At 71.7% G+C, this 93,439-nt stretch carries 82 protein-coding genes, 1 tRNA gene and 3 pseudogenes; 49 read left to right on the plus strand and 37 right to left on the minus strand.

Features of this window, described 5'->3' with window-relative positions; all coding sequences use genetic code 11:
• Both ACWCQM_RS35750 and ACWCQM_RS35755 read left to right on the plus strand, forming a co-directional pair.
• Window positions 1-1,347 (plus strand): phosphopantetheine-binding protein (locus tag ACWCQM_RS35750; RefSeq protein ID WP_450919235.1); only part of this gene is annotated, 1,347 nt, incomplete at its 5' end.
• A gap of 118 nt (window positions 1,348-1,465) precedes the next feature.
• Window positions 1,466-2,380, plus strand: coding sequence for a proline iminopeptidase-family hydrolase (locus ACWCQM_RS35755; RefSeq protein WP_267076974.1), 915 nt, complete (start codon window positions 1,466-1,468; stop codon window positions 2,378-2,380).
• Window positions 2,381-2,458: 78 nt separating this feature from the next.
• On the opposite strand, the gene ACWCQM_RS35760 is transcribed toward ACWCQM_RS35755, so the two are convergent.
• The gene (locus ACWCQM_RS35760) at window positions 2,459-4,057 is read right to left on the minus strand and encodes an AMP-binding protein (protein WP_450919236.1); all 1,599 of its coding nucleotides are present in this window, start codon (window positions 4,055-4,057) and stop codon (window positions 2,459-2,461) included.
• A gap of 201 nt (window positions 4,058-4,258) precedes the next feature.
• Here ACWCQM_RS35760 and ACWCQM_RS35765 point away from each other — a divergent pair, with 201 nt between their 5' ends.
• Window positions 4,259-4,516 carry a phosphopantetheine-binding protein gene (locus tag ACWCQM_RS35765; protein ID WP_450919237.1) on the plus strand — a complete coding sequence of 86 codons (258 nt, stop codon included), beginning with the start codon at window positions 4,259-4,261 and terminating at the stop codon, window positions 4,514-4,516.
• A gap of 46 nt (window positions 4,517-4,562) precedes the next feature.
• Here the strand turns inward: ACWCQM_RS35765 and ACWCQM_RS35770 are convergent, their stop codons facing one another.
• Both ACWCQM_RS35770 and ACWCQM_RS35775 read right to left on the minus strand, forming a co-directional pair.
• The gene (locus ACWCQM_RS35770) at window positions 4,563-5,510 is read right to left on the minus strand and encodes an ACP S-malonyltransferase (protein ID WP_450919238.1); all 948 of its coding nucleotides are present in this window, start codon (window positions 5,508-5,510) and stop codon (window positions 4,563-4,565) included.
• A gap of 257 nt (window positions 5,511-5,767) precedes the next feature.
• Window positions 5,768-7,006 (minus strand): beta-ketoacyl-[acyl-carrier-protein] synthase family protein, encoded by a 1,239-nt coding sequence (locus ACWCQM_RS35775; protein WP_450919239.1) that lies wholly within the window; start codon window positions 7,004-7,006, stop codon window positions 5,768-5,770.
• Window positions 7,007-7,373: 367 nt separating this feature from the next.
• Here ACWCQM_RS35775 and ACWCQM_RS35780 point away from each other — a divergent pair, with 367 nt between their 5' ends.
• Window positions 7,374-8,165 carry a thioesterase II family protein gene (locus ACWCQM_RS35780; protein ID WP_450919240.1) on the plus strand — a complete coding sequence of 264 codons (792 nt, stop codon included), beginning with the start codon at window positions 7,374-7,376 and terminating at the stop codon, window positions 8,163-8,165.
• Window positions 8,166-8,433: 268 nt separating this feature from the next.
• Window positions 8,434-8,643, plus strand: coding sequence for a hypothetical protein (locus tag ACWCQM_RS35785; RefSeq protein WP_450919241.1), 210 nt, complete (start codon window positions 8,434-8,436; stop codon window positions 8,641-8,643).
• A 319-nt stretch (window positions 8,644-8,962) separates the two neighbouring features.
• Here the strand turns inward: ACWCQM_RS35785 and ACWCQM_RS35790 are convergent, their stop codons facing one another.
• The gene (locus tag ACWCQM_RS35790) at window positions 8,963-11,788 is read right to left on the minus strand and encodes a LuxR C-terminal-related transcriptional regulator (protein WP_450919242.1); all 2,826 of its coding nucleotides are present in this window, start codon (window positions 11,786-11,788) and stop codon (window positions 8,963-8,965) included.
• Window positions 11,789-12,709: 921 nt separating this feature from the next.
• Here ACWCQM_RS35790 and ACWCQM_RS35795 point away from each other — a divergent pair.
• A complete protein-coding gene (locus ACWCQM_RS35795) occupies window positions 12,710-14,311 on the plus strand; it encodes an MFS transporter (RefSeq protein ID WP_450919243.1) in 1,602 nt (533 codons plus the stop codon).
• Between the two features lie 279 nt (window positions 14,312-14,590).
• Here the strand turns inward: ACWCQM_RS35795 and ACWCQM_RS35800 are convergent, their stop codons facing one another.
• The gene (locus tag ACWCQM_RS35800) at window positions 14,591-15,526 is read right to left on the minus strand and encodes a LysR family transcriptional regulator (protein WP_450919244.1); all 936 of its coding nucleotides are present in this window, start codon (window positions 15,524-15,526) and stop codon (window positions 14,591-14,593) included.
• A gap of 138 nt (window positions 15,527-15,664) precedes the next feature.
• Between ACWCQM_RS35800 and ACWCQM_RS35805 the strand changes: the two genes are divergently transcribed.
• The 8 genes from ACWCQM_RS35805 (at window position 15,665) to ACWCQM_RS35840 (ending at window position 20,964) form a co-directional block, all read left to right on the plus strand.
• The gene (locus ACWCQM_RS35805; RefSeq protein WP_450919245.1) at window positions 15,665-16,909 is read left to right on the plus strand and encodes an MFS transporter; all 1,245 of its coding nucleotides are present in this window, start codon (window positions 15,665-15,667) and stop codon (window positions 16,907-16,909) included.
• Window positions 16,910-16,990: 81 nt separating this feature from the next.
• Window positions 16,991-17,347, plus strand: coding sequence for an ATP-binding cassette domain-containing protein (locus tag ACWCQM_RS35810; protein WP_450919246.1), 357 nt, complete (start codon window positions 16,991-16,993; stop codon window positions 17,345-17,347).
• A gap of 51 nt (window positions 17,348-17,398) precedes the next feature.
• The gene (locus ACWCQM_RS35815; protein WP_450919247.1) at window positions 17,399-18,100 is read left to right on the plus strand and encodes a hypothetical protein; all 702 of its coding nucleotides are present in this window, start codon (window positions 17,399-17,401) and stop codon (window positions 18,098-18,100) included.
• 7 nt (window positions 18,101-18,107) lie between these two features.
• The gene (locus tag ACWCQM_RS35820; RefSeq protein ID WP_450919248.1) at window positions 18,108-18,737 is read left to right on the plus strand and encodes a MauE/DoxX family redox-associated membrane protein; all 630 of its coding nucleotides are present in this window, start codon (window positions 18,108-18,110) and stop codon (window positions 18,735-18,737) included.
• Window positions 18,713-19,288, plus strand: a complete 576-nt coding sequence (locus ACWCQM_RS35825) for a hypothetical protein (protein WP_450919249.1) — start codon at window positions 18,713-18,715, stop codon at window positions 19,286-19,288. Before ACWCQM_RS35820 ends, ACWCQM_RS35825 begins: the two co-directional genes overlap by 25 nt.
• The gene (locus ACWCQM_RS35830; RefSeq protein WP_450919250.1) at window positions 19,285-20,202 is read left to right on the plus strand and encodes a peptidoglycan-binding domain-containing protein; all 918 of its coding nucleotides are present in this window, start codon (window positions 19,285-19,287) and stop codon (window positions 20,200-20,202) included. The genes ACWCQM_RS35825 and ACWCQM_RS35830 overlap by 4 nt, the downstream gene beginning before the upstream one ends.
• Complete coding sequence (locus tag ACWCQM_RS35835; protein WP_450919251.1) at window positions 20,203-20,391, plus strand: hypothetical protein; 189 nt, start codon at window positions 20,203-20,205, stop codon at window positions 20,389-20,391.
• A gap of 72 nt (window positions 20,392-20,463) precedes the next feature.
• Window positions 20,464-20,964: a hypothetical protein gene (locus tag ACWCQM_RS35840; RefSeq protein ID WP_450919252.1), complete on the plus strand. Its 501-nt coding sequence runs from the start codon at window positions 20,464-20,466 to the stop codon at window positions 20,962-20,964.
• Between the two features lie 170 nt (window positions 20,965-21,134).
• Here the strand turns inward: ACWCQM_RS35840 and selD are convergent, their stop codons facing one another.
• Window positions 21,135-22,178, minus strand: a complete 1,044-nt coding sequence (gene selD, locus ACWCQM_RS35845; protein ID WP_450919253.1) for a selenide, water dikinase SelD — start codon at window positions 22,176-22,178, stop codon at window positions 21,135-21,137.
• 56 nt (window positions 22,179-22,234) lie between these two features.
• On the opposite strand from selD, the gene ACWCQM_RS35850 reads away from it, so the two are divergent.
• The 4 genes from ACWCQM_RS35850 to ACWCQM_RS35865 all read left to right on the plus strand — a co-directional run bounded on the left by ACWCQM_RS35850 (window position 22,235) and on the right by ACWCQM_RS35865 (window position 26,221).
• Window positions 22,235-22,328 (plus strand) — tRNA-Sec (locus tag ACWCQM_RS35850).
• A gap of 19 nt (window positions 22,329-22,347) precedes the next feature.
• Window positions 22,348-23,670, plus strand: coding sequence for an L-seryl-tRNA(Sec) selenium transferase (selA, locus tag ACWCQM_RS35855; protein ID WP_450919254.1), 1,323 nt, complete (start codon window positions 22,348-22,350; stop codon window positions 23,668-23,670).
• A 2-nt stretch (window positions 23,671-23,672) separates the two neighbouring features.
• The gene (gene selB / locus ACWCQM_RS35860) at window positions 23,673-25,445 is read left to right on the plus strand and encodes a selenocysteine-specific translation elongation factor (RefSeq protein WP_450919255.1); all 1,773 of its coding nucleotides are present in this window, start codon (window positions 23,673-23,675) and stop codon (window positions 25,443-25,445) included.
• A 185-nt stretch (window positions 25,446-25,630) separates the two neighbouring features.
• Window positions 25,631-26,221: a TetR family transcriptional regulator gene (locus ACWCQM_RS35865; RefSeq protein WP_450919256.1), complete on the plus strand. Its 591-nt coding sequence runs from the start codon at window positions 25,631-25,633 to the stop codon at window positions 26,219-26,221.
• 12 nt (window positions 26,222-26,233) lie between these two features.
• Here ACWCQM_RS35865 and ACWCQM_RS35870 read toward each other — a convergent pair whose 3' ends face one another.
• Window positions 26,234-27,253, minus strand: coding sequence for an SMP-30/gluconolactonase/LRE family protein (locus ACWCQM_RS35870; protein WP_450919257.1), 1,020 nt, complete (start codon window positions 27,251-27,253; stop codon window positions 26,234-26,236).
• Window positions 27,254-27,451: 198 nt separating this feature from the next.
• On the opposite strand from ACWCQM_RS35870, the gene ACWCQM_RS35875 reads away from it, so the two are divergent.
• Window positions 27,452-29,254 (plus strand): flavin-containing monooxygenase, encoded by a 1,803-nt coding sequence (locus ACWCQM_RS35875; protein WP_450919258.1) that lies wholly within the window; start codon window positions 27,452-27,454, stop codon window positions 29,252-29,254.
• Window positions 29,255-29,610: 356 nt separating this feature from the next.
• Complete coding sequence (locus ACWCQM_RS35880) at window positions 29,611-30,444, plus strand: PIG-L family deacetylase (RefSeq protein ID WP_450919259.1); 834 nt, start codon at window positions 29,611-29,613, stop codon at window positions 30,442-30,444.
• 42 nt (window positions 30,445-30,486) lie between these two features.
• Here the strand turns inward: ACWCQM_RS35880 and ACWCQM_RS35885 are convergent, their stop codons facing one another.
• The 4 genes and pseudogenes from ACWCQM_RS35885 to ACWCQM_RS35900 form a co-directional block, all read right to left on the minus strand.
• Window positions 30,487-31,692, minus strand: coding sequence for a metallophosphoesterase (locus ACWCQM_RS35885; RefSeq protein WP_450919260.1), 1,206 nt, complete (start codon window positions 31,690-31,692; stop codon window positions 30,487-30,489).
• A gap of 59 nt (window positions 31,693-31,751) precedes the next feature.
• Window positions 31,752-31,982: pseudogene (locus tag ACWCQM_RS35890) on the minus strand (DUF4246 family protein); the annotation flags it as partial.
• Between the two features lie 15 nt (window positions 31,983-31,997).
• Window positions 31,998-32,141: pseudogene (locus ACWCQM_RS35895) on the minus strand (DUF4246 domain-containing protein); the annotation flags it as partial.
• Between the two features lie 46 nt (window positions 32,142-32,187).
• On the minus strand, window positions 32,188-32,898 hold the full coding sequence (locus tag ACWCQM_RS35900) for a class I SAM-dependent methyltransferase (protein WP_450919261.1): 711 nt from the start codon (window positions 32,896-32,898) through the stop codon (window positions 32,188-32,190).
• Between the two features lie 353 nt (window positions 32,899-33,251).
• Here ACWCQM_RS35900 and ACWCQM_RS35905 point away from each other — a divergent pair, with 353 nt between their 5' ends.
• The 7 genes from ACWCQM_RS35905 (at window position 33,252) to ACWCQM_RS35935 (ending at window position 39,452) form a co-directional block, all read left to right on the plus strand.
• The gene (locus ACWCQM_RS35905) at window positions 33,252-34,136 is read left to right on the plus strand and encodes a HipA family kinase (RefSeq protein ID WP_450919262.1); all 885 of its coding nucleotides are present in this window, start codon (window positions 33,252-33,254) and stop codon (window positions 34,134-34,136) included.
• Window positions 34,133-34,516: a DUF3037 domain-containing protein gene (locus tag ACWCQM_RS35910; protein ID WP_450919263.1), complete on the plus strand. Its 384-nt coding sequence runs from the start codon at window positions 34,133-34,135 to the stop codon at window positions 34,514-34,516. The genes ACWCQM_RS35905 and ACWCQM_RS35910 overlap by 4 nt, the downstream gene beginning before the upstream one ends.
• A 202-nt stretch (window positions 34,517-34,718) precedes the next feature.
• Window positions 34,719-35,480, plus strand: coding sequence for a 3-oxoacyl-ACP reductase FabG (gene fabG, locus ACWCQM_RS35915; RefSeq protein WP_267077016.1), 762 nt, complete (start codon window positions 34,719-34,721; stop codon window positions 35,478-35,480).
• A 22-nt stretch (window positions 35,481-35,502) separates the two neighbouring features.
• Window positions 35,503-36,258, plus strand: a complete 756-nt coding sequence (locus ACWCQM_RS35920; RefSeq protein ID WP_450919264.1) for an SDR family oxidoreductase — start codon at window positions 35,503-35,505, stop codon at window positions 36,256-36,258.
• 119 nt (window positions 36,259-36,377) lie between these two features.
• Window positions 36,378-37,958, plus strand: a complete 1,581-nt coding sequence (locus ACWCQM_RS35925; RefSeq protein WP_450919265.1) for an ABC transporter substrate-binding protein — start codon at window positions 36,378-36,380, stop codon at window positions 37,956-37,958.
• Window positions 37,959-38,048: 90 nt separating this feature from the next.
• A complete protein-coding gene (gene ung, locus ACWCQM_RS35930; RefSeq protein WP_450919266.1) occupies window positions 38,049-38,768 on the plus strand; it encodes a uracil-DNA glycosylase in 720 nt (239 codons plus the stop codon).
• Window positions 38,769-38,843: 75 nt separating this feature from the next.
• Entirely contained in the window at window positions 38,844-39,452 is a 609-nt protein-coding gene (locus tag ACWCQM_RS35935) for a hypothetical protein (protein ID WP_450919267.1), read from the plus strand.
• Window positions 39,453-39,777: 325 nt separating this feature from the next.
• Here the strand turns inward: ACWCQM_RS35935 and ACWCQM_RS35940 are convergent, their stop codons facing one another.
• Window positions 39,778-40,290, minus strand: coding sequence for a DinB family protein (locus tag ACWCQM_RS35940; protein ID WP_450919268.1), 513 nt, complete (start codon window positions 40,288-40,290; stop codon window positions 39,778-39,780).
• A 41-nt stretch (window positions 40,291-40,331) separates the two neighbouring features.
• Window positions 40,332-40,946 carry a TetR/AcrR family transcriptional regulator gene (locus tag ACWCQM_RS35945; protein ID WP_450919269.1) on the minus strand — a complete coding sequence of 205 codons (615 nt, stop codon included), beginning with the start codon at window positions 40,944-40,946 and terminating at the stop codon, window positions 40,332-40,334.
• An 80-nt stretch (window positions 40,947-41,026) separates the two neighbouring features.
• Here ACWCQM_RS35945 and ACWCQM_RS35950 point away from each other — a divergent pair, with 80 nt between their 5' ends.
• Window positions 41,027-42,238: an FAD-dependent monooxygenase gene (locus ACWCQM_RS35950; RefSeq protein ID WP_450919270.1), complete on the plus strand. Its 1,212-nt coding sequence runs from the start codon at window positions 41,027-41,029 to the stop codon at window positions 42,236-42,238.
• A 33-nt stretch (window positions 42,239-42,271) separates the two neighbouring features.
• Window positions 42,272-43,177 (plus strand): Gfo/Idh/MocA family protein, encoded by a 906-nt coding sequence (locus ACWCQM_RS35955; RefSeq protein ID WP_450919271.1) that lies wholly within the window; start codon window positions 42,272-42,274, stop codon window positions 43,175-43,177.
• Here the strand turns inward: ACWCQM_RS35955 and lnt are convergent.
• The 3 genes from lnt to ACWCQM_RS35970 all read right to left on the minus strand — a co-directional run bounded on the left by lnt (window position 43,101) and on the right by ACWCQM_RS35970 (window position 46,229).
• Entirely contained in the window at window positions 43,101-44,729 is a 1,629-nt protein-coding gene (gene lnt / locus ACWCQM_RS35960; protein ID WP_450919272.1) for an apolipoprotein N-acyltransferase, read from the minus strand. The genes ACWCQM_RS35955 and lnt overlap by 77 nt on opposite strands.
• Before the next feature lie 104 nt (window positions 44,730-44,833).
• Window positions 44,834-45,304, minus strand: coding sequence for a nuclear transport factor 2 family protein (locus tag ACWCQM_RS35965; protein WP_450919273.1), 471 nt, complete (start codon window positions 45,302-45,304; stop codon window positions 44,834-44,836).
• A 61-nt stretch (window positions 45,305-45,365) separates the two neighbouring features.
• Window positions 45,366-46,229, minus strand: a complete 864-nt coding sequence (locus ACWCQM_RS35970) for a universal stress protein (RefSeq protein WP_450919274.1) — start codon at window positions 46,227-46,229, stop codon at window positions 45,366-45,368.
• A gap of 237 nt (window positions 46,230-46,466) precedes the next feature.
• Here ACWCQM_RS35970 and ACWCQM_RS35975 point away from each other — a divergent pair, with 237 nt between their 5' ends.
• Window positions 46,467-50,609, plus strand: a complete 4,143-nt coding sequence (locus ACWCQM_RS35975; protein WP_450919275.1) for a molybdopterin-dependent oxidoreductase — start codon at window positions 46,467-46,469, stop codon at window positions 50,607-50,609.
• A 2-nt stretch (window positions 50,610-50,611) separates the two neighbouring features.
• Here the strand turns inward: ACWCQM_RS35975 and ACWCQM_RS35980 are convergent, their stop codons facing one another.
• The 3 genes from ACWCQM_RS35980 to ACWCQM_RS35990 all read right to left on the minus strand — a co-directional run bounded on the left by ACWCQM_RS35980 (window position 50,612) and on the right by ACWCQM_RS35990 (window position 53,333).
• The gene (locus tag ACWCQM_RS35980; protein WP_450919276.1) at window positions 50,612-51,394 is read right to left on the minus strand and encodes an SGNH/GDSL hydrolase family protein; all 783 of its coding nucleotides are present in this window, start codon (window positions 51,392-51,394) and stop codon (window positions 50,612-50,614) included.
• 166 nt (window positions 51,395-51,560) lie between these two features.
• Entirely contained in the window at window positions 51,561-52,433 is an 873-nt protein-coding gene (locus ACWCQM_RS35985; protein WP_450919277.1) for an undecaprenyl-diphosphate phosphatase, read from the minus strand.
• A gap of 186 nt (window positions 52,434-52,619) precedes the next feature.
• The gene (locus ACWCQM_RS35990; protein ID WP_450919278.1) at window positions 52,620-53,333 is read right to left on the minus strand and encodes a TVP38/TMEM64 family protein; all 714 of its coding nucleotides are present in this window, start codon (window positions 53,331-53,333) and stop codon (window positions 52,620-52,622) included.
• A 193-nt stretch (window positions 53,334-53,526) separates the two neighbouring features.
• Here ACWCQM_RS35990 and thpR point away from each other — a divergent pair, with 193 nt between their 5' ends.
• From thpR to ACWCQM_RS36010, 4 genes are all read left to right on the plus strand, one after another.
• Window positions 53,527-54,123 carry an RNA 2',3'-cyclic phosphodiesterase gene (thpR, locus tag ACWCQM_RS35995; RefSeq protein WP_450919279.1) on the plus strand — a complete coding sequence of 199 codons (597 nt, stop codon included), beginning with the start codon at window positions 53,527-53,529 and terminating at the stop codon, window positions 54,121-54,123.
• A 319-nt stretch (window positions 54,124-54,442) separates the two neighbouring features.
• The gene (gene tuf / locus ACWCQM_RS36000; RefSeq protein ID WP_450919280.1) at window positions 54,443-55,612 is read left to right on the plus strand and encodes an elongation factor Tu; all 1,170 of its coding nucleotides are present in this window, start codon (window positions 54,443-54,445) and stop codon (window positions 55,610-55,612) included.
• A 71-nt stretch (window positions 55,613-55,683) separates the two neighbouring features.
• On the plus strand, window positions 55,684-56,535 hold the full coding sequence (locus tag ACWCQM_RS36005; protein WP_450919281.1) for a patatin-like phospholipase family protein: 852 nt from the start codon (window positions 55,684-55,686) through the stop codon (window positions 56,533-56,535).
• A gap of 40 nt (window positions 56,536-56,575) precedes the next feature.
• Window positions 56,576-57,421 carry a spermidine synthase gene (locus ACWCQM_RS36010; protein ID WP_450919282.1) on the plus strand — a complete coding sequence of 282 codons (846 nt, stop codon included), beginning with the start codon at window positions 56,576-56,578 and terminating at the stop codon, window positions 57,419-57,421.
• On the opposite strand, the gene ACWCQM_RS36015 is transcribed toward ACWCQM_RS36010, so the two are convergent.
• Both ACWCQM_RS36015 and ACWCQM_RS36020 read right to left on the minus strand, forming a co-directional pair.
• Window positions 57,383-58,696 (minus strand): MFS transporter, encoded by a 1,314-nt coding sequence (locus ACWCQM_RS36015; RefSeq protein WP_450919283.1) that lies wholly within the window; start codon window positions 58,694-58,696, stop codon window positions 57,383-57,385. The two genes, ACWCQM_RS36010 and ACWCQM_RS36015, sit on opposite strands and share 39 nt — an antisense overlap.
• A 58-nt stretch (window positions 58,697-58,754) precedes the next feature.
• Window positions 58,755-59,798: a hypothetical protein gene (locus tag ACWCQM_RS36020; RefSeq protein WP_450919284.1), complete on the minus strand. Its 1,044-nt coding sequence runs from the start codon at window positions 59,796-59,798 to the stop codon at window positions 58,755-58,757.
• A 109-nt stretch (window positions 59,799-59,907) separates the two neighbouring features.
• Between ACWCQM_RS36020 and ACWCQM_RS36025 the strand changes: the two genes are divergently transcribed.
• Complete coding sequence (locus ACWCQM_RS36025; RefSeq protein ID WP_450919312.1) at window positions 59,908-60,345, plus strand: DUF4442 domain-containing protein; 438 nt, start codon at window positions 59,908-59,910, stop codon at window positions 60,343-60,345.
• A gap of 180 nt (window positions 60,346-60,525) precedes the next feature.
• A complete protein-coding gene (locus tag ACWCQM_RS36030) occupies window positions 60,526-61,197 on the plus strand; it encodes a DedA family protein (protein ID WP_450919285.1) in 672 nt (223 codons plus the stop codon).
• A 237-nt stretch (window positions 61,198-61,434) separates the two neighbouring features.
• Here the strand turns inward: ACWCQM_RS36030 and ACWCQM_RS36035 are convergent, their stop codons facing one another.
• Entirely contained in the window at window positions 61,435-61,965 is a 531-nt protein-coding gene (locus ACWCQM_RS36035; protein WP_450919286.1) for a gamma carbonic anhydrase family protein, read from the minus strand.
• 147 nt (window positions 61,966-62,112) lie between these two features.
• On the opposite strand from ACWCQM_RS36035, the gene ACWCQM_RS36040 reads away from it, so the two are divergent.
• The gene (locus ACWCQM_RS36040) at window positions 62,113-62,865 is read left to right on the plus strand and encodes an acyltransferase (protein WP_450919287.1); all 753 of its coding nucleotides are present in this window, start codon (window positions 62,113-62,115) and stop codon (window positions 62,863-62,865) included.
• A 32-nt stretch (window positions 62,866-62,897) separates the two neighbouring features.
• On the opposite strand, the gene ACWCQM_RS36045 is transcribed toward ACWCQM_RS36040, so the two are convergent.
• On the minus strand, window positions 62,898-63,764 hold the full coding sequence (locus tag ACWCQM_RS36045) for an EamA family transporter (protein WP_450919288.1): 867 nt from the start codon (window positions 63,762-63,764) through the stop codon (window positions 62,898-62,900).
• Window positions 63,765-63,854: 90 nt separating this feature from the next.
• On the opposite strand from ACWCQM_RS36045, the gene ACWCQM_RS36050 reads away from it, so the two are divergent.
• Together ACWCQM_RS36050 and ACWCQM_RS36055 are read left to right on the plus strand one after the other, a co-directional pair.
• Window positions 63,855-64,460, plus strand: coding sequence for a helix-turn-helix domain-containing protein (locus ACWCQM_RS36050; RefSeq protein ID WP_450919289.1), 606 nt, complete (start codon window positions 63,855-63,857; stop codon window positions 64,458-64,460).
• A 9-nt stretch (window positions 64,461-64,469) separates the two neighbouring features.
• Entirely contained in the window at window positions 64,470-65,024 is a 555-nt protein-coding gene (locus ACWCQM_RS36055) for a YbaK/EbsC family protein (RefSeq protein WP_450919290.1), read from the plus strand.
• A gap of 232 nt (window positions 65,025-65,256) precedes the next feature.
• Here the strand turns inward: ACWCQM_RS36055 and ACWCQM_RS36060 are convergent, their stop codons facing one another.
• Window positions 65,257-66,069, minus strand: a complete 813-nt coding sequence (locus tag ACWCQM_RS36060) for an aminoglycoside N(3)-acetyltransferase (RefSeq protein ID WP_450919291.1) — start codon at window positions 66,067-66,069, stop codon at window positions 65,257-65,259.
• A 159-nt stretch (window positions 66,070-66,228) separates the two neighbouring features.
• The gene (locus tag ACWCQM_RS36065; RefSeq protein ID WP_450919292.1) at window positions 66,229-66,645 is read right to left on the minus strand and encodes a CoA-binding protein; all 417 of its coding nucleotides are present in this window, start codon (window positions 66,643-66,645) and stop codon (window positions 66,229-66,231) included.
• Window positions 66,646-66,727: 82 nt separating this feature from the next.
• Between ACWCQM_RS36065 and ACWCQM_RS36070 the strand changes: the two genes are divergently transcribed.
• The 3 genes from ACWCQM_RS36070 (at window position 66,728) to ACWCQM_RS36080 (ending at window position 71,739) form a co-directional block, all read left to right on the plus strand.
• On the plus strand, window positions 66,728-67,363 hold the full coding sequence (locus ACWCQM_RS36070; protein ID WP_450919293.1) for a YigZ family protein: 636 nt from the start codon (window positions 66,728-66,730) through the stop codon (window positions 67,361-67,363).
• Window positions 67,364-67,495: 132 nt separating this feature from the next.
• Entirely contained in the window at window positions 67,496-68,665 is a 1,170-nt protein-coding gene (locus ACWCQM_RS36075) for an exonuclease SbcCD subunit D (protein WP_450919294.1), read from the plus strand.
• A complete protein-coding gene (locus ACWCQM_RS36080; protein ID WP_450919295.1) occupies window positions 68,662-71,739 on the plus strand; it encodes an AAA family ATPase in 3,078 nt (1,025 codons plus the stop codon). Before ACWCQM_RS36075 ends, ACWCQM_RS36080 begins: the two co-directional genes overlap by 4 nt.
• 183 nt (window positions 71,740-71,922) lie before the next feature.
• Here ACWCQM_RS36080 and ACWCQM_RS36085 read toward each other — a convergent pair whose 3' ends face one another.
• Window positions 71,923-73,608 carry a DUF885 domain-containing protein gene (locus tag ACWCQM_RS36085; protein ID WP_450919296.1) on the minus strand — a complete coding sequence of 562 codons (1,686 nt, stop codon included), beginning with the start codon at window positions 73,606-73,608 and terminating at the stop codon, window positions 71,923-71,925.
• Window positions 73,609-73,686: 78 nt separating this feature from the next.
• Entirely contained in the window at window positions 73,687-74,217 is a 531-nt protein-coding gene (locus ACWCQM_RS36090) for an Lrp/AsnC family transcriptional regulator (protein WP_450919297.1), read from the minus strand.
• A 59-nt stretch (window positions 74,218-74,276) separates the two neighbouring features.
• Between ACWCQM_RS36090 and ACWCQM_RS36095 the strand changes: the two genes are divergently transcribed.
• Window positions 74,277-75,536 (plus strand): trans-sulfuration enzyme family protein, encoded by a 1,260-nt coding sequence (locus ACWCQM_RS36095; RefSeq protein WP_450919298.1) that lies wholly within the window; start codon window positions 74,277-74,279, stop codon window positions 75,534-75,536.
• Here the strand turns inward: ACWCQM_RS36095 and ACWCQM_RS36100 are convergent.
• From ACWCQM_RS36100 to pdxR, 3 genes are all read right to left on the minus strand, one after another.
• Window positions 75,427-76,854, minus strand: a complete 1,428-nt coding sequence (locus ACWCQM_RS36100) for a GNAT family N-acetyltransferase (protein ID WP_450919313.1) — start codon at window positions 76,852-76,854, stop codon at window positions 75,427-75,429. The two genes, ACWCQM_RS36095 and ACWCQM_RS36100, sit on opposite strands and share 110 nt — an antisense overlap.
• Before the next feature lie 212 nt (window positions 76,855-77,066).
• Window positions 77,067-78,647, minus strand: a complete 1,581-nt coding sequence (locus ACWCQM_RS36105) for an alkaline phosphatase D family protein (protein ID WP_450919299.1) — start codon at window positions 78,645-78,647, stop codon at window positions 77,067-77,069.
• A 160-nt stretch (window positions 78,648-78,807) separates the two neighbouring features.
• Entirely contained in the window at window positions 78,808-80,271 is a 1,464-nt protein-coding gene (gene pdxR, locus ACWCQM_RS36110; protein ID WP_450919300.1) for a MocR-like pyridoxine biosynthesis transcription factor PdxR, read from the minus strand.
• A gap of 47 nt (window positions 80,272-80,318) precedes the next feature.
• On the opposite strand from pdxR, the pseudogene ACWCQM_RS36115 reads away from it, so the two are divergent.
• Window positions 80,319-80,684, plus strand: a pseudogene (locus ACWCQM_RS36115) (EamA/RhaT family transporter); the annotation flags it as partial.
• A 528-nt stretch (window positions 80,685-81,212) separates the two neighbouring features.
• On the opposite strand, the gene ACWCQM_RS36120 reads toward ACWCQM_RS36115, so the two are convergent.
• The gene (locus ACWCQM_RS36120; RefSeq protein ID WP_450919301.1) at window positions 81,213-82,043 is read right to left on the minus strand and encodes an alpha/beta fold hydrolase; all 831 of its coding nucleotides are present in this window, start codon (window positions 82,041-82,043) and stop codon (window positions 81,213-81,215) included.
• A 168-nt stretch (window positions 82,044-82,211) separates the two neighbouring features.
• Here ACWCQM_RS36120 and sigJ point away from each other — a divergent pair, with 168 nt between their 5' ends.
• On the plus strand, window positions 82,212-83,138 hold the full coding sequence (gene sigJ, locus ACWCQM_RS36125) for an RNA polymerase sigma factor SigJ (protein ID WP_450919302.1): 927 nt from the start codon (window positions 82,212-82,214) through the stop codon (window positions 83,136-83,138).
• A 355-nt stretch (window positions 83,139-83,493) separates the two neighbouring features.
• A complete protein-coding gene (locus ACWCQM_RS36130; RefSeq protein WP_450919303.1) occupies window positions 83,494-84,261 on the plus strand; it encodes a GntR family transcriptional regulator in 768 nt (255 codons plus the stop codon).
• 457 nt (window positions 84,262-84,718) lie between these two features.
• On the opposite strand, the gene ACWCQM_RS36135 is transcribed toward ACWCQM_RS36130, so the two are convergent.
• The 3 genes from ACWCQM_RS36135 to ACWCQM_RS36145 all read right to left on the minus strand — a co-directional run bounded on the left by ACWCQM_RS36135 (window position 84,719) and on the right by ACWCQM_RS36145 (window position 87,834).
• On the minus strand, window positions 84,719-85,876 hold the full coding sequence (locus ACWCQM_RS36135) for an ROK family protein (RefSeq protein WP_450919304.1): 1,158 nt from the start codon (window positions 85,874-85,876) through the stop codon (window positions 84,719-84,721).
• Between the two features lie 130 nt (window positions 85,877-86,006).
• Window positions 86,007-86,657 (minus strand): response regulator, encoded by a 651-nt coding sequence (locus ACWCQM_RS36140; RefSeq protein ID WP_450919305.1) that lies wholly within the window; start codon window positions 86,655-86,657, stop codon window positions 86,007-86,009.
• 4 nt (window positions 86,658-86,661) lie between these two features.
• Window positions 86,662-87,834 carry a sensor histidine kinase gene (locus tag ACWCQM_RS36145; protein WP_450919306.1) on the minus strand — a complete coding sequence of 391 codons (1,173 nt, stop codon included), beginning with the start codon at window positions 87,832-87,834 and terminating at the stop codon, window positions 86,662-86,664.
• A 108-nt stretch (window positions 87,835-87,942) separates the two neighbouring features.
• Between ACWCQM_RS36145 and ACWCQM_RS36150 the strand changes: the two genes are divergently transcribed.
• The 3 genes from ACWCQM_RS36150 to ACWCQM_RS36160 are packed head-to-tail and all read left to right on the plus strand — an operon-like array spanning window position 87,943 to window position 90,122.
• Window positions 87,943-88,878: an ABC transporter ATP-binding protein gene (locus ACWCQM_RS36150; RefSeq protein WP_450919307.1), complete on the plus strand. Its 936-nt coding sequence runs from the start codon at window positions 87,943-87,945 to the stop codon at window positions 88,876-88,878.
• 5 nt (window positions 88,879-88,883) lie between these two features.
• A complete protein-coding gene (locus ACWCQM_RS36155; RefSeq protein ID WP_450919308.1) occupies window positions 88,884-89,627 on the plus strand; it encodes an ABC transporter permease in 744 nt (247 codons plus the stop codon).
• A 57-nt stretch (window positions 89,628-89,684) separates the two neighbouring features.
• Complete coding sequence (locus tag ACWCQM_RS36160; protein ID WP_450919309.1) at window positions 89,685-90,122, plus strand: hypothetical protein; 438 nt, start codon at window positions 89,685-89,687, stop codon at window positions 90,120-90,122.
• Window positions 90,123-90,266: 144 nt separating this feature from the next.
• On the opposite strand, the gene mug is transcribed toward ACWCQM_RS36160, so the two are convergent.
• The 3 genes from mug to ACWCQM_RS36175 form a co-directional block, all read right to left on the minus strand.
• Complete coding sequence (gene mug / locus ACWCQM_RS36165; protein ID WP_450919310.1) at window positions 90,267-90,830, minus strand: G/U mismatch-specific DNA glycosylase; 564 nt, start codon at window positions 90,828-90,830, stop codon at window positions 90,267-90,269.
• Window positions 90,831-90,869: 39 nt separating this feature from the next.
• On the minus strand, window positions 90,870-92,312 hold the full coding sequence (gene purB / locus ACWCQM_RS36170) for an adenylosuccinate lyase (protein WP_450919311.1): 1,443 nt from the start codon (window positions 92,310-92,312) through the stop codon (window positions 90,870-90,872).
• 85 nt (window positions 92,313-92,397) lie between these two features.
• Entirely contained in the window at window positions 92,398-93,234 is an 837-nt protein-coding gene (locus ACWCQM_RS36175; protein ID WP_450919314.1) for an SGNH/GDSL hydrolase family protein, read from the minus strand.
• Window positions 93,235-93,439 lie beyond the last annotated feature (205 nt).

A 93,439-nucleotide genomic window follows, 5' to 3' on the forward strand; every position in this document is an offset into this window, starting at 1 on the left:
CTCTTCGACACGGCGATGGGTCTGGATGATCCGGCGCTCGTCCCGATCCAGCTCGACCTGCCCACCCTCCGACGAACCGCCGACAACCTCCCCGAGCTCCTCCACGCCCTGGCCCCGCCGACCCGGCGACGTTCCGCCGCGGGCAAGGCCGATCCTGGTGCCCTGCGTCGCAAGCTTGATGCGCTGGACGCGGACGGGCAGCACGAGCTGCTCCAGGAGCTGGTCACCGGACTCGCCGCCGGCCTGCTCGGGTACCAGGACGCCGGGGGCCTCGATCCCGAACGTGACTTCCTGGAGCTGGGCTTCGACTCACTCATGGCGATGGAAATGCGGTCCGCGCTCAGCGAGGCGATCGGGCTGCGGCTGCCGTCGATGGTGGTCTTCGACCACAAGAGCGCTGCGGCGCTCGCCCGCTTCCTCCTGGACGAGATCTCCGTGGCCGGTCCGGCCTCCGGTGCGGCGTCCGCCGACGGTACGCCGGATGCGGGGACGGGCACGGGACGTCCGTCCGGCGCGGCAGCGGACACTCTCAGCCAGCTGTTCCGCGAGGCCCTCCAGAACGGCCCGCTCCAAAAGGCGATGACCATGCTGAACGCGGTCGCGGAGACGCGGCCAGCCTTCACCTCGGCCTCGGACATACCCGCCCTCCCGGTCCCTGTCCGGCTGATGGAAGGGCCCGCCGGTCGTACACGGCTGATCTGCCTGAGTACACCCATGGCTACCAGCGGGGTCTACCAGCACGCGCACATCGCCAACCACTTCAAGGGCGTCCGCGGGGTGGCGGGCATTCCGCTGCCGGGCTTCGTGCGTGGCGACAGCCTGCCTGCCACGAACGACGCCGCCGCCGAGGTGCTGGCGGAGGCCGCCCTGGAGGCCGCGGGTGGCGAACGGTTCGTGCTGGCCGGCTACTCGGCGGGCGGCATCCTCGCCCACGCCGCCGCGATGCATCTCGAACAGCGCGGCATGCGTCCTGCCGGCGTCGTCCTCATGGACTCCTATCTGCCCGACGTCTCCAACGCGCTGCTCGACGGCCTGCTGGAGACCATGCTGGAGATGGAGCAGACGTTCGACGGGTTCGACAGCGCCCGGCTGTCCTCCATGGGCCGCTACAGCAACATGCTCGGCTCGTTCCCTCTGGAGGGGCTGCGTGCCCCGGTGCTCTTCCTGCAATGTGCCAGGCCGTTCCCCGGTGCGGACACGGACGGGCCGGGCGACGCCTGGCAGGCCGCGCCATGGAACGCGACCCAGACGGTACGAGGAGTGGGCGCGAACCACTTCACCATGCTGGAAGAGGGCGCGCAGGACTGCGCGCGAGCGATCGAGGAGTGGCTCGGCACGCTGGACTGACATACACGTGGCCGGGGGCCGCCGGAGCGTTCCGTGCCCAGTGCTCGGGCGCTCCGGTGCTCGCTCCCTGACCGACCGACGAGTTGCCGACCGTGCGACCGATGAAGGGTGATCGAACATGAGTGTGGCCGCCGGGTCCCAGCGGGCCGTGACCAAGGGCACTGTGCCATTCGGCGAGTACCGGACCTGGTACCGCATCACCGGGGACGTGACCTCGGACAAGCCCGCGATCGTCGTGGTGCACGGCGGTCCGGGCAGTACCCACGACTACCTGCAGAACATGGCGGTGTTCGCCGACCACGGCTGGCCCGTCGTCCACTACGACCAGCTGGGCAACGGCGGTTCCACCCATCTGCCGGACCGCGGCGCGGACTTCTGGACCGTGGACCTCTTTCTCGCGGAGCTGGACAACCTGCTCGGCGAGCTGGGCCTCGCCGACAACTACGTCCTCTTCGGCCAGTCCTGGGGAGGACTCCTGGTGGCCGAGCACGCCGCCCGGAAGCCCGCCGGGCTGCGCGGGCTCGTCATCGCCAACGCGCCGGCCTCCTACCCGCTGTGGCTCCAGGAGATGGAGGTGCTGCGAGCCCAGCTGCCGCCCGGCGTCAACGAGACGCTGCTGCGCCACGAGGCGGCAGGGACCACCGGGTCCAACGAGTACTACGAGGCCATGGGCCCGTTCTACGATCGCCATGTCTGCCGGATCAAGCCGTGGCCGCGGGACTACCAGGCCTCGTTCTACGAGGTGTACAACGACCCCACGGTCTACTTCACGATGAACGGGCCGAGCGAGTTCCACGTCATCGGCACCCTGCGTGACTGGGGTGTGGAGGACCGCCTCGCCGACATCGAGGTGCCGACCCTCGTGCTCTCCGGCCGCCACGACGAGGCGACGCCCGTCACGGTGCGGCCGTACGCGGAGCTGATCCCGCAGGCGCGGTGGGAGATCTTCGAGGACTCCAGCCACCTGCCCCACCTCGAGGAGCCCGAGCGGTTCGTCGAGGTGATGCTCGGCTATCTGCGCGAGCGGCGCTGACGACAGGACGGCAGGGTACGGGGAAGGGGGGCCGCCGCTCGGCGGCCCCCCTTCCCCGTACCCCTGACTGTCGCGCCGTCAGGAGCCGAACAGCGCCGTGGCGCGGTTGGTCAGCGCCTTGCGGTCGATCTTGCGGTTGGAGTTGAGGGGGAACGCCCCGAGGTGCTCGTACCGGCGCGGGAGCATTCCGGCCGGCAGGATCTCCCGCAGGACCCGGGCCAGTACCGCCGGAGAGGTACGTGTGCCGGTGTAGAACACCACCAGTTCCGAGCCGCCCTCCGCCTGCTGCACCACCGTGAGGGCGTCCTCCACCCCGGGGCAGGAGCGTACGGCGTGGTCGACCTCGGCCAGCTCCACACGCCAGCCCTGGAGCTGGATCTGCGAGTCGAGCCGTCCGAGGTAGATCAGTTCGTCACTGCCGGGCAGCCGGCGCACCCGGTCCCCGGTGCGGTACCAACGGCGGCCGTCGCGCTCCAGGAAGCGGCCCTCGTCGTCCGTGGGGTCGAGATAGCCGACGGTCATCTGCGGTCCGGTGACGCAGAGTTCGCCCTCGTCCTCGGCAACGGACCCGTCGTCCGCGAGCAGCAGTTGGTCATGTCCCGCATGGACCGCGCCGATGGGCACCAGGCCGTTGACCCCGTGCTCGGCCGAGGCCACCGGGTCCCAACGGTGGCCGGTGATGGTGATCGTCAGCTCGGTGGGGCCGTAGATGTTCTCCAGAAGCGAGCCCGGCGCGGCCTCGTGCCAGTCGGCGGCGTCCTTGCAGTGCAACGCCTCGCCCGCGAAGAAGCTCCACCGCAGGGTGGGCAGCGAGTCCGGGGACAGCTGTCCCGTGCGGCGGACGAGGGAGATCGCGCTGGGCGTGGAGAACCACACCGTGATGCCCTCCTCGCGCAGGTGGTCGGGGAGCCGGCGGTAGCTGTGCGCGGGGATGGTGGCGACCGTGGCGCCGGCGCCCCAGGCACAGAACAGATCGAACATCGCGCAGTCGAAGTTGAGGTCGAAGGTCTGCGAGAAGACGTCCTGCGCCGTGAAGTCGTACCGCTCGTCCAGCAGCTGGAAGTAGTGGTGGGTGCTGCCGTGGCTGATGGGCACCCCCTTGGGGTTGCCGGTGGAGCCGGAGGTGAAGAGCATGTAGGCCGTGTCGTCGGCGGCGACCGTCTGCGGGGCGCTCAGCGCCGCCGCGGGGTCCACGGTGACCGGCCGCCAGCCAGTCATCGCGTCGGCGTCGGTGAGGACGGTGCCGTCCGCCGAGGCCGCGAGTACCGCGGTGCGGGGGGAGAGAGATGTGCCCGGGCCGGCGGCGTGGTGCTGGAGCCTGGACAGTGCTGCCGCGCCCTCCTCGTCCACGATGACCGCCTCGACCCCGGACAGTTCCAGCATCCGGCGGGTGCGTTCCATGGGGAAGTCGGGGTTGAGCGGCACCACGGTGGCGCCCGTGTAGAGCCCGGCGAGCAGTCCGACGTACGCCGGAACGGTCTTGCCGGCCAGGACTCCGACCGCGCGGGGCGGGGTGCCGTCGGCGCACAGGGCGCCGGCCCAGGTGAGGGCGAGGTCGTGGGCCTCGCGGTAGCTGAGTGCGAAGGCGGTGCCGATCCGCAGGGCCGTGCCGTGCGGGGATATCTCCAGGCCGCGCAGAAAGCGGTGATGGAGCGCGTGCTCGACGGTGCCGGACATACTTCCTCCTGTGGGTCGTCGTTTCCCGCAGGCCGCGCATAACCGTGATCCCGGATGCCGGCCCAGGGACAGGGGTTTCCCTGGACGCGTTAAGCGGGACAGGGGTTGGTAGCGGTTGTTCGGGTTCTTCCAGGGCGATTAGCGTCACCATCCTTGGACAGGTTCGCTGTTATAGCCGGAAGCGGAATGGGGCCCGAACACATGAGTACGTGGGACAAGGAATTCGAAGGAATCATCCGCAGCTATCTGCCGTTCCTTTCGGCGGACGAGCCGCTGGAGGAGGACGCCGGACTGCGGGATCTCGGCCTGGACTCCATGGGCACCGTGGAACTGCTCGCGGCGCTCGAGAATTCCTATGGTGTCCGCTTCGTCGACGAAGCACTGAGCATGGAGACCTTCGCGACGCCCGGAGTGCTCTGGGCCAGGACTTCGGAGCTGAAGCACGTCACGCACGGCTGACCGGAGTCGGCCGTGCGTGTGCGGCGGGGTTCGCGGGGGCTTGGCCTCAGCGGGCCCCGCCGCGGCGTTGCGGGCGCAGTGCCAGCCGCGGATCGACCGCCGTGACCTCGAAGTTGCGGGTGGCGACGGAGACACGTCCGAACAGCGCGTCCTGGCCGGCGATGAACAGCCGGCCGACACCGCGGTCGCGGAGCGCGGTCAGAGCGTCCGGCCAGTGGACCGCGCGGACGCAGCCGTCGAGTACGAGCTCGCGCACCTCGGCCCCGGTGGTCAGCAGCTTCCCGTCGTGGTCGGAGATCACCGGCAGCCGCGGATCGCTGAACTCCAGCCCCGCGAGCGCCTCCTCCTCGATGCGTGCGCGCAGCCCGGCGAAGGCCGGAGAGTGCATGGGCGGGTGCATCACGTACAGCGGCAGCCCGCCCAGGGCGCGCAGCCGCAGCTGGAGCCACTCCAGGCGGGACCGCGACAACGTCAGCATGGCGAAGTCGTCGTCTACCTGGCAGGTGATGTCGTGCCACTCGCCCATGGCATCGAGCTCGTCGCGCACGGTGCGCAGCGTCTCGGGCGGGGTCCGGGCGAAGGAGAGGGTGACCGCTTCGCGGTGCTCCGTGGCGAAGTAGTCGTCCAGCACCCGGGCGAAGCGCGCGGTCATCGTCACACCGTCGGCGAAGTCGAGCGCCCCGGAGTGGACTGCGGCCGCCTTGTTGCCGAAGCTCGGCCCCACGCATACCGTGGGCTCGCAGCCGAGGGCGGCCTCGGCCCACTGGGCCAGTGCCAGACTGTTGACGAGAAAGGCGACCTGGGCGTATTCCGAGTAGTCGCCCTCCGTGTCGCGATAACGGTCGATGAGGGAGTAGCCGAGCCGTTCGTCGGCGGCGGCCACCAGCTTCCGGGCCTGCGGGTTGATCACCATGAATCGGGCCACGTCCTCGAACCGGGTGGGTCCCATCCCCGGGAAGACCACGGCATGGCCCGTGCGAGTCTCCTTGTCCATGGCGACAGTGTTGGCGTTGCGGGCGAGGGCACAGCACCCCTAGCCGCCCCTAAGGGCCGTCCCGGAATCCCTGGCGGGCGGACGACGACAGCTCTACGGCACCTCGCCGGCTTGTCGGAACACCCTCATACGTCCCGTTTGCGGACGTCCCTCCGCCGTGCGATGCACCGTATCCGTCGCCGCGCGCCGATCCACCGGAGAATACGGGGCAGCCCTTGAGTCGCAGGCCGGCAGGCCTCTTCCGTGTGCCCCGCCGTTCAGGAGGCCGCCCCTTCGAGCACCAGAACCGCGTTGTGTCCGCCGAACCCGAATGTCGTGGACATTCCGACGGCGCGCCGTCCCGGCGCGATGGTGAGCGGCACGGCGTCCAGGACGTGCCGCAGCACCCCGAGCGAGGCGTCGGGATGCCGCAGTCCCACGGTGGGTGGCGCGACCCTCGCGTTGAGAGCCATCAGCGTGACGATCGCCTCGACCGCGCCTGCCGCTCCCATCAGATGGCCGGTGGCGGATTTGGTGGAGGACATGGGAAGGGCGTCCAGGGCGCCGGCGAGCACACCGCGCATCGCGGCGATCTCCAGGCGGTCGTCGCGCGCGCTGCCGGTGGCGTGCGCGTTGAGGTAGCTCAGCGCGTCAGGGGTGACGCCCGCGTCGTCGAGGGCCTGCCTGACGGCGTCCATGGCGGCCACCCCGTCCTCGGCGGGGGAGAGCTCATGGAACGCGTCGCAACTGGAGCCGTAGCCCAGAATCTCCCCGAGGACGGGCCGGCCACGCCGTTCGGCGCTCTCCGCGGACTCCAGGACCAGCACGCCGGCGCCCTCACCCATCAGGAAGCCGTCGCGTTCCTCGTCGAACGGGACGGAGATCCCGGTGGGGGACATGATTCCGGCGTTCAGATAGGCAGCGCGCATGAAGTTGGTCAGCGGCGCCTCCGCGCCGCCCACCACCGCCGCGTCCGCAGCGCCGCTGCGGATGGCCCGAACGCCCAGGCCGATGGCCTGAGTTCCTGAGGCGCAGCCTGCCGTGACGCAGTACGTCTCACCCCGCAGCCGGTGGCGGACGGCGATCTGGACAGCGGCCGATTGAGGAGCCATCATCGGCACGGCATGCCGTGAGACCGCATCCGTCCCGTTGCGCCGCATCGTGGTCAGCTGCTCCTCGAAGGTCAGTACCCCACCGGCGACGGAGCCGATGACACACATGACGCGTTCCGGAGTGTGGGGCAGGCCGTCGGACCAGCCGGCCTGCCGGATCGCCTCCTCGGCGGCGACGAGTGCGAGCTGGCTGAAGCGGTCGGTGGCATGGATCCCCTTGCGGCTCAGGACCGCGTGCGGATCGAACGTCTGACAGTGGCCCTCACCGTCGGTCAGTCCGGACTCTCCGTTCACCACCCGGTTGTGGAGGGCCGCCACGCCTTCGCCCAGCGGAGTGACCGCACCGGTTCCGGTGACCATGACACGGCGCCGGGGCGGCGGCGGATGGCGGTCTTCGGTTTTCACTTGTCCTCCGGGAATTTGTGCGATGCAATTGCACGGGTGGGAATTCTCTATGACGGCGGTGGTGTCATCTCTGGCCCATCACACATACCCTTCGATTCCTGAAGCCCGGCCATGAGCCTGGGGCTCCTGGCCTGCGAGCATGGTTCGCGTCCGGAGTTCCGGAAGCGCGACGGCCTTGCAACCGCCCTGTAGAACAGTGTTACCAAGGCATTACGGGCTCACCTATCGCGAGGCGAGAATAGGGGGGTGTCACGGGAGTTCAGGGGTGGTCGATTCTGGCCACTTCGAAACGGCCGGGGGCATACTCGTGGCGTCAGCGCGCGGCTTCCGTCGCAACGGTCAACGCCCGAGAGGAAATCCGACTGCCATGACCGCAGCACCGGCGCAATCCACTGTCTGGGCCCGGCGGTACCACCCGGCCCCGGACGCTGCTGTCCGACTGGTCTGCTTTCCGCACGCCGGTGGGTCCGCCACGTTCTACCTCCCGGTCGCCCGTGCCCTGAGCCCGGCCGTGGACGTCCTGGCGGTGCAGTACCCGGGCCGTCAGGACCGCTACACGGAACCGCCGGTGGACTCCATCCACGCGCTCGCGGACGTGGTGACGGACGAACTGCTGGGAGGCTGGGCCGACAGGCCGCTCGTCCTGTTCGGCCACAGCATGGGGGCCATGGTCGCCTACGAGGTGGCCAACCGGCTCCAGGAGCGCGGCGCTCCCGCTGCGGGCCTGTTCGCCTCCGGCCGTCGCGCGCCGTCCACCTATCGCGACGAGAACGTCCACGCCGCCGACGACGAGGGCATCGTCGCGGAGATGAAGCGCATGCAGGGCACGGACGAACAGGTCTTCGCGGACGAGGAGGTCCTGCGGATGATCCTTCCCGCCGTGCGCAGCGACTACCGGGCGGTGGAGACCTACCAGCACCGGCCGGGGCCCCCGCTGGAGTGCCCGGTCACCGTGCTCGTCGGCGGGGAGGATCCGCAGGTGACGCCGGAGGAGGCACAGGCCTGGGAGCGTCACACCGATGCTTCGTTCCGGCTCCGCACCTACCCCGGCGGCCACTTCTACATCGTCGCCCAGGCCCCCGAAGTCCTCCGGGAGATAGGTGGGTTCACCGACACCGTGAAGCCCACGGGCGGAGGCGCCGCGCTCCCGCTCCGCTGAGCGGACGGACGCGGTGAACGACGTACGGCGCTGCCCTCCGTGCGTCCGGAGGCGGCCCGGAAGGCGAGCTCAACGGTCCGAAGAGCGTGACACCGAGATTCTGGAGGCCCTCATGGGCGCCGAGAAAAGTGTTCCGAACACTCAGTCCGGCCCGCGCGGAACGGCGTCCCTGTCGACCGCCGCCGCAGCCCGCCGCTCCCTCCGGTCTGCTGTGCGCGGCGGGACGGCGGCCGGATCGACCGCGGCCGCCGGGAGGGCTTCCCGGCCGGTGCCGCATCCGCTGTTCGACGATGCGCCGGCACACGTACCCCGCGCGCCGGAGCCCGCGTTCGCCGACCTTCCCGAACTGTCGACCCTGCCGATGGTTCTCGGCTTCGGGTTCTGGGTCCCCGGAGCCGGCGGCGTCGACCGCCGGGCGCCGTCGCCCACCCGGCAGGGCGAAGGGCGCCCGCTGCCCGGTGTCCAGTCCTCCACCTGAGATGCCCGCTGCGGCCGGGTGACCGCACGGGGCCTTCGTCCGACGGATCGCTGACCATGTTCGTGTGGTGAGCGATCCGTCGGCATGCGCCGTGGCCGGCCCGGACGGCGACGGCGGAGCGGAACCGTCCCGGTGCGCCGCCGTCCGTGACGCCATGTGCGTACGGGGGGCCTGATTCGCGAGGGCCTGGGCGGCGTGCTGCCGGCCGTACGGCCTCCACCAGGCAGCCACCCGCGCCACCATCTGCCGTACGAAACGACACCGGCCCCGTCCGCACACAGCGAACGGGACCTGAGGTTGAGCACGTGCGGCGGCGGGTTCAGCCCTGGGCCCGGCCGCCCTCCATCGCACTGCGCCGGTCGGCCAGGCGCGTGGGCAGATTGCTTCTCCGGGTCACCCCGAGCTTGCGGTAGATGCGGGTCAGATGCTGCTCGACCGTGCTCACCGTGATGAACAGCTGCCCGCTGATCTCCCGGTTGGTGAGGCCGCGCGCGGCCAGGGTGGCCACCCTGGCCTCCGCCTCGCTCAGCTGCTCGTGGACCGACGAGGTCGCCGCCCTCGGGCCCGGCACCGTCGGGTCCGGCTCAGGGCTCTCCCGCTCCGCCGGCTCCTCGCCCCCGGTGCGGCAGATCCGGGCTTCCTGCGACGCCCGGCGGGCGGTGGAACGCGCCTGTTCGTTCTGACCGGACCGCTGCAGCGCACGGCTCATCGCCGCGAGAGCACGTGACAGTTCGAGCCGGTCCTCGGATCGTTCCAGAAGGTCGATGGCGCGTTCCAGCAGACCCTGGCGCCGGCTCGGATCGCTGCACGACGCCAGCAGCCGCAGGGCGACCCCCTTCGCGCGGACGTCCAGGCGGGGGTGTTCCAGCTCCTCGGTGACCAGCTGATGGGCCAGGACCGTGCGGCCGAGCCGCATATTGGCCAGGGCGAGGTCGCCCCGCCACGGGAAGAGCGCGGGGAAGTCCAGACCCAGGCGCTCGGAGAGACCCCCGGCGGCCCGGAAGTCGCTGATGGCGGACAACGCCCGGTCGGTGGCCAGGAAGTGGTGGCCGCGCGCCCGCAGATAGTGCGCCCCCCAGACGGTGCTGAACATGGTCTCCGGCACCACCTGACGCAGGTGCTGCGCCGCCGCGTCGTGGTTGTCGAGCGCCGTGTCGACCATCATCAGGATGCTCAGCGGATAGCCGATGAACACGCCCCAGGCGGATGCGGGAAGACGTTCGTAGCCGGTGATGGCGAGCTTCGCCGCGGCGGCGAGATCGCCCTGCCGCAGCGCGATCGCGGCGCGGAGGCACTCCAGGACGGCGAGCCAGGTGGGGGCCAGTCGGCGAGCGGCTTCATCGCGGAGGACGTCGCACCAGCTCACGGCCGATTCGGTCTCGCCGTCGTGCAGCAGGGCGAGGATCGCCGCGACGACCGTTTCGAGTGAGACGTCGTCGAGTGCGCAGTTCTCCAGCACACGACGGGCTTTGGCGGCGGCGTGGTCCACGCCGGTGCGGGTGGACACTGCGGCGAGATCCCATACGGCATGCGCACAGCTGGAGGACCCACCGCCGGTCGGCTCCGCGCTGTGCTCGGGTCTGGTGGCGGGGCGGCGCCACTCCTCCACCGCCGGTCCGTAGACCCAGCGTTCGGCCAGTCTGAGGCAGGCGATCGTGCTGTCGTCGACGGCTCCACCGGAGGCCTCGAGCACTTTCAGCCCCAGCGCGGCGGTCTCGGTCTCGCCCTGCCACAGCGCGTGCCGGACCAGGGTGGCGGTGTCCCGGCGGTTGAGTGTCTCCATGTCGAGACCCTCCGGAAGCAGATCCAGGTGCAGGGCGGAGACCGCCGGGCTGGTCCGCCAGGAGGCGTGGACCAGGGCGAGCCGCGTGTCGTGCTCGGTGCCCGGCGTACAGGCGTTCATCACCAGTTCCAGGTAGCGCACGGCGGTGCAGGAGTCGTCGTGGGCGAGCGCCTGTTCCGCTGCCGCCCGCAGGACTCCCGTGGCCCAGCTCTCCACCACGATGCCGGCCTCGGCGAGGTGCCGTGCGACCGGACGGGGGCCGATGCCCTGCTGGTGCAGGAGCTTGGCCGCCTGGAGATGCAGACGGGTGCGCTCTGTGGTGGAGAGGCTGTTGAGCAGCGTCTTGGCGACGGCCGGATGCCGGAACCGGTAGTTCCCCGGCGTCGGACCGGCGGTGAGGAGCGCCTCCGCGACCAGCGTGTGCAGCACCTGTTCCGTGGTGTCCATGCTGAGTCCGCTGAGCCGGCTCAGCGGACCAGCTGATCCTTCGTCACCGAGCACGGCCAACGCTTCGGCGACTTCGAGGAGTTGAGGATTCCAACGGTAGAGACAGGCCAGCACCGCCTGCTGATAGTGGCTGCCGACCGTCGCCAGCCCGGCCGGTCCCCAACGGCCGGGGGACTCGGCGCCCGCCGTGCGCTGGTCCTCCAGCAGCGCGTCCACCAGCTTGGGATTGCCGCCGGTCAGTTCGTAGTAGGCCGCGACCAGTCCGGGGTCCGGCTGTTCCCCGGTGCGCTGTGTGATCAGTTCGGCGATGCCGTGCTCGGAGAGCGGCACCAGCCGGATCAGGCCGTGCGGGAGCCGGGTGACCTCCGCGTAGAAGCGCGGCAGGGTGGGCTGGGCCCAGTCCCACTTGCTCAGCACGATCATGATCCGTGCCGACTCCATGCGACGGCTCAGGTAGAGCAGCAGCTGGAGGGAGAACGCGTCGGCGAACTGCACGTCGTCGACACCGATGACCAACGGGCGCTCCCGGGACAGCTGCAGAAGCTCGGCGCAGGTGTCCCGCACGGCTCGCGCACCGGATCCGGATAAGGACTCCAGATCCGGGCTACCGGGTGGAGCGGCGACCACGGCCGGGCTGAGCAACGCCGTGACATGCTCGGTGGTCTCGGCGGGAAGCCCCCGGGAGTGGAACAACTGGTCGACGACATCGGCCTGGAGCGACTGGAGCCCGCGTGCGGCGGTCGCGGTCAGACAGAGCGCGCCCATGCGGTCCGCGCGCGCCGCGAACTCCTGCAGGAGTTCGGCCTTACCACTCGTCAGTCCGCCGTTGACGATGAGCAGACGCCCCCTCCCCTCCGCGGTATCCGTGAGCTGGTCGCCGAGATGGCGCAGTGCGTCGACGTACTCAAGAAGCATCGGTGGTACCCCCGTTCCACACCCGAGCCCTGATAAACCGCCACGGGCTGCCGCCTATTGCCTACACACCATTGACTGGAATGGTTCGCATACGAGGTTCTGTGGTCCGCGCACAAGGACGGTCCGTCAGATGGAGTAACGGCCCCCCCAGGCACTCAGCGGCCGACGATAGCACCCCATTCGGCGCGGCTGTACGACGCCAAAGTGAAGGCCGGATTACGTTTGATGGCCACCCGGACCCAATCGGATCCCTCGCGCCGAGAGCCTGTCGCGCTCGCGGAATGTCCGAGCCCACCGGGGGTCTGCGACGGCCTGCGGTGATCAGCCGGGCCACGGCGGGCTGGTCCTCGGGGCGGTCCCGGGGAGTGGCGTTCCCGGCCGGATGCCCGGGTGCTGCTCCATGGTGCGTATACGGCCTGCCACGCCAGGTCAGGCACGAAGCGGGCATGTGTGCGGGCACGTCGCGCTCGTCCTCCGCGTGCAGGGAAAGGCGCCCTGCCGCGCTTGCCACGAGCAGCCCGTTCCCCGCCGGCCCAGGTCGCTGCCAGGCATCTCCCGGCCATGGGCGGCAGCCCCTCGCGGCGCGGCCAGGACCGGGTATGAATGGCCGAATCTCAGGCGTTGGCCGAAAGTGCCCGGGTGTAAGTAATTGGATTCGCGGCGGAATTGCTCGAATCGGGCGCCGACTGCCAGCCAATTTTCGCTCGTTTCAAGCCGACGGGCATGTCGCAGCAATGGCGCATACGAGGTACGGGCACTTTGAGGAGGCCCTGCGCCGCGGCGGTACGGGAACTCGCGGGTACGGCCGGCAGGCATTCGAGGAACGCTGTCCTACCGCGGGCCTAGGGGGCCCTAGGGGTGTTGGGGCGTGAGTGCGGACGAGACGATCGCCGTACCGTTTTCATCAGGAAGGTACAACCGATGACGACCGAGCCTGCCCTCGCAGGACGCAAAGAATGGCTGGCGCTCGCAGTCCTGGCACTGCCGCTGCTGCTGGTGTCGATGGACATCTCCATCCTCTTCTTCGCCGTGCCGGCGATCAGCGCCGACCTGTCGCCCAGCGGTACGCAGCTGCTGTGGGTCTTCGACATCTACGCCTTCGTCCTGGCCGGGCTCCTCGTCACGATGGGGTCGGTCGGCGACCGGATGGGCCGGCGCAAGCTGCTCATGACCGGCACGGTCTTCTTCGGTGGTGCCTCGCTGATCGCCGCCTACGCCTCCAGCGCCGGCATGCTGATCGGCGCCCGCGCCCTCCTCGGCGTCGGTGGCGCCTGCCTGCTCCCGTCCACGCTCTCGCTGATCCGCAGCATCTTCACCGACGCGACGCAGCGGGCGAAGGCCCTCGGGGTCTGGTCGGCCGTCCTGATCTCCGGTGTCTCCCTCGGCCCGGTGCTCTCCGGGGTGATGCTGGAGTTCTTCTGGTGGGGCTCGGTGTTCCTCATCAACGCCCCGGTGATGGTGCTGCTCCTGCTCCTGGCGCCCCGGCTGCTGCCGGAGTTCAAGGACCCGCGGCCCGGGCCGTTCGACGCGCTCAGCTGTGTGCTGTCGCTCGGCGCGATCCTCCCGGTCATCTACGGGATCAAGGAGCTCGGGGCGGACGGCTTCGAGGTCGTGCCGGTGGTGGCGATCGCCGTCGGCCTGGTCGTCGCCTTCCTCTTCGTCCTGCGCCAACGCACGGCCGCCGCACCGCTGCTGGACCTGGCGCTGCTCCGGACCCGCGCCTTCCGCGGCGGAGTGGTCTTCGCGATGATCGCCTCCTGGGTGATGATCGGCTTCGCGATCTTCACCACGCAGTATCTGCAGTCGGTCCAGGGGATGTCGGCGCTGGAGGCCTCTCTGTGGAGCCTCACCCCCTCGGTCGGGATCTTCCTCGCCACCGGAGTGTCCACCGGCCTGGCGCAGCGAGTGGACCACGCGTTCATCGTGGGTGGAGCGTTCGTCCTCACCGCCGCCGGTCTGCTCTTCCTCACCCAGGTCCGCGCGGACTCCCCGCTGTGGATGGTGCTGGTCGGCGCGGGCGGGCTGTCCGCCGGTGTCGCCGCCACGATGCCCCTGCTCACCGGCATGGTGGTGGGCTCCGCTCCGCCGGAGAAGGCGGGCATCGCCTCCGCCACGCTCCAGACCGGCCAGGAGCTGGGCGGCGCGGTGGGTCTGGCCACTCTCGGCACACTCGGCAGCGCGGTGTACAGCAGCAATCTGGACGGTTCGGTGCCCGACGGGCTGCCTGCCGAGGCGCTGGACGCGGCGAGGGAGACCCTCGCGGCGGCGGTCCTGGTCGCCGGTGAACTCCCCGACGACGTGGGCGGTGCGCTGCTCACCGCGGCGCGCGAGTCCTTCACCGACGGCCTGAACGCGGCGGCACTGGCCGGCTCGGGTGTCCTGCTGCTCGCCGCCCTGCTGGTCGTGCTGCTGCTGAGGGGCGCCGCAGGACCTGCCACGGCGACACCGTCCGGGGCCGCGGACGAGCAGGACGGGTCTGCCGCTGCTCCCGATGCCGTGAACCCCGTGGCAACGAAGAGCTGAGACAAGAAGCAGGTGTCATGGGCCGCTGCCCCACCATGTGTGGGGCAGCGGCCGTTTTCTTGTGCGCGTCATTCGAAGCGCCATCGAATCGGTCGGTGGGGACCCGGTGGAGACGGCGGTTCGGAGATCGCCCATTCGACTGAATGTCAGCATCCATTGTCGCGAGGAGTGACGAATACGCTGTCCCGCCTTTATCCGAGGCGAGTTGGCGCGGCACCGGACGTCCATTGATCCGGGAAATGAACGCCGAGTTCGGTAATCGGTGAAGGTCGGGGCTGTTCAGCGTGGAACCACCCAGCCCGGTGCCCAGGTCCCGGCGGCGCCATGGCCGGCCGCCGTGGCGGCGAGGTGGGCGCGGAGGGTGGTCAGCGCCGGGTGGGGGTTGTCGCGGTGCCAGAGGAGCGAGTGCGGGTAGACGGGCGTCGGGTCGGTCACCGGAATGCGGCGCAGACCGTGGCCGTCGGGCCAGATGAGGCGGCTGTGCTCGCCCATGAAGGTGGCCAGGGCCGGGGTGTCGGCGATCGTGTCGAGGAGCGCGTCCGAGCCGAAGTTGGGGCCGGTCACCTCGATGGTGAGGCCGAACTCGGCGACGAGGTCGTCGTAGTAGGCGCCCCATTCGGTACCGGGGGCGACGCCGGGCATCCAGATCCGGTGCCCCGTGAGCTGGGCGACGGTCACCGACCGGGCGGCGGACAGCACGTGGGCGGGACCGGTGAGGAGCTGGAGCGGCTCGTCGAGCACCCGGACGGACTCGATGTCCTCGGGAAGGGGCAGGCCGGGCGCGGCGACGGCGCGGAAGGACGCGTCGATCGTGCCGGAGCGAATGGCGGTGACCGCGGTCTCGAAGCCGAGCAGCATCATCACGTCGAGGTCGATCTCGGGGTGGGCGCGGTGGAAGCCGCGCATCAGGCTCGACTGCGCGCTGCGTGAGGCGAGCACGTCGACGCGCAGCGGACGGTGGCCGGGGCGCACGGACGCGCCCGCACGCTCGGCGACGCGGAGCAGCTCGCGTGCGTGGGGCAGGAACGCCTGCCCGTCGATGGTGAGCTCGACACCGCGCGGGGCGCGGGTGAACAAGCGCACGCCGAGGGCGCGCTCCAGCGTGGCGATGCGCTTGGAGACGGCCTGCTGGGTGATCGACAGGTCGGCGGCGGCCTTCTGGAACTGGCCCGCTTCCGCGACGGCGGCGAAGGTGCGTACTGCTTCGAGATCCACGCCGACCCACCTTAGTGAACAACTGGTGGTTGTGGATTGCTGGCGCACCGGTTGTTTGACCTGCCATTGCTCTGCCCGCTTAACTCTCTTCGGTCAACGTCGGCTTGTCCGGGTGTGACCCCGAGGGGAGTGCTGACCATGGTGGGCAGGAGACGGCTGGGCCGGCGGTTCGGCTGGCTGTGGGCGTCGTACGCGATGAGCGCGTACGGGTCCGGGCTGGGGTTCGGCGCGTTGCCACTGATCGCCGTGCTGGTGCTGCATGCCGGACCCGCCGAGGTGTCCGGGCTGTCCGCGGTGGGCCCTGCGGTGGGTGCGCTGATCGCGGTGCCCCTCGCGCCGTGGGTGGAGTTCCGGCGCAAGCGCCCGGTCATGATCACGATGGACCTGGCCCGGTTCGCGGCCATGGCGACGATCCCCGTGGCCTACGCCTTCGGACGGCTCGGTTTCGTCCAGCTGCTGGTGGTCTCGGCCGTGGTCGCCGCAGCCAGGATCGCGTTCAACGCGGCCAGTGGCGCCTACCTCAAGGCCCTCGTCCGACCGGACGACCTGCTCGTCGCCAACGCGCGGTTCGAGTCCACGAACTGGAGCTCCATCGCGGTGGGGCCACCGCTGGGCGGGGCGGCGACCGGCCTGTTCGGGCCGGTCACCACCGTGGTGGCCGACGCGCTCAGCTACCTGCTCTCCGCGCTGGGCATCACCGCGATCCGGGGCCAGGAACCGGCGCCGCGAACGACCGGCAGGAGCCCGGCCCGGGCGGGTGCGCTGCTCGACGGCTGGCGTCACATCATGGGCCACCCCGGTCTGCGGCCCCTCTACCTCAACCAGATGCTCGTCGCCGGTCTGATCATGGCCACCGAGCCGCTGCTGGCCGTGCTCCTGCTTCGCCAGTTCGGTTTCCCACCCTGGCAGTACGGCCTCGCCTTCGCCGCCCCCTGCCTCGGCGGACTCATCGGCTCGCGGCTGGCCCGCCGAGTCGTGGCCCGCTTCGGCCGGCACCGGGTCTTCCGGACCGTCGGCACCCTGCGTGCCGTCTGGCTGATCGGCCTGGCCTTCGTCGGTCCCGGCGTCATCGGCCTCGTCACCGTGATGGCCGTCCAGCTGGCGATCATCATCAGCATGAGCCTGTACGGCCCGGTGCTCGCCACCTACCGGCTCGAACACACCCCCGGGCATCTTGTCGCCCGCACCCTGACGGCTTGGTCGATCGGCCAGCAGGCGTCCATCGCCGTCCTCACCGCGCTCGCCGGTCTGCTCGCCGACGTCACCGGCCCACGCACCGCTCTCACGGTCGCGGGACTGCTCATCCTGGCCAGCCCGCTCCTGCTTCCCCGGCAGGACCGGACGTCACAGCACGAGCCGGAACTGTCCCGCGGCCACTCATGAGGCACCCTGTGGACCGTTCGAGCTGATCCGCCTGCGAGATGCCGTCGGGCCGTGCGGACATAGGGTGCCTCACCGAGCCCCATGATCGGAGCCGTCACGATCTTGTTCAGCTCGTCGAATGTCCTGGCGCAGGCCGCGAGCACCGGCGTACGGCTCGACCAGGTCTCCTTCCGTTACGGCGAGGGGCCACGGGTGCTCGACGGCATCACCCTCGACATCCCCTCCGGTCAACGTGTGGCCGTCGTCGGCGTGTCCGGGGCGGGCAAGACCACGCTCGCCGACGTGGTCGCAGGCACCCACCTGCCCGAGGCCGGGAGGGTGACCCGCCCAGACCGACGCTCAGGCGCGGCAACCGGCCCTCGCCCGCCTGCTGCTCGCCGACGCCGATCCGGCTCCCGGCGATTTCGTGCGATTGACAGGGGCATGACTTTTGCCTAGTTTCCTCAGCGGCTGCGGTGTCACACCGGACCCCGCCCCGGGAGGATGCATATGGCCGCATCGTTCGTCACTCATCGCGCGCTCGACGGCGGGACGTACCACCTGGAGGGCGGCATCGATCTCCAGGCCCCGTGCACTTCGGCCGTCGAAGTGGTCGCCGGCGGCAGGCTGGTCGAGTTCACCGCCGGGCCCGCCTCCCTGGGGGACGATGTCGCCGCCTCCCTGGGCATCGAGTCACCCGAATCCGAGCTCACCTTCCAGAAGGGCACTCTGCGCATCTTCCGGTCGGTCGAGCGCGAGCCGCGCTCCGGGCTCGTGGAGCGGCCGGTGCTCGTCGTGTGGCGCGGCGAGCGCCACTCACTGGTGACGCGGCTGTACGGCCTGGACGTGGCGGCGGTGCTCGGGCTGCTCCGGTCGGTCCGTATCGCGGAGAGCGAGTACGGGCTCACCCTCCAGCCGGACGCCTCGGCCGGAAGCGCCTTCGCGCGGCCCGCGACGGTGATCAAGGAGGTGCCCGGCCTCGGGCTGCTGGAACTGTCCCGGCGCACGAAGGAACACACCGCCCAGTTACCGCCCTGGAAGGGGGTGGCGGTCGCGTCCGGAGAGCTCTTCCGCGACACGCTCTCCGACGGCAGTCCCTTCTTCGTGCTCTCCTCGACCGAGATCTGGGCCACGCTGGTGCCGCTCGCGTCGACTCCTGTCGAGCGGGTGCCCGAGCTCGTGGGGCGGCTCACGCTGCGGCGCACCGGGTGATCCGGCGGTGATCGGCTTCTGCGGGGGACTGACAGCCTCCGTCGTCATCCTGACCCTGCTCCTGGGGGCGGGCTCCCATGCCCTGGCTCCGGCCGCCCTGGGTGAGGCGCTGTGGGCGCACGGCGTGCTGGGCCCGTGGCTCCGCCGGTCTGCGGCCGTCGCACTGCCGGTCGCCGAGGGTGCCCTGGGGGCGATCGGCGCGATCGCGCTCCTGACGGGCCACCAGAGGGTGCTGCAGGCAGTGCTCGTCGCCGGTGGCGCACTCTTCGGGCTGTACGCCGCCTACACGCGGCACGTCCTCGCCCTCGGCCGTGGCGGGCCGTGCGGCTGCTCCGGCCGGGATCTGCCCCTGAGCCGCTGGGTGACCCGGCGGGCCACGGCCCTCGCGGTGCTGGCGATCACCGGCGCCCTCGCCGTCGGGGCCGGACCCGTACGGCTGTCCACGCCGGAGCTGGTCACGCTGCTGCTCGCTGCCGCCGCCTGCACCGCACTGCTGTGGTCCCTGCCCGCCGCCATGCACGAGCCGACCCCAGTGCCCGTCCACCCGAACAGGGCCCCTGCTCACCAGCAAGCCGAGACCGTGCACAGGACCGCCGAAGGAGGGCCGACGCGATGGACTTCACCACCAGCGCTCTGATCGCCTCGTGGGCTGCGATCGCGCTGCTCGCACTGGTCGTCTCAGGGCTGATCAGGCAGGTGCACCAGCTGTCACGGACGCAGCCGCACCGCCCCGGACGCGTGGGCATCGCCCCTGGCGCCCAGGCTCCCGGCCTCGACGCGGCCCGGCCCGGCCCGGCAGGACTCGACGGCCTCCTGGCACCGGGGCGCGTCGCGCTGCTGCTCTTCCTCGACGCGGACTGCCGCACCTGCGGCCAGGTGCTCGCCGAGGCCGGTGCCTGGACGGCCCGTCAGGCCGACGACGCGGCCACCCCGCAGGTCCTCGGGCTCTACGCGAATTCCGGGCCGAAGGGCGACGCGGGTTCCGGGCCGGAGGGCGTCGAGGGCGCCGTCCCGGTCAGGGACCACCGTCCGGAGCTGTTCGCGGCCTATGACATACCCGCCACCCCCTACGCGGTGGTCATCGATCCGGAACGCCGGATCGTGCGTTCCGAGCCGCTCGGTTCTCCCACCGCGCTGCTGCGGCTGCTCGACGACATCGCGCCCGCAACGCCGAGGAGCCGGCCATGACCTCACTCGACGACGTGCCCATGCTGCGCCGCTCAGGTGCCGGTCGCCGCCGGTCCAGGACCGGGCGTGGAGCGCTCTCCTCCTTCGCGCCGTCCAGGCGCACCGTGCTGCAGTCGGCGACCGCCGTGGGATTCGCGGCGCTGGGGGTGTTCTCCGCCGCCAGGGAGGCGTACGCCGACGGATACGACATCTGGACCGGCGCGTGCCCGAGTTACGCCGAGGACCACAACTGCTCCCCGGGCTGCGGCCCCAGCACCGTCTACGCCGACGCGTGCGTGACATCGGGAACGAACACCGGCTTCCACAGGACGGACGGAGTCACCTGGACCCTGCGTCCCAACCAGTGCTACGCCGGTACGTACGACGGCTGGCTGTGGCGCTACAGCGCGGCCTGCGGCAACTGCGGCTGCGGCATCGAGCGGCGCTGCCACGACGGCTACCGCAACACGGGCTCAGGCTGGGTGAAGTCCATCTGCCGCTGGACCACCGACTGCGACTGCCCCGGCTCGGTCGGCTGGCCGACCATCGGCCGCGGTGCCACCGGGCCCGACGTCCACACCGTCCAGCATCTGCTCACCCACCACGGCCATCCCACGGACGCCGACGGCATTTTCGGGCCCGACACCGAGGCGCAGGTCGAGGCGTTCCAGTCGGCGAACGGCCTCGGCGCCACGGGCAGCGTCAGCGCGGCCACCTGGCCGGTCCTGATCGTCACCGTGCGCCAGGGAGACGTGAACGACGCCGTGCGGGGCGCGCAGCGGCAGCTCAACAAGCACGGCCACGCGCTCACCGTCGACGGGAACTTCGGTGCGCTCACCCGGCAGGCCGTCGTCGCGTTCCAGTCCCTGCACGGGCTGACCACCGACGGTGTGATCGGTCCGAACACCTGGCTCACACTGACCGGGACGGTCTAGGTGGGCGAGTCCGTCCGTTCCGCGGACCGGCCGGGCGGCGCCCGTGCCGTGCGGGCGCTGCTCACCGATCCCGTGCTGCCGGTCGCGGTCCTGGGGCTCGCGGTGATCGCGGCGGTCCTTCACGCGCCCGTGCTGACCTGGGCGATCACCGGTGGTCTGGCCGGCTACTCGCTCTCCGGATCCGTTTGAACGCGTAACAGCGCATTCGCGCTGGCCTCGCCAGGTTGGCGGGCGACGTACAGACAGGCGCTGGTACTCGGCGTGTTCACCTGCGGTCTGCTGGCCGGCGGGGTGCTGACGGCCGGGGTGCTGTGGCTCCTGTCCGGTCTCTTCACGCCGCTCCCGCCCGGGGTGCGGCAAGGGCTGATCGTCGCCGTCGCCCTGATCGCCGCGCTGCGCGACGCCGGCAAGCTGTCACTGAGGCTGCCGCAGAACGCCCGGCAGATACCGCAGGACGTCCTGCGGCGTCATCTGACGCGCGGCGCCCTGCAGTTCGGCTTCGAGCTGGGGACGGGCGTGCGCACGTACGTGTCGGCGAGCGCGCCGTACGCGATGGCGGTGGCGGTGCTCCTGTCCGGGGGCTCCTGGGTTCCCGCCCTGGCGGCCGGACTCGGCTTCGGAGCGGGGCGGGCCCTCACTCCGGCGCTGCGCAGAGTTTCCGGGAACGGGGAGCGCTGGGACGACCTGCTCGCGGGCCGGCTGAGCGGCATGACCCTCGCGTGCTCCGCGCTGATCACCGCTGCCGCCTGTGCGGTCCGGTAGCGGCGCCCCCGCCTCGCCGCGCGGCTGGTGGAGCATCTTCTTCAACGACCCGCAGCTGATTCCGGACGCGCTGACCACGAGCCACGACAACCACCTGCACATCCGCTACCGGGGGCGGGACCGGCCACGGGACCTGGCCCCGCCCGCGGACCCGCGGGCGTCCGCAGTGCTCAGCGGATCACCAACGTCGTGCCGGCCACGGCGGGAACCAGCTCCCCGATGACCGGATGCCCGGGCAGTTCTCCGGCGACCAGCAGACCGCCGGAGGTCTGCGCGTCGGCGAGCAGGTTCAGCCGGTCCTCGTCCGCCCGTCCCGCGTCGAGGTGCGGGCGCACCCATGCGAGGTTGCGCAGGGTGCCACCGCTGACGTACCCGGCCCGCAGGGACTCCCAGGCGCCGTCGAGCACGGGGACGGCGGCGGCGTCCACCACGGCGGTGACACCGCTGGCCCTGGCCAGCTTGTGCAGATGACCGAGCAGCCCGAACCCGGTCACATCGGTGGCGCACACCGCGCCGGCCTCCAGGGCAGCGGCGGCGGCCTTGTCGTTGAGCGTCGCCATGGTCGCGACGGCGTGCGCGAAGACCTCACCGGTCCGCTTGTGGCGGTTGTTGAGTATCCCGACGCCCAGCGGCTTGGTCAGGGTCAGCGGCACGCCCGGCCGTCCGGCGTCATTGCGCAGCAGCCGCTCCGGATCCACCAGACCGGTCACCGCCATCCCGTAGAGCGGTTCCGGGCTGTCGACGCTGTGTCCGCCGCCGACGAAGCAACCGGCGCCGCGGGCGACGTCCAGCGCACCCCCCAGGACCTCCCCGGCCAGTTCGGCGGGCAGTACGTCACGGGGCCAGCCCAGCAGGTTGAGCCCCACGACGGGCCGGCCGCCCATCGCGTAGACGTCGGAGAGCGCGTTGGCCGCGGCGATCCGCCCCCAGTCGCGGGCGTCGTCGACGACGGGCGTGAAGAAGTCGGCCGTCGACACCAGCGCGGTGCCGTCACCGGTGAGCACCACCGCGGCGTCGTCGCCGTCCCCGAGCCCTACCAGCAACCGGTTTGCGTCGCTGTCGCCCGCCTGTCCGGGCGTCCACTGCGGCAGCAGTCCCGCGACCATCGCCTCCAGTTCACCCGGAGGGATCTTGCAGGCGCAGCCGCCGCCGTGTGCGAACCGGGTCAGACGCGGGGGCCCTGCCGGTCCGCCGGTGGCGCCAACTGTCGTCATACGGCGATCATTTCACCTCTTGCCCCAGCAGTGTGCGGGGACCACAATCTTGCTCCGGAGGCGTTGGGCGGGCTGGTGCCCCTCCCGATCTTCAAAATCGGTGTGGTCCGGCATCCGGGCCAGGCGGGTTCGATTCCCGTCCGCCTCCGCTGACTTCGATCGGGGTGGCGTGGTGACGGACCGGACGGACGAGCCGCCCGCGGACACCCGGAGGTCGGTGCCGAGCACCACCGTGCTCCTCGGCGACCCCCGGCTGAGCGAGGCGTCCGCACGGCTGGGCAGGCCCGCGGTCAAGGCCGCGGTCGGCACCGCCCAGCAACTCGTACGCGACGGCCGGATCGCCCCGGCCGACGCGGTCCAGGCCGTTCTCGCCGCGCTGCCCGTACACCTTGCGGGACTGAGCCCCGTGCATAACGCCACCGGCGTGGTGCTGCACACCAATCTGGGACGGGCGCCGCTGTCGCGGCCCGCGCTGGAGGCGATGACGGCGGCCGGGGGATACACGGACGTCGAGCTCGACCTCACCACCGGCAAGCGTGCGCCGCGAGGCCGCACCGCCCTGGCGGCGCTGCGCGAGGCGGTGCCGGCCGCGGAAGCCGTGCACGTGGTCAACAACGGAGCCGCCGCCCTGGCCCTGGCGGCGGTGACACTGGCCCCGGGTCGCGACATCCTGCTCAGCCGGGGCGAGTTCGTGGAGATCGGCGACGGCTTCCGGATACCCGAACTGCTGACCTCCTGCGGCGCACGGATACGGGAGGTCGGCACCACCAACCGGACCCGAATCGGCGACTACGCGGACGCGGCCGGCCCCGAGACCGGCTTCATCCTCAAGGTCCACCCCTCGAACTTCACGGTGAGCGGCTTCACCGGGGGAGTGGACGCCGAGGAACTGGCCTCCCTGGGCCTGCCCCTCGTCGTCGACATCGGCTCCGGCCTCCTCGCTCCCGACCCGGTGCTTCCGGACGAGCCCGACGCGGCCACGGCCCTGCACGCCGGAGCCGCCCTCGTCACCGCCAGCGGGGACAAGCTGCTCGGCGGGCCGCAGTCGGGGCTGGTCCTCGGCAGCGCCGCCGTCGTGGAACGGATGCGCCGCCACCCGCTGGCCCGCGCCCTGCGCGTGGACAAGTTCACCCTGGCCGCCCTGGAAGCGACCCTGCGCGGACCCGAACCACCCGTCCGCACCGCCGTGCACATGCCGCTGCCGCGCCTGCGCGACCGCACCCGGCGTCTGGCCGATGACGTCGCGCGCCGAGGCGTCGACGCCCGCGTCGTACCCCACGACGCGGTGGTCGGAGGAGGCGGTGCGCCCGGGACCGTTCTGCCCTCCTGCGCGCTCAGCCTCCCCGGCGACCTGGCCCAACCGCTGCGCACCGGCGCACCGGCCGTGCTCGGACGGGTGCTGCGTGGACGGCTGCTGCTGGACCTCCGGTGCGTCCCGGAGGCGTACGACAGCGACGTCCTCGCAGCGGTGCTGCGCGCGGCAGGGCGGTGATCATGCGGGTCGTCGCGACGGCGGGACACGTCGACCACGGCAAGAGCACACTGATCCACGCACTGACCGGCACCCACCCCGACCGCCTGGCGGAGGAGCGGCGCCGTGGCCTGACCATCGACCTGGGCTTCGCGTGGACGGACCTGCCGTCCGGCGAACGGATGGCGTTCGTCGACGTACCGGGACACGAGAGGTTCGTGCCCACCATGCTCGCCGGTGTGGGGCCCGTGCCCGCCGTGCTGTTCGTCGTCGCCGCCGACGAGGGCTGGAAGGCCCAGTCCGCCGAGCACCTGGCCGCCGTGGACGCCCTCGGCGTACGGCACGGGCTGCTCGTCGTCACCCGGTGCGACACGGCCGACCCGGGCCCCGCCACCGCGCAGGCCCGCGCCCGGATCGGGCCCAGCAGCCTCGGCGGCGTCGAGGCCGTGGCGGTCAGCGCCCGCACCGGCGAGGGACTCACCGAACTGCGGGCCGCCCTCGACCGGCTGGCCGCGCGGCTGCCTGTCGGTGACGCCGACTCCCCGGTGCGGCTGTGGATCGACCGGGCCTTCACGGTGCGCGGCAGCGGACTGGTGGTCACCGGAACCCTGGGCGCCGGGCGGATCAGCGCGGGCGACGTCCTGGTGACCGCCCGCTCCGGCCGTTCCGCGGGCGTCAGGGCGCTGCACACCCTCGGCGAGGAGACCGGGCCGGTACGGGCCACCGCACGGGTCGCCGTCAACCTCCGAGGGCTCGACAAGGAGTCGACGGGCCGTGGTGACGCCCTGCTCACGCCCGGCGGCTTCCTCCCCTGCCTGCGCTGCGACGTGCGCGTGCACGGCGGAGCACCGGCCACGGAACTGCCCCGCACCGCTGTCGTCCACATCGGCTCCGCGGCCGTGCCCGTACATGTGCGGGCACTCGGTCCGGAGATCGTCCGGCTGACCCTCCCGGCACCCCTGCCGCTGCGTATCGGCGACCGCGCCGTGCTGCGCGACCCCGGCCTGCGGCGGGTGCTCGCCGGCCTGACGGTGCTCGACCCCCAGCCACCGGAACTGCGGCGCCGTGGCGCGGCGGCACGGCGGGCGGCCGAGCTGGGCGCCGCCGACGGCACCCCGGACGAGGCGTCCGAGCTGCGGCGCCGACTGCTGGTCGGACGCGGGGAGCTGACCGCGATGGGCGTGACCGTCCACACCGCGCCTGTCGCGGGCGACTGGCTCGCCGACCCCGCGCACTGGACCACCCTCCGTGCCCGGCTGGCCGAAGTGGTGGCGGCCCACCTCGTCGAGCGGCCCACCGAGGACGGCGTACCGGTGGAAGCCGCTCGGCACCGGCTGGGGCTGCCGGCCGTCTGCCTCGTGGAGGCACTGGTCACGCCGCCCCTGCGGCTGAGCCGTGGGCGCGTGACCGCAGGGCCGGCCGCACAGCCCGCCCCGGTGACGGACGCGGTGCGCCGGCTCGTCGCCGAACTCGACGGGCGGCCCTTCGCCGCGCCCCACTCCCAGCGGCTCGCGGAACTCGGCTTCGGCCGCCGTGAACTCGCCACGGCGGCCCGCCACGGAGCGATACTGCGGCTCACGGGGAACGTGGTGCTGCTGCCGGACGCTCCCCGTCTGGCGGCCGACCGGCTGAGCGAACTCGCCCAGCCGTTCACCGTGGGGGAGGCGAGCCGAGCCCTGGACACCAGCCGACGTGTCACCGTCCCCCTGCTGGAGCACTGCGACGGCCAGGGCATCACACAGGTGCTCCCCGACAGGCGCCGCCGGTGCGCGCCGTCGGCCACCGCCCCGGGCTGACCTCCGTCCCGCGACCACGACGCTCGACCGTGAAGGGGGTGGCAGCCGACGGCGGGTCCTTCCGGACTTCGCACAGCGGTCGGCACGCCCCGGCCGGGACCACTCGGAGGGCCACACCGGGGCCCGGCCGCGAAGCAGCCCGCCCGCGCCGGCTCGGTCCCCAGCTCGGCCGGTACCCTTTCGGGATGACCCAGCCCCTTATGCCCGTAGAGCGACGGCCCGCGAATCACGGGCCGAAGGTGGCTGCCCGCAACCGGGACGCCCTGATCGCCGCCGCGCGGGAGATCTTCGCGTCCCACGGGCTGGACGCTCCGCTCTCCGCCATCGCGCGTCGCGCCGGGGTCGGGCAGGGCGTTCTCTACCGGCACTTTCCCGACCGGGCGGCCGTGGCGATCGCGGTCCTCGAGGAGAACGTGCGGCAGGTCGAACAGGCGGCTGCGGCCGAGGGCGCGGGCCTCGCCGACGTACTCGGCGTCCTGACCTGGCACCTGAAGGAGTCCGCCGCGTTCCTGGGCCTGCTCCACAGCGGCGGCGCCACCGGCCACTCGGACGCGCTCGCGCACGCCCGGGACCTGTCGGGCCGGGTCGAGTCCGCGCTGCGGCACCACCTTCCGAAGAGGCACCGCCTGGGCGCGGCGGACGACCTCATGGTGGCCGTCGCCATGGTGTCCGGCGCCACCAGCGGTCCCACACGCGAGGAGCGGGAACGCCGTGCGAAGGCCGCATGGCGGCTCCTCGACGTACAGGTGGGAGCGGTCCAGCCCTTCGAGGGGTGAGAACCGTGAGCGTCAGCCGCCGTTGGACTGCCGGGTGCCCTTCCCGAGTGCGTCGAAGGTGTACAGGAAACCGCCGGCCGGTCCGCTGACGGTCATGTACGCCTTGGTCCCGCCGGGAGCGATCGCCACGTTCGTCGCCGACTCCAGCCCCTTGTCGCGGTCGGGGATCTCGACCGTCGCCAGGTGTTCGCCGTGCTCGCTGTACACGGCCATCGCGGCCCGGCCGTGGAGCGCCTGGTACAGGTTGCCGTCCGCGTCCACGGCGATCGAGTCGGTCTGGGCGATCCCGCCGTCCACGCGGATCGCGGTGTGACGGGAGGTCATGTTCCCCTCCCCGTCGAGGCGGAGGTAGGAGATCCGGTTCTGTGTGAGCTCACTGACCCACAGCCCCTGGTGGTCCGCGTCGAAGGAGATCCCGTTCGTCGCGGCGAGCCCGCCGGCGAGGACGGCGGCCTTCTCGCCGTCCCGCTCGATCCGCACCACACGCCCCTGGGCGTCGCCGGCGGACAGGCTGCGTGAGTCGCTGACGTACAGATTGCCTTCCTCGTCGAAGGCGATGTCGTCCGGGTTCATCCGCGCTCCGTCGACTTCGCCGGAGAAGAAGGTCCGCGGGTCGCTTCCGTCCGGGGCCAGGCTGACGACCTCGCCGTGGGCGTAGTCGGTGAGGTACAGCCGGCCGTCGTACGGGCTGAACTGCGCCGAGGTGTAGGCCCCCCGGTCATCCGAGTGGACGGCCCGCGACGTCTTCTTCCTGACGTCGACCCGCATCACCTTCGGCTCTCCCGCGGGTGCGGTGACGTCGACGACGATCAGTTTGCCTTCCTCGTCGAAGGTGGGGCCTTCCAGCAGTGTCATCCCGGTCTCTTCGTGTACCTCGGTCAGCTGCATGACCTGGTGGGCGCGGACGGTCCGGTCCGCACCGGCTGCCGGTGCGCCGGCGGTGGAGTCACGTGTCTCCGTACCGCATCCGGTGAGGGTCAGCGTGCCGACGGTGGCGAGTGCTGAGAGGGATCGGACCGGGAGTCGTCGCATGGGGGGGATCACTCTTCCTGTCTGCGGGTCTGCCGTCGGACCACGTGGTTCGCGTGGTCCGGTCGGGGAGCGGAGGCGCCCTGCACGCGTGTCATGGTTCACCCGTGCCGCAACCGGACAACGCTGTCCGGTAGTTGCTACCGTAACGGATGGCCGCCCGATCCGATGCGGCCGACCGATTGGAGTGAGACCCCCCACATGACAACCACTCAAGCGCCGGGCCCCGACGACCTCGGCGCCCTCAGGCAGCGCTACAGCCTCGAACGTGAACGGCGGGTACGGCCCGACGGCGCCCGCCAATACCGTGGTACGGAAGCGGAGTTCGGCTACTACGCCGACGATCCCTACGCGGGGGACGTCGCGGGACGCGAGCCGCTCCTGGACACGGTCGACGTCGCGGTCGTCGGCGGCGGGTTCGGCGGCATCCTCGCCGGGGCGCGGATGCGGCAACAGGGCGTGGGACGGGTGCGGATCGTCGAGAAGGGCGGCGACTTCGGCGGCACCTGGTACTGGAACCGCTATCCGGGCATCCACTGCGACATCGAGTCGCACGTCTATCTGCCGATGCTCGACGAGACCGGCTACGTGCCGGAGTGGAAGTACGCACCCGGCGAGGACATCCGCCGCCACGCGGTGCGCATCGCCGAGAAGTACGACCTCTACACCGACGCCCTGTTCTCCACCGCCGTCACCTCGCTCACCTGGGACGAGACATCCGAGACGTGGATCGTGGCCACCGACCGGGGCGACGCCTTCCACGCCACGTACGTCGTCACGTCCACCGGCACCATGTCCGAACCCAAGCTGCCCGGGATACCCGGCATCGAGACCTTCCGGGGCCACACCTTCCACACGTCACGCTGGGACTACTCCTACACCGGCGGCACCCCGGACGGCGGCATGACCGGCCTCGCCGGCAAGCGGGTGGGCATCGTGGGCACCGGAGCCACCGGTGTCCAGGCCATCCCGATGCTGGCCGAGGACGCCGGACACGTCTACGTCTTCCAGCGCACCCCCTCCAGCGTGGACGTCCGCGACAACCGCCGTACCGCGGCCGCCGATGTCGGTGCCGACCGGGAGGGCTGGGCCCGCGAACGTCGCCAGAACTTCCTGCGCATCGTCTCCGGCGAGACGGCCGACCAGGACCTCGTCGCCGACGGCTGGACCGCCTCGGCCGCTCTTCTGGAAAAGCTCCTGCCCAGCTTCCGCCGCGACGAGGAGGGACAGTCCTTCGAAGCCGCCTACGAGCTCGCCGACGCCACGAAGATGAACGAGCTGCGCGCCCGTGTGGCGCGGACGGTCACCGACCCGGAGACGGCGGAGAAGCTCAAGCCCTGGTACCGGTACGCCTGCAAGCGCCCCACGTTCTCCGACAAGTACTACGCCGCGTTCAACCGCGACAACGTCACCCTGGTGGACACCGCCGACACCCACGGCATCGAGCGCATCACCGAGCACGGGGCCGTCATCGGCGACGACACCTACGAACTCGACTGCCTGATCTTCGCCACGGGCTTCTCCGTCGGCGTGTCCGGCATCCTCTCAGGCAATCTGCCCGTCCACGGCCGGGGCGGCACCCAGCTCCTGCACGCCTGGGCGCAGCAGGGCCCGCGGACTCTGCACGGCTTCACGGGCAACGGTTTCCCGAACCTGATCCACATGGGGTCCCTGCACAACGCCAGCAGCGTCAACTTCACGCACGTACTCGACGAGCAGGCCGTCCATGCTGCCGCTCTCGTCGCCGCGGCGGAGACCGAGAGGGCCCTGATCGAACCGTCCCCTGAGGCCGAGGACGCCTGGCTGGCCGTTCTGGCCAAGGACGCCGCGGACCACGAGTGGTTCCACGCCGAGTGCACCCCTGGCTACTACAACCGCGAAGGGCTGGGCCGCCCGAACACCGCGAGCGCCTACCCTCACGGCGCCTTCGCGTTCCATGAACTGCTCAAGCAGTGGCGCGAGGAATCCATCGGCGAGGTCCTGCGGCCCAAGGCCGTCCAGTAGGACTCCCGCGGGCCACCCCACTCCCTGCCGCACCGGCGAGGGACCGGTGAGTGACGCCGGTTCGGCCGTTCCTCCGGGCCGAACCGGCGTCAGGGACCCGAGCTCGTGGAAGGAGCGAGCAGCGCGCACGGCCGCGACAGGAAGGCGGCGGTGGCGGTCAGGCCCCGCAGAACCGATCCGCGTCCCCGGGAACAGCCGGCCGTACCGGCATGGTTGCATCGACCGAGAACGCGGCGCCGGCTCGGGCGGAACATCCGGATCCCCGGGCCGGCCGCCTCACCAGGGCCGGGCTCCGGGATCGCGGTGCTCCAGCCGCGCTCCCGGATCCCGACCGACGCATCCAGGAGGATTGGTACATGACTGACCGGCCGTTGACGCTCATGGCGGTGCACGCGCACCCCGACGACGAGGCCACCGGAACCGGAGGGATCCTCGCGCGGTACGCGGCGGAGGGCATCCGCACCGTCCTCGTGACCTGTACCGACGGCGGCTGCGGTGACGGACCGGGGGGTGTCAAGCCGGGCGAGCCCGGGCACGATCCGGCGGCCGTCGCCTCGATGCGCCGCCAGGAGCTCAAGGCCAGCTGCGACGTCCTGAAGGTCAGTGACCTGGAAATGCTGGACTACGCCGACTCCGGGATGATGGGCTGGCCCGGCAACGACGCCCCCGGATCCTTCTGGCGGACCCCGGTGGCGGAAGGTGCCGCCCGGCTCGCGGATCTCATGCGGCACTACCGGCCCGATGTGGTCGTCACCTATGACGAGAACGGCTTCTACGGCCACCCCGACCACATCCAGGCCAACCGCATCACTACGGCGGCGCTGGAGCTGACCGGGCTGACACCGAAGGTGTACTGGACGACGATGCCCCGCTCGATGATGCAGCGGTTCGGCGAGACGATGAGCGAGTTCCAGGAGGACATGCCGGAGCCGGACCCCGCGGAGGCCGCCGCGATGGCCGAGATCGGCCTCCCTGACGACGAGATCACCACCTGGGTGGACACCACCGCCTTCAGCGGGCAGAAGTTCGCCGCGCTCGCCGCGCACGCCAGTCAGGGCGAGAACATCTTCTTCCTCAAGATGGGCAAGGAGAGGTTCGGCGAGCTGATGGGCGTGGAGACCTTCGTACGTGTCAAGGACGCCACCGGCGCGGCCGTACCGGAGAACGACCTCTTCGCCGGACTCCGCTGATGTGTGCCCGCTGTGCGAGAAGCACTCCTGGCCGGAGGCGGCTCACTGCGGGGAGCGCAGCACCAGCAGGGTGATCTCGCTGGGTGCGAAGACGCGGAACGGCGGTCCCCAGAAGCCGGTGCCGCGGCTGGTGTAGAGGAGGGTGCGCGCGCCGTGGTGGCTGAGCCCGGCGAGGGCCGGCTGGTCGAGGCGGACCAGATGGTGGAAGGGCCAGATCTGGCCCCCGTGGGTGTGACCGGAGAGCTGGAGGTCGATGCCGTGGGCTGCCGCCCGGTCGATGAACTTGGGCTGGTGGGCGAGGAGGAGAACGGGGAGGCCGGGGTCGGCGCCGTCCAGAGCCCCGGCGAGATGGGCGCCGTGGCCCGCCAGGCCGGAGGACTCGGCGGTCACGTCGTCGACGCCGGCGACCACGAGCGTGTCACCGCCGCGTTCGAGCAGCAGATGGCGGTTGCGCAGCGGCTCCCAGCCCAGCTCGTCCATCAGGTCGACCCAGCCCTGGGCCTCGCTGTAGTACTCGTGATTGCCGGTGACGTAGACCCGGGCCCGGGTCGCCCGCACGGTGCCCAGGGGCTCGGCCTGGGCGCGGCGGCGTTCGGCCGTACCGTCCGCGATGTCGCCGGTGTGGCAGACCAGGTCGGCCTCCAGTGAGTTCACCGTCTCGCAGACCCGTGCCGACCAGCGGGCGCGGTCGAGCGGACCGTAGTGGGTGTCGGTGATCAGGACGACTCGGGTGCCGTCCAGCCCCGCGCCCAGGCGTGAGAGCGTGACGTCGAGCCGGCGCACGCGCGGCACGCGCCGGGCCTCGGCGTACCCCCAGGCGAGCAGCACGGCGGACACGCCCAGGACGGCCCAGGTGACGACGCGCGCCCGGTCCTGCCCGTCACCGACGCCGGACACGGTCAGGGCGAGTCTCAGCAGGACGCCGAGCAGCACGGACCAGGTGAACAGGACCCAGATGCTGCCCAGCAGCGTGTCACCGACGATCGCCCACGGGTCCTGCTGGCGCCGGCCGTGGCCGCGCATCATCGCGAGGGGCATGCCGACCAGGCCGACGCCGAAGAGCACGGTGCCGGTCAGGGAGACGGCGAGAGGCCAGTGCTGGCCGGTGTGCAGGAGAACGAAGCACGGCACGGCCCACAGCAGGACGGGGGCGACCAGGGGGATGTAGCGCATCAGGCGCTGCAGCCGGCTCGGCGGTGCCCCCTGCGCTCCACCGGACGCGGATCGGGTGTCGCTGGTATCGGTCACGCTTCCCCTCCTGGGGTTCTGTCTGCTGCTGCCGGGGAGGCCGCTGTCGTTCGTGCGGTTCAGTGCTCGCAGAGGGAGAACTCGCGCTCGTAGAGCTGCCCGTTGTGCTCGTCGACGAAGAACTTGCGTTCCCTCATGAGCTGTTCGCGGTAGCTCTCGGCCTGTTCACGCGTCATGGCCGAGGTGTCCGACCAGGGTTGCTGCGGTGGCACATCGGAGGTCGAGACGATCCGCTCCGACGGGTCGACCAGGAAGAACGCCAGAATCTTGCGCCGGCCCGGGCGGTGGGGTCCGATTTCGTCATCGGCCATCTTGTCGAACCATCCTGGCTTCGCCCGAATGTGAGCGCTGCACCGCATCATCTGAAGTTCCCGCAGCGTTCGGGGTGCCGCGAACGATAGGGAACGGGACCCCTGAAAGGGCAACGGGAAGGCAGACAGGACGGACAACTCTTCTGGCCCCTCGGAGTCGGTGTGCGGTGGCCGGAAGAATACTTCAGCGGACCGACACCGCAGCCGCAGCCGCTCGACGGGCTCGGATGAGCTGCTGGACGACGTTGGCCTTCTTGTCGGGGTGCGGAAACAGGTCGATGGCCTCGACGCGGAAGCCGTACTCGGTGAGCAGGTCTTCCCACAGCTGCGGTGCCAGGACCCACATCTGCGTCGGCAAGGGCGGGTCGTCGCGCAGCAGGATCATCTGCTCGCGCGGGGCCATCTCCGTGGAGGGACCGCGCCCGTGCAGGTCGGTGTGCAGGAGCGAGAGGATCACCGGTGCGCCCGGACGCACGCCGTCGCGCAGTGCGGGCAGCGAGCGGTGCGGGTCGATGAAGGCGAGCGTTCCGATCGCGTACGCGGCGTCGAACGCCTCGGCATCGGCCAGGTACTCGGTCACGTCTGCCCGGAAGAACTCCACGCCGTCCACGTCCGCGTGGGCGGAGACGGCGCGTTCGTGCTGGGTGGGGGACAGCTCGATGCCGGTGACGCGGGCGCCGTGGGCCCGGGCGAGATGGACGGCGTGGTGACCGGCTCCGGACCCGATGTCCAGGACACGGCGGCCGGTGACGTCGCCGAGGACTTCTGCTCCGGGCCCGACCCCTTCCCAGGGTGTCCAGCCGAGCCGGTCGGGGACGGAGGGGGTGTACGCACGGTCCAGTTGTCGCCGGCCGTAGATCTGCCAGGCCCGGGAATTGATGTCCTCGGCGGGCACGGTGCCTCCTGGGTGGGGTGGTGGGGGTGAGGTGTGCCTGATCGGTAGGGGCGGGGCCTCTACCATGCCGGGCTCGTCCGATTCAGTTCAGCCGCATCCCCTCCGCCGTGGCCCTCGCCCGGGGGCTCGGGCACTCCTCGCCGACGATCACCCTCGGTTACTATGCTCACTTCATGCCGGAAGCTGGGAGCAAGGGGCGCGGCACCGTCGACAGTCTGCCCGGGGAGCGGGCGACCGGCTTGCCGGCCGACACCCGGATTCTCCCCAGCGCCGTCGGCCGGTGATTCCTGCCTCTGCGCCCCGGACAAGTCGTCCGTGGGTCATAAGGCCGAAAAGATGGGTGGCCTGGGAAAGTGTTGAAAGAAGTCGTGGCGACCCGCTACGTCACGCCTCTGCGTGAGGGCGGCTCGCTCCCCGGGATCGTCGAGGCCGACGACCTGGGCACGTACGTCATGAAATTCACCGGAGCGGGGCAGGGCCGCAAGACCCTCGTCGCGGAGGTCATCTGCGGAGAGCTCGGCAGGAGGCTGGGGCTGCGTGTGCCGGAGCTGGTGACCATCCAGCTCGACCCCGTCATCGGTCTCGCCGAGCCGGACCAGGAGGTGCAGGAGCTCCTCAAGGGCAGCGCCGGGCTCAATCTGGGCATGGACTATCTGCCGGGTTCGCTCGGCTTCGATCCGCTCGCGTACGAGGTCGGGGCCGAGGAGGCCGGGAAGATCGTCTGGTTCGACGCGCTGATCAACAACGTCGACCGGTCGTGGCGCAATCCCAACATGCTGGTCTGGCACGGTGACCTTTGGCTGATCGACCACGGCGCCACCATGATCTGGCACCACAACTGGCCGGGCGCGCAGGCGTCGGCGGCCAAGCCCTACAACGCGTCCGACCATGTCCTCGCGCCGTTCGGGCCGGACATCGCGGCCGCCGCGGCCGAGCTGGCCCCGCTCGTCACCGAGGAACTCCTCACCGAGGTGGCGGCCGAGGTGCCCGACGAGTGGCTGGCCGGCGAACCCGGCTTCGAGACCACGGACCAGCTGCGCCGGGCATACGTGGAGCCGCTGTTGGCCCGCGCCCAGGGCATTCAGGAGCGGATCGTCATGGAAGCGCCGAGCAGGACGCGCCCCTCGCAGGCCCCGGGCTGGCTCACCGAGCACCTCACGCCCTGGCCCCACCCGACGAAGAAGGACCGCGCCGCCCAGGCGGACGCCGGACGCAGCGGCAAGGACGGCGGCCGATGAGCACGCGCGATGTCTTCGAGTACGCGGTCCTGCGCGTCGTTCCGCGCGTCGAGCGGGGTGAGTGCTTCAACGCGGGCGTGCTGGTCTACTGCCGCGCCAAGTCCTTCGTGGCCGCGCGGACGCACCTGGACGAGCACAAGCTCAAGGCGCTCGACCCGCGGGCGGACGTGGTCGGGGTGCGGGCCGCGCTGCGCGCCGTGGAAGGGGTCTGCGCGGGCGACGACGCGGCGGGCCAGGCCGCCGGTGACGATCCGGGCCGGCGCTTCCGGTGGCTCATCGCGCCGCGTTCCACGGTCGTCCAGCCGGGCGTCGTGCACAGCGGTCTGACCGCCGACCCGGCGGCCGAGGTCGAGCGGCTGCTCGACCTGCTGGTGCGCTGATCCGGCCATCGGCGCCGCCGCCCCGGAGGTGCGGAGCGGCGGCGCCGTCCGGTGTGACATGCGTCCGTGCCTCCGTGTGCCGTTGACACCGGGTGCCAGGGCTTCTAGCGTCTCGTCTGCTGAAGGTACTAAGCGGTTGCTCAGTTATCGGGAACTTCCTGACGTCCGCTGAGCCGCGATCCAAGGGCGAGGAGAACCAAGCATGTCCACCACCGAGCAGCGCGTCGCCATCGTGACGGGAGCGGCACGGGGCATCGGCGCCGCCACCGCCGTACGCCTGGCGGCCGAGGGCCGCGCCGTCGCCGTACTCGACCTCGACGAGGCGGCGTGCAAGGACACGGTCGAGAAGATCACCGACGCCGGAGGCAAGGCCCTCGCCGTCGGCTGCGATGTGTCGGACAGCGCGCAGGTGGAAGCCGCCGTCGCGCGCGTCGCCGCCGAACTCGGCGCCCCGACGATCCTCGTCAACAACGCGGGTGTGCTCCGCGACAACCTGCTCTTCAAGATGAGCGAGTCCGACTGGGACCTCGTGATGAACGTGCACCTCAAGGGCGCGTTCCTGATGGCGAAGGCCGTCCAGTCGCACATGGTCGAGGCCAAGTTCGGCCGTATCGTCTCGCTCTCCTCCTCCTCGGCGCTGGGCAACCGCGGCCAGGCCAACTACTCCGCCGTCAAGGCCGGTCTCCAGGGCTTCACCAAGACGCTCGCCAAGGAGCTCGGCAAGTTCGGCGTCACCGCCAACGCCGTGGCCCCCGGCTTCATCGTCACCGAGATGACCGCCCAGACGGCCGCCCGGGTCGGCATGGGCTTCGAGGAGTTCCAGGCCGCCGCCGCGACGCAGATCCCGGTGCAGCGCGTGGGACGTCCCGAGGACATCGCCAACGCCATCGCCTTCTTCACCGGCGACGACGCGGGCTTCGTGTCCGGCCAGGTCATGTACGTCGCCGGCGGACCGCTCAACTGACCCCGGAAGGGCTACGGACACCATGACAACGCAGGACAGTGGCAAGGTCGCGCTCATCACGGGCGCGAGCCGGGGTATCGGCTACGGCATCGCCGAGGCGCTCGTCGCACGGGGTGACAAGGTCGTCATCACGGGCCGCGGCGAGGACGCGCTGAAGGAGGCTGTCGAGAAGCTCGGCGCCGACCGCGCGGTGGGCGTCGCGGGCAAGGCCCACGACGAGGCGCACCAGGCGGCAGCCGTCGAGCGGGCCATGGAGGCGTTCGGCCGGGTCGACTACCTGGTCAACAACGCCGGTACGAACCCGGTCTTCGGGCCCATGGCCGAGCTGGATCTCAACGTGGCCCGCAAGGTCTACGAGACCAACGTGATCTCGGCGCTCGGCTTCGCCCAGCAGACCTGGAAGGCGTGGCAGAAGGAGAACGGCGGGGCGATCGTCAACATCGCCTCCGTCGCGGGAGTCTCCGCCTCGCCGTTCATCGGCGCGTACGGGATGAGCAAGGCGGCCATGGTCAACCTGACCCTCCAGCTGGCGCACGAGTTCGCGCCGGTCGTGCGGGTCAACGCGATCGCACCCGCCGTGGTGAAGACCAGGTTCGCGGAGGCGCTGTACGAGGGCCGTGAGGCCGAGGCCGCAGCCGCCTACCCGCTCGGCCGGCTCGGTGTCCCGCAGGACATCGGCGGCGCCGCCGCTTTCCTCACGTCCTCGCAGTCCGACTGGGTCACGGGGCAGACGCTGGTGGTCGACGGCGGTATTTTCCTGAACGCGGGCGTCGCCTGAGGTAGGACTGCGCCATTTTGGCCCTGATTGACTCAAGTGCCCCGCCGGGCCTGCGGATTGGCTCGGTGGGGCACTGCGGTATGGTCTGCCGACCCCAAGGCTGATCGAGGAGCGTGCACGTGTTCTACCGGGCCAGTCTGCAGGTTGCTGCAGCCCTTGCTTCCCTTTCTGTGCTGACCGGCTGCGGACTGCTGTCCGACAGCAGTTCCGAAACGGACCAGCAGATATCGGTCGGAACGACGAGCTCGCCCTCGACCCTCGATCCGGCGGCCGCGTGGGACGGTTCCTGGGAGCTGATGAGGAACGTCTTCCAGACCCTCGTGAGCTTCCCGACCGGCAGCACCAGCCCCGAGCCCGACGCGGCCGAGGAGTGCCGGTTCACCGACGCCACGAGCATGGCCTACCGGTGCACCCTGCGCTCCGGCCTGAAGTTCTCCAACGGGGAGAAGATCGACGCCGAGACCGTGAAGTACTCCATCGACCGGATCACGAAGATCAAGGTCAAGGGAGGCCCGGCCGGTCTGCTCGGCTCTCTCGACCGGGTGGAGACCAAGGGCGACGACACGGTCATCTTCCACCTCAGCAAGGCGGACGCGACCTTCCCCTTCATCCTGGCCACCCCCGCCATGTCGATCGTCCCCCCGAGCGAGTACCCGGCGGACAGCATCCGTGACGACGGCAAGGTCACCGGCTCGGGGCCGTACATCCTCGACGCGTACGAGCCGGGCAACAAGTCCGAGCTGTCGAAGAACCCCGGCTACAAGGGATTCGCCGACCGGAAGAACACCGCCGTCACCATCCGCTACTTCGAGGACTCCGAGCCGATGGTGGCGGCGCTGAAGAACAAGGAGATCGACGCCACCTACCGCGGTCTGACCGCCGAGGAGGTCATCGGTCTGGAGGACAACAAGTCGGACAACGGCGGCCTTCAGATCGTCGAGACCGTCGGCGCCGACATCCGTTTCCTCGTCTTCAACCCCAAGGACCCGGCCGCCGGGAACCCCGCCGTCCGCAAGGCCATCGCCCAGATCGTGAACCGCGACGCCCTCGTCGCCAAGGTCTACCAGGGCACCGCCGAACCGCTCTACTCCATGGTTCCCAAGGGCATCGCGGGGCACGCCACCAGCTTCTTCGACTCCTTCGGCGACCCGGACACCGCCAAGGCCGAGGCCATCCTCACCGAAGCGGGCATCACCGAGCCGGTCGAGATGACCTTCTGGTACACCACGGACCGCTACGGCTCCTCCACCGCGCCCGAGTTCGCCGAGCTCAAGCGTCAGCTGGAGGCGTCCGGACTGTTCCGCATCACGCTGAAGAGCGCGCCCTGGAAGACCTTCCAGGAGGGCTTCACCAAGGGCGACTACCCGGTCTTCGGCCGAGGCTGGTTCCCCGACTTCCCGGACCCCGACAACTTCATCGCGCCCTTCGTCGGCAAGGACAGCGTCACCGGCACTCCCTACCTCACCGAGGAGATCACCGACGAGCTGCTGCCGTCCTCCCGCAAGGAGAGCGACCGCGGCGCCGTCTCCCAGCAGTTCAAGCGGGCGCAGGAGATCCTCGTCAAGGACGTGCGGCTGCTGCCCCTGTGGCAGGGCAAGCTGTACGTGGCGGCGGGTGAGGACATCGGCGGCGGCGAGCGCGCGCTCGACCCGCAGACCGTCATGCAGATGTGGGAGCTGTACCGCAAGACCAGCTGGTAGACGGGCGGCAGCAGGCTCGGCAGGTCCGTTGTCAGTGGGCCCCGGTAAGTTCTGTGGTCAAGAACGGATTGCTTACCGGAGGTTGTGGACGTGACCGACACCGACCTGCTGCCCGAGTCCTGGCGCGGCGTCCTCGGCGAAGAGCTGCAGAAGCCCTACTTCAAGGAGCTCACGGATTTCGTCGAGGAGGAGCGGGCCAGGGGTCCGGTCTATCCGCCGCGCGAAGAGGTCTTCGCCGCGCTGGAGGCCACACCCTACGAGCGGGTGAAGGTGCTCGTCCTCGGCCAGGACCCGTATCACGGCGAGGGCCAGGGGCACGGCCTGTGCTTCTCGGTCAGGCCGGGCGTCAGGACGCCTCCCTCGCTGCGCAACATCTACAAGGAGATGAACGACGAGCTCGGCCTGCCGGTCCCGGACAACGGATATCTGATGCCGTGGGCCGAGCAGGGCGTCCTGCTGCTCAACGCGGTGCTGACGGTCCGCGGCGGCGAGGCGAACTCGCACAAGGCCAAGGGCTGGGAGAAGTTCACCGACGCGGTGATCCGGGCGGTGGCCGAGCGGCCCGACCCGGCCGTCTTCGTCCTGTGGGGGAACTACGCCCAGAAGAAGATCCCGCTGATCGACCAGGACCGCCATGTCGTGGTCAAGGGCGCCCACCCCTCGCCGCTCTCCGCGAAGAAGTGGTTCGGCTCCCGTCCCTTCACCCAGATCAACGAGGCCGTCGCCGCGCAGGGCCACGACGCCATCGACTGGCGGATCCCGGACCTGGGGACCGGAGCGAACCGCCCGGCGGCTCGGGCCCGCGCCTGAGCAGGAATGCCGATCGCTCCGGCTAGCGTCTGAGCGACCGGAACAGGCCGGGCAGTGATCAGGGAGACCTCTGTAGTGGAGCAGTGGGAAGCGTCGGGGGACGTCGTCATGACCAGGATCGGCCAGGCGATCATGCTGCTCCACGCGGGGGACAGGGAAGAGGCTCGCAACCGGTTCGGCATCATCTGGTCGGAGATCGGGGAGCACGGCGACGCCCTGCACCGCTGCACCCTCGCGCACTACATGGCCGACACCCAGGACGATCCCGGGGACGAGCTCGCCTGGGACCTCCGGGCGCTGACGGCCGCGCAGGGGCTGGCCGGCGTCGGTGGCGGGGCGGTCGCGGGCCGGGCGGACGAGGACCCCCGTGGCGAGGACTCCCGTGGCGAGGACTCCCCTGGCGAGGACTTCCCGCCCGGGTCGGTCGCAGCGTCGCCCGGGTCGGTCACGGGCCCTCCCGGGGAGCACCGGGACGCGTCGGCCGTGCGCGCCTTCTTCCCCTCGCTGCACCTGAATCTGGCAGCGGACTATCTCAAGCTCCAGCGCTTCGAGGCGGCCAGGCTCCATCTGGACCAGGCGTGGGACGCGGCCGGGGTGCTGGAGGGCGACGGGTACGGCGGAGGGATCCGTGCGGCCATCGGGCGCATGGAACAGCGGCTGCGGGGGAGCACGGCGGGGGATTGACCCGGCCGCCCCGCCGGGGCCTCGCCTCGCTGGTGCCACGCCCTGCCGGGGCCGCCTCTCCGGGGCCCGCCTCGCCGATGCCCCTCCCTGCCGGGGCCGCCTCTCCGGGGGCCCGAATCGCCGGGTGTTGCCCCGCCGAGGCCCTGCCCTGCAGGGGCCCGCTTCTCCGGTGTCCCGCCAAGGCCCCGCCCCGGCCGGTTGCCCAGCCCTTCCGCCGGTGCCCCTGCCCCTTCGCCGGGCCGCCCGGCTCCTCCGCGAGGGCCCGGGTCTCTCCGTGGGGCCCAGCACCGGCCAGAGGGCTCCCGGCCCCCGCAGGGCCCGCCTCCTACTCGCCGGTCGCGCCGTCGATCCGTTCCCGTACGAGGTCGGCGTGCCCGTTGTGCCGGGCGTACTCCTCGATCATGTGCGTGTAGATCCAGCGGAGGCTGAAGGGTGTGCCCCGCCTGCCCGTGCCGACGGAGAGGCCGTCCAGCTCCACCTTCGCCGCGTTGGCGCGGGCCGCCTCGATTTCCGCCTGCCAGGTGGTCCGGGCCTCTTCCCAGGTGTCCGCCTCGGTGACGTGGAACTCCTTGTCCGGGTCCTCGTCCGTCCCGTATACCGGCGGCAGCTCCTCGCCGGCCAACACCTCGCGGAACCAGCCCCGTTCGTTCTCCGCCAGGTGCCGTACGAGACCGAGCAGGGTGAACTCCGACGGGGGCACGGAGGCCTCCCGCAGCTGGGCGTCGGTCAGCCCCTCGCACTTCATGGCCAGCGTCGCCCGGTGGTAGTCGAGCCACCCCTCCAGCATCTGGCGCTCGGCCGCGTCGACGGCCGGCCGGGACCGTTCCTGTGTCGTCATGCGGGCCATCCTCGCGCAGGGGCGATCCGCTGCACCACCGGTCAGCCTGCCGTCGTGCCGAGCATCCCGCGCAGCAGTTCGGCGCAGCCCGCACGCAGTTCGTCCTCGGCGGGCACGGCCCGGTGGTACGACCCCACGGCGCAGGCGAACATCATGCCTTCCGCCCAGGCCACGAGGGACAGCGCGTGCCGCTCGGGTTCCGTCGATCCGGCCGAGGCCATCAGGGCCGCCAGCGGTTCGCGGAAGCGCCGGCCCGCGTCGTCGTAGAACGCCCGGAGTTCGGGGCGGCGGGTGGCCTCCAGGGCGAGTTCGTAGCGGCAGACCAGGAGTTCGGTGCTGCCGGTCAGATAGCGGTGCAGCGCGTGCGCCAGCCCTCCGGCGGCCTCGTCGGGACCACCACCCGTGTGCAGCTTCCCCGGAGCGAGCACCCGCGCCTCCAGCTCGGCGAGCCGGCGCACGGTGACTTCGAGCAGGGCCTGCCGGGTGCGGGCGTGGTTCGAGGTCGAACCCTGGGGGAGCCCGGCCCGCTCGTCCACGGCCCGATGGGTGAGGCCCCTCATGCCGCGCTCGGCGAGCAGGGCGAGCGCGGTGTCGGCGATCAGCTCGGCGCGGGAGGACGGGGCGGCGGTGCGGGCCGGCGTGGATCGTGTGGGCATGGAGCCAATCTACCGCTGCAACTACACCTGTAGTAGCTTGGTGCTCGTTACTACAGGTGTAGTTCCAAGGAGGTCACGTCATGGCGACATCCCGAGCAGTGGTCATCGGCAGCGGGATCGGAGGGCTCACCGCCGCCGCGGCGCTGCACCGGAGCGGCTGGCAGGTCACCGTGCTGGAGCGCGCCCCCTCACTCGAACCCGTCGGCGCCGGCATCAGCCTGGCCCCCAATGCCCAGCGCGCGCTCGACGTCATCGGGCTCGGCGACGCGGTCAGGTCCCTTGCCGCCTGGCAGGGCGACGGAGGTATGCGTACGCCGTCCGGGCGCTGGCTCGCCCGCACGGACAGCGCCGCCGCTGCCGCGCGGTTCAAAGGGCCGCTGGTCCTCCTGCGCCGCTCCGCGCTCATCGAGCTGCTGCGCGACCGGCTCCCCGAGTCCGCCGTGCGCACCGGTGCTCCGGCGCGGCTCGTGGACCCGGGCCGGGCGGGCGGCGCCCGGGCCGTGGTCGGGACACCCTCCGGAGACATCGAGGCCGACCTGGTCGTCGGCGCCGACGGAATCGGCTCGGCCGTCCGCACCGCGCTCTTCCCGGGGCATCCAGGGCCCTCGTACAGCGGATTCACCACCTGGCGTGTCCTCGCGCCCCCGCTCGGCCGGGCGTTCGCCTCGCACGAGACCTGGGGCCGAGCCGCGCTCTGGGGCAGCCACCCCCTGAAGGACGGCTGGATCTACTCCTACGCCGCCGCCTCGGCCCCGGCCGGAGCCCGCGCCGCCGACGACGAGAAGGCCGAACTGCTGCGCAGGTTCGGCGACTGGCACGACCCGGTGCCTGCCGTCATCGACGCGGTCGAGCCCGGCCAGGTCCTGCGCCACGACGTGCACCAGATGACCGACCCCCTCCCCGCCTTCCACGCGGGCCGGACCGTGCTCCTCGGCGACGCCGCGCACGCCATGGCACCCACACTGGGCCAGGGAGGCAACCAGGCCATCGAGGACGCCGTCGTGCTCGCCCACCATGTGACGCCCGGCGCGGACCTCGGCGCGGCGGTGGCCGCCTACAGCGCGGACCGGCAGCCCCGCACCGCCGCGATCGTCCGCAAGGCGGCGCGGATCTCCCGGGTGATGCAGCTGTCCGCGGCCCCGGCGGTCGCCCTGCGCGCCGGGCTGATGTCCGCCGCCTCCCGCCTCGGGCCGGGACTCGTCCTCCGTACGTTCGACGGAATCGCCGACTGGCAGCCGCCCCGGCGCACGTATGCTGCCGGGACCAGGGAAGGACAGGGCGCGCGACCGTGACAGTGCCCTGGCCAAGGCGACAGGGAGAACCTCGTGAAGGTCGGCTGCATCGGGCTCGGCGACATCGCGCAGAAGGCGTATCTGCCGGTACTGACGACCCTGCCGGGCGTCGAACTGCACCTGCAGACCCGCACCCCGGCCACGCTGAAGACCGTCGCCGGGAGTCACCACATCCCCGGGCGGCAGTGCCACGAGGACCTGGACGCGCTGCTCGCCCAAGGACTGGACGCCGCCTTCGTGCACGCGCCGACCCCGGCGCACGCGGAGATCGTCGGACGGCTGCTCGAAGCGGATGTGCCTACCTACGTCGACAAGCCCCTCGCCTACGAACTCGCCGACTCCGAGCGGCTGGTGGCCCTCGCCGACGAGCGCGCCGTCTCCCTCGCCGTCGGGTTCAACCGGCGCCTGGCCCCGTCGTACGCCCAGTGCGCCGAGCACCCGCGCGAGCTGATCCTCCTCCAGAAGAACAGGGTGGGTCTGCCCGAGGACCCGCGCACCCTGGTGCTGGACGACTTCATCCACGTCGTCGACACCCTCCGCTTCCTGGTTCCGGGACCCGTGTCGAACGTCGGGGTGCGGGCGCGGATCGTCGAAGGGCTCATGCACCATGTGGTGCTCCAGCTCTCCGGCGACGGTTTCACCGCCATCGGCATGATGAACCGGCTCAACGGATCGACGGAGGAGATCCTCGAGGTCTCCGGCCAGGACAGCAAGCGGCAGGTGCTCAACCTCGCGGACGTCGTCGACCACAAGGGCCAGCCGACGCTGCGCCGGCGCGGGGACTGGGTGCCCGTCGCCCGGCAGCGCGGCATCGAGCAGAGCGTGGTGTCCTTCCTGGACGCGGTCCGGGCCGGGCACCGGCTCAGCGCTCAGGACGCTCTGGAGACCCACCGGCTGTGCGAGCGGGTGGTCCAGGAGGCGTGGGAGCAGGCCTCCTGAGGGACCGCAGTCCGGCCCCTCCGAAGAAGACGGCCAGCACCCCGAGCGCGCCGTACACCGGCCAGGCCCCCAGCCGCACGAAGAGGGTGGTGCCCTCGGCGAGGGGCACGTCGTACACGGCGGCCTCGCTCGCGTCCGTACCGATCGGCGCGCCCAGGCGCCGGCCGTCGGGGCCGTAGACCGCGCTCTCGCCCGTGAGGGTGGCGTGCACCATCGGGCGGCCCGTCTCCGCCGCGCGCAGCGCGCCCAGCGAGGCGTGCTGCGCGGGGGCCCAGCTGTGCTGGAACGTCGAGGTGGACGACTGGGCGACCAGCACCTGCGCCCCGTCCTTCGCCAGCTGCCTGCTCATGTCGGGGAACGCCGACTCGAAGCAGACCAGCGGACCGATCCGCACGCCGTCCGGCAGGTCCATCACCACGGGTTCGCTGCCGCGCAGCCGGTCCTCGCCCGCCGCCTTGCCCACCGAGGTCGCCCAGCCGAGCAGGGCACGGGCCGGGACGTACTCGCCGAACGGCACCAGGCGCATCTTGTCGTACCGGTCGCCGGTCGGGCCGTCCGGACCCACCAGCACCGCCGACTTGTAGATCCCGGCGCGGGCGGGGCCGTCCGTGCGGCGGGCGTCCATGTTGACCAGCACATCGGCGCCGACCGCACGGGCCAGTGCCGCGACGCGGTCGGCCGTCCCGGGGCTCCGGGACAGGTCCACCCCCACACTGCTCTCGCCCCACACCACCAGGTCGACGCCACGGCCGGCCAGACCCCGGGTCAGCTCCTCACCGCGCGTGAAGCGGCGTTCGATGCTGCCGGGACCCTCGACAACGCCCGGCTGCACGACGGCGATCCTGACCGAGCCGGTCTCCTCGGGCCTCGGCGCCCACACCACCATCGAGACCACGGCCACCGCCCCCGCCAGCAGGCACGCCACCGCCGCCCGGCGGGCCGCCTCCACGGCGACCAGCAGCACGACCGCTGTGTTGACGGCCACCACACCCAGACTGACCAGCCACACCCCGCCCACCGAGGCCACGCGGAGGGCCGGGGGAACGTCCCACTGGCTGGCGCCCAGCAGACCCCAGGGACCGCCCAGCCCCTCCCAGGAGCGGACAAGCTCGATCATCAACCACCCCGAGGGGACCACCACCACGGCGGCCACCGACCGGCGGACGGAGGGCGATCCGCCGATGAGCCGGGACACGAGCAGGCCCCAGGGAGCCCACAGCAGCCCGAGCAGGGCGGCGAGCACCACGATGAACACATGGAGGCTGGGCATCAGCCACTGGTGCACGGCGAGTATGAAACCCATGCCGCCGAGCCAGCCGTCGGCCGCCGCCCGGCGCCCCGTGCCCGCCGACCGGATCAGCAGCATCCAGGGCACCAGGGCGACGTACGCGAACCACCAGAGCGACGGCGCGGGAAACGTCAGGGCCGGCAGGGCGCCCGCGAGCAGCGCCACGGCACCGCGCCCGGTACGGGAGCGCAGCACCCGCTCGTACGGCCGTGCGCCGCCCTCGTCCGGCCGCCCGTCCGGGAGCCGCCCGCCCAGCATCGGCATGCATCTCCTCCTCGACGGTCCTGCGCCTGATCCCAGTGTGGTGCAGAAGATCAGCAGCGCCCAGAGGGCGTGCCGGGGCGGGCGTGGCCGTCGTCGTTCGCGGATCAGCCGGGCGGGGCCTGCGGCACGTACCGCCATTTCCGGTGCGCCGTGACCGTCCGTATCCGCCATCCGGCGTCCGTGCGCAGCAGCTCGAAGACACAGCGGCCGCCGGTGACCAGGGCGGGGACGCCGCCTGTGGCCCCGGCGTCCGGGCCCATCGGGCCGAGGTAGTCGGCCCGCACCCGCGCCTCGTCGCCCGGGTAGCCGCCCAGGTCCTGGAGGTCCAGGCGCCGGTTGACGATCAGATGCTGGCGGGCCGGGAAGAGCCGCAGGCTCTCCGCGAGCCATCGCGCGGCCTCGGCGGCCGGCCCCTCGGTGCCGCCCGCGTCCCGGTAGTCGGCGCGCCCGTCCGGTGTGAACAGCGCCGCGTAGTCCTCCCACGCGCCGTCGTCCACCGCCGCGGCGTAGTCGGTGATCACTGCATCGATGGAGAGCCGGTCCATCACCGTCGCGAGAGCCACGCGCTGTGTCATCGCCCAAGTCTCCGCCCGTGGGAGCGGCAGGCCAAGGGCCACGCACCGCCCCCTGAAGGAATCAGCTGGGGACGACGGCCACCGGCCCCAGGGCGTGCGTGACCGTCGTCTGGGCGACGGGCGGGAGACCGAGCCCGAGGGACTCGCCGCCCTTCCGCCGCCCGACCACGGTCAGGGCCGCCGTGGCCGACGCCGTGACCAGGGTGCGCGACGCCGAGCCACGCACCGGTTCGCGTACGACGTCGATCTGTGGGTGGTCCTCGCGCCGGCCCGCCGTGAGCTCGGCCAGGGCCCGCTCCGCCGAGGCCGCTGCCGCGTCGCTGTCGAACACGGGGCCGCCGGACAGCATCGACGAGAACATCGTCCACCCGTGCACCAGGCGCAGCCGCGCGCCGGGCCGGAGAGCCGCCGCCTCGAAAGCGAAGTCCAGGACCGCCCCGCTGCTCTCGTCGGCGGCCACCCCCGCGACCACGTCGGGGAAGGCGTCCGGGGCCTCCGCCTCGCTCTCGTCGGTACGGCCGGTGTGGACGACCACGACCGGGCACTGCGCCATCGAGGCCGTCGCCAGGCTGTTGGAGCCGATCATCAGGGAGCGGAATCCTCCGAGCCCGCGCGAGCCGACGACCACCATCGAGGCGTCCCGGCTGAGCGATGCCAGCGCGGCCGAAGGGAAGTCCAGCGGGGTCAGCGTCGAGACGGGCAGATCGGGGGCGCTCCTGGAGGTCCGCAGCACACCCCGCGCGAGCAGTTCCTCGGCCTCCCGCAGCCCGCTCTCCTCGTCCTTGCGCCGAGTGGGTGGCCGCACGTGCACGATCAGCAGCGGCAGCCTGCGGCGTACGGCTTCCGAGGCCGCCCAGTCGAGCGCCTCCCAGCTGTGCGCGGACCCGTCCACCGCGGCGATCACGGGAAGGGCGTCGGTGGTCATGAAGCCTCCATGGCGGTCGGAGATCTCCCGGACCGGGGCCCGGAGCTCCCGGGCCGGGGCGGGACGGCCCGGCACCGCGATTATGGCCCCGTGGACGGCGGGCGGCCCGGTGGGCCTCACCGGCGGGTCAGGGCCACTGTGCAGTGGACGTAACCACGCTTGATCGTCCTGCGTGACACCCGGGAAACGGACGTTTCGTACCGTCACGGTGTCAGCGTCCCCCATGAAAGGCCGTCCATGAGCGTGCCGAACCCGCAGCCGGACACTCCCGCCAAGGTACGGACGGTCTGCTCGTACTGCGGTGTCGGCTGCGGGATCGTCCTCGACATCGGCATGGGCCCCGACGGACGGCGCACCGTCCTGAAGGCCACGGGCGACAAGGCTCACCCCGCCAACGGCGGACGGCTCTGCACCAAGGGCGCGACGAGCGCCGAGATCCTGGCCGCCCCCGGCAGGCTCACCACGGCGCTGGTCCGGGCGGACCGCAGCGAGGAGCCGGCACCGCTGCCCATGGAGGCCGCCGTCCGGGAGACCGCGCGGCGGCTGCGCGCGATCGTCGACGAGCACGGACCCGACGCGCTCGCCCTGTACGTCTCGGGCCAGATGACCCTGGAGGCGCAGTACCTCGCCAACAAGCTGGCCAAGGGCTTCGTCCGCACGAGCTGGATCGAGTCCAACTCCCGGCTCTGCATGGCCAGCGCGGGCAGCGGCTACAAGCTCTCGCTGGGAGCCGACGGGCCGCCCGGCTCGTACGAGGACTTCGAGCACGCCGACACCTTCTTCGTCATCGGCTCGAACATGGCGGACTGCCACCCCATCCTCTTCCTCCGCCTCATGGAGCGGGTCAAGGCGGGCGCCAGGCTCATCGTCGTCGACCCCCGGCGCAACGCCACCGCCGACAAGGCCGACCTGTTCCTCCGGATACGCCCCGGCACGGACCTGGCGCTGCTCAACGGCCTGATGCACCTCCTGGTCGAGAACGGCCACACCGACCCGGAGTTCATCGCCGAGCACACCGAGGGCTGGGAGGCGATGCCGGGCTTCCTGAAGGACTACCCGCCCGCCGCGGTCGCGGAGATCACCGGCATCCCCGAGGCGGACATCCGGCGGGCCGCCCGCTGGATCGGCGAGGCCGGCGCGTGGATGAGCTGCTGGACCATGGGCCTCAACCAGAGCACCCACGGCACCTGGAACACCAACGCCCTGATCAACCTCCACCTGGCGACCGGTGCCATCTGCCGCCCCGGCAGCGGCCCCTTCTCGCTCACCGGCCAGCCCAACGCCATGGGCGGCCGCGAAATGGGCTACATGGGCCCCGGCCTGCCCGGACAGCGAGGCCTCCAGTCCGACGAGGAACGCGCGTCCGTCGAGGTGCTGTGGGGCATCGAGCCCGGCACCCTGCGCACCGACGCGGCGGGCATCGGCACCGTCGACATGTTCCGGCGGATGGCCGACGGGCAGATCAAGGCCTGCTGGATCATCTGCACCAACCCCGTGGCGTCCGTGGCCAACCGGCGCACCGTCATCGAGGGCCTCGAAGCCGCAGAGTTCGTCGTCACCCAGGACGTGTTCTCCGAGACCGAGACCAACGCGTACGCCGATGTGGCGCTCCCCGCGGCGCTGTGGGGCGAGGCCGAGGGCGTGATGATCAACTCGGAGCGGAACCTCACGCTGGCCAGGCAGGCCGTGGACCCGCCGGGGGAGGCCTGGCCGGACTGGCGGATCATCGCGCGGATCGCCTGCGAGATGGGGTACGAGGACGCCTTCGGCTACAGCAGCGCCGAGGAGGTCTTCGAGGAGATCAAACGCGCCCACAACCCGAAGACCGGCTACGACCTGCGCGGCGTCAGCTACGAGCGGCTCCGCGGGGCCCCCGTCCAGTGGCCCAGCGCCACCCCGGACGGACCCGGCCGCAACCCGGTCCGCTACCTCAACGACGGGGTCAGCCAGACCCTGACCGTCCGCCCCGACGGAAGCGTGCCCCGGCTGGCCTTCCCCACGGCGAGCGGGCGCGCGGTGTTCTTCGCCCGCCCGCACATGCCCGCCGCCGAGATGCCCGACGACGACTTTCCCTTCGTACTCAACACCGGCCGCCTCCAGCACCAGTGGCACACCCTCACCAAGACCGGGAAGGTCGCCAAGCTCAACCGGCTGAACCCCGGCCCCTTCGTGGAGATCAGCCCGCAGGACGCCGAGGCCCTCTCGATCGGGGAGGGCGACTCCGTCGAGGTCGCCTCACGGCGCGGAAGGGCCGTCCTGCCGGCCGTCGTGACCGACCGGGTACGGCCCGGGGACTGCTTCGCGCCCTTCCACTGGAACGACCTCTTCGGCGAGTACCTAAGCGTCAACGCGGTCACCAACGACGCGGTCGACCCGGTGTCCTTCCAGCCCGAGTTCAAGGTCTGCGCCGTGACCCTGGCGAAGGTCGCCGCCGTCGTCCCCGTGCCCGCCGCGGACCCCGTGCCCGCCGTCGTGTCCGCGCCGCTCGCGGCCCCCGTCGCCGCCCTCGCGGGGGTGTTCGGGATCACCGACGCGCCTCCGCCGGTACTGGCCGCGCACGAACGCCGTTACCTGACGGGCTTTCTCGCCGGACTCGGCACCCGGACCGGGGGCACCCCCGTACTCCCGGCGCACGCGCCGTTCGCGCCGGACCACGCCCTGTGGGTCAACGGCGTGCTGGCCGGGATGTTCTCGCGTGCACCGGGCGAGGCGGCCCGGGAGTACTCCGGGCCGGCGCCGGCGTCCGATGCCGCGCCCGGCCGGCAGATCGTGGTTCTCTGGGCGTCGCAGACCGGCAACGCCGAGGAGGTCGCCACGGCCGCGGCCGAGCGGCTCGCCGCCGAAGGCCGGGCGGCGACCCTCCTCGGGATGGACGACAGCCCGCTGGAGAAGCTCCCGCGCGCCGCCGACCTGCTGGTCGTCACCAGCACCTTCGGCGACGGCGACGCCCCGGACAACGGCTCCGGCTTCTGGGAGTCGCTCAACGCGCCCGACACCCCCCGGCTGGACGGCGTGCGCTATGCCGTCCTCGCCCTGGGGGACTCCTCCTACGACGACTTCTGCGGGCACGGCAGGCGGCTCGACGAGCGCTTCGGTGAACTGGGCGCCGAGCGGCTCGTCCCGCGCACGGACTGCGAACCCGACTACGAGGAGCCGGCGGGCCGCTGGCTCGACGACGTGTTCGCCGCCCTGGGCGCCCCAGCGGTTTCCGGCGCCCCCGCCGCGTCTTCGCCGGCCCCCGGCCCCGCGGCACCCGCCCGCACCGCCCTGAGCGCGACCGGGCGCCTCGTCGGCAACACACTGCTCAGCCTTCCCGGAGCCACCAAGGAAGTACGCCAGTTCACCTTCGACACCCGCGAGAGCCCCGTCCCCCTCACCTACGAGGCGGGTGACGCGCTCGGGGTGGAGCCGCTCAACTGCCCGGAACTCGTGGCGGAATGGCTCGCCGTCACCGGCCTGGACGCGGCGGACCCCGTCGAGCTGACGGGCCTCGGGGCCGTGCCCCTCGGCGAGGCGCTCCACCGCCACCTGGACATCGCCCGCATCACCCCCGGCCTGCTGCGCCTCGTCTCCGACCGCACCCATGACCGCACCCTCAAGAAGCTCCTGCGCCCGGACAACAAGGGCGAACTCGCCCAGTGGACCTGGGGCAGACAAGCCGTCGACGTCATCGCCGAGCACGCCGTCCGCGCCACGGCGGCCGAGTGGGCAGCCGTCCTCAAGCGCCTCAAGCCGAGGCTCTACTCCATATCCTCCAGCCCGCTCACCGACCCCCGCCTCCTGCGGCTCACCGTCTCCGTGGTCCGCTACGAGAACCGGCACGGCCGCATCCGCAAGGGCGTGGCGTCGACCTTCCTCGCCGACGCGGCCGAAGGCAGCCCCGTACCCCTGTTCGTCCAGCGTGCCCCGCACTTCCGCCCGCCCGCCGACCCGGCCACCCCGATGGTGATGATCGGACCCGGCACCGGGGTCGCGCCCTTCGTCGGATTCCTCGACGAACGGCGCGCCCTGGGACACCGGGCGCCCAACTGGCTCTTCTTCGGCGAGCAGCGCCGGGCGACCGACTTCTACTACCGGGACGAACTCGACTCCCTGCGCGGCGACGGCACCCTCACCCGGCTCGACACCGCCTTCTCGCGGGACCAGCGGGCCAAGATCTACGTCCAGGACCGGATGCGCGAGCACGGCGCCCAACTGTGGTCCTGGCTCCAGGAGGGCGCCCACTTCTACGTCTGCGGCGACGCCTCCCGGATGGCCAAGGACGTGGACCGGGCGCTGCGCGAGATCGCCGTGGCCCACGGCGGACTCCAGGAGGACGCCGCGGCTCTGTACGTCAAGCAGCTCGCCGCCGACAAGCGGTACGTGCGTGACGTGTACTGAGGTCAGCTCCCCGACACGGCCGCGCCGAAGGCCGGGAGATACGCGGACGCGTGTCCCTCGGCCGTCGGGTGGACGTTCGTACTGCTGATCCATGCGTCGCTCGTGCAGATCTCGTGCCCGGCGAAGGCGGGCCGGCCGTCCGCGAAGGTGAACCCGGCCGCCTCGGCGCGGCCGGCGATCGTCTCGTTGAGCAGGTCCGAACCGGCGTTCACGGCGCTGCGCTTGGCCGAGCTGAGCCCGCCGAGGCAGAGGCCGCCCTCCTTGTAGAGGTGCGGGTATCCGACGACGACGACCTCGGCGCCGGGAGCGGCGGCCCGTACCGCCGCGTAGAGGCTGTCCAGCTCGCCCGGCAGCTCGTTCACGACGTACTCCCCAGCCGTTGCCAGGGCGCGTTCGCACGCCGACTGCGTGGAGTACTGACAGCTGAGCATGGTCGACGCGAACCCCGAGTCGTTGCCCCCGATGCTCAGACTGACCAGCGTGGTGTCCGCGTCCAGTTCGCCGAGCTGGTCGTCGAGCACATCGGGGATCTTCGCGCCGCCGCACGCGGCGAAGGCGAAGGAGGCCGGGTCGTTGGCGTCGGCCCAGAGCGCGGGATAGGCGTTGCGGCTCCGGGTGCACGCGATGTCCGAATAGCTGCCGGCGCCGGTGCCCGAGGCGTAGGAGTCGCCGAGGGCCACGTAGTTCACCTCCGCCGCCTCGGGCGACGCGTTCGCCGTGGTCACGGGGACCGAGGCGAGCGCGAGGGCGAGTACGACGGCTCCGGCCGGGCGGGTGAGGTACATGGGTTCTCCCGTGAGAGGGGACGGATGGAGGCGGGCGCACGGTCGCCGGGCGCCCCGGCGACCGCGTACAACCTCCCTCGGCCGCGCCCCCGCGTCATCGGTGAAATGACCGACTCCCGGACCGAGACGGTCCGGGAGTCGGGGTGTCGCGTGCGGGAGAAGCGCGTCAGCCCGCGGACTCGCCCGCGTGCGGGCTCAGCACACCGGCTCCGATCAGCACGAACAGCAGGATGCCGAGCAGGATGCGGTAGATGACGAACGGCATGAAGCTCTTCGTCGTGATGAACTTCATGAACCAGGCGATGACCGCGTAACCGACGGCGAACGCGATGATCGTCGCGAAGATCGTCGGCCCCCAGGAGACGTGCCCCTCGCCCGCGTCCTTCAGCTCGTACGCGCCCGAGGCCAGGACCGCGGGAATGGCCAGCAGGAACGAGTAGCGTGCCGCCGCCTCACGCGTGTAGCCCATGAGCAGACCACCGCTGATCGTGGCGCCCGAGCGGGAGACGCCCGGGATCAGGGCCATCGCCTGGCAGACGCCGAAGATCAGACCGTCCCGGACACCGAGCTCACGGAGGGACTTGCGCTCCTTGATCGCACGGTGCTTGCCGCCGACCTCGTCACGGGCCGCGAGCCGGTCCGCGATGCCGAGGACGATGCCCATGACGATGAGCGTCGTGGCGATCAGACGCAGGTCACGGAACGGACCCTCGATCTGGTCCTTGAGCGTGATGCCGAGAACACCGATGGGGATCGAGCCGATGATGACCAGCCACCCCATCTGGGCGTCGTGGTCGCCGCGCATCGAGGCATTGGTCAGGGACCGGAACCAGGCCGAGACGATCCTCGCGATGTCCTTGCGGAAGTAGATGAGGACCGCGGTCTCCGTGCCGATCTGCGTGATCGCGGTGAACGCCGCGCCCGGGTCGTGCCACCCCGCGAACGCCGCGGTCAGCCGCAGATGCGCGCTGGAGGAGATCGGCAGGAACTCGGTCAGTCCCTGAACGAGGCCCAGGACGAATGATTCGAACCAGCTCATGGGGCTTTGGCCATCCCGGAGGTGCTCATGCAACGGCCGACGGTCGCAAAGGCCGTCGGCAGCGTGCGGATGTGGTCAGAAAAAGGGGACGGGACGTCACAGCCCCGACATCCTCAGTCGGTCGCGCGCAGCGTATCGCTTGCAGGTGAACAGCCGGTCGCTACCCCCGGCTCCGCGGCCCCTCGCTCAGGAGCCGCCGCCCAGCCGGTGCCGCTTGCGCCAGGCGATCAGGGCCCCGCCCACGCCCGACAGCACGATGAAGCCCATGGCCGCCAGGAAGGCGGGCGACGTCGGAGAGGTGGCCTGGCTGCCGGCGACGACGTACGCGGCCGTGTTGGGGATCGACCCGATCCCGGTCGCGAGCAGGAACGGCGGACAGCCCATGCGCGAGGTCGCCGCACAGTAGTTGGCCGCGGCGAACGGCACGCCGGGGAACAGCCGTATCGCGAGCATCGAACGGAACCCGTGCCTGCTCAGCAGCCCGTCCGCGGCCTTCAGCCACTTCCCGCGCAGCAGCGTACGCAGCGCGTCCTGGCCCAGCACCCGTCCCAGCATGAAGGAGACGCCCGCCCCCAGCACCGTCCCGGCCAGAGCCGCGGCCAGCCCGGTCTGCGAGCCGAAGAGCGCGCCCGCAGCGAGATTCAGCAGCGGGCGCGGCACGAACGCCACGGTGCACACGCCGTACGCCACCCCGAACAGCATCGCCGCAGCCGAACCCGTCAGCTGGGGTGGCCAGCCGGAGGCGAGCAGCCGCTGTGGTTCGAACAGCAGCATGCAGGCCGCGGCGGCCAGCAGGACCGCCACGAGCAGGGACAACCGGGACCAGGGGGAGAGCAGCGCCCTCGTACAGCGCACTGCGAGGCCGGCGGACGGCCGTGTCGCGGGGACGGGGTCGAACATCTGGGGAGCGTAACCGAAACGCATGTGTGATCGCCGTAATGTGCGTGCTGCAAGCATGCAACGCCGTATCGCGGATTCGTGACAGGGGCGGGGCGGACACGGATGCCGCCCGTGGTTCCGCTTTCCCTGACGGCCCCTCTCCAGCGGGACCCTGCCCGTCCGTCGGCCACCCCGATGGGGTACGAAGTCCGGTGTGGAGAATCAGAGTCAGCCCGCGACCGTACGCGTGTTCATCGCCCTCGCCCCGCCGGACCACGCGAAGGAAGAACTGGCCCGGGAACTGCGCCTCGCTTACGGCACGCACCCGCGGATGCGGTGGAACCGCATCGAGGACTGGCACATCACCCTGGCCTTCCTCGGGGAGCTCCCGGCCGAGGCCGTTCCGCTCCTGCGCGCGCCGCTCGCCGGCCTCGCGGCGGACCACCGGCCTGTGCGCCTGGCGTTGCGGGGCAGCGGGGTCTTCGACGACCGGGTGCTCTGGAGCGGGATCGACGGAGAGCTCGACGAGCTGAACATGCTTGCCGCGGATGTCCGTACGGTCGTCAAGAACTGCGGCATCGCCTTCGAGGACAGGCCCCTGCGTCCGCATCTGACGCTGGCCCGTGCCCGCCGGGGAGACAGGTCGTCGGCTGCGGAGATCGCTGAAGGGCTCGCCGGATTCACCGGTCGGGGATGGCCCGCCGAACGTCTGCACCTGGTCGGCAGCAACGCCGGCCGCAGCCGTGGGCCGATCCACTACCGCGACATCGAGGCATGGGCCTTCGGCAACGGGAACAGCACCGGAGCCTGAACGGCCCGACCTCGAACGGCCCGCGTAACGGGTGTCACGAAAACCATTCGACCCCGCCGCGCCGTTCCGCCATGCTCAGGGACATGTTCCGGTACGCCTTCCTCGCAGCGCAGTCCGCAGTCGCGGACACGCCGAAGGCTGCCGTGAGCCCTGCGACCGCTGTCGCAGCAGCGACCGACGCGGCATCCACCACTGCCGCAGCGCCCTTCGGCGGCGCCCGAAGCTGACCCTCCCCCGACAGTCCGGCGGACCCCGCAAGGGGAGGGTCGGCGGGGCCCTGGGGTCTTCTCTCTCAGCTTCGAACACCAAGGAACGAGCCATGCCCAAGACGGCATACGTGCGCACCAAGCCGCACCTCAACATCGGCACCATGGGCCACGTCGACCACGGCAAGACCACCCTGACCGCCGCCATCACCAAGGTCCTCAGCGACCGGGGCACCGGCACCTTCGTGCCCTTCGACCGGATCGACCGGGCGCCGGAGGAGGCGCAGCGGGGCATCACCATCAACATCGCGCACGTCGAGTACGAGACCGACACCCGGCACTACGCGCACGTCGACATGCCCGGACACGCCGACTACATCAAGAACATGGTCACCGGAGCGGCCCAGCTCGACGGGGCGATCCTCGTCGTCTCCGCGCTCGACGGCATCATGCCGCAGACCGCGGAGCACGTCCTGCTGGCCAGGCAGGTCGGCGTCGACCACATCGTCGTCGCCCTCAACAAGGCCGACGCGGGCGACCCCGAGCTCACCGACCTGGTGGAGCTGGAGGTCCGCGAGCTGCTCTCCGCGCACGGTTACGGCGGGGACACCGTGCCCGTCGTACGCGTGTCGGGGCTCGGCGCGCTGCAGGGCGACCCACGCTGGACCGCGTCGATCGAGGGCCTGCTCGACGCCGTCGACACCTATGTGCCGATGCCGGTGCGCTACACCGACGCGCCGTTCCTGCTGTCCGTGGAGAACGTGCTCACCATCACCGGTCGCGGCACCGTCGTCACCGGCGCCGTGGAGCGCGGCACGGTGCGCGTCGGGGACCGTGTGTCGGTGCTCGGCGCGGACATCGAGACGGTCGTGACCGGCCTGGAGACCTTCGGCAAGCCGATGGAGTCCGCGGAGGCCGGGGACAACGTCGCGCTGCTGCTGCGCGGGGTCGAGCGCGACAGGGTCCGCCGGGGCCATGTCGTGGCCGCGCCCGGCAGCGTCACCCCGAGCCGGCGGTTCACCGCGCAGGTCTACGTCCTGTCGGCCAGGGAAGGAGGCCGGACCACGCCGGTCACCACGGGATACCGGCCGCAGTTCTACATCCGTACGGCGGACGTCGTCGGGGATGTCGACCTCGGCGAGGCGGCGGTCGCGCGGCCCGGCGACACGGTCACCATGACCGTCGAGCTCGGCCGTGACGTGCCGCTGGAGTCCGGCCTCGGCTTCGCTATCCGCGAGGGCGGCCGCACGGTCGGCGCCGGTACGGTCACCGGCCTGCTCTGACGGTTCATCCGCGGCGCGCCTCCCCGGGCCCAGGGGAGGCGCGCCGTGCGCCGTGCGACAGACTGGGTGCCATGGCAGACACAGCTCTCGTACTGGGTGCCGGAGGCGTCACCGGCACCGCATGGGAAACCGGAATCCTGCACGGACTCGCCAAGGCGGGTGTCGACCTCTCCACCGCCGACCTGATCGTCGGAAGCTCGGCGGGGGCCATCGTGGGCGCACAGCTCGCCTCGGGCCTCGTCCCCGTCGGCGAGCTGTACGAACAGCAGCTCGCCGACCCGGAGAACGAGCAGAGCCCGGCCGGCCGCCTGGGCCCCGTCACCATCCTCCGCTACGCCCGCGCCGTGATGTCCTCCCGTACGCCCGAGGAGTACGGCCGCAGGCTCGGCACCCTGGCCAGGGACAGCCGTCCGGCGGGGACCCCGGCCGAGCGGCGAGCGATGATCGCCGGCCGGCTGCCCTCACCGGAGTGGCCCGGACGCCGCCTGCTGGTCACCGCCGTGAACGCGACGACCGGAGCACTGCACACCTTCGACCGGACGGGAATCGTTCCGCTCACGGACGCGGTCACCGCCAGCTGCGCGGTGCCCGCCGTCTGGCCGGTCGTCAGCGCGGGCGGCGGCAGCTGGATCGACGGGGGAGTGCACTCCCCGGCCAACGCCCAGCTTGCCGCGGGCTACGAGCGTGTCGTCGTCATCGCCCCCACCGCGGGCGGCAGCAGGGTGGTCGCCGCGCCGCGCGCCCAGGCCGCCGAACTGGAGGCGGCGGGCGCCCGGGTCGAGGTCATCACCCCGGACGCCGGCACCAGGAAGGCCATCGGCCGCAACTCCCTCGACCCCGCCCGCAGGGCCGCGGCGGCGAGGGCAGGACTCGCCCAGTCCGCCGCGCACACCGAGGCGGTCGCCGCGGTCTGGAACGCGTGATCCGTCGGAAGGAGGTCCCGGCGCCCGTCACAATGGGGGAGTGAACGAGCAGATACCCGTCATCCGCGACACCGGCAGCGGCACCGCACGGCTGCTGCCCGACGTGGACCGGGACCGTGCCTGGCTGCTCACGGTCGACGGCGCCCCGCAGTCGTACGTCGACCTCGACGAGCCGGAACACCTGGAATTCGAGTACGCGCGACGGCTCGGCCATGTCGCCGACCGGGCGGGCGCACCGGGCGCGCCACTGGACACCGTGCACCTCGGCGGCGGGGCGCTCACGCTGCCGCGCTACGTCGCCGCGACCCGCCCCGGCTCCCGCCAGGACGTCGTGGAGGCGGACCAGGGGCTCGTCGATCTGGTCGGCGAGCACCTCCCGCTGCCCGGGAACGCCGGGATCACGGTGCACGCCGCCGATGCCCGTCGATGGCTCGAAGAGGCGCCGCAGGCTTCCGCAGATCTCCTGATCGCGGATGTCTTCGGCGGTGCCCGGATCCCGGCCCACCTCACGTCCGTCGAGTACGCGCGTGCCGCGGGACGGGCCCTGAGACCCGGCGGAACCTACGCGGCCAACCTCGCCGACAGCGCGCCCTTCACCTTCCTGCGCTCGCAGCTGGCCAACTTCGCCGAGGTGTTCGAGGAGCTCGCCCTCATCGCCGAACCGGCGGTGCTGCGAGGGCGGCGCTTCGGGAACATGGTGCTCGTCGCCTCGCGCTCGCCCCTCGACATCGCGTCCCTGACGAGGCTGTGCGCGGCCGACGCCTTCCCCGCCCGTGTCGAGCACGGCGCGGCGCTCAGCAGGCTGGCCCGGGGCGCGAAGCCCGTGCGGGACGGCGAGGCCGTCGCCTCACCCGTGCCCCCCGACGGCGCTTTCAGCATCGGCTGACTCCCGGGCCGGCGCGGGCAGGCCGCCGGTCTCCTTCACCGTGCTGCGGCGCGTCAGGTTTCGTACGTCAGGGACGAGCAGCACACCCGCCGTCACCAGCACGATCAGCGCGGCGCAGCCCCACAGGGCCTCGCTGCGGCCGACGAGAGTCTCGACCGGGCCGGCCGCGGCCGTGGCCAGCGGCACCATGGCGACCGAGCCGAACCAGTCGTAGGCGGAGACCCGGGACAGCTTCTCCTCGGGGATCTCCTGGTGGAGGGCCGTCATCCAGGAGACGCCGAACACCTCGATGGCCACCCCGGTCACGAACATGACCGCGCAGAGGCCGGCCACCGGCAGGGGCACGGCGAGCCCCGCCGACGGCAGCGCCAGCGGGAACACGCAGAGCGTTCCGGCGAGCAGCAGCCGCCGGGGCTTCCAGCGCATCATCAGCAGCGCGCCGCCCAGCGTCCCGACCCCGAACGCGGCCAGCGCGAACCCCCAGGGCCGGGCGCCGCCGAGCTCGTCCCGGGCCACCAGGGGCCCGTACACCGCCTCGGCGGCTCCGACGACGGCTACCACCACGGAGAACTGGAGCACGATCGCCCAGAGCCAGGGGCGTCCCGCCACCTCCTGCCAGCCGTCGCGGAGATCGGCGAGCAGTCCCCGGCCCGGAGCGCGCGCGGGGATGTGGCTCACGTCGAGGAAGGCCCGGAGCACACCGGCGACGGCGAACGCCGCCGCGTCGACCGCCAGCACCCACCCCGGGTCCATCGCCGCGATCATGGCGCCCCCGAGCGCGGCGCCGCCGATGGCTGCGCCGTGCATCGACATCCGGAAGAACGCGAAAGCGCGCGCGGCCTGTTCGCCCGTCACGCTGGACATCAGCATGCCCTCGGCAGCGGGGCTGAAGAAGGCCTGGCCGGTGCCGCAGAGCGCCGTCAGCAGCATCATCTGCCACAGCTCGGCACCGCCGGTCAGGACCAGCCAGGCGAACACCGCCTGCGAGACGCAGTTGAGGGCGTTCGCGGCCACCATGACCCGGTGGCGCGGCAGCCGGTCCGCGACCGCCCCGCCGATCAGCAGGAAGAGCACCAGCGGCGCGGTGCGCGCCGCCGCCACCAGACCGACGTCGCCGCCGTCGCCGCCCGATTCCAGAACGGCGAACGCCGCCGCGATCAGAGCGCCGTGGGTACCCAGGCTCGTGATGATCGCGGCGGCGGTCAGCAGACCGAAGTTGCGGCCTGCCCGCGCGGGGCCCTGCGCGGGTGAGGGAGAAGAAAGGGCGGAAGTCACCAGGGGACTATCCCCGTCCGGTGCCCCGGTCGCCAAATGGGCGGGGTGCGCCCAGGGCTCAGGAGGTGGGTTCCACGCCCTCCGCCAGGCGCACCGTGCTGAGGATCTTCTGGACCGTCGTGTCCGGCAACTCGTCGTCCACACCGGCGTTGGCGTAGAGGACCCAGGTCGAATACTCGCCCTTGCCGTTCTTGAAGCTGAACGCGATCGACTTGCCGTCGGTGTCGCACTTGTCCTTGTTGGCCAGCCCGGTGGCGGTGGCCGTCACGACGCTGCCCGAGAGTCCCGACTTGGTCGTGTAAGGCGCGGCCTTGCCGATCTTGACCTTCTCTTTGGGGTCCTCCTGGGCGTAGGCGGCCCAGACCCAGTTGGCGGCTTCGTTGGTGGCGGCCTCGTCCGTGCTCTTGGCGCCCTGGGCCCCCTTGGTACCGACACCCGCGAGGCCGGTGTCCTCCTTGGACCCGTCCTTGTCCGCGTCGTCCACGCACCACTTGCTCTTGTAGTACGCCGGTGCCGAGAAGCCCGCGGCCGGCGGACCGGTCGGGTCCTTCACGTTTTCGAAGCCCGAGAACACACCCGTGCCCGCGACCTCCCAGTCGCCGGGAACGTCGAACTGCGTGCCCCACTTGGGGTTGGTCACGACCTTCCAGCCCGGAATCGAGGGCGCGGCGTCCTCACCGCCCCGCGGGTTCGCGACGGGGGACGACGCGGCGTCGGACGGCTTCGCCGTAGGCGACGCGGACGACTTCTTGTCGTCGGCGACGGTCGAGCTGCCCTCGTCGTCCTTGTTCATCACGACGACACCGGTGACGACCGCCGCGACGACGACCGCGGTGGCCGCGACGACGGCGACGATCGTCGTCTTCTTCTTGTCGTCCGGCTGCGGTCCGCCCGGCCCGCCGCCCTGTACGGCGTACTGCGGCACGGTCGGCTGCTGGTACGGATTGTGCTGCCACCCCGGCTGCTGTCCGGGCTGACCCTGCTGCTGATATCCCGGCTGCTGATAGGGATTCGGCTGTTGGTACCCCGGCTGCTGGTACGGGTTCTGATTCTGGTCCTGCGGGTTCTGCTCGCCCCCGGGCGGCTGCTGTCCTGGCCACATGGCCAGTAACCATAGAGGGACGGGGGTACCCGCTGCTACGGCCGCCCCTGTGAGGGGATGGTCAAAGCCTGCTACCCGTTAGTAACATCACGCCATGAGCACTGAAGAGATGACAGTCGGCGACATCCTCTCCGCGAGCGTCCCGATGGTCCGGACCCTCGGCATCACGTATCTGGAGACGACCGCGGAGCGCGCGGTCCTCTCCCTGAAGGACCAGGCCGAATACCACAACCACCTCGGCGGACCGCACGCCGGAGCGATGTTCACGCTCGCCGAGTCGGCGAGCGGCGCGATCGTCGTCGCCGCGTTCGGTGACCAGATGGCACGGGCCGTTCCGCTGCCCGTCACCACGGAGATGGCCTTCAAGAAGGTGGCCATGGGCGATCTCACCGCCACCGCGGTGCTCGGCCGCCCCGTGGCCGAGGTCGTCGCCGAGCTCGACGCGGGCAAGCGCCCGGAGTTCCCCGTGAGCGTGGAGATCCGGCGGGCCGACGGCGCCGTCACCAGCCAGATGAGCGTGGTCTGGACCCTGCGCCCGAACAGCTGATCTCCGGCCGGCATCTCCGGGCCGTCCTCGAACTGCCGGTCCCGGCGGTACATGGCCGGCCGGTCACGCGGTCCGCGTCCGGGGGCCGCGGCGGACGCTCGTGCCGGCCGGACCGGTAGGCTGCCCGCCGTGCACCACCCGTGGTGCGCGGCGGCAGATTTCTTACGGGAGGGACCGGCGTTGCACGTCCAGGAGTGGCTCGAGACCGTACCCGCGGTCAGCATTTACCTCCTGGTGGGGGTCGTCATCGGGCTGGAGAGCCTGGGCATCCCGCTGCCGGGCGAGATCATCCTCGTGAGCTCGGCGCTCCTCGCCTCCCAGCACGGCGAGGTCGACCCCGTCGTGCTCGGCGCTTGCGCGTCGGCCGGAGCGATCATCGGTGACTCGATCGGCTATGCCATCGGGCGCAAGGGCGGGCGCCCGATGCTCGCCTGGCTCGGCGGGAAGTTCCCCAAGCACTTCGGGGCGCCGCAGATCGCCATGGCGGAGCGCTCGTTCGAGAAGTGGGGCATGTGGGCGGTCTTCTTCGGCCGCTTCGTCGCGCTGCTCCGGATCTTCGCCGGCCCGCTGGCCGGTGTCCTGCGCATGCCGTACTGGAAGTTCCTGATCGCCAACATCCTCGGCGGGATCGTCTGGGCCGGCGGCACGACCGCCGTCATCTACTCGGTGGGAGTCGTCGCCGAGGCCTGGCTGAAGCGCTTCTCCTGGCTGGGCCTGCTCGCCGCCGTGCTGATCGGCCTGGTCTCGATGCTCGTACTGAGGAACCGGGCCAAGAAGGCCGCGGAGCAGGCGGAGCAGGCGGACGGCCCGCTGACGGTCGCCGCGCCCGACGCGGTGCCCGCGGCCGACTGACCCGACGCGGTGCCGGGGACGGCTGACCCGACGCGGTGCCCGGGGACGGCTGCCCCGACGCGTTGCCCGCGGCCGACTGCCCCGACGCGGTGCCCGGGGACGTCCGGGCGCGGGGCCTGGGGGCGACGGCCGGGCGCGCGACCCCGACACGTTCCCCGGGAACGACCGGCCGGGGGACGATCGACCGGGTGCGGCCCGGGGCCGGGGGCGGTCCGCTCGCCCCCCGGGCGGTGGCGGTCAGCCCTGGTGCGCCGCGCGGTGCGCCTTCGCCAGCTCCACGTAACCGGCGGCGTTGAAGGCGATGCCCTCGCGCTCCTCGGCGGTCAGCTCCCGCTTCACTTTCGCGGGTACGCCGGCCACGAGGGAGCCCGGAGGGACCCGCATCCCCTGAGGCACCAGGGCCTGTGCCGCGATCAGCGAACCGGCGCCGATGTGCGCGCCGTTGAGCACGGTGGCCCCCATGCCGACCAGGACGTCGTCCTCGATGACGCAGCCGTGCAGCACGGCGTTGTGGCCGACCGAGACCCGGGCGCCCACCGTCAGCGGGAAGCCCGGGTCGGTGTGCACGCTGCAGTTGTCCTGGATGTTGCTGTCGGGCCCGAGGGAGATGGGCCCTCCGTCGCCGCGCAGCACGGCGTGGTACCAGACGCTGGAGCCCGCTGCCATCGACACCTCGCCGATGACGACCGAGGTCGGCGCGAGGAAGGCGTCCGCGTCGATGTCCGGCTCCTTGCCGCCGATGCCGGTGACCAATGCCCGCTCTGCCATCGCCTGCTCCTCCGGTGGGTGTGGTGCGCTCGGCGCCCCTTGCTCGGCACGAACCGTAATGGACGTTCCCGGTGGTCCGGGCAGGTGGGGTGAACATCACAGCCCGCCGCGCGGACCCGTCGCCGCAGGGCCGACTACCGTGAGCGGGTGCCGAAGAACCGGAACATGTTCTCCTCCCTGGCCCGCCGACGACGTGGTGTCACGTCCCGCGCCGTCCACCGTGTCTGGGCCTGGGCGCAGGAGAACGGGGCGGTCACCGCGCAGCACCCGGGACGTCTCCGCTTCGGCCGGATCGGCGCGGGGACCCGGCTCGCCTTCCCGCAGGGCACGGTGTTCGGGGAGCCCTGGATCGAGCTCGGGGACCACTGCATCATCGGGGAACAGGTCACGCTCACCGCCGGCCTGATGCCCGATCTGGACCTCGGCTCCGATCCCATCCTCACCCTGGGCAACGGCGTGGTGCTCGGCAGGGGCAGTCATGTCATCGCTGACACGACGGTGACGATCGGCTCGGACACCTACTGCGGTCCGTACGTCTACATCACCTCGACCAACCACAGTTACGACGATCCGCACGAGCCGGTCGGCAAGCAGTGGCCGCGCATGGAGCCGGTCGTGATCGGGCCCGGCTGCTGGATCGGCACGGGCGCGGTGATCCTCCCGGGGGCCAGACTGGGCCGCAACGTGGTGGTCGCGGCGGGAGCCGTCGTGCGGGGTGAGGTCCCCGACCACGCGGTGGTGGCGGGCGCGCCCGCCCGGGTCGTGCGCAGCTGGGACCCGGAGGCGGGCTGGCAGCCGCCCCTGCGTACGCCCGCACCCGTGCCGATTCCCGACGGGATCACATCCGAACAGCTGGCCGCTGTGGCGCTCCTGGAGCAAAAGCCGGCCGAAGGGGCCTGAGCCCCTCCGCCGGCCGGTCCCCGGGCGGGCACTCAGCCCGTCGCCAGCAGAACCGTGCCGATCAGGGCGAGGCCGGCTCCCGCCGCCTGGATTCCGCGCATCCTCTCGCGGAGCACGCCTCGCGCGGCGAGCGCCGTCACCACCGGATACAGCGAGGCCAGCACGGCGGCCACGGTGACCGGACCGTGCTGGGCGGCGATCGCGTACGTGCCGTTGGCCGCGACATCGGCTAGCCCGACGAACGCCAGCGCGGGGAGCGCGGCCCGCACGACGGCGGCCCCGCCGTCCTCGGGCAGCGCGCGTCCGCCGCGGCGCACCGAGACGTACAGCGCCGTGCCGCCGACCGCGATGTTCGTGACGCGCTGGACGAAGAGGGCGAGGAAGAGGCCGGTCACGGTCGTCGACGCCTCCGCGATCAGAGCCATCACCGTGCCGAAGCCGAAGGCGGCCACCAGGGTCAGCACGACCGCCCGGCGCTGGACCGGCGCTCCGCGCAGCTGCGGCCCTCCGGCCAGGACGATCCCCACGACGGCGACCGCCACCCCCGCGAACTGCGGCAGTCCGGGCCGCTCGCCGACCAGCAGGCCCACTCCGACCGGGACCGCGACGCCGAGGGAGCCGAGCGGCGAGACCACGCCCATCGGGCCCAGGGCCAGGGCCTTGTAGAAGCTGAGCATGGCCACAGGGCCCACCGCACCCGCCGCCACCGCGAACCAGAGCAGGCCTCCTGCCTCGCTCCAGGCGCCGGTCGCGAGCACCACGGCACCCAGCACCACGGCGGCGATGCACTGCGACACGACCACCACGGTCAGGGCGGGGGTACGCCGGGTGAGCACGCCGCCCCCGAAATCGGCCAGGCCCCACAGCAGGCTCGTGGCCAGGGCGAACAGTGCTGTCATCGGTGCCTCGCAGTACAGTGCGGTGGTCGTGGGTACACCACACCGTAGTGCATTATTTTCGACCCTGGCATCCAGAATATTGGACGGAACGTGTCTGACCTCGATCAGCTCACCCAGTCGCTCGCGCGCAACCTCAAGCTCTGGCGGGGCGAGCGCGGCTTCACCCTGGACGCACTCGCGGCCCGAGCGGGGGTCAGCCGGGGCATGATCATCCAGATCGAGCAGGCGCGTACGAACCCGAGCATCGGCACCACCGTCAAGCTCGCCGACGCGCTGGGGGTCAGCATCACCACCCTGCTCGACTACGAGCAGGGCTCGCAGGTGCGTCTGGTGCCCGCGAGCCAGGCGGTGCGCCTGTGGTCCACGGAGGCGGGCAGCTCGACCATGCTGCTGGTGGGCACGGAGGCCCGGGGGCCGATCGAACTCTGGAGCTGGCGCCTGATGCCCGGTGAAGGGAGCGCCTCCGACCCGCACCCGGTCGGGACGGTGGAGCTCCTCCATGTCACCGCGGGCGAGCTGACGCTGGTCGTCGACGGTGAGGCGCACGCGGTGCCGGCGGGCACCTCGGCGACGTTCGAGGCCCATGTGCCGCACATCTACCGCAACGAGGGCGCCGTCCCCATGGAACTCACCATGGCGGTGTCCATCCCACCGGTCCGCAGGGAGGGTAAGTGGGTCGCTGGCGAAGGCTGTTAGCGTGGCGGCATGCACGCACCCCTGGGCGACTTCGCCGATGCCTCTCCCGCAGCCGAGCGGCTGGAACTGCTCACCCCGCCCGTCGCGAAGGCCGTGGCGGAGGGCTGGGGCGGTGTCCCCGCCGAATCGGTCGTCCATGTCGACACGGACCCGGAGATCGCCGACACGGCCGTCTTCACGGAGCACTACGGCGTCGACCTGCTGAAGCGGTCCGCCAACTGCGTGGTGGTGGCGGGCAAGCGGGGCGGAGAAGTCACCCTTGCCGCGTGTGTGGTGCTGTCGCACACCCGCGTCGATGTGAACGGGACGGTACGCAGGCATCTCGGGGCCCGCAAGGCGTCGTTCGCCCTGATGGACACGGCGGTCGGCGAGACCGGCATGGAGTACGGCGGGATCACTCCCATCGGGCTCCCCGCCGGCTGGCCCCTGCTGCTCGACCCCGCCGTGGCCGACGAGGAATGGGTCCTGATCGGCAGCGGCAGCCGCCGCGGCAAGCTGATCGTCCCGGGCAAGGCCCTGGCGGCACTGCCGGGCGCGGTCCTGGTGGAGGGCCTCGGGGTCTGAGTCCGGCCCCGTGGCGACGGGGCAGGCCCGGACGGGGACGCCCCTTCGCGACGGGGCCCGGCGACGAACCGGGCGACCTGGAGCGGCCTGGCACCCCGGACCGGCCGAGCGGGACATCCGGTGGACCGGGCGGCGCGGGAGGACCGGCGCTGAGCCGGTGCCGGGCCGGTGCGCTCAGCCTGTGCTGGCCGCCGCGCTCAGCTGGTGCCGGGCCGGTGCTGGACCGCCGCCCTCAGCCGGTGCCGGGCCGGTGCTCCTTCAGCCACCCTGTGGCGAAGTCCACCGCCGCCCGGAAGCGGAACAGGCGGCTTGGGGCCGAGCCCACCGCGCCCGTGCGCACCGATCCCTCGGCGGCCCGGCGTACGAAGTCGTGCCCCAGTGCGGGGAAGTCGCTGTCGTCCAGCTCGATGTCCTCGTACTGCCACCAGCGGCGTCTGCCCTCCGGAGCCACCACACAGCGGTAGAGGCGGCGGGCCGGGGCTGGCAGGCGGTACTCCGCGAGATGGAAGGCCGTGCAGCTCTCGAAGCCCGTGCCCAGCAGCAGGACCTGCGCGTCCGCCTCGTACAGCCGGGCGAGGGGGGAGTCCTCGCCGAGGTGGCAGTCCTGGCGGTGGCCCGCGAGCAGCTCGTCCGCCGCCGGGCCGATCGCGGCGAACGAGGTCTGCGGGTGCCCGCTGCGCAGCGCGCCGGGAGTCAGCCGCACCGTCTCGGCCAGCGCGCCCATGGCACGTGCGGGAGACACCGCCGGGTCGAACGGAGGCATCGTCGCGCGCACCGCGGCACGCGCCTGCTCGCTCAATCCGTGGACGCGGTCCAGGTAGGAGCGCGAGGTGTCCGAATTCTCCGGGGTGAAGGCGGGGACGACCAGCGTCCCCTCCGGCCCCAGAGCCCGGCGGAGGGCGCCCGCCATCGTCTCGGCGTCGCCGCCCGCGGAACGCATCGAGCAGTGCACCAGCAGGACGCCGCCGCCCCGCACACCCAGCCCGTCCAGCTGAGTGGCGGCGCGCTCACCGCCGAGAAGGAGTCGCTGTGTCACAGCCCACATTCTCCCCGCCCGGGAGCCACTGCGGCACCACTCCTTCCGGACAGGAAGGCGCGCTGCGGCGCTGCGGGGGCGCGACCGGGGCGTGCGGTTCAGCCGGACGCGCCGGCCGGGCGCGACGCTTCAGCCGGCCGGGCGCGACGCTTCAGCCGGAGACGCCGGTCAGGCGGTGTGCTTGAGCCGGGGTATCTCGATCGCCGGGCAACGGTTCATCACCATGTCGAGCCCCGCCGCGCGTGTGCGCCCGTACGCCTCTTCGTCGATCACCCCGAGCTGGAACCAGACCGCCTTCGCGCCGGCCGCCACCGCCTCGTCCGCCACGCCCCCGGCCAGGTCGCTGTTGACGAAGACGTCCACCACGTCGACGGGGAAAGGTATGTCCGCCAGGGAGGCATAGCCCTGCTCGCCGTGGACCGTCTCGGCCTTGGGGTGCACCGGCACGATCCTCTTGCCGTAGGCCTTGAGGACCCCCGCCACCCCATAGGCCGCGCGGGAGCGGTTGCCGGACAGGCCGACCACCGCCCAGGTGTCGCCCGAGTCCTGGAGAATCCTGCGGATCGTCTCATCGTCTGCGTACATGCCCGGAGAACGGACGGCCCGCCCTACGCATTCCCCACGGGAGGGTGAATCCGCAGGACGGACCGGCGCATAGGGTGGCCTGATGCAGGAGCAGTACCGCACCGTCGCCCGCGCGGGCGTGCACGAGACCGAGGTCAGCCGATCGCGCTTCCTCTGCGCGCTCGCCCCCGCCGCCACCGAGCAGGAGGCGCAGGAGTTCGTCGCACGCGTCCGCAAGGAGCACCCCACCGCCAACCACAACTGCTACGCCTATGTGATCGGCGCCGACGCCTCCGTGCAGAAGGCCAGCGACGACGGGGAGCCCGGCGGGACGGCGGGAGTCCCCATGCTCCAGATGCTCATGCGCCGCGAGACGCGGTACGTCGTCGCCGTGGTCACGCGCTACTTCGGCGGCGTCAAGCTGGGCGCGGGCGGGCTGATCCGGGCGTACGGAGGGGCGGTCGGGGAGGCGCTGGACGCGCTGGGCACGACCACCCGCAGGCGATTCAGGCTGGCCACCGTCACCGTCGACCACCAGCGGGCGGGCAAGCTGGAGAACGATCTGCGCGCCACCGGTGTGGACGTGCGCGAGGTGTCGTACGCCGAGGCGGTGACCATCGGGGTCGGGCTGCCCGACGCCGAGGTCGACGGCTTCAGGGCCTGGCTGGCGGACGCCACGGCCGGCACTGCGACGCTCGAACTGGGTGGCGAGGCGTACGGGGACGTCCGAGGCGGATGAGGGGTCCGGGGCCGGACGGCATTAGCGTGGTCGGGTCCGCCGCGGATCTCCGGGGTGGGCGAGTGCCGGACCTGTGGGGTCCTGGGGGCGGAGGAAGAGGAACATGCGGGTCGAAGCCGTCGGAGTGATGTCGTGAGGATTCTGCACACCTCGGACTGGCATCTGGGGAGGTCGTTCCACCGTGTCCCGATGCTCGACGCCCAGGCCGCCTACCTCGACCACCTCGTGGACACCGTCCGGGCACGGTCGGTCGACGTGGTCGTCGTCGCGGGCGACGTCTACGACCGGGCCGTCCCGCCGCTCTCGGCCGTCCAGCTCTTCGACGACGCACTGCACCGGCTCGCCGCCGCCGGTGTGCCGACCGTCATGATCTCCGGAAACCACGACTCGGCCCGCAGGCTCGGCGTCGGCGCGGGGCTCATCGCGCGGGCCGGCATCCATCTGCGTACCGACCCCGCCGACTGCGCCACCCCGGTCGTGCTGCCGGACCCCGAAGGGGGTGACGTGGCGTTCTACGGGCTGCCCTATCTGGAACCCGCGCTCGTCAAGGACAGCCTGGGCGCCTCGAAGGCGGGGCACGAAGCCGTCCTCACCGCGGCCATGGACCGGGTGCGCGCCGATCTCGCGACCCGGCCCGACGGCACGCGCTCGGTGGTCCTCGCCCATGCCTTCGTGGCGGGCGGAGAGCCCAGCGACAGCGAACGCGACATCACCGTCGGAGGTGTCGCCGCGGTCCCCGCCGGAGTCTTCGACGGCGTCGACTACGTGGCGCTCGGCCACCTGCACGGCTGCCAGACGGTCACGGAACGCGTGCGCTACTCCGGCTCACCGCTCGCGTACTCCTTCTCCGAGCACACGCACCGCAAGACGATGTGGCTGATCGACCTCGCCGCCGGCGGCGACCTCGTGGCCGAACGCGTGGAATGCCCGGTGCCCCGCCCGCTCGCACGGCTCAGGGGACGCCTGGAAGCCCTCCTGGAGGATCCCGCGCTCGACCGGCACAGGGATGCCTGGGTGGAGGCCACGCTCACCGACCCCGCGCGGCCCGAGGAGCCGATGGCCCGCCTGCTCGAACGCTTTCCGCACACCCTCAGCCTCGTCTTCGAACCCGAGCGCGCCCCGGACGACCCCTCCGCCTCGTACGCCCAGCGGCTCAGGGGCCGCGACGACCAGCAGATCGCGGAGGACTTCGTGGCCCATGTACGCGGCGGAAGCGGCCCCAGCGCACGGGAGCGGACGGTGCTGCGCGCCGCCTTCGACGACGTACGGATCGACGACGTGATCGGCGAGGTGTCCCGTTGAGGCTGCACAAGCTCACCCTCACCGCGTTCGGGCCCTTCGGCGCGACCCAGGAGGTCGACTTCGACGCGCTCTCCTCCGCCGGGATCTTCCTCCTGCACGGACCGACGGGGGCGGGCAAGACCTCCGTGCTCGACGCCGTCTGCTACGGGCTCTACGGCACGGTGCCCGGCGCCCGGCAGAGCCCCGGCACCTCGCTGCGCAGTGACCACGCCCCGGTGGACCTGCCGACCGAGGTGTGCCTGGAGCTGACCGTCGGCGGGCGCCGGCTGGAGATCACCAGACGGCCCGCCCAGCCCCGGCCCAAGAAGCGGGGCGGCGGCTTCACCACCGAGAAGGCCCAGAGCTGGCTCCGCGAGTACGACACCGAGCACGGCTGGAAGGCGCTCAGCCGCTCCCACCAGGAGATCGGCGAGGAGATCGGCGGGCTCATCGGGATGAGCCGTGACCAGTTCTGCCAGGTAGTGCTGCTGCCCCAGGGCGACTTCGCGCGGTTCCTGCGCGCGGACGCGGAGGCACGCGGCAAGCTGCTCGGCCGGCTCTTCGACACCCGCCGGTTCGCGGCCGTCGAGGAACGCCTGGCCGAGCTGCGACGCATGGCCGAGGCCCGGGTGAAGGCGGCGGACGAACAGGTCCTCGCCCTCGCCCAGCGCATCGCGCAGGCGGCCGGCCCCGCGGCGGACGAGATGGCACAGCCCGCGGAGCGCCCCGGCGAACCAGGACTCGCCGAGGGCGTCCTGCGGTGGGCCGCCGTCGCACGCAGCGGCGCCCGCGAACGGCTTGACATCGCCCAGTGCGTCCTGGCCGAGGCGGAGGGCCGGAACACCGCCGCACGCCAGGCACTCGAAGCCGAGACCGAGCTGGCCCGGCTCCAGCAGAGGTACGAGGAGACCCGCCGCCGCGCGGCCGGGCTGGAGGAGCGCCGCGCCGAACGCGACCGCTGCCACGAGCAGTTGACCCGCGCGCGCAAGGCGGACCTGGTCGCCCCCGCGCTCGGCCTGCGGGACGAGGCGGACCGCGCCCACCGCACGGCTCTGGCCGCCCGCGAGCGCTCCCGGGCCGAGCTGCCTCCCGCCCTGGCCGAAGCGGGCTTCGACCAGCTCGCCGAGAGGGAACGCGGACTCCGGGCCGAGCTGGGCGCACTCGACGCCGCGCGCCGGGCGGAACGGCGCAGCAGGGACATCGACGCCGAACGGGCCGGCCTGGAGAGGCAGTCGCGCGCCGACGACGAGCTGATCCAGGAGGCGGAGACCTGGCTGGCCGGCTGGGACGTGACGCACCGGAGCCTCAGGGAACGCGTCGAGACCGCGCAGGACGCGGCGACCAGGGCGGAACAGCTGGCCGGCCGGCTCGGCCCCGCACGCAGGAGGCTGGACGCGGCACGGAGGCGCGACGCCCTCTCCGTACAGGCGGAGACGGCGGCGGCCGCTCTCACGGCGGCCAGGGAGCATGCGGTGGCCGCGCACGAGAAGTGGCTCGGGCTGCGGGAACAGCGGCTGCGGGGGATCGCGGCGGAGCTCGCGGGCCGGCTCGTCGACGGAGTGGCGTGCACCGTGTGCGGCTCGGCCGAACACCCGGAGCCCGCCCGGGCCGAGGACGGTCACGTGGACCGGGCTACCGAGGAGGCGGCCCTCGCCGCCCATCAGCGGGCCGACCTGGCGCGCGCCGAGGCCGAGGGCGAGCTCGTAGTACTGCGTGAGCGACTCGCCGCGGCGCGCTCGGAGGCGGAGGAACCGGAGGACGCGGGCGCACCGCTGCCGGCGGCCGGGGGCGGTCTTCCCGTGCCGGAGGACCGCACCCCCGTATCCGTCGCCGAGCTGCAGGAGTCCGTTGACCGGCTGGCCCGTGAGCACATGGACGCACACCGCCTGGCCGCAGGAACACACGGTGCCAGGGAAGCCCTCGCCGCCGCCGAGCGCGAGCATCTGGGCCGGCTCGACGACCGGCAGAAGGCGGAGCGCCGCGCCGCCGCCCGCACCTCGCAGCGGGAAGCGCTCGACCGTGAGCAGTCCGCGCTGGAGGCCGAGCTGGCCAAGGCGCGGGGCGCCTGCGACTCCGTCGCTCAGCACGCCGACCTGCTGGAGCGTCGTATCGGTCTGCTCGCGGGGGCGGCGGAGGCCCTCCGGGAGGAACAGCGTGCCGCCGAGCGGCTCAAGGAGGCCGACGGCCGGCTGGCGGACGCCGCGTTCCGGGCCGGGTTCGACACCCCGGAGGCCGCCGCCGCGAAGCTGCTCGGCGACACCGCGCAGCGGGAGCTCCAGCACCGGATCGACGCCTGGCAGACGGAGGCCGCCGCGGTTGCCGACCGGCTTGCCGAGGAGGACGCCAGGGCGGCGGCCGACCGTCCGCCCGCGACACCGGACACCGCGCGTGAAGCCCACGAGCTGTCCGTGATGCTCCTGCGCGACAGCGCCGCCGCACACTCCGCGGCGCGGGAGCGCGGCGCCGAACTCGACCGGCTCTCCCGCCGGGCCGAGGACGACGTACGAGCTCTCGGGCCGCTGCGCCAGGAGTACGACCGGGTGGCCCGCCTCGCCGGGCTCACCGCCGGCACATCGGCCGACAACGAGCGGAAGATGAGGCTGGAGGCGTACGTACTGGCCGCCCGCCTCGAACAGGTGGCCGCGGCTGCCACGGCCCGGCTCCAGCGGATGTCCTCGGGCCGCTACACCCTGGTCCACTCCGACGAGCGCAGCGGAGGCCGCAGGGCGGGGCTCGGGCTGCACGTCGTCGACTCCTGGACGGGCCGGGAGCGTGACACGGCCACCCTCTCCGGCGGTGAGACCTTCTTCGCCTCGCTGGCCCTCGCGCTCGGCCTCGCCGATGTGGTGACCGACGAGGCGGGCGGCGTACGACTGGACACGCTGTTCATCGACGAGGGCTTCGGGAGCCTCGACGACCAGACCCTGGACGAGGTGCTCGACGTCCTGGACTCGCTGCGCGAACGCGATCGCAGCGTCGGCATCGTCAGCCACGTGGCCGACCTGCGCCGCCGGATCCCCGCCCAGCTCGAAGTGGTGAAGGAACGCCACGGCTCGGCGGTGCGCCACCGGGTGGCGGGCGCGCTCAGCGGCTGACCGGGCGGCGGGGGAGGGGTGTCCCGCCCGCTTCCCGGCGGCGGCGCCTCGACCCCGGCCGTTCCCGTGGTGACGGTAACGGCGAAGAGGGGACCGGCGATCGATCGCCGGCCCCCTCGGCCTCGGGCCGCCCCCCGGCCCTCCGGGATCTCGGGACCCCGCCAGGCCCCGGCCCGGCAGGGGTCAGAGCCGGGACAGCTCGTCCACCAGGTCGTCCAGGCCCAGCGAGCCCTGGGACAGGGCAGCCATGTGCCAGGCCTTGAGGTCGAACGCGTCGCCGTGCGCCTTACGGGCGTTCTCCCGGCCCAGCAGCCACGCACGCTCGCCCAGCTTGTAGCCGATCGCCTGCCCCGGCATCGACAGATAGCGGGTCAGCTCGCTCTCCACGAAATCGGCGGGACGGCCGCTGTGGCTGCCGAAGAACTCCTCCGCCAGAGCCGGAGTCCACCGCTCACCCGGGTGGAAGGGCGAGTCCGCGGGAATCTCCAGCTCCAGGTGCATGCCGATGTCGACGATCACCCGGCAGGCACGCATCATCTGCGCGTCGAGATAACCGAGGCGGCGCTCCGCGTCGGGCAGGAACCCCAGCTCGTCCATGAGCCGCTCGGCGTAGAGCGCCCAGCCCTCGGCGTTGGCGCTGACCTGGCCGACCGAGGCCTGGTAGCGCGAGAGGCTCTCGGCGACATGCGTCCACTGGGCGATCTGGAGATGGTGGCCCGGCACGCCCTCGTGGTACCAGGTCGACACCAGGTCGTACACGGGGAAGCGGGTCTCGCCCATCGTGGGCAGCCAGGTGCGGCCGGGGCGCGAGAAGTCCTCCGAGGGACCGGTGTAGTACGGAGCGGCGGCGCCTCCCGCCGGGGCGATCCGCGACTCGACCTTCCGCACGCGCTCGGCGAGTTCGAAGTGGGTCCCGTCGAGCGCCTCGATCGCCTCGTCCATCAGGCTCTGCAGCCAGACCCGGACCTCGTCCACGCCCTCGATGTGCTTGCCGTGGACATCGAGATGGGCGAGCGCCTCCCACGGGCCCGCGCCCGGAAGGATCTTGTCGGCCTCGGTCTTCATCTCGGCCAGCAGCCGGTGGTATTCGGACCAGCCGTACGCGTACGCCTCGTCCAGATCCAGGTCCGTGCCGTTGAACTGGCGTGCCCAGCGGGCGTAGCGCTCGCGGCCCACGGTGTCGGGAGCGCCCTCGATCGCGGGGGCGTACACGTCCCGCATCCAGTCCCGGAGGGCGACCAGGCTCGCGGCGGCCTGGCCTGCTGCCTCGTCCAGCTCCTCGCGCAGCGAGTCCGGGCCGTCGGCCACGAAGTCCTGGAAGAAGCCCGGGCCGTCCTGCCCGGCCCAGGCGCCCAGCTGCCCGATGAACGTGGCGGTCGGGCGCGGGCCGGCGTACAGCTTGCGCTCCAGACCGAGCGCGAGCGAGGAGCGGTACCCCTCCAGCGCGGCCGGAACGGCCCGCAGGCGCTCCGCGACGGCGGCCCAGTCCTCGTCGGTGGCGGTAGGCGTGGCCGTGAACACATCACGGAGACTGTGGGCGGGGGAGTGGATGTTGGAAACGGCCCGGAGGCCCTCCTCGGCCTCGTGGACGGCGAGTTCGGCCGTCAGGCGCTCCCGCAGGAGCCGTGCGCAGCGCCGCTCCTCCTCGGCGTCCGCCCCCGGCACCTGCTCGGCGACGTCGAGTTCGGCGAGCGTGCGGCGGATGAGTGCGGCCGAAGCGGCCTGACCGGTGGGCGAGAAATCGGGCAGCCGGCGGGAGCTTTCCGCGACACCGAGATAGGTACCGGTGATCGGGTCGAGTTCGATGATTGCGTCGACGTACGCGTCGGCGACCTGGCGCGGCAGTGCGCTGCTCGAAGTGTCTGACATGTGGACATCCTCGTACGGCGAGGGCCCTCCCGTCACGGGGAATCCGACTTCGGACTCAGCCATGATCCAAACGGGACTCTACGGTTCGGGGGAGTCGGAGGACGTCCCGGCTGCGCCGCCGGCGGACCGCGTCCCGGACGAGGGCGGCATCAGCGGACCGCACTCCCACTGCTGGAAGATCAACCGCGTGTCCACCCGGGCCACTTCGCGGCGGGAGGTGAACTCGTCCAGCACCAGGCGCTGAAGATCCGAGGGGTCCGCCACGGCCACATGCACCAGATAGTCGTCGGGCCCGGTGAGGTGGAAGAACGCCCGGGACTCCGGCAGCGCCCGGATCCGCTCGACGAACGGACCGATCAGATCCCTGCGGTGCGGGCGGACCTGCACGAGAAGCAGCGCCTCCAGACCCCGCCCGATCCTGGCCGGATCGAGCCGCAGCCGGTGCCCGAGGATCACCCCCGAGCGGCGCAGCCGCGCCACCCGGTCCAGACAGGTGGACGGGGCCACCCCGACTTCGGCGGCGAGCTCCCGGTAGGTCGTCCGGGCATCGTTCTGCAGCAGACGCAGAATATGCAGATCGACCGGATCGAGAGCGACGGATTCAGGCATTCGGCGAACGTAACACGGGTACGGGGCACACTCGGCCGGGTGTTGTTCAGGCTGGTGGCATGGACACCGAAGCCTCCTCGCCGACATCCCCGGTCCCCTTCCGGTCCAGGGCGCTCGCCACCGAAGCCGTGCACGCGGGACGCGACGATCTCGCCTCTCTCGGGCTGCACGCCGCGCCCATCGATCTGTCCACCACCTATCCCTCGTACGACTCCCGTGGAGAGGCCGAACGCATCGACGCCTTCGCCACCACAGGGGCCAGGCCCGAAGGACCGCCGGTCTACGCACGGCTGGACAACCCGACGACCTCCCGCTTCGAGACCGCGCTCGCCCAGCTGGAAGGCACCGCGAGCGCCGTCGCGTTCGCCAGTGGAATGGCGGCGCTCACCGCCGTGCTGCTGGCCCGCGCGAGCCTGGGGCTGCGCCATGTCGTCGCGGTGCGCCCGCTGTACGGATGCAGCGATCACCTCCTCGGCGCCGGGCTGCTGGGCACCGAGGTGACCTGGACGGACCCGGCGGGAATCTCCGACGCGATCAGGCCGGACACCGGCCTCGTGATGGTCGAGACGCCCGCGAACCCCACGCTGGCCGAGATCGACATCCGGGCCGTGGCGCACTCCTGCGGCTCGGTGCCGCTGCTGGTGGACAACACCTTCGCCACCCCCGTGCTCCAGCGGCCGACCGCGCACGGAGCCAGGATCGTGCTGCACAGCGCCACGAAGTACCTCGGAGGCCACGGAGATGTGATGGGCGGTGTCGTCGCCTGCGACGAGGAGTTCGCGGCGACGCTGCGGCAGGTGCGGTTCGCCACCGGAGGCGTCCTGCATCCGATGGCCGGCTATCTGCTGCTGCGCGGTCTGTCGACACTGCCGGTACGGGTCCGCGCGGCCTCTGCCTCCGCGGCGGAACTCGCCCGCAGGCTCTCCGCCGATCCGCGCGTCGCCCGGGTCCACTACCCGGAGGTGGGCGGCGCGATGGTGTCGTTCGAGGTCTTCGGGGACCCTCACAGGATCATCTCGGCGGTCCGGCTGATCACACCCGCCGTGAGCCTCGGCAGCGTGGACACCCTCATCCAGCATCCGGCCTCCATCAGCCACCGCATCGTGGCCGAGGGAGACCGGCGGGCCGCTGGTGTCGGCGACCGTCTGCTGCGTATGTCGGTCGGACTGGAGGACGTCGAGGATCTCTGGGCCGACCTGTGTCAGGCGCTCAGCGACGAACCTGCTGTTCCGCCTGCCCGGTCCGGGGGAGCGGCCGTGCCGCCGGTGTCACGGAACCGGCCGTCGGCTGGGCCGCGGACGGGGTCAGCCGGGCGGTGATGACGAGGGTGCCCTCCTCGATCTGGTAGTCGAGAGGCAGCGACAGCGCCCGCATGGCGGCGACCATCCCCGTGTTGTGGGCCTGTGTCACCGCGTACACGCTGTCGCAGCCCGCCTCGACGGCCAGGGCCACCAGCCGGCCGAGGAGCTCGGAACCGATGCCGTGGCGCTGCCAGTCGTCCTCGACGAGCAGGGCCACCTCGGTCTCGTCCCCGTCCCAGAGCAGGTGGCCGAGCGCCACCAGCCGGCCGGAGGCCGTCTGCACGGCGAGGGTGCGGCCGAAGCGCGGGCTGAGCAGGTGGTCCAGATAGCGGTCGGCGTCCCGGACCGGGCCGTGGTAGCGCAGGCCGAGCGTGCGCTCGGAGCAGCGGTCGTGCATGGCACGCGCGGCACCGAGGTCGGAGCGGTCAGCGCGGCGGACGGTGATCTCGTTGCCCTCCGGCAGCGTGAGGATGTCCTCGCTGCGCGGGACGCGCGGGCCGAGCCGGGTGTCGAGCTCGACCAGGGCGCGGGCCCGGGCGAATTCGGTCGGGGTGAACGGGAGGTACGGCCGCTCGACGGTGATCACGCCGCCCGAGGGATCGCGCAGCCGCATCACGGTGTCCTCCAGGACACCTTCGACCGGCGCGCTCTCCCCGGTGGGGCGGCCGGTGACCGACAGGGCAGGGAGCGAGTGGATGGTGCACCGGCCGAGGAGCTGGCGCAGCGCCAGCGGAAGCTCGGCGGCGTCCAGCGCGGTGCGGGTCGCGAGCCCGAGGACGCGGGTGGGCGTGTCCACCAGGTCGTGGGCGTCCGCGCGCTCGATCCAGGTCGAGGAACCGCCGGCGGCGGAGATCTCCCGGGTCAGCTGCTGGGGCGTCAGCGCCGCCGGGGCGCGCAGCAGGAACTCGTCGACGGTGCCTTCCGCCAGCGGGTGGGTCTGCAGGGTCAGGATGTCGATCCGGTGGCGGGCGAGGGCGATGCAGAGGGCGGCCAGGGTGCCGGGGGTGTCCCGTACGGTCGTCCGCATCCGCCACAGCACCGTCTCGAACACCTCGTCGGCGCCCGAGCCGGTGACGGCGGCGGCGACCCCGGGATCCGCGCCGGCGCCGGTATCCGGGGGCGGCGCGTGGCTGTGCCTGCGTGCCCACCATGTGTGGAACGCGGCCGTGGCGATCAGGGCCACGGCCGAGGCTCCGAGGAGATAGGGCCCGTCGGGCTGGTGCCCGATCAGATTGGCGATCGCGTCGGCCACGGCGACCGCCGTGAACAGTGCGGCCAGCTCGATCAGGTCCCGCCGCCAGTGGTGCGGACGGCGGGCACTCTTCGCGGATGTCACATCAGTCATGTCTCCTACTGTGACCGAACGGTGTTGCCTGATCACGAACGGATTGTGACTGATGGGTTACGTGTGGATCTGGTCGCCTTCAGCACCTTTCTCACGCCAAGGGGAGGGGCCCGCCCCTTGCTCTCGTGAGGGCTCCGCCGCACGCCGTACCGAGGGCTCCGAGCGGGGCCACCGGCCCGGCCGGAGCCCTGGCCGGCCTCAGGTCACTGCCCGGTACGCCCCGGCTGCAGCACCTTGGTGAACAGGACGGTGCCGCCCTGGGCCCGGAGCCGCACCGTCAGCTCCCCGCTCCCGCCGTCGATGTCGACCTCTCCGAAGAACTGCGGCGACTCCATGGGCGATACGTTCGCCCGGTCGGGTGCCCGGACGAAGACACGCTCCGGTCCGAAGGTGCCGTCCAGCGCGTTGGCCGGGAAGCCGCCCGCGGCGAGCGGCCCCGACACGAACTCCCAGAACGGCGCGAAGTCCTTGAACGCCGCGCGCTCGGGTGCGTAGTGCTGAGCCGAGGTGTAGTGCACATCCGCGGTGAGCCAGACGGTGCCGGTGATACGCCGGTGCTTGATGTACCGCAGCAGCTCCGCGATCTGCAGCTCCCGCCCCAGCGGCGCGCCCGGATCGCCCTGCGCGACCGCCTCGAAGTCCGTGGCACCGTCCGGGACCACCAGTCCCAGCGGCATGTCGGCCGCGATCACCTTCCACACCGCCCGCGACCGTGAGAGCTCGCGCTTGAGCCAGGTCAGCTGCTCGGCGCCGAGGATGCCCGTGGTGTCGTCGGACTGCCTGTTGGGGGAGTTGGAGTTGCGGAACGACCGCATGTCCAGCACGAACACGTCAAGCAGCGGACCATGGCGTACGACGCGGTGCATGCGCCGCTCCTGGGGCGACGCCTGGAGCGTCGGTACGGGGAAGTACTCCCTGAACGCCCGCATCGAACGCGCGGCCAGCAGATCCACGTTCTTCTCCGTGTACCGGACGTCGTCGAGGATCTGCCCGGGGTACCAGTTGTTGCGCACCTCGTGGTCGTCCCACTGGACGATGGAGGGCACCTGCGCGTTGAAGGCCCGGACGTTGTCGTCCAGCAGGTTGTACCGGAAGTTGCCCCGGTACTCGTCCAGGGTCTCGGCCACCTTCGACTTCTCGGACGTCGTGATGTTGCGCCAGACCCGCCCGTCGGGGAGGGGCACGCTGGGTTCGAGCACCCCGTCCGCGTAGATGTTGTCACCGCTGCACAGGAAGAAGTCGGGGTTCAGGCGGCGCATCTCGTCGTAGACCCGGTAGCCGCCGATGTCGGGGTTGATGCCCCAGCCCTGGCCCGCGATGTCGCCGGACCACAGGAACCGCACCCCGTCCCGGCGGGTCGCCGGAGCGGTGCGGAAGGTGCCGTACACAGGCTTGCCGGTGCGGCGCGGGTCGTCCGGGTCGTGGAGCGTCACCCTGTAGTGCACCTGCTCGCCGGCCGGCAGACCGTACAGAGGTGTCGTCCCGGTGAAGTCGGTGAGGGAGCCGATCAGCGGGCCGTGCCAGGTGCGGGCGCGGCGGAAGGACTCGGTCGCCGACGTCTCGACCACCATCCGGGCGGGGCGGTCCGAACGCACCCACACCAGGGCGGACGACGCCGTCACATCACCGACCTGCACGCCCCAGGACGCGCTCGGCCGGCCCGACAGCGCGAAGGCGGGCGCGGCCATGAGCGTCGCGGGTGCGGCGACCGCGGCCGAGGCGAGGAGCGAGCCGCGCAGGACTGCGCGGCGGGCCGGGGCCGGGATGCGGGGACGGTTCGACATCGATGCGCCTCCAGGGCGAGCTGGACTGCCCGAACGGCTGCTCCGTACAGGCGGCTTGCGGACCCATACCTAGTCCCCGGCGGCAGCGGCCACGCCAACCACAGATGAACAACCGGTCGCGCCGTGCCTCAGGGCCGTCCCGTCATCCCTGGGACAGCCCTCAGGCCCGGACAGCGTCGGCCAGGAGACGGATGCCTCGGGTGATGACCGCGGGGGCCAGATGCGCGTAACCGAGCATGAGCGGGACCGTGCCGTCGTCGTGGTCCTGGGCGCGCCCCGCCGCGTACGAGGCCAGTGAACGAAGCGCGATACCGGCCCCGGCGGCCCGCCGCAGGAAGTCCGTCTGCGGTCCGTACCGTTCGGGGAGCCGGGCGATGATGTGCAGACCCGCGGCGATGCCGCTGACCTCCGTGCCCGGGAAGTGGCCGGCGAGTGCCTCCGTCAGGGCGTCCCGGCGCTCCCGGTACGCGCGCTGGCAGCGGCGCAACTGGCGGTCGTAACCCCCGCCCGTGACGAAGTCCGCCAGGACCGCCTGGTCGAGCGAGGGGTTGCCGAGATCCATCGTGCGCTTGCGGGCCACGATCTCGTCGGTCATGGCGGCCGGGGCGATCAGCCAGCCGAGCCGCAGACCGGGCGCCAGGGACTTGCTGACCGAGCCGGTGTACACGACGTGCTCCGGGTCCAGGCCCTGGAGGGCACCGACCGGCGCGCGGTCGTAACGGAAGTCGCCGTCGTAGTCGTCCTCCATGATCACCCCCGAGGTGTCGCGGGCCCAGTCGAGCAGCGCGCCGCGCCGCTCGGCGGAGTAGGCGATCCCGGTGGGGAACTGATGCGCCGGGGTCGTGACCACGGCGCGCACGCCGGAGCGCAGGAGAGGCGCCAACGCGAGCCCCTCGCCGTCGAGCGGAAGGGGAACGGCGGTCAGCCCCGCGGAGGCGAACAGCGAGGCGTGTTCCGGGCTTCCGGGGTCCTCGACACCGACCGAGGCCGCGCCTTGCGCGCGCAGGACGAACCCGAGAAGTGTCGTCGCCTGGGCCACGCCCGAACACACCACCACCCGCTCAGGATCGGCCACGACGCCGCGACGCCTGGCCAGCAGGGAGGCGAGGGCCACACGCAGCTCCGGCAGGCCGCGAGGATCGGGATAGCCGAGGGCGCTGTGCGGCAGCCGGTCCAGGGCCGCGCGGTGTGCGGCAGCCCAGGCGCTGCGCGGGAACAGCGACAGATCCGGCGTGCCCGGACGGAAGTCCACCCGCGCGCCGGTCGCACGCGGTGACAGATCCCGCGCACTCCCCGCCGATGGCCGCACCGCACCGCCCACCCAGGTGCCCGCCCCACGGCCCGCGCGCAGATAGCTTTCCGCGGTCAGCTGCTCGTACGCCTCGGTCACCAGCCCGCGCGAGACCCCGAGATCGGCGGCGAGTTCACGGCTGGCGGGCAGCCGGGTCCCGGCCGGCAGCCGTCCGGAACGCACGGCCTCCCGCAAGGCCGACTGCAGGGCCCGGCCCCGCTGGCGCGGAGGAGCTGCCACGGCGGGAAGCAGCAGCTCCCAGGCGGCGGACGCGGGAGGGCGGCCCAGTGGCGAGGGCGGGGCGGGCGGTGGATTGGTCCCCGAAGACGTCATGGAAGTGGACCTTAAACCGGACCGCGAGGAAATCTAGCGTCACCCGCATGAACGCAACTTCCCTGCGCGGAGCCCTTCTCGCCGCCTTCGCCTGCACCCTCGTAGGCGCCTCCTTCACCGCCAACAGTGTCCTCGGCGACTATCCGTACGCCGGCGGCCAGGCACTGCGATACGGCCTCGCGGCCCTGCTGCTCCTGCCCTTCCTCGGCCGGCGGGGTGTCGATGGGCCGGGCGCGCTGCGGAAACTCTCACGAGGCCTGTGGGGGCGTCTGGCAGCCCTCGCCGCCATCGGAATGGTCGGCTTCAATCTGGCCGTTCTGGCGGCGGAACGTTCGGCGGAACCAGCCGTTCCCGGCGTCCTCGTCGGATGCGCGCCCATCGTCGTCGGCGTACTGGTGCCCGCGCTCGAGGGACGCCGGCCGTCCAGATCCGTCCTGTACGCGGCCGGACTCGTCGCGGCCGGAGCCTTCACCGTCCAGGGCTGGGGCCGTACCGACCTGCCGGGCATCCTCTACTCGGTGGGGGCGCTGGCGGGGGAAGTCTGCTTCGCGGTCCTGGCGGTGCCGCTGCTCCGGCCGCTCGGTCCGAAGCTGCTGTCGGCGGCCGTGTGCGCCGTGGCGGCCCTGGAGTCCGCGCTCCTGGGTGTGCTGGTCGACGGGGGTGGATTCCTGAGGGTTCCCACGGCGACGGAGACGGTCGCGCTGCTCTGGCAGGCGGCCGTCGTCACCGTGATCGGGTTCGTGTGCTGGTACAGCGGGATGCGGCGCATCGGCGCTGAACGCGCCGCGCTCTTCTCCGGGCTGATCCCCGTGTCGGCCGCGCTGACCGCGCCCCTGGTGGGAACCGGGACGTACGGCATCGGCCAGGGCGCGGGAAGCCTGCTGGTGGGCCTCGGGGTGGCGCTCGGCTCGGGGGCGCTCCGGCGGGGCCGCCCGGCCGGGTCAACGACTCGTGTCGAGGATGACCCGGGCGACGGCGGCAGGGTCGTCGTTCATCGGGACGTGGCCGCAGCCCGGCAGGCGCACCAGGCGGGCGCCCGGGATGATCTGCTTCGCCCTGATGCCCTGGCGGCGCAGGAGCAGCCGGTCCTTGGTGCCCCAGGCGACGGTGACGGGCACGTCCGGCACGCCCTCGGTGAACGCGACGGAGAGGCCCGCCGTCAGTGTCTGGTGGAAGCCGGTGGCCGTACGGAGGGCGACGGTCTCCGCCACGACGGCCTCGGGTGAACGGCGCCCGGGTCGGGCGTAGATGGTGCTCGTCAGCGCCGTGCGGCCGGGCGCGGTCTTCGACAGCCGCTCGATCAGAGGCATCGGCATCACGAGGGCCGCTCCGCGCATCGCCCGCAGCACACCGAAGGCGTATCGGCGCTCGCTCGGTGTCCAGAAGCCGGCAGGGGAGAGCGCCGTCACGGACCGTACGAGCTTCTCCCGGCCCAACTCCAGCGCCAGCAGGCCCCCCAGGGAGTTTCCGGCGACATGCGGACGCACCAGGCCGAGCGTGTCGAAGAACGAACCGAGCACCGGCACCATGGTCCGTACGTCGTACGCGAGCCCGTCGGGCAGCGCCGGCGAGGCGCCGAAACCGGGCAGGTCGACGGCTATGACGTCCCGCTCGGCGGCCAGGATGCGCAGGACCGGTTCCCAGGCCTGGTGGTGATGGCCGATGCCGTGGAGCAGCACCAACGGCTCTCCGGAGCCGGAGCGTTCGTATGTCACTCCGACGACGCGGCGGCCGGCGGGTGAATCGACTGCGAACGAGACCGTGGTGGTCATGCTGCTCCTCGGGACGGTCGTGCCTGGCCGGACAGACGTGAATGAGACTGCCCGTCAACAATGATTACCGCCGGGTAGCTTGCAGTTCAAGGGGTGCGCGGCTCCTCAGGAGTGAGGTGAGCGCGATTCCCGCTGGACGGTCTCAGTCGCATCGGATGGGATGAGGGAGTGACTGCCGACACCGTGACCGATCTCTTCGAAGAACACCGGCCCGTCCTCACCGGGGTGGCGTACCGCATGCTGGGACGCGTGGCCGATGCCGAGGACGTCGTGCAGGAGGCATGGCTGCGCTGGTCGTCGGAGGGCCGGGGGGATGTGCGCGAACCTCGGGCCTTTCTCGTGACGATCACCACACGTCTGGCCATCGACCGGCTGCGCCATCTGAAGTCCCGGCGCGAGGCGTACGTGGGGCCCTGGCTGCCGGACCCCGTGGCCACCGAATTCGGCCAGGCCGTCCCCGACTCCGCGGAACGGGCGGTCCTGGCCGACTCCGTGTCACTCGCCGTGCTCGTCGTACTCGAGACCCTGTCTCCCCTGGAGCGCGCCGTCTTCGTCCTGCGCGAGGCCTTCGGCTTTCCGTACGCGGAGATCGGCGCCACGCTCGACCGGTCGGAGGCGGCGGTGCGGCAGCTCGCCGGGCGCGCGAAGCGCCATGTGGAGGAGCGCAAGCCGCGGTACGACGTGGATCCGGCGGTGCGGCGCGATCTCACCGAGCGTTTCCTCTCCGCCGCGGCGGGCGGGGATCTGAAGGGGCTGCTGAGCCTGCTGGCGCCCGATGTCCGTCTGGTCAGCGACAGCGGGGGCAAGGCCAAGGCGCCCCGGCGGATCATCGAGACCGCGGACAAGGTCGGCCGCTTCCTCGTCGCCGTGGGGCAGGAACGGTACTGGCCCACGGGTGTCGCGGTCCGGATCCGGGAGATCAACGGGGGCCCGGCCATCGTGTTCCTCGCGGACGGGGCGGTGTCGGCGGTCTTCCAGCCGGAGGTCACTGACGGGGTCATCCGCTGCGTCTACATCCACCGCAACCCTGACAAACTGGCCACCCTGCGCGTCGCCGGTGAACTCGACCTCGACGTCGGCGTCGACATCGACTAGAGGGCCCGGTCGGGTGGCCGCCGGCGTGCGCGTGCCTCTCCCCGGCCCCTTGCTGCCCCCTGGCGCCTCTTGCCGTCCCTTACGGCCCTTGTGTTCGACCCTGCCGCTGAGCTCCCCGGTCACGCGAATCGCATCACCGGGGAGCTCCATGTCGTGCGGGTACGCCGTGTTGCGTGGGTGCGCCGCCGTACGAACGTCCCGTGAACGCTCTGCGGCAGGAGGTCACCCCGCACTGTCACGGGGTGAGCATTGGTCTTGACCAAGGTCCTGCACCGTCCTAAGGTCTGAACGATAAGGCAGGAACCTTTAATAAATAACGTCGCGGAAAAGCCGCCGGGCGATTGCGGAGGACAGGGTGGGGACCACGCAGCTGGAAACGGTGCAGGAGCCGAAGTACTGGCACCTCAAGACCGTGCTCAGTGAGGCACTCGACTCGGACTTCGCGGTGGGAGAGGTACTGCCCAACGAGCGGGAGCTCGCCGCGCGCTTCGGCGTCGCCAGGGCAACGCTCCGGCAGGCTCTCGAACAGCTCGAACTCGAAGGCAGGCTGCAGCGGCGCCGAGGCGTGGGCACGACCGTGGCCCCGCCCCGGGTCGGGGTGGCGGTAGCCACCGCACAGCAGGGCTGGGCGGGCGGTGACTCCGACGAGGCGTGGCAGCCCGTCGAGTGCACCACCGCGATCGCTCCCGCCTCGGTTGCCGCCGTGCTCGGCTTGGACGCCGAGGCGCCCGTGCACGTGGTGCGCCGTATCCAGGCCACCCACGGCCAGGCCGTCGCGGCGGAACTGCTCTACGTTCCGCAGGCGTCCGTTCCCGAACTCTCCGCGATAGAGGCGCCGTCCGGACCGGCCAGGGCCCGGAGCGTCCTGCGGGAGCTGCACCGCCTCGGCCTCGACGGCCAGGACCGCTCGGTGGAACTCGGCTCCGCGCGCGCCGACGACGCGAAGGAGCTCGACCGGCTTCCGGGCGCCCCGGTCCTCGTCGTCACGACGCGGTACTTCGCCGCCGCCGGAACGGTGGCCGTCTCCGTCGCCACCTACCGCGCCGACACCTGCCGGCTCACGTTCGGGGACTCCGGAGCACTGGAGATCAGCCACGAGGAGCAGGAGCGCAAGGCGTCCTGACACCGGCTCCCGCCCACTCGCAGCGCATCGGGCTCTCCTGCCCTCCGCTCTGGCGCTGCCCGGGCCTTGCGGCCGGTGGCTCGGTCCTGCTTCTCGGGGCGTTCCGGTCCGGGGTGTCTCTTTCGCGGCCCGTCGCTGACAGCGGCGGGCCGCTACCGATTTCGGCGCAGGCAGCCACGGTTGGCGGCGCGGGTGGCCCGACGGTGCTCGATGGGTGCCGCCAGGGTGCGTGGCACGGGTGGCCACGGGTTGGCGGCGCGGGCAGCCACGGTTGGCGGCGCGGGTGGCCCTGGGTGGTGGCGCGGGTGGTCCGGGGTGGTGGCGCGGGGGCCCCGGTGCTCGGCCCGGTTCGGCACTGCCTCCGCTCGGGCACTGCCTCCGCTCGGGCACCGTCACCGGCTCGGGCCGGTACTGCCGTCGGCTTGTGCGGGTGCTGCCGTCGGTTGCGGGTGGTACCTCAGCGACGGGCGGTCACTGAGCCTTCCACGGCGAAGAGCTGCTCCTCCACGTGGTCCAGTGCGAGCCGCAGCGCCCCCGTGGCGACGGCAGCCTCCCCGAGGAGTGACAGGGCGACCCGTGGCGGACGCAGGCAATAACGGGCGAGCTCGTCGCGGAGCGGATCGAGGACCCCGTCCAGCCCGGCGGCCCAGCCGCCGACCACCACGATCTCCGGATCGAGCGCCAGAACCAGGGCCGCGACATCGTGCACCAGCCGCTGGATGAACCGTGCGACAGCCGCCTGTGCACCGGCGTCTCCGTGCTTGGCTTTGGCGAACACCGCGGCCACCGCATGCTCGTCCAGCGGGTCGAGCGGGGTGTCCGTCGTGGACAGAAGGTGCTCGGGCGTGACATCGCGGCCCAGGAGATGCAGCGCGCCTATCTCCCCTGCCGCACCGCCGAACCCCCGGTGCAGCCGCCCGCCGATCAGCGAACCAGCCCCTGGGCTCAGGCCGGCCAGGACGAAGACGATGTCGTCGGACTCGGTGGCCGCCCCCTTCCAGTGCTCGGCCACGGCGGCCGCGTTGGCGTCGTTCTCGACCAGGACGGGGCACCGGAAGGAACGCCGCAGCCTCTCGCCGAGCGCGAGGCCGGTCCAGTCCGGCAGTGCCGTGGCCAGCCGCACGGTTCCGTCGGCCTCGACGATGCCCGGGCTGCCCACCCCGACCGCCCTCAAGCTGCTCCGCTGCACCCCGGTCCGGCGCAGAACATCGGCGATCATGCCTCTGACCTGGTCGAGCCTGTCGTCCGCGCATGCCGTCTCGGAGACATCGCGCGAGCCTGCGCCGACGATCCGGCCGTCCAGCCCGGAGAGCAGCGCGGAGACCCGGTGAGGGCCGATCTCGATCCCCAGCAGATACCCGGCCTCTGCCCTGAATCTGAACCGCCTCGCGGGGCGGCCCTGGCGCCGGGTCCCGCTTCCGTCGGGCTCGGCTTCGACCACCAGGCCCGCACTGAAGAGTCCTTCGACAACTCCCTCGACCGTGGGACGGGACAGACCTGTGATCCGGGTCAGGTCCGTGAGCGTGGGGGAATCCGCTCCTCGCAGGGCGTGCAGCACCACAGCGGAATTGATCCGCCGAAGCAGAGACGGGTCCCCACCGGTCAGCCGGCTCACCGTGTGTCCTCCCAGGTCGTGCGCGTGTCTGCCGGATCGTACTCGCTGCCCTCGACCGCGGCGAGCGGCCCCCGGAGAGAGACAAACGGAGTCGGGTGCGCGCCGAGCACAGGCTGGGCGCGGCTTCTGCTCAGCGTGGGGCCACGAAGCCGGACTCGTAGGCGGCGATCACCGCCTGTGTGCGGTCCCTGGCACCCAATTTCGCGAGCACCGAGCTGACATGTGTCTTCACCGTCTCGACGCCGACCGTGAGCTTGGTGGCGATCTCCGCGTTGGACAAGCCCCGCGCCATCAGGCGGAGCACCACCGATTCGCGCTCGGTGAGCGCGGCGCGGTCCAGAGCGGCCCGCGCCCTGCTCGTACCGTAGTCCGCGGCGAGCTGCCGGACCGCGGCGGGAAACAGCAGTGACTCGCCCTCCGCCACCAGCCGCACCGCGTTCACGATCTCTGTCGGCCGGGCCCGCTTGAGCAGGAACCCGTCCGCACCCGCACGCAGCGCCTCGTAGACGTACTCGTCGTTCTCGAATGTGGTCACCACCAGGATCTTCGGCGGATCAGTGACGGTGCGCAGCACGGCCCGGGTTGCCTCGATGCCGTCCATCAAAGGCATGCGCACATCCATCGCCACGACATCGGGCCGCAGTTGGCGCACCAGCGGGATCACCGCCGCACCGTCGGCGGCCTCACCCACCACCTCGATGTCGGACTGTGCGTCCAGGACCGCGCGCAGCCCCGCGCGCACCAGGGGTTCGTCGTCGACCAGGAGTACGGTAACCGGCATCCCGTCAGCGTATGTGGTCCAGCGGGAGGCTCACGCTCACTCTCCATTCCCCTTCGTGCGGGCCGGTTCTCGCCCGGCCTCCCAGCAGCGCGGCCCGCTCACGTATGCCCCTCAGCCCGCTCCCGCCGCCGGCGCCGCGCGGCGATCCGGAGAGAGGGTTGGCCACCTCCAGTTCCAGACGTTCCTCCACCACGACGATCCTCACCCGTACGGGAACGGAGCCCGCGTGACGCAGCACGTTGGTGAGCGACTCCTGGAGAATCCGGTACCCCTCGCGGGATACCGGGCCGGGCACGAGATCCAGCGGGCCCGTCAGCTCCGCCTCGATCTTCACCCCGGAGCCGCGAGCCGAGTCCAGCAGCCTGCCCGCTTCGGCAAGGGTCGGACGACCGCTGACGGGAAGATCCGATTCCCGCAACACCCTCAGGACGCGTTCGAGATCGTCCAGTGCGTTGCGCCCCGTCTCCTCGATGGCGGCGAGTGCCCGGTCGGTGAACTCCGGATCGCCGGCGGTCCGGGCGGCCCCCGCCTGCACCACCGCGACCGTCAGCGCATGCCCGATCGAATCATGAAGCTCGCGGGCGATCCGATTGCGCTCCAGCAATTGCTCCGTGCGCTCTTCCAGAGCCGTCAGCCGCTCGGTCGGTGAAGGGCCCAACAGCCCCCTGGCCGCGGCCGTGGCCACTTCACCGCACAGGACGATCAGCCCGAGCAATATGAGGATCGGCAAGGGCGAGAGCAGGGCGCACAGCCATCGGGCCTCGATGTGACCGGTCAGCCAGTCCAGGCTGGGTCTCGCCCCGATCGAGGCACGGACGAGGTCGAACGTCGTCGCGGGCAGCCAGACAGTGGCGAAGCCCGCGGCGGCCGCGAGCAACAGCCGGACCTCGAGCCAAGCTACGGTCCGCCAGCGCTCCGCCCATGTGGTGGCGGACGCGACGGATATCGAGGCATCCGCGCGGCCCCGCTCGGCGGGGGTGAGGAGCAGCTGTGCTTGTACGCCCTCGACGAGCCGTATCGCAGGCAGGAGCCCGGCAGGCACGGCGAAGACGAAGGGCATCCACGGGGTGTCCATGGAAATGAACAGCCACACGCTGACGACTGCGGACGGAATGAGCAGATGCAGCCAGCGGCTGTATGTGACGGGAGCGGCCAGCGGTCCGAGAAAGTGGCGCATGTCCGCCATCGTGTCAGCGCCCGGCGGAGAGCGGCTCCCCCGAGCGAGGGAGATGATCCCCTCGGACGGGGGAGGCCGGAGGCCGGGTCCGCAGGCGAGGGTTGGGACATGACCAGCATCGACGTGCGTGAACTCACCAAGAATTACGGGCCCACACGTGCCGTGGACCGGCTCACGTTCAGCGTGAGGCCCGGCCGTGTCACGGGGTTCCTCGGCCCCAACGGCGCGGGCAAGTCCACCACCATGCGACTCGTGCTCGGCCTGGACAGGCCCACCGCCGGGACGGCGACGATCGCCGGACTGACCTACGCCTCACTGGACAATCCTCTGCGCAAGGTCGGCGTTCTCCTCGACGCCGGAGCGGCGCACGGGTCGCGCGTCGCCCGCGACCACTTGCTCGCTCTCGCCGCGAGCAACGGCATAGCCGGCGGCAGGGTCGACGAGGTGCTCGAGACGACGGGGCTCGCGGCCGTCGGGAAGCGGCGTATCAAGACGTTCTCGCTCGGCATGCGGCAGAGGCTCGGTATCGCGGCAGCGCTGCTCGGTGATCCCGAGGTGGTCATGCTCGACGAACCCTCGAACGGGCTGGACCCGGAAGGCATCGTCTGGATCCGCGAGTTGCTGCGGACTCTGGCGCGAGAAGGCCGGACCGTTCTCGTCTCCAGTCACCTGATGAACGAGACCTCATCCTTCGCGGATCACCTGATCGTCCTCGGCAGAGGCCGGCTCCTCGCCGACATGCCGATGCGGGAATTCCTCGACTCCCGCAGCCTGCCCGCTGTGCAACTCCGTACCACCGATACTCCCCGGCTCCGTGAAGCCCTGATTCACAAGGGGTACGCGCCCGTGCAGGGTGACGACGGGCGTCTGACCGTCGAGGGGGCCACTGCGGGGGAGATCGGCGCCACCGCAGCACGCGAAGGTATTCCGCTGCTCGAGCTCGCCGTTGTGCGAGCGAGCCTGGAGGAGGCATACCTCGACCTGACCGCGAGCGAGACCCCCTTCGCCGCAGCCTCGTCCCCGACCGCCCGCAAGGAGGCCTGAACACCGTGACCATGTCGGCTTCGGCAGTACTGCGCTCCGAATATATCAAGATCAGATCGGTGCGGGCGGTGTCGGGATCCCTGATAGCGGTCTTCGCTGCCACGATTGCCATCACCGTGCTCGCGTTCGCCACGGTGGGGCAGGCGGAGGCGGCCGACGCAGGCAACGATCCCTTGTTCTCCGCCTTCCACGCACTCAACTTCGGCCAGATCGCCGCCATAGCCTTCGGGGCGAGCGCGGTGTCGACGGAGTTCCTCAACGGCGCGCTGCGGATATCGCTCGCGGCAGTCCCGAACCGAAGCCTCTTCTATGCGGCCAAGATGTCGGTGATCGGCGGCCTCGCCCTCATCACGGGTCTGGTCACCAGCTTCTCAGCGTTCCTGGTGGGGCAGATGTTCATGGGCACGCACGCGATCGGCCTGGGCGATCCCGGAGCGCTGCGAGCGGCGTTCGGCGGCGGTGTCTATCTGGCGCTGATGGCTCTCTTCGCAGCCGGGCTGACAGCGTTGCTGCGCAGCGCGGTTGCTGTGCTCAGCCTGCTCATTCCCTTCATCCTGCTCGTTTCCTTCGTGGTCGGAGACGTCGCGGGAGTCATCGCCCAGTATCTCCCCGACCGTGCCGGACAGTTGGTGCTCCACGGGCACGAACAGGGGAGCCTCGGGCCGTGGGCGGGCCTGGCCGTCACCGCCGGGTGGGCGGGAATCGCGCTGTTCGCCGGCTGGTGGACCCTGAACCGCCGTGACGCCTGAAGCGCGGACGTGGACCGCCAGGGGCCATGTGTCAGTGCGAGAAGGTTTACTGACGGTATGACCACCGCACACCACCTCCGCCTCATCGACGGGATGCGCACCAGAGACTTTCCGACGGCGCGCGTTCCGTCAGGCTCGGGAGTCAGCGGACCGGGCTATCACACGGCATCGCTCCTCGGCGGGGACGGCCAGGAGGAGGGGGACGAAGCCGACCGCCTCGAACACCGGGCGCAATGCCTGGCCGAGCACGACGCCCTCGTCACGCTGCTCACCCTGCGCTGGGGCGAGCCGCAGGTCGTCAGTTTGTGGAGCGCACAGGAACGATTGATGGCAGGGGAGGCGATATCCGAACCTTGGGCCGAGCCGGTCGCGAGCTGCGAGTACCTCCAGTTGTGGCGCGCACAGGACCGGTGGCTCGCCCTCGTGCTCTACCTGGAGGACGAAGGGCCGGGCTGCGAGCTGAGCGTCCTGGTCACCGTGGTCGACCCGCCCTGAGCTACCGGCACGTTCCCGACCGGCACGTTCCCGACCGGCACGTTCCCGACCGGCGCGCTCCCGACGGGCAGGCTCCCGACCGGCAGACTCTCGAACGGTGTTGCTCGGGGGAGGCAGGCTCTCGAACGGCGCCGTTCGGGGGAGTCAGGAAGGGCCGGTCCGGTCGAAGGGGCCCTCGGAGACCGCCGCCAGCAGCCGGGCGTACTCGTCGGCCATGGTGCTCACCGTCCAGTGGGCGTTCAGACCGCTCGGATTGGGCAGGGCCCAGACCCGCGTGCCGCCGACGGTGCGTTCCTGAGGGCCGATCCGGGCACCGCGTTCACCGAAGGCGGTGCGATAGGCGGTGACGCCGACGACGGCCAGCCAGGCCGGGCCCAGCTCCTCCACCTTGGCCGACAGCAGCCTGCCGCCCTCACGGAACTCCTCCGGGCCCAGCTCGTCGGCCCGTGCCGTTGCCCTGGCCACCACATTGGTGATGCCCAGGCCGTACTCCAGGAGTTCGCCCTGTTCCGACGGCTTCAGCTGTCGGGGCGTGAAGCCCGACCTGTGCAGCACCGGCCAGAACCTGTTGCCGGGATGAGCGAAGTGGTGCCCGGTGACAGCGGTCATGAGGCTCGGGTTGATGCCGCAGAAGAGCACGCGAAGACCGCCCGCGACGACGTCGGGGACGACGCGGTCGCGGGCGGCGTGGAGCTCTTCGGGAGTCATCCGGCGGTTCCGGGATTCATCCGGCGGCGGGGAGGGACGTCAGAGAATGGAGCCGGGGGTGTAGGCGGCGGCCTCCGGGTGCTGCTTGGCGATCTCTTCGATCCTGGACACCAGGGAGGTGACCTGATCGCCCGCCGCACCGGTGAACGACAGCTTGTCGGCCATCAGCGCGTCGAGCTCCGCACGGTCGAGGGGGATCCGTTCGTCGGCGGCGAGCTTGTCCAGCAGCTCGTTGCGCTCCGCGCCCTGCTCCCGCATGGCGAGGGCGGAGGCGACGGCGTTCTCCTTGATGGCCTCGTGGGCGACCTCGCGGCCGACCCCGGCCCGCACCGCACCCATCAGCACCTTGGTGGTGGCGAGGAAGGGAAGGTAGCGGTCCAGCTCACGAGCCACGACCGCGGGGAACGCGCCGAACTCGTCGAGCACCGTGAGGAAGGTCTCCAGCAGACCGTCGAACGCGAAGAACGCGTCGGGCAGCGCCACCCGGCGGACCACGGAACAGGACACATCGCCCTCGTTCCACTGGTCGCCCGCCAGCTCGCCCGTCATCGACGCGTAACCGCGCAGGATCACCATCAGGCCGTTGACCCGCTCGCAGGAGCGCGTGTTCATCTTGTGCGGCATGGCCGACGAGCCGACCTGACCCGGCTTGAAGCCCTCGGTCACCAGCTCGTGGCCGGCCATCAGCCGGATGGTCTTGGCGACGGACGAGGGCGCGGCGGCCAGCTGTACCAGCGCGGTCACCACGTCGTAGTCGAGGGAACGGGGGTAGACCTGGCCGACGGAGGTGAAGGCGTGCGCGAAGCCGAGGTGCCCCGCGATGCGCTGCTCCAGCTCGGCGAGCTTGCCCGCGTCGCCGCCGAGCAGGTCCAGCATGTCCTGCGCCGTGCCGACAGGCCCCTTGATGCCGCGGAGCGGGTACCGGCCCAGCAGGTCCTCCAGCCGCCCGTACGCCACCAGCAGCTCGTCCGCGGCGGTCGCGAAGCGCTTGCCGAGCGTCGTGGCCTGCGCGGCGACGTTGTGCGAACGGCCCGCGATGACCAGCTCGCGGTATTCCGCCGCCAGCTTGCCGAGACGGGTCAGAACCGCCACCGTGCGGTCCCGCATCAGCTCCAGCGAGAGCCGGATCTGCAGCTGCTCGACATTCTCGGTGAGGTCCCGGGAGGTCATGCCCTTGTGGACCTGCTCGTGGCCGGCGAGAGCGTTGAACTCCTCGATCCGGGCCTTCACGTCGTGCCGGGTGACCTTCTCGCGCTCGGCGATGGAGGCCAGGTCGACCTGGTCGATCACACGCTCGTAGTCGGCCAGCGCCGCGTCGGGCACCTCGATCCCGAGGTCCTTCTGAGCGCGCAGCACCGCCAGCCACAGCTGACGTTCCAGCTTCACCTTCTGCTCGGGGGACCAGAGGACGGCCAGCTCCGTGGAGGCATAGCGGCCGGCCAGGACATTGGGGATGCGAGGCTTCGCAGACACAGCAGTCACGTGTCCGGATTCTACTGGCGGTTTCTGCAGGTCCGCGCCGCGGGCCGGTCTGTGGCTTCCTACGAAGCCCGGGGGCCGTCCTAGGTCAGCCGTCCACCCGGCGCCAGCCCGTCACCGGTCCGGGAACCGCCACGTCCTCGGGAGTGATCCAGAACGCCTGGCCGAGCTCCGCGTCGAACTGCGCGCCGGCCCGCCCGTCACCGGACGAGCGCCCGGTGAGCCGGCGCCCGATCCAGGGCAGCAGATGCTGCCGGGCGAAGCTGATGTCGCCCGCCCGTCGCTGAACCCACCGCGCGGGCGGGGAAGCGGGCGCAGGTGTCTGCCAGTCGCTCTCCGCGGGCAGCCCCAGCGTCTGCCAGACCGCCTCGGCGACCCGGCGATGCCCCTCGGCCGTCAGATGCAGCCGGTCCACGTCCCACATTCGCGGATCGCTCAGCGACGGCGCGCCGTACAGGTCGGTCACCAGAGCGCCGTGGCGTTCGGCCAGATCGCCGACCAGCGAGAACAGCTCTTCCATGCGAGGGCGGAAACGTTCGAGCACCGGGCCGTTCCGGCCGGGGCTGCGCATCAGGACCAAGGTCTTGCAGGCCGGAGCGAGCCGCTCCACCGCCTCCTCGAGCCGACCGCGCACCATGCCCATGTCGCATTTCGGCCGGAGCGTGTCGTTCAGTCCGCCGACGAGAGTGATCACGTCGGGCTGCAGTGCCGCGGCGACCGCGACCTGTTCATCCACGATCTGGCCGATGAGCTTTCCCCGCACCGCGAGGTTGGCGTACCGGAATTCCGGTGTGCGGACCGCGAGCCGGGTGGCGAGTACATCGGCCCACCCCCGGTAGGAACCATCGGGCAGCAGATCAGACATGCCCTCGGTGAACGAGTCGCCGACCGCGACGAGACTGGTGTAGGAGGCATTCAATTCCATGGCGCTGCAAATCGTACCGTGACGGAAACCGGCGGCCGTGTGGGCAGGAACGGCGCGGACAGGAGCACGGACGGAGGCGGAGTGACGGCAGGAGAGCAGTAGGGACGGAGCCCCGCCCTTGAGGCCGCCGACAGCGATGACCTTCTTCTTGCCGGGGCGTAGCCAGACGAGCTTGGCGCGGGCCTGCGTCTGGGCCTCGCTCAGT

This window comes from Streptomyces sp. NPDC002125, assembly GCF_053593715.1.

Excerpts from the sequence above, each read along its gene's own strand:
- ACWCQM_RS35755 (WP_267076974.1), top strand. The coding sequence starts at position 1,466 with ATGAGTGTGGCCGCCGGGTCCCAGCGGGCCGTGACCAAGGGCACTGTG.
- ACWCQM_RS35760 (WP_450919236.1), bottom strand. The coding sequence starts at position 4,057 with ATGTCCGGCACCGTCGAGCACGCGCTCCATCACCGCTTTCTGCGCGGC.
- ACWCQM_RS35765 (WP_450919237.1), top strand. The coding sequence starts at position 4,259 with ATGAGTACGTGGGACAAGGAATTCGAAGGAATCATCCGCAGCTATCTG.
- ACWCQM_RS35770 (WP_450919238.1), bottom strand. The coding sequence starts at position 5,510 with ATGGACAAGGAGACTCGCACGGGCCATGCCGTGGTCTTCCCGGGGATG.
- ACWCQM_RS35780 (WP_450919240.1), top strand. The coding sequence starts at position 7,374 with ATGACCGCAGCACCGGCGCAATCCACTGTCTGGGCCCGGCGGTACCAC.
- ACWCQM_RS35790 (WP_450919242.1), bottom strand. The coding sequence starts at position 11,788 with ATGCTTCTTGAGTACGTCGACGCACTGCGCCATCTCGGCGACCAGCTC.
- ACWCQM_RS35795 (WP_450919243.1), top strand. The coding sequence starts at position 12,710 with ATGACGACCGAGCCTGCCCTCGCAGGACGCAAAGAATGGCTGGCGCTC.
- ACWCQM_RS35805 (WP_450919245.1), top strand. The coding sequence starts at position 15,665 with ATGGTGGGCAGGAGACGGCTGGGCCGGCGGTTCGGCTGGCTGTGGGCG.
- ACWCQM_RS35810 (WP_450919246.1), top strand. The coding sequence starts at position 16,991 with ATGATCGGAGCCGTCACGATCTTGTTCAGCTCGTCGAATGTCCTGGCG.
- ACWCQM_RS35815 (WP_450919247.1), top strand. The coding sequence starts at position 17,399 with ATGGCCGCATCGTTCGTCACTCATCGCGCGCTCGACGGCGGGACGTAC.
- ACWCQM_RS35825 (WP_450919249.1), top strand. The coding sequence starts at position 18,713 with ATGGACTTCACCACCAGCGCTCTGATCGCCTCGTGGGCTGCGATCGCG.
- ACWCQM_RS35830 (WP_450919250.1), top strand. The coding sequence starts at position 19,285 with ATGACCTCACTCGACGACGTGCCCATGCTGCGCCGCTCAGGTGCCGGT.
- selD (WP_450919253.1), bottom strand. The coding sequence starts at position 22,178 with ATGACGACAGTTGGCGCCACCGGCGGACCGGCAGGGCCCCCGCGTCTG.
- selB (WP_450919255.1), top strand. The coding sequence starts at position 23,673 with ATGCGGGTCGTCGCGACGGCGGGACACGTCGACCACGGCAAGAGCACA.
- ACWCQM_RS35865 (WP_450919256.1), top strand. The coding sequence starts at position 25,631 with ATGACCCAGCCCCTTATGCCCGTAGAGCGACGGCCCGCGAATCACGGG.
- ACWCQM_RS35870 (WP_450919257.1), bottom strand. The coding sequence starts at position 27,253 with ATGCGACGACTCCCGGTCCGATCCCTCTCAGCACTCGCCACCGTCGGC.
- ACWCQM_RS35875 (WP_450919258.1), top strand. The coding sequence starts at position 27,452 with ATGACAACCACTCAAGCGCCGGGCCCCGACGACCTCGGCGCCCTCAGG.
- ACWCQM_RS35880 (WP_450919259.1), top strand. The coding sequence starts at position 29,611 with ATGACTGACCGGCCGTTGACGCTCATGGCGGTGCACGCGCACCCCGAC.
- ACWCQM_RS35910 (WP_450919263.1), top strand. The coding sequence starts at position 34,133 with ATGAGCACGCGCGATGTCTTCGAGTACGCGGTCCTGCGCGTCGTTCCG.
- fabG (WP_267077016.1), top strand. The coding sequence starts at position 34,719 with ATGTCCACCACCGAGCAGCGCGTCGCCATCGTGACGGGAGCGGCACGG.
- ACWCQM_RS35920 (WP_450919264.1), top strand. The coding sequence starts at position 35,503 with ATGACAACGCAGGACAGTGGCAAGGTCGCGCTCATCACGGGCGCGAGC.
- ACWCQM_RS35940 (WP_450919268.1), bottom strand. The coding sequence starts at position 40,290 with ATGACGACACAGGAACGGTCCCGGCCGGCCGTCGACGCGGCCGAGCGC.
- ACWCQM_RS35945 (WP_450919269.1), bottom strand. The coding sequence starts at position 40,946 with ATGCCCACACGATCCACGCCGGCCCGCACCGCCGCCCCGTCCTCCCGC.
- ACWCQM_RS35950 (WP_450919270.1), top strand. The coding sequence starts at position 41,027 with ATGGCGACATCCCGAGCAGTGGTCATCGGCAGCGGGATCGGAGGGCTC.
- lnt (WP_450919272.1), bottom strand. The coding sequence starts at position 44,729 with ATGCCGATGCTGGGCGGGCGGCTCCCGGACGGGCGGCCGGACGAGGGC.
- ACWCQM_RS35965 (WP_450919273.1), bottom strand. The coding sequence starts at position 45,304 with ATGACACAGCGCGTGGCTCTCGCGACGGTGATGGACCGGCTCTCCATC.
- ACWCQM_RS35970 (WP_450919274.1), bottom strand. The coding sequence starts at position 46,229 with ATGACCACCGACGCCCTTCCCGTGATCGCCGCGGTGGACGGGTCCGCG.
- ACWCQM_RS35975 (WP_450919275.1), top strand. The coding sequence starts at position 46,467 with ATGAGCGTGCCGAACCCGCAGCCGGACACTCCCGCCAAGGTACGGACG.
- ACWCQM_RS35980 (WP_450919276.1), bottom strand. The coding sequence starts at position 51,394 with ATGTACCTCACCCGCCCGGCCGGAGCCGTCGTACTCGCCCTCGCGCTC.
- ACWCQM_RS35985 (WP_450919277.1), bottom strand. The coding sequence starts at position 52,433 with ATGAGCTGGTTCGAATCATTCGTCCTGGGCCTCGTTCAGGGACTGACC.
- ACWCQM_RS35990 (WP_450919278.1), bottom strand. The coding sequence starts at position 53,333 with ATGTTCGACCCCGTCCCCGCGACACGGCCGTCCGCCGGCCTCGCAGTG.
- tuf (WP_450919280.1), top strand. The coding sequence starts at position 54,443 with ATGCCCAAGACGGCATACGTGCGCACCAAGCCGCACCTCAACATCGGC.
- ACWCQM_RS36005 (WP_450919281.1), top strand. The coding sequence starts at position 55,684 with ATGGCAGACACAGCTCTCGTACTGGGTGCCGGAGGCGTCACCGGCACC.
- ACWCQM_RS36020 (WP_450919284.1), bottom strand. The coding sequence starts at position 59,798 with ATGTGGCCAGGACAGCAGCCGCCCGGGGGCGAGCAGAACCCGCAGGAC.
- ACWCQM_RS36025 (WP_450919312.1), top strand. The coding sequence starts at position 59,908 with ATGACAGTCGGCGACATCCTCTCCGCGAGCGTCCCGATGGTCCGGACC.
- ACWCQM_RS36035 (WP_450919286.1), bottom strand. The coding sequence starts at position 61,965 with ATGGCAGAGCGGGCATTGGTCACCGGCATCGGCGGCAAGGAGCCGGAC.
- ACWCQM_RS36045 (WP_450919288.1), bottom strand. The coding sequence starts at position 63,764 with ATGACAGCACTGTTCGCCCTGGCCACGAGCCTGCTGTGGGGCCTGGCC.
- ACWCQM_RS36055 (WP_450919290.1), top strand. The coding sequence starts at position 64,470 with ATGCACGCACCCCTGGGCGACTTCGCCGATGCCTCTCCCGCAGCCGAG.
- ACWCQM_RS36060 (WP_450919291.1), bottom strand. The coding sequence starts at position 66,069 with ATGTGGGCTGTGACACAGCGACTCCTTCTCGGCGGTGAGCGCGCCGCC.
- ACWCQM_RS36065 (WP_450919292.1), bottom strand. The coding sequence starts at position 66,645 with ATGTACGCAGACGATGAGACGATCCGCAGGATTCTCCAGGACTCGGGC.
- ACWCQM_RS36070 (WP_450919293.1), top strand. The coding sequence starts at position 66,728 with ATGCAGGAGCAGTACCGCACCGTCGCCCGCGCGGGCGTGCACGAGACC.
- ACWCQM_RS36085 (WP_450919296.1), bottom strand. The coding sequence starts at position 73,608 with ATGTCAGACACTTCGAGCAGCGCACTGCCGCGCCAGGTCGCCGACGCG.
- ACWCQM_RS36090 (WP_450919297.1), bottom strand. The coding sequence starts at position 74,217 with ATGCCTGAATCCGTCGCTCTCGATCCGGTCGATCTGCATATTCTGCGT.
- ACWCQM_RS36095 (WP_450919298.1), top strand. The coding sequence starts at position 74,277 with ATGGACACCGAAGCCTCCTCGCCGACATCCCCGGTCCCCTTCCGGTCC.
- ACWCQM_RS36105 (WP_450919299.1), bottom strand. The coding sequence starts at position 78,647 with ATGTCGAACCGTCCCCGCATCCCGGCCCCGGCCCGCCGCGCAGTCCTG.
- pdxR (WP_450919300.1), bottom strand. The coding sequence starts at position 80,271 with ATGACGTCTTCGGGGACCAATCCACCGCCCGCCCCGCCCTCGCCACTG.
- ACWCQM_RS36120 (WP_450919301.1), bottom strand. The coding sequence starts at position 82,043 with ATGACCACCACGGTCTCGTTCGCAGTCGATTCACCCGCCGGCCGCCGC.
- ACWCQM_RS36140 (WP_450919305.1), bottom strand. The coding sequence starts at position 86,657 with ATGCCGGTTACCGTACTCCTGGTCGACGACGAACCCCTGGTGCGCGCG.
- ACWCQM_RS36145 (WP_450919306.1), bottom strand. The coding sequence starts at position 87,834 with ATGCGCCACTTTCTCGGACCGCTGGCCGCTCCCGTCACATACAGCCGC.
- ACWCQM_RS36150 (WP_450919307.1), top strand. The coding sequence starts at position 87,943 with ATGACCAGCATCGACGTGCGTGAACTCACCAAGAATTACGGGCCCACA.
- ACWCQM_RS36160 (WP_450919309.1), top strand. The coding sequence starts at position 89,685 with ATGACCACCGCACACCACCTCCGCCTCATCGACGGGATGCGCACCAGA.
- mug (WP_450919310.1), bottom strand. The coding sequence starts at position 90,830 with ATGACTCCCGAAGAGCTCCACGCCGCCCGCGACCGCGTCGTCCCCGAC.
- ACWCQM_RS36175 (WP_450919314.1), bottom strand. The coding sequence starts at position 93,234 with ATGGAATTGAATGCCTCCTACACCAGTCTCGTCGCGGTCGGCGACTCG.